The following is a 113,034-nucleotide window of genomic DNA, read 5'->3' as shown; positions in this document are numbered from 1 at the left end:
CCGATGCCGCCAAACGGCACATCATCGGCAGCCACCTGAAACAGGCTCTCGTTGATCGCCATGCCGCCGGAGTGGGTCTCCCGGGTCACCCGTGCCTGCAACTCGGGATCGAAGCTCATCAGATAGAGGGCCAGCGGGCGGGGCCGTTCAGCCACATAGGCGAGCGCCTCCTCCAGGGTGTCGTAGGTAATGAGCGGCAGCAGCGGGCCAAAGATCTCCTGCTGCATCACCTGACACTGACTCGGCACCCCGGTCAGCAGGTGGGGCACCAGCAGGCGACGCTGGTCGTCGCGGGCCGGGTTGCCACAGGGGTGGAGCTGGGCACCCGCCTGCTCGGCTTCATCCAGCCAGCTGACGAGACGTTGATACTGGCGGTCGTTGATGATGGCGCCGTAGTCGGCGCTATTGAGCCCCTGCGGGTAGAGCTTGCTGAAGTGGCGGCGATAGGCGGCGATAAAGTTATCCACCTCGCTGCGGGGCAGCAGCACATAGTCGGGGGCGACGCAGATCTGGCCAGCGTTGAGGCTCTTGCCGAAGATCATCCGCTCGACCGCGGTGGCGACCGGCATGTCGGGGGCGATGAGACAAGGGCTCTTGCCGCCCAGCTCAAGGGTGAGGGGGGTGAGCTGGGGCGCGGCAGCGGCCATCACCAGCTTGCCCACCATGGTGGAGCCGGTAAAGAGCAGGTGATCGAACGGCAGTGAGCTGAACGCCGCCGCCATCTGGGCATCTCCCTCGATGATGGCGATCTCGTTTTCGTCAAACACGCTGGTGAGCATGGTGCGCAGCACGGCGTTGGTATGAGGGGTGAACTCGGAGAGTTTCAGCATCGCCCGGTTGCCCGCCGCGATGGCGGTGATGAGGGGGCCAAGGCTCAGCATCACCGGAAAGTTCCACGGCACGATAATGCCGACCACCCCGAGCGGCTGGAAGTGCACCTCTACTTTGGCGGGGGCCAGCAGCAGGCCGGTGTGACGGCGGTGGGGCTGCATCCAGCGCTTGAGCCGCTTCTGGGTGTAGTTGATCTGCATGATGCAGGGCAGCACATCGGCGATCAGGCTGTCGTAGTGGCTGCGCTGGCCATAATCTGCCGCCAGCGCCTTGCACAGCTCTCCCTTGTGGGCGAGCAACGCCTGCTTGAGTTTGGTCAGCTGCGCCCGGCGCTCGGCCAGGGTAGGCATGGGGTGAGCCAGACTCGCCCGCTTGAGCCGCGCCAGCTGATCCGGCAGGGACAATTTGATGGCGAGGATATCCTCAGGAGTGTGTTGAAGCTGCGCCGCACCCATGTTGTTCTCCGCATGAAAAATGACCGACTGATTAGTCGGTCTAAATCTAGCTGTTTGTTACCGGAATGTAAAGCTGGCAAGCTGTCTGCCGTTCACCACGAGCCAGACGCAAGAGAGAACTGTGTGTCTCCCCACACTTTTGTGGTTTGCTCGTTGGTGACTTATCTAATAAGGGGTAGTTTTTGGCTATTAACCTACACGGAGAGAGCACTATGACCAGGGAACTGAACAGCTTGTTGGCCCGGCTTGAAGATGTGGTTGAGCGGATGCCGGATTGCTTCAACACCTACGAATTCGCCCAGAAGCTGGCACTGCAATATCAGCCGGAATTCTTTGCCGCGGGCCACTCTCTGGCCGAGCACGAGGGCAAGGTACTGCGGGTGCTGCACCAGAAGATCGCCGAGGCGCTGGCAGGCAGCGAGATGGTGATTGAAGGGGCGCTGCTCCCCTGCGTCACCCCCTGGGGAGAGAAGGCGACCTCACCGCGCTGGCACCGCAAGCACTGAGGGGCGTAGTAAGGCAGATCACTGCCAGATAGCAGATAACGAACAACGATAAAGGGCGCGGCGCTGGCAACAGGGCCGCGCCGTTTCTTGTGCAGATTGTCGCCAGCAGCGTGTCGTTGCCGAGAGCAAAGGCCCGCTCTGTGATCCCATGCCGGGATACGGGGCCGTTAGCCGGGTAGACTCTCCCTTTTGTCGCAGGGTTTGTCACCGTAGGAATTTCTCATGACCCATAAAATCATTCTGGATACCGACCCGGGTATCGACGATGCCATGGCCATCCTGTTTGCCGAGGCCCACCCCGCCATCGACCTGCTTGCCATCACCACTGTTTTTGGTAACGCCACCATCGACAATGGCACCCGCAACGCCCTCTGGCTCAAGCAGAAGTACGGCATGAAGGCGGATGTGGTCAAAGGTGCTGCCGCCCCGCTGCTGCGCGAGCCGGTCGGCCCTACCACCATAGTCCACGGCCCGAGCGGCTTTGGCGACATGGAGGCGGGGGAGGTGACTATCGCTCCGGATCCCCGCCCCGCCTGGCAGTTCATAGTCGAGGCGGTGAAAGCTGCGCCGGGGGAGATCACCCTGGTCACTATCGGCCCGCTGACCAATCTGGCGCTGGCGCTACAACAGGCGCCCGAGATTGTCTCGCTGGTGAAACAGGTGGTAGTGATGGGAGGCGCCTTTGGCGTCAACGGCCATCGCGGCAACGTCACTCCCTATGCCGAAGCCAATATCCACGACGATCCCGATGCCGCCGACCGGGTCTTTACCGCCGATTGGCCGGTGGTGATCATCGGGCTTGATGTGACTCAGCAGAGCTTCTTCAGCAGCGCCTATCTGGATGAGCTCAGGGACAAGGCGGGGGAGCCGGGCCGCTTCCTGTGGGATGTCAGCCGTTTCTACCTGCGCTTCTACTCGGAGAAGCTGGGGCTCTCCGGTTGCCACGTTCACGACCCGTCCGCCATCGCCTATGTGATTGATCCGACCCTCTTTACCCTGCGCGAGGGGCCGGTGCGGGTTATCACCAGCGGCGCGGCCATCGGCCACACCCTGCAAAAGTTCGATGGCAAACGCCACTCCCACGATGACTGGGCAGCCTATCGCCCGCAGCAGGTCGGGGTGGCGGTGCGCGATGAAGCCTTGCTGGCGCTCTATCGCGAGACGCTGGTGGGCTGGGGCAAGGATTGCTGAGCAAAGGGGCGCTATTGCGCTGAGGCGGGGGCTGTGATCGGCGCCAAACAATCGGAGCGCACGGCCGCTTATACTGCCTGATATCAAGAGCTTGGGAGGGATGAAGATGGCCTGGATTTCCTTGATAGTTGCGATTGCGCTGATCTGGTGGTTGATGAAGCTGGGGCGTGGCGCCCTGTTCGAGATCCGTCTTGCCCCCGGCAAGGTAGTGGTCAAGCAGGGCAAGGTGTCACCCGCCTTTATTGAGCATGCCAAGCAGATCCTGCGCCACGACACGGTGCGCGGTCGCATTGTGGGGCAGCGTGATGGCGATGGCGTGAAGCTGATCTTCTCCCGCTCCATCCCCGAACCGGTGGCCCAGCGGTTTCGCAATATCTTCCCCTATGGCGATTACCGCCAGCCAACGGCGCCGCAGCCGGGGCCCAAATCCCGCAAGGGATAAGCACCGGAACCTGGTTCATCAATAGCAAACGGGCCTCCAGTGGAGGCCCGTTTTTTATGGCACTTGGCCAAGAGAGAGCTGACAGCCCTTACTCCTTGCCGTGCAGCTCGCGTTGGGCCTTGACCGCCGCGGCTTTGACGGCGGTGCCTTCATTGCCCCAGGAGGCGCGCAGGGTGTTGACCAGCTCGGCGAGCCGCTCGTCATCCATGGTCCAGCCATAACCCGGCATGTGGTAACCCAGATGGCCGTGGGTGACCGGTGTTTCGGCGCCGTGCAGCAGCACATTGATCAGGCTCGACGGATCGCTCGCCAGCACGGTGCGGTTGTTCACCAGCGAGGGGATGACGTGGTCATTGCCCCGGCCGTTGACCCCGTGACAGGTGGAGCAGTACATGGCGTAGTCCGCCTTGCCGCTGGCACTGGCGTAGGCGCGGGCCCCTTTCTCCGCCACCGGTTCATCTTTCAGATCGGTGAGATAGGTGGCGATGCTGGCCAGATCGGCGTCGCTGAAATACTGGCTGCTGTGAGTGATCACTTCCCCCATGGGGCCTGCGACCGCTTCATGCTGGCTGCGGCCGGTTTTCAGCAGATCGATCAGCGCCTGCTTGCTGTAACGGCTGCCACGAATGTCGGGGGCATACCAGCCATCCAGCGCCGCACCGCTCAGGTAGACAGGATCCGCCTCGGTCAGCGCTTTCTCCTGCATGCCAAGCCCGCGCGGAGTGTGGCAGCTGCCGCAGTGGCCGGCACCCTGCACCAGATAGGCGCCGCGGTTCCACTCTTCGCTCTTGCCTGCGACCGGGGTGAAGCGGCTGTCATCGTGGTAGATCCAGTTCCAGCCCATCAGCGGCCAGCGCATGTTGAGGGGCCAGGGGATGTCGCTCTCCTTGTTGGCGATGGCCAGCGGTTGCACCTCCTTCATCAGATAGTGATAGAGATCTTCGAGATCCTTATCGCTCATCTTGGCGTAGGCGGTGTAGGGCATGGCCGGATAGAGGCGATGCCCATCGCGGGCCACCCCTTCGCGCATCACCTTGATGAACTCCGGCAGGCTGTAGTTGCCGATACCGTGGGTCTTGTCGGGGGTGATGTTGGTGGCAAATACGGTGCCGATGGGAGTCGGGAACCCTTTGCCGCCCGCCAGCGGCTTGCTGGTTTCGCTGGTGTGACAGGCAGCGCAATCGCCGAGCTTGGCCACGTATTCGCCTGCCGACATGGCGGGGGCCGCGTTGGCGGCAAGGGCGGGCAGGGCCAGCAGCAGGGCGCTGGCGGTCAGTGACAGGGCGCGGCTCATTGGGCACCTCCCTTGCTCATGGCTACCAGCTCGTTGACGGCGCGCCACGCTTCGTCGATGGCGGCGTGGGCGTAGGGGCTCCAGCCTGCATCCGAGTTGGCGATGGTGATGTTGCCGATCGGCTGGCGACCCAGTTCAATCCATTTTTCGCACTGCGCTTCGTCATCAAACAGGGTGTTGGTGACATAGGAGTAGCCGTGAGACCAGCGGTTGACCGTGATGGCGAGGATATCCTGCTCATGGTTGAAACCGGCGCTGCCGAGCATCCCCTGCAGCTGTTCGCGGATCATCTGTTCATGCTGCTCGAACGGCATGCCGAGGATCATGGCGCGCCCCTTGCGGGACTGTTCGCGGGCCGACAGACCGCTGCCCGGCAGGGTCGGCACATAGACCATGTGCAGGCACATCGGCTGATCCGGGCTCTTGGGATGCTCGTAGCCACCCATGCTGACCGGATAGTCGAGCTTGACCCGGCTGTAGGGTGCGGCGGGGGAGTAGACCTCGTGTACCCCCAGCTTGACGAAGGCTTGCCAGTTTTTGATCACCACCTTGGTGTAGACCAGCGGCGCCTTGGCATTCTGGCGCAGCGCCTCCTTCTGGGGCTCCGGCATCTCGGGCACCATGTAGGGGATCATCATGTTGTAGCCAGCCATGATCGACTGCTTGGCCCGCACCCGGTGCAGTTTCCCCTCCTTGATGTAGGTGACATCCACCGCCAGCTTGCCGTCGGCGAGGCGCACGTTTTTGGCCTGCAACGCCGTGCTGCCAAGGCGCAGTTGCACCTTGTGCTCAGGCAGGTCGAGCTTGCTGTAGTCAAACTTGGCCAGCACCACATCCTGCATGGTGTGACCCGGCGCCACCTGCGGAATGAGCTTGCGTACCATCAGGCGGGTGAGACCGGCGTTGCCATCGGGGAAGTGGAAGATGTAGGGATCGTCCAGTTCCGCCTGCTCCTCCGCATCCAGTGGCGTCAGATTGAGGCCGTCGAACCCCGGCAAGGCGCACAGACGCGCATCGGCGCAGGCGGTGGCGTCGATGCCGACCGCCTGGAAATCGTTGGTGCGTTGCTGGAAGTAAGTGATCGCCCGCTCGCTCAGGCCCACTTTATCGCGCAGGAAGGTGGTGTAGCTGTTGCGGGTCACCCACTCGTCCTGCTGCTCGCGGGTCATGCCGCTCAGGTAGTCGATCTTCGATTCGTGCAGGGCTAACAGGGCGGCCTTGTCGGCATCATCGAGGGGGAAGTCACCGATAAACTCTGCCAGCGGACGACCGTTCAGGCGATCGCGGGGGATATCGTCCGCCACGTTGTGGCCCGGATCCCCGCTTACTATCTTGTTGACGCCAAAGTGCTTCTCGTCGAAATAGACGCCGCGGCTGAGCCCCAGATCCGGATAGAAGGTCTGCTGGAAACCGGCGGCCAGCTCGTCGATGTTGACCTCCAGCGCCTTGAGCAGACCGAGCGCAACCGGGCTGTAGACCGAACGCGGTGATTGCAGGGATTCACTGCCGCCGTAACCCAGACGCAGGCCATCGGGGGTGGTGAACTCGTTGCGCTTGGCGTGGCCGCCGAAGTCATCGTGGTTGTCTAGCAGCAGGATCTTTTTATCCGCGCCGAGCAGTTGCTGGTAGAAGCAGGCGGCGGCCAGACCGCTGATCCCGGCGCCGACGATCACCAGATCGTACTCTCCCTCTAGGGGAATATTGGCAAAATCATACTGCTTGCCGTCACGGGCAATGCTGTGGGCCGGTTCGAAAGAGCCCGGATGGTTACCGCGCAGGCCGGTGAGGGCGGGCGGGTAGGCCAGGGTTTTATCCGCCAGCGCGCTGCCGCCTTCGGCAGCCTTGAGCAGATTGATGGGGGCGACGCCTGCCGCAATGGTGATGGCAACGCCGTTGAGAAAATCTCTGCGTGTAATACTCATGGCTATCCCTGTGTTAGGAGAAGTAATGAATAAGTGGATTCATTATGGGAGGGAGACACAGATCCTGTTCAGGATTGGGCGCCGAATCTACCGCTATCCTCACGCTGAGTCCATACGATTGCTAATGGATTATTAAGCACCATTTTCCTGCTTGTGACGAGAGTGATGCGCTGATGGGGGTGATTTGCCCTGTTGCAGGGCAAATTATCTTCCGGAGCGGTCGGTCAATGATTGCCGCAGCTGATTAGTTTGGGAGGCGTTCGGGCATCATTGTCGACTCGGGGGGATGATCGCGCTAAGCTCTTAACTACTTGTTTTATCGACTCTCTTTTTATTCATAGGCATAAAGGCCACTCAGGAGGCGCAATGAACTGGTATATCTCGGTCCTCAAGCAATATGCGGTATTCAGCGGGCGGGCCCGTCGCACCGAATACTGGATGTTTGTGCTGTGCAACGTCATCGTTATGCTGCTGCTCGGCATGGTGGACAAGCTGATCGGCGGCGACAATGAGCTGATTAGCTCCATCTATTCGCTGGCGGTGCTGCTGCCATCGCTGGCGGTGGCGGCCCGTCGCCTGCACGATACCGACCGCAGCGCTTGGTGGCTGCTGCTCGGGCTTATCCCAATCATCGGCACCCTGGTGCTTATCTACTTTATGGTCTGCAATGGCCAGCAGGGGCCGAACCGCTTCGGTGATGATCCCAAAGCGGGCCCCTCGCAGGGCTTTATCGTCAGCTAACGGGCGCGGCTTGGCCAATCATCGGTCAATAAAAGAGAGGGAGGCATCACGCCTCCCTCTCTTTTTCGTGTTGATGGCCGATCAACGCTCAATCAGCGGGGCGGAGCGATAGCTCCACATGCCGTAGGTGCGCAGGGCGTCGCGGTAGATGCCGAGCAGCTCGCTCTCGCTCGGGGTGGCCAGCTCCTCGAGGGGCTTGTCAGGGTAGCTGACGCTCGCCACCTTGATGTTGGCCGGGCCAATCTGGTCGCAGGCGATTTCCAGCACCGTCTGACCGCGGCGCACATGGCTGGCTGAGCTTACCAGCACCGCATAGTCAATCTGGTGGCGGGCGAGGGCATAGGCGCTGTAGAGGGCGTTATCCACCGTGCTGGTGGCGTAGTTCTCTTCAATCAGGCGGCTGCGGTCGATGCCGTGGTTGGCCAGCCAGTCGGCCATCAGCTTGCCCTCGGTCTGGCGGTTCTGGGGCACGCCGCCGGTCAGGATGATCAGCGCTTCCGGGTCGGCCTTGGCCAGCTCAAGGGTGGTTTGCAGGCGGCCCAGCAGGATCTTGTCCATGCTGCCGTCGGGATTGAGGGCGTAGCCCAGGGTGACGATGGCGCGTTTGCCCTCCCTGCTGGCCTTGACCTGATCCTCGGTCAGTTCGGTCTGCAGCGGGGCGGCGGTGAGCCGCTGCACCCGGGCGATGATCTCCTCCAGATCGGCGGCGCGGCCACTGTTGCGATCCGCCACTTTCGCCAGATAGCTGCGGGAGGCATCCTTGTTGCCCTTCACCAGCTGCCAGATGGCGAGATAGCTGTTGATGTCGAGATCATCCGGGGCGACGGCCTGCGCCTGCTCCAGCAAGGTGATGGCGCGGCTCAGGTTACCGTTGTAGATCTGGGCGTTGGCTGCCGAGATGAGCAGGTCGGTGCGGTAGGGCTCAAGCTGGTAGGCGGCCAGCAGCCGCTCGGTCACCAGCTCCATATTGCTCGGCATCTTGGCGGTAAAACCGGCGTGGGAGATCTTGGCAGGCGACTTGTAGATCTGCAGCGCTTCGCCGAGCAGCATGTCCACTGCCTGGCGTTTGCTGACCAGGGTATTGAGGTCGTGCTCCATCTGCATCGAGCTTTCAGCCGCTTGCAGGGCGAGGGGGGAGAGCGCCAGCAGGCCGCCGAGGGTGAGGGCAAGAAGGGTCTGTTTCATCAAAAGGTCCTCTGTCGGGCTGAATCGCGCCGTGGCGCAGCGGTTTACGGGCCAATGCGACGAGGCAAATGTGCGTCAATTCAGTCTGTTAGTGCCAAAGAGAGGGCAATATAGCAGTTAACGGCGTGGCAAACTGTGAGTCGGGGCGGGTCGTCGGGTGATGCCACACCAGTGGCCGCAACGGGTCAGCTGCCATCTGAAAATGGCAGGGGGAACGTAACTCCCCCTGCTGGGAGGGGCGCTGGCCCCTCCCTCTATCTCTCGCGATTCAAGATAGATGGGGTGTCAATCTATCTGCTGATGAGTATTCGCGGTCAGTTCCACATCTGGGAGACGCGGGCTTCCAGCGTCTCTTGCTGCTCTTCGGGCATATCGCTGAAGAAGTTGAGCTGGGTCTGCTCTTCCACCTCGCGTACCGAGACCCGGTAGTCGGCGATCTGGCTGATGGGCACCTCTTCCTGCGGCATGATAAAGGCGATGGCCTGCAGTCTGGCCGGGTCCATCACGATCTTGTAGTAGGCGCTCGGGATCGCCACACCCTGACCGATGGACTCTTCAGAGCCGGTAAAGATGGGGCCGGTGATCACCTGCACATCCTTGCGGGAGACCGCCCACTTGTTCACCTTGTCCTCCAGCACGCGCCACGCCTTCTGGTTGAGCACCCCGATCTGCGGCGTCATGTTGCTCAACAGGAAGCTCTCTTTCATAGTGTTCTTGTTCGATTTCATGTCCCCCGCCGGGGCCTGATGGCCACGGTCGTAGCCCGAGCCCTTGTAATCGGAGAGAGTGGCGCGGTAGGCAACCGGGATCTCCCTGTCCTCGGCGAAGGCATCCTTGCGCGGCACAGTGCCCTGTGCGCTCTGGGCTGTCATTCGGTAGGAGACCCAGTCCGCCACCTTGTAGTCGTAGTTGTAGCCGACGGCATACCCTTCACGGCAGAGCTTCTGATCCGATTCGGAGGGGAGGCCGAAGCGCACGTGCTCACCGCACTCCCAATGGGCGGCCAGCAAGGGGGTGGCAGTGAGGGTGAGGGTAACAGCCAGAACCAATTTATTGATTTTTATCATTTTTGTGATGCTCCAGTTTAGTAGGCGGAGCCATTTGACATGAGATCTGACCAGCGCTTCAATTGCTGTTTTTTTACACGTCACCGTTCTGTGACGGCTAGCCAAGATCCGTGATGTGACTGGTTAATATGTTTTAAATCAGTGGCTTGGTCGGTGGGATGATATGCGGTTGCTCGGCAGGCAACGAAAAGGGGCCCGTGATGGGCCCCTTGTACTGGTTGGTCTGACTGCTATCAGGCGGCGTTTTCCTTGTTGCCCAGCGTGCGGGCCAGCAGTGCTTCCGGATTGTGGATCGCCTCCTTGGTCTTCACATCGATGACCTCGATATTGGTGAAGCGTTCGCGGTTCTTGATAGCCACGTCGTGGGCGAAGATGACGCAGCGGGCGTTGGCGACATCCTTGGCGGTGATGTGGTTGATGATGCCGTTGGCTCCCTGGGTCTCGACCTTGATCTTGATCCCCTGCTTGGCGGCGGCCTTCTGCAGGCTCTTGGCGGCCAGGAAGGTGTGGGCCACGCCAGAGGGGCAGGCAGTGATGGCCAGTACGTCCGCTTCTCCTTCCGCTTCAATGACTTCGAAGTTGGTTTGGGTGGCGGTCACGTCATCTTCTTCGCTCACCGGCTTCTTCAGCAGGTTGACGATGATGGCGGTGGTCAGGGCGCCGAGGATGGTACCCAGGATGTAGCCCATCTTGCCTTCAACAACCGGCAGGACAATCCAGCCACCCCAGGGGGCGTGGTTGATACTGTGCATCATGAAGCCGGTGATGTTGCCGACGATGCCGCCTGCGACGATGGCCGGGATAACGCGCATGGGGTCAGCGGCGGCGAACGGGATAGCACCTTCACTGATACCGATCATACCCATGATGGCGGCCGCTTTGCCGGATTCACGCTCCTCTTTCTTGTAACGCTTCGGAGACATAAAGGTCGCCAGCGCCATACCCAGCGGCGGTACACAGATGGCGATACCGACGCCGCCCATCAGCCAGGGCTGGGTGTTGACCTGAGTCTGGGCAAACAGGGTAGCAACCTTGTTGACCGGGCCGCCCATATCGAAGGCGGTCATACCACCCAGAATGGCCCCCAGCATCACTTTACCTGAGCCCGCCATGCTGGAGAGCCAGTGGTTCATCCCTTCCATCATGGCGGCGATCGGGGCACCGATCCCCCACATCACGATGCCACACACCAGGAAGGTACCGATCAGCGGATAGATGAAGATAGAACCAAGGGAGGTCATGGAGTCAGGCAGCTTGATCCGTTTGAGCTGATTGACCACGAAACCTGCGATAAAGCCCACCAGAATGGCGCCGAGGAAACCGGTTTGATAGTGCTGAACGGCAATCCAGGAGCCGATCATGCCCGGGGCCAGGCCCGGCTTGTCAGCCAGCGAGTAGGCGATGTAGCCACCCAGTACAGCGGTAAACAGGGTCAGACCGGCGATACCCATGGTCGCCATGTCTTTGAGGAAGCCCGCTTCCGGCACGGCGCCCTTGCCGCTCATCATCACCGACAGTGACAGCAGCACACCGCCCGCCACGATGAAGGGGATCATGTGGGAAGTACCAAACAGCAGGTGCTGCTTCATGGTATTGAGGCGATCCTTGAAGGTGCGATCGGTGGGTTCAACCGGAGCAGAGGCCTCCGGTTTGGCGGCTGGCGCCGGTTTTTCCGCTTTCGGGCCTTGCTTGAGCAGAGTCAGGGCTTGCTCGACGGTAGTGGCCGCTTTCATCTGCTCGATAAAGCCCGGCTCCAGCAGACGGGTAGAGAGCTCCGCCAGCACTTCGATGTGGTGGTTGGCACCTCCATCCGGGGAGGCGATCATGAAGATCAACTGGGTCGGTTTGCCATCTTCGGCGCCGTACTCGATACCTTGGCGGCTGACACCGATGGCAATGGCCGGACGACTGACCGCCTTGCTCTTGGCGTGGGGCAGGGCGACACCCTGCTCGAAGCCGGTGCAGTCCAGCTGCTCGCGGGCCCAGATATCCTTGACGAATTGCTGTTGATCAGACACGGCGCCATCGCGCGCCAGCATCTGTGCCATCTCGTCGAATAGAGCCTCCTTGCTGGTGGCCTTCAACTCCAGGCAGATTAGTCTGCCGTTGGTCATGGTGGGTAACATATTACTCTCCTGGCTCCGTTGCTGAGCCGCATGATGGGGGGAACAATTGACCTGGATATTGTTCTCCCGTTGGCGCGGTGCCGAAATCGGACAAATGTGCCGTTTACTGGATTTTTGTGCTGTGCAAGTCGCCATGTGACCCAGCTCGCATATCATCATGAAAGCCAATTCATACCGATATTTTTATTTTTTAAATAAAAACAATGTATTGTGAGTGCGTCTTGCTACTTGCATGAGTGCAACGAAAAGGTTTCGCCTTCGGAGGTATGGAGATTTGTGTGCTGCTTTGAGGGTGGAAAATGTGAAGGTGCTGGCAAAATGCGTTGAGAGAACAATCAGAAAGAGGGAGGGCTGCTCTTGATGTGAGTTAATCCATCTACTGATCACTTGTTATGTGCAGCATGGGTGTCTTCGGGTTTTGTATGGTTCCTTATTTGACAAAGCCCGCCACTTTTATGAATGGCGGGCTGTTTAGTGCTTCAGCCTTATTGGGCTGATGAATGAGGGGGGCAATCGGGGCTATGTCCGAAACTTGCGTACAACCTCCTGCAGTTGTGTTGCCAACAGGTTGAGGTCGTTGCAAGCCTGAGCCATTTGTTTGGCTCCGGTCGCCACCTCTTCCGAGGCATTGCTGATGTTGACTACATTGCGATTGAGCTCCTCGCTTACCGCCCCCTGCTCTTCGGTTGCGGTGGCAATCTGAATATTCATGTGGGAGATACTGTTAACCGAGCTGCTTATTTCGGCAATAGAGGCTCCCGCTTCGCGAGCTGTGTGGACCGTCTCGGACATCATATCCTGACTCTGTTGCATGGTAACGCCCGCTTCGTTAGCACGCTGCTGCAGTTCGGAGATGATGTGGTTGATCTGGGAAGTGGAGTCTTGGGTTCGTTTGGCCAGAGTGCGGACTTCATCTGCAACCACGGCGAAACCACGACCTTGTTCACCGGCTCGGGCTGCCTCGATTGCCGCATTCAGTGCCAGCAGGTTGGTTTGCTCGGCAATCCCCTGAATGACTTCAAGCACCATGCCGATATTTCGGCTGTCATCACCCAGCTGGCGGATCACCAGAGCTGTCTCTTCGATGGCGGTAGCCACCTTTTCAATCCTGCCGATTGAGTCATTGACGGTCTCGCTGCCTTGTGCGGCTGTGTCGCTGGCCGACGTTGCTGCGCTGGCAGCGTCGTTGGTGTTGCGGGCCACCTCCTGTACCGTGGCTTGCATCTCGTTCATGGCTGTGGCCAGCTGATTGAGCTCATGTTGCTGGGCGCCCATGTTGTTGGCCGATTGCTGTGCCACCGCGCTGATCTCTTCGGCGGCCGCGCCCAACTGCACCACCGAGCCGGAGACCTCGTTGACCAGCATGCGCAGATTGGATTGCATCTCGTTGAACCCCTGAGCCAGCTTACCCAGCTCGTCATGGGAGAATTGCTTCATGTCGAGTTGGCTGGTGAGGTTGCCTGCCGCTACCTGGCGTGTCTGCTCCAGCAGGGTCATCACTGGATTGCGGATCTGCCGGATCAGCAGCCAGGCCACAATAACGACGAACAGCAAGGTTAGCGCACCGACTGTAGTGCTCAGCAGTTTGGCCCGTTCATAGGAAGCCTCACTCTGCTTGGTCAGCAGGTTGGCGACCCGATCGTTCTCCTTGCGAAGCTCCAGACCATCCTGTCCGGCCTGCTCGAGGGCTGCGCGGGATTCGTTTTTGATCAGCGACTGCACCTTGGCAATATCTCCCTGCCGTATGGCTGTTTCCAAGTCACCATGGGCTGAAAAGTATTTGGCTGCTGCAGTTTTCAGCTCTGCAAACATGTTGCGATCTCGCTCCGACACAAAAGGCATAGATCCATACCGTTGCTCGGCGGCCATGTACTGACTCTTTGCCGCTTCGAAAGACTGTGTGCTGCTGTTGAGGGAGTCGGGATCCTTGCCCAGTGCATCTATCACCATGTTCAGTTCGGCACGGCGCGCGTCCAGCAAGGACACATGCATCTGGCTGGATGCCCGGATGGAGGGCACGATATTGTCGCTGACCTCACTGGCGTCACGGTAAATATTGGAGAGTTGTAAAGTGGCAAACCAGGCAAAACCCAGCATCAACACAGCGAGAGTGGTAAACGCCATGGTCAGCTTTTGCCCAATTGTCATTTTTGTCAGCATATATCCTCTTTTATCTCTTTTTGTCAGGGGATCTTTGTGTGAAATTTATATCGGCGAATAGATGTGATACCTTAAAAATAAATCAAATAAAAGAGATCTTAATCACAGAGGGTATTTAAGGTCTATTTCTTTACTGCAATGAGGTTTGGCTGGCATATCAAAAAATAAATATCAAATCTCTCATTATTCTGCCTTTAAATTGATTGGATTGTCAGTTAATGCGGCTTGGCTTTTTTACGGATTACGTCAATTTAAAGTAGAGTTAAAAATAAATCTGTTTATATATCAGTGTTTTAATGTTGATTTCTTATGCTGTTATTCTCAGCAAAGATCGAATGGTCTGCTTGGAATTAAATTATAGAACGACTAAAGAATAGGGCCGCATCTCGAAAATTCAAAAGAGATCCCTTTCGTTTGCATTATTAATGGTTCTGTATGACTACGGCTGCTAAATGTTTACAGACCGAATGATGATGGCCTGGGAAAGGTTTAATGGCGATGCATCTATGTGCTGTTTTAGCTTTTATCAGGGGGTGAAAATAGTAGAGTTGTTATTTTTATTGCCTCCATTTTTTCGGATACTCAGAGTGTCGCCGTTGCTTGTGCAGGCTGGAATTTTCTTCGTATCAGCAAACCCAGTCATCTGCATCAGGGGTGCGCCAAGCTTGGGCGACAAACCTGTGGAGCTGGTTGTGGGCAGGATGCAGTCAGGGATGTGCTTCAGAGCGAGATGCCTGAAGGAAGGTAGGAATAAGAGAGTTGTAGAGATACAGACTGACTTGATTGGTAGGCCATATTGCTCTGTTGGGAGGGGGAGGCATATTCCCCCTCCAACGAGAGTCGGCTCTTATGCTGATTAGCAGCGGTTGCCGGCGCGGGCGACCCGTCCTTCGGCCAGCAGTTGATAAGTGCCAGTCGCTGCAGGAATAAAGGCAGATTGCCCCTTTTCCAGACGCAGTGACTGTTCGCCCTGCTTGAGGGTCACTGTGTCATCGATGGCAAACAGGATCTCGGCGCTGGTAGTGGTGAGCTGATGCTCGCCAGCCGGGTAGACGCTGAAGGTGAAGTCAGGTACCGGCACGTCGAAGTGCTGTACCGCGCCATCACAGCGGGGGGACAGCAGGATCTGGTCGTCCGGCTTGGGCAAGCAGCGCGTGCAATCCAAAAGCTCTGCCACATCGATGTATTTGGGGGTGAGACCGGCGCGCAGCACGTTGTCCGAGTTGGCCATGATCTCGAGGCCGGTGCCGCGCACATAGGCGTGCGGGGTGCAGGCATCGAGGAACATCGCCTGACCTGGCTCAAGCGTCACCACGTTGAGCAGCAGCGGCGAGAAGAGGCCTACATCTCCCGGGTACTGGGCCGCCAGACTGGTGATAAGGGCAAACGTCTCCTCATCCTGATGGGCTGCGGCATAGGTCAGCAGCCCTGCCAGCGCCTCCTCCTTGCGCGCCCCTTCCAGTACCAGCAGCTGGTGGAAGAAGTGCTGCAGGCCTGCTTCATTCTGGCTGGCGGCAAGGGCTGCGGTCAGATCGGTGATGGCCGCCAGATTGACCCGCTCGAACAGTGCCAGAATGGCGGGAATGGCGCGAAAGCCGTTCATCGCCTGATAGGGGGTGAGGGCAAAGACCAGCTCCGGCTTATGGTTCGGGTCCTTGTAGTTGCGATTGCTCGCCTTGATATCGATGCCTGCGGCCTCCTCTTTGGCAAAGCCCGCTTCGGCCTGAGCCTTGCTCGGGTGCACCTGAATGGAGAGAGCCTTCTCGGCACACAACACCTTGAACAGGAACGGCAGGCTGCCAAAACGGGCGAGGGTGGCCTCACCCAGCGCAGCGGCCGGAGCCCTGTCGATCACCGAAGAGAGCTTTTGCACACTGCCCGCCAGCGTCACCTCGGAGCAGCCGTTGGGGTGAGCCCCCATCCAGAGCTCGGCCTGGGGTTTGTCTTGCGGGTTGGGAATGCCAAACAGGGTGGTGAGGGAGTCATGACTGCCCCAGTCATAGCCTTGAATCGGGTTTTGCATCAACAGAAAGGAGGGCAGATCGCTACTGCTCATAAGGGACGCCTCGTCTAGTTTGAAGAAAATCGGGTGCAGAAAAGGGTGGCATTACTGCTGTGGACCGGACTATAACATGGGCGGTCGTGCGCGCCGCAACCGCTTGCCTCTCTCTTGATCAGGATCACCATGTCTCTCATCTTCAGCCAACTGCTCGACGGAGCCCTGAGCGAACAGGTTCCATTTGACCAAATCTGGTTTGCCAGTGAACAGGGGGTACCACCCAGTTTCAGCTATCAGGTCAACTTTCCCCGCCTCGAGCTGGTCTTTAGTGGCGAGTATCTCAACCAGATCTGGGACCGGGAGGAGGGGGTCAGAGAGATCAGTGTATTGCCGGGACAGGCGCTCTATATCCCTCCCAACGGCTGGAACAAGCCGCTTTGGACCACCGACTGCTCGGTGCTGAGCCTGCTGTTTGGCAAACGCCAGCTGGGGTTCAGCCTGGTGAGCAAGCGCCGTGAAGATCCCGATTTCTTCGATGTGCAAAAGCACAGCATCATGGCGCGGGCGGGCCATGTGATCGAACACATTTTGGCGGCGCTGAACGTACTGACCGAGGATCCTGGTCGCTCCCCCACCGATGATCACCTGCTGCAGGCTCTGCTGGCGAGTGCCCGTCAGCTGTTGCTGGAGTCCGCCACGGATCGGCCACGGGGGGCAGAGCTCTTTCACGGGATCTGCATCTATATCCAGGAGAACTTTCACCGTCCCATCACCCGTGACTCCATTGCCCACCGCTTCAACGTCTCGGCCAGCCATCTCTCCCACCTGTTCCGCGAGCAGGGTCATATGCGCCTTGCCGATTACATCAGCTGGGTGCGGATAGATCGGGCCAAATTCATGCTGAAAAAGTACCGCTTTCGTCTTGAAGAGGTGGCCAGTCGCTGCGGTTACAGTGACGTGAACTACTTCTGCCGGGTGTTCAAACAGAAGACCGGCTTGACCCCTTCCCAGTACCGTTCCCTGAGTCAGCCGCAGGCGGCGGCCAGCGAGCTGGAGGGATAACTGGGCTGGGTCGGGAAGGCGTGGTGACGGCGCACTGGCGGGTGGCTACCTCTTTGGTCTGACATGCTTTCTTGTCGTTTTATTATGAAAATGAATGGGCTAAGATGGCCGCGCGCAACAAACAAGTTGATAACAAACGGAAGTTAGGAGATGCCGATGGAAAGCAAAGTAGTAATCCCGACCCAGGGTCAGAAAATCACAGTCGATGCCAACGGCAAGCTGCAGGTTCCCAACCATCCGATCATTCCGTTTATTGAAGGGGATGGCATCGGTGTTGACGTAACCCCGGCCATGTTGAATGTGGTGAATGCTGCGGTCGAGAAAGCCTACAAGGGCGAGCGCAAGATCGCCTGGATGGAGATCTATACCGGCGAGAAATCGACTCATGTCTATGGCGAAGGTGCCTGGCTGCCGGCCGAAACCCTGGATTTCATTCGTGAATATTGCGTGGCCATCAAGGGCCCGCTGACCACGCCGGTCGGTGGCGGTATTCGCTCCCTCAACGTAGCCCTGCGTCAGGAGCTGGATCTCTACATCTGCCTGCGTCCGGTGCGTTACTACGACGGCACCCCGAGCCCGGTGAAACGTCCTGATCTGACCGACATGGTGATCTTCCGCGAAAACGCCGAAGACATCTACGCCGGTATCGAGTGGAAGGCCGACAGCGCCGAAGCAAACAAGGTGATCGCCTTCCTGCAAAACGAGATGGGCGTGAAGAAAATTCGCTTCCCCGAGTCCTGCGGGATCGGCATCAAGCCGATGTCCAAAGCCGGTACCGAGCGTCTGGTGCGTGCCGCCATCGAGTATGCCATCGACAACGATCGCGACTCCGTGACCCTGGTGCACAAGGGCAACATCATGAAGTTCACCGAAGGTGCCTTCAAGGATTGGGGCTATGCTCTGGCCCAGAACGAGTATGGTGCCCAGCTGATCGACGGCGGCCCCTGGTGCTCCTTCAAGAACCCGAAAACCGGCAAGACCATCGTCATCAAGGATGTCATCGCCGACGCCTTCCTGCAGCAGATCCTGCTGCGCCCGGCCGAGTATGACGTCATCGCCTGTATGAACCTCAACGGCGACTACATCTCCGACGCGCTGGCCGCTCAGGTAGGCGGTATCGGCATCGCGCCGGGTGCCAACATCGGTGACGGCGTGGCCCTGTTCGAAGCGACCCACGGTACTGCACCGAAATATGCCGGTCAGGACAAGGTTAACCCGGGCTCCCTCATCCTCTCCGCCGAGATGATGCTGCGCCACATGGGTTGGGTCGAAGCGGCCGATCTCATCATCAAGGGCATGGAAGCGGCGATCCGCAACAAGACCGTCACCTATGACTTCGAGCGCCTGATGGAAGGGGCCACCCTGCGCTCCTGCTCCCAGTTTGCTCAGGACATGATCGACCAGATGTAATCTGCTGTTTGCCAGAAACGCAAAACCGGCGCCATGTGCGCCGGTTTTTTTATCGCGAAAGAGTGAAGGGGCTTATTGCGCCTGCTCTACGTGTTGCTGATAGCGTTGCTGCCATTTGCTGGTTTCTGCTTCATCACCCTGGGCCTTCCAGAAGGCGCAGATGGTGTTGGCAAGTTCCGAAGCCATCGCGTGATCTCCGTCACGTCGACTCATCAGATAATCTCCCAGCCAGCTTTGATATTGTTTCATTACCCGATCTCCTTATCTCATGTGCCCTTGAGGGTGCCCACCTTGACGGGAGCCTGTCGGCTCATCTTGGGGGGAACATCATCAGGCATGATGGTGCAAATTCACGACCCGGGCAGAGAGCCCGATGGGCCATCTGGCGGCGAACGTGACGCGAGATGTCAAAAAATGAGCGCCATTTTAGCACAAACTGACCAACTTGGGGAAATTGTCGCCATGGATTGCGACAGAACTGCCCCATCCCCTTGTTCCCAAAACAGAAAACCCGCCGTGATGGCGGGTTGATTTGCAGATAAAAGTGGCAAAAAAGCCTAGATCTTGGCGCTGGCCAGGTACTTTGCCATCTCTTCGGCGGGCACCATGCCACCGCCGGTGGCCCACACAAGATGGGTGGCCTGTGCCATGGTTGCGGCATCGAAACCGCGCACGGTGAGCCACTCGGGATTGGCTGCCACCCGCCACGGGCCAGCCATACCAGCCAGAGCGGAGGGCTCGAGTGTGATCTGCTCATCGCGCGCCAGCAGTCCCAGCAGGTCATACATCTCCTGATCGCTCAGGGTGTAGAAGCCCGCCAGCAGCCGCTCCATGGCGCGGCCGACGAAGCCGGAGGCGCGACCTACCGCGAGGCCGTCGGCTGCGGTGAGGTTATCGATGCCCAGATCCTGCACCGCAATGGTATCGTGCAATCCTGTGTGGACCCCCAGCAACATGCAGGGGGAGTGAGTGGGCTCGGCGAAGAAGCAGTGGACGTTATCCCCGAACGCCAGCTTGAGACCAAAGGCCACGCCGCCCGGGCCGCCACCCACGCCGCAGGGCAGGTAGACAAACAGCGGGTGGTCGGCATCCACCTTGATACCCATCTGGTCGAACTGCTTTTTCACCCGCTCGCCCGCCACCGAGTAGCCGAGGAACAGGGTGCGGGAGTTCTCGTCGTCGATAAAGAAGCAGTTGGGATCGCGCTCGGCCTCTTTGCGCCCCTGTTCCACCGCCACCCCGTAATCTTCGGCATATTCGACCACGATGACGCCGTGTTCGCGTAGCTTGCGCTTCTTCCACTCCCGCGCATCGGCCGACATGTGGACGGTGACGGTAAAGCCGAGCTTGGCGCTCATGATGCCGATGGACATGCCAAGGTTGCCGGTGGAGCCCACTGCGATGCTGTACTGGCTGAAGAACTGGCGAAACTCGTCGCTGAACAGTTTGCGGTAGTCATCCTCTTCCCGCAGCAGACCAGCCTTGATCGCCAACTGTTCGGCGTGAGTCAGCACCTCGTAGATACCGCCTCGCGCCTTGATGGAGCCTGAGATGGGCAGGTGGCTGTCTTTTTTCAGCAGCAGCCTGCCGGTGACTTCAACGCCGTAACGCTGGTTGAGCGTGGCCTGCATCGCCGGAATGGCGGCGATCTCGGACTCCAGAATACCGTTGCTGGCGTGGGTCTCGGGGAAGGCTTCGCACATGTAGGGGGCGAAGCGGGCCAGCCGAGCGGAAGCGTCCGCCACATTGTTGTTATCGAGCCCCACATAGGGCAGACCGGCAGCCAGAGTGGTGGTGTTGGGGTTGAACCAGGTGACTGGCTCAAGCGCGATCAGGGATTGCACCAGTGGAAATTGCGCTGTGAGCTGTTGGACGTCGATGTTTTTCATAGTGTTCTCGGTCTTGTTACACGATAAAGGAGAGCAGGAAGGTACCGGCCAGCGCCATCAGGGAGGCAACAAAGGTGGCGGTGGTGTAGTACTTGAGCGTTTCGTTCAGGGTGGCGCCGCAATACTGCTTGACCAGCCAGAACAGGGAATCGTCACCATGGTGCAGCCAATGGCGCCGGAGCCGATGGCCAGGGTCATGATCTCCGGGCTGATATCCGGGTAGTGCACCATGATGGGGGAGACGATAGCGGTGGCGCCCATCATGGCGACGGTGGCGGAGCCCACGGCGGCGTGCAGCACGATAGCCACTAGCCAGGCCAGCAGAATCGGGTGCATATCCAGCTGGGAGAGGATGATGGCCAGGCTATCGCCCAGGCCGCTTGCCTTGAGCACCCCGTTGAAGGCGCCACCCGCCCCGATGATGAGCAGGATATTGGCGATGGAGGAGAAGCACTCCTCGGTCTTGTTGAGCAGCACCTCCATCTTCATCTGCTGGCGGATCCCCAGCACGTAGTAGGCGGTGAAGGCGGCGATAAACATGGCGGTGATGGGGTTGCCGATAAACTCCAGCACGGTGTAGAGGTGGCTGGCGTGATCCATGTTGAGCTCGGCGACCGTCTTGGCCAGCATCAGCAGGATGGGCAGCAGCACGGTAAAGAGCGAGGCGCCTAAAGTCGGGAGAGTTGCTTCATCGCGGGCCTTGATGTCGGCAAAGGCAGCGGGCACCTCCTTGAACGGGAGCCGGTTACCCAGCAGCTTGAGGAACAGCGGGCCGCCCACCAGCGAGGCAAACAGCCCGACCGCGAGGCCATAGACGATGACCGAGCCGACATCAGCCCCCAGCTGATTGGTGACGTAGAGGGCTGCCGGGTGGGGCGGCACTATGCAGTGCACGGCCATCAGGGCGGTGCAGAGCGGAATGGCCAGCTTGAGCAGCGAGGTTCTGGTCTTGCGGGCAATGGAGAAGGCGAGCGGGATCAGCAGCACCACCCCGACTTCGACAAACAGGGTGATGCCGCACACCAGACCGACCAGCACCATGATGACCTGAGGCGAAAGCCAGCGGCATCTCTGCAGGGCGAGGCCAATGCGCTCTGCAGCCCCTGACACCTCCATCATCTTGCCGAGTATGGTGCCAAGACCGATGACGGCGGCGAGAAAACCGAGGGTGCCACCAATGCCCGCTTCCATGGCATTGACCATGTTGACCGGGTTCATCCCCATCAGGGTGCCCACATAGAAGCTTGCCAGCAGCAGGGCAAGGAAAGGATGCACCTTGCCCTTCACTATGGTGACCACGATAAGAACGATGCTACTTAGCAAGGTAGCGATGACCCATACCTCTGAACTCATACTGCGCCTCGACATCTGTTGTGTGTGATTGTTTATGCGCTTATTGAATGAAAATGAGGCGGGGCTGACAAATGATGAAATCAGCCACTTGGATGAGCTGAGGTGATGCAAAGGCGCTACATTGGTCACAATTTATCGAAATCACACTCTTTGGGTCTTTTGGTTTCATCCTGAAGGTGGCCTGTGGGTGTATCATCGGCGGCCATTGCGAAGAGGGGGATGAATGTATAACGGGGATAATTACATATCGCGCAACAAGCTGCTGAGTGGCTACCAGCTGGCCAAGCTGCACACCTTCGAGGCGGCCGCCCGCCACGGATCCTTTGCCATGGCAGCTGATGAGCTGTCGCTGAGCCCCAGTGCCGTGAGTCACCGGATCAGCGCGCTGGAAGAGGAGCTGGGGTTCAAGCTCTTTGAGCGTTTTCACCGCAAGGTGGTACTGACGGCGGATGGGCAGCGGGTGTTCTGGGCGCTCAAATCTTCGCTGGAGTTCATCAATCAGGAGATCCTGGAGATCAAGAATCAGGAGCTCTCCGGTACCCTGACAATCTATTCGCGTCCCTCCATCGCCCAGTGCTGGCTGGTGCCCAGGTTGGCTGATTTCTCCCGCCTGCATCCGCAGATCGAGCTCAATATCATCACCGGTAACGAGAACATCAACCTGCATGGTTATGGCATCGATTTGACCCTCTATTTCGATGAGAAGAGCCCGGAGCGGCTTGCCATCCACCCGCTGATGGATGAGTTCATGCTGCCGGTCTGCAGCCCGGAATATGCCGAGCAGCACGGGCTTGTCGGCAATCCAGCCAACTTGTCCTTGTGCCGTTTGCTCCATGATCGGCAGGCATGGGGATTTGACTCGGATACCGACGAGTGGAGCAGTTGGGCTCGCCACGCCGGGGTCAGCCTCGAGGTATGTCAGCTGAGCATGGGTTTTGATCGTTCGGATCTCGCCATCATCGCCGCCATGAATCACGCCGGGATCGCCATGGGGCGCAAGAATCTGGTGAGCAAGCGACTGGCACGCAACGAGCTGGTGGCCCCTTTCCCCGGCTTGGAGATCAAGTGCGAGCAACGTTATTACATGGCGACCCTGCCCAACCGGGCGAGTCCCAAGATCCAGGCCTTTATCGACTGGGCACAGGGGATGGCGGCCGAGATGGAATGAACCGAGGCCGGTGCGCAAGAGCAACATGAAGATGGTAAAGCGCGAGTGAATGAAGGTTGCGGTTTAACGTAGCGGGAAAATTGGGGGAGAGGGGTTGGCTGATGGTGGTTGGTCGCGAGTTGCCTTGCTGCCAACCGTGGCTGGCAGCAAGGCAACGGTCGGGATCAGGTGGTCTTTTCCAGATGGTTCTGGTAAATCTGCTGCCACTTGTCCAGTTCGTTTTCATCTCCCTGCTGCTGCCAGAACTCGCAGATGGAACTCGCCATCTCGCATGCCATGGCGTGGTCACCGTCACGGCGACTCATCAGGTATTGCCCCAGCCAGCTTTGATACTGTTTCATTGCACGATCTCCTTATCTATTTAACCCTTGATACTGCAGCTGTGGGCCACCCGTCCGGCAGTGTTGCGCCACACTCCACTTTCGCCGCGCGCTGCTTGTTATTGCCTCGCTTGTTGTCAATCAGGACAGAGAGCGTATGAGAAAAAGGCGAAAGTGTTAAAAATTGGCCACCACCTTATCACAAAATGGTGTGATATGCAGGCTTTGGGGCCAATTGAGTTATAAGCGCGGGTTGTGTGTCCCGACATAGCGACAGGGATTGACGGAGAGTATCGGCACGCAACTTGTGCCGCAAGCAGGCGTTTGAGCGGTTACTGGGTCACCCGACGTGCCTGCCAGTAGCGACTGTTCCAGTAGACGTTGTCGAGGCGGGAGCGGATCACTCCCTTGCTGGTGGAGGCGTGAATAAACTCGCCGGCACCTGTGTAGACCCCCACATGGTACTGTTGCCAGCCGGTTTTGAAGAAGACCAGATCCCCGTGTTGCAGCCGGTAGCGATCCACCGGTTTGCCAATGCTGGCCTGAGATTCGGTGGTTCTTGGCAGGTTGAATCCCAGCACCTGACTGTAGGCGAGCTGGGTGAAGGCGGAGCAGTCTAGCCCGGCGCGGCTGGCGCCGCCCATGCGGTAGGGAACACCGCGCCACTGTTGGTAGAAGCCATCAAAGGCACTGCTCTGCCGGGGGGCCGGAGGCGGCTCCGGCGTGCTGGAACAGGCGGCCAGCAGCAGAGTCAGCAGGGATAGCAGCAGCTTGCGATACATCGGGCTCTCTCCACGGACGGGTCTACCAAACGAGACATTTATCGAGCGCCATATCCTGCCAAATCGTTCTGGGGGCAGGAGGGCACGCGACAACTTTTCCATCATAAACAGGGATCTGGCTCCAGACCTAGTCTCCGAGAGGAAAAATGTGGCGGGGAACTGAAAAACGCCAACCCGAGGGCTGGCGTTTGTTGTCACTCGTTGTGGCTGATCAGCGGTTTAAGCAGCTCGGCCAGCTTGTAGAAGGTCTGTACCCGGGTGGTGCTGGGGCGCCAGACCAGCCCGATTTCGCGATAGGAGGTCTCTCCTGGCAGCGGGATGGCCACCAGATCGGAGTTGGCAAGAATGCCGGCATCGATGGCCATCTGCGGCAGGAAGGTGGTGCCAAGACCCGCTTCCACCATCTGTACCAGGGTGTGCAGGCTGGTGGCGGCGAACGGGTTGATCTTGCTCTTGTCCCGCAGGCGACAGGCGCTCACTGCGTGCTCGGTGAGGCAGTGCTCCCGTTCCAGCAGGAAGATGCTCTGGTTGGGCAGCTCCTTGTAGTCGAACGGGGTATGCAGGCCGGCCGCCATGCTGGCGGGCATCACCATGTGGAACGGATCCTGACCGACGGTCTTGCAGTGAAATCCCCCGATCTCGATGGGCAGGGCGAGGATCAGCAAGTCGAGCTGACCCTGTTCCAGCTGCTTGAGCAGATTGCTGGTGGTGTCTTCACGCAGCAACAATTCGAGGTCAGGATAGGTTTTGCTGCACTCTTTCAGCAGCTTGCTGAGCAGGAAGGGGGCGATGGTGGGAATGCAGCCAAGACGTACCGTCCCCTGCATCACGCCACCTTGATGTTGCCCGAGCTCCATGAGATCCCGCGCATCGGAGAGCAAATTGCGAGCGCGCTCGACGATTTCCATGCCGACCGGGGTCATAATGAAGCTCTTGTGGTCCCGCTCCACCAGTTGCAGGTTCATCATGTCCTCCAGCGTCTGGATCCCGGTACTCAGGGTCGACTGGCTGACATGACAGGCCTTGGCGGCGCGGTTGAAGTTCTTGTGCTCATCGAGAGCGACCAGATATTGCAGCTGTTTGAGGCTGGGCCAACGTTGCATAGAAAAACCCGATTAATGCTATCTATTTAATTTGATTTAACTAATCTACCACCGGGTCTATAGTTTGTCGCTTGAATTAGATGGACTTGGCTCTAGGTAGCCCAATCCTCACCGGATTGTTCACTTCACATAAAGAGGAATTGAATATGGTATTGGTAGGCCGTCCCGCACCCGATTTTACCGCCGCAGCTGTTCTGGGTAATGGCGAGATCGTTGATTCATTCAACCTGTCATCCCACATCGAAGGCAAAGCTGCCGTTGTCTTCTTTTATCCGCTCGATTTCACCTTCGTCTGCCCGTCCGAGCTGATTGCCTTCGATCACCGTTATGAAGAGTTTCAGAAGCGTGGCGTGGAAGTGATCGGTGTTTCCATCGATTCCCAGTTCTCCCACAATGCATGGCGCAACACCAAAGTGGAAGATGGCGGTATCGGTCAGGTCAAGTACCCGCTGATCGCCGACGTGAAACACGAAATCTGCAAAGCCTATGATGTTGAGCATCCGGAAGCCGGTGTGGCGTTCCGTGGCTCATTCCTGATCGACAAGAACGGTGTCGTTCGTCACCAGGTTGTCAACGATCTGCCGCTGGGCCGCAACATCGACGAGATGCTGCGTATGGTCGATGCCCTGCAATTCCACGAAGAGCACGGCGAAGTGTGCCCGGCTCAGTGGGAAAAAGGCAAAAAAGGTATGCAAGCCTCTCCGGACGGCGTTGCCAAGTACCTGTCCGAGAATGCTGACTCCCTGTAATCGGGTCGTACTCTCCTTGAAGAACCGGCGTCTTGGCGCCGGTTTTTTTATACCTGAGATTTATCCATCCCCTGACATTGCGGTCACACTCTTCTCACTCCATCGCTATTCCAAGCAGCCGTTCGCTGGCGTACTCGTCGTTTCGAAATGAGGTGCTGATCCGAATGGCTGGGTGGGGGGATATGCCGACAGACAATAGCCATAAAAAAAGCGCGCCACAGGCGCGCTCAGTTCACAAGCAGAGGCGCTATTCCTCAAAGATCCCGAAGTGATCCTTGGCGAAATTGACCCGCTGCTCCACGTTCATCTTAACCTGTCCCAGTTTCTCGATGGTCTTGAGATTGGGCACCAGGCCGCGACCGTTGGCGATCTGGATGGCAAGGCCGGGACGGGCATTGAGCTCCAGCAGCATGGGGCCGCGGAACTTGTCCAGCACCATGTCGGTCCCGATATAGCCCAGACCCGACATCTCGTAGCAGGAGGCGGCCAGGGTGAGCAGGGTATCCCAGTGGGGCACCTTGAGCTCATAGAGGTCGAGGCCGGTATCCGGGTGGTGACGCAGCGGATTGCCAAACTGCACCGCCCGCAGGGCACGACCGGTACGCAGGCACAGACCCACCCCCACGGCGCCCTGGTGCAGGTTCGCCTTGCCGTCGGAGGCGGCGGTGGAGAGGCGCATCATCGCCATCACCGGGAACCCCTTGAAGATGATGACCCGGGCATCGGGTACCCCTTCAAAAGAGTAGCCGTCGAACACATCATCAAAGTTGATGAGGCCTTCGACCAGTGCCACGTCAGGCTTGCCGCCAAGCGAATAGAGCCCCGCCAGAATGTTGGAGACATGGCGCTCCAGATCCTGACCGTTGGAGGCGCTGCCGTTGGGTTTATAGAAGAGGCCATCTTCCTGACGCAGGATCACCAGGATCCCCTTGCCGCCCGAGCCACGGGCCGGCTTGATGCAGAAGCCCGGCCAATCTTTTACCAGCTCGGTGATGCGACCCACATCGTGCTGGGCACGGATGGTACCGATCAGCTCAGGCACGGTGACCCCTGCATCCAGCGCAATTTGCTTGGTCTGCAGCTTGTCATCCACCAGCGGATAGAGGCTGCGCGGATTGTAGCGGCTGATGTAGGAGTGGTTGCGCTTGTTCATGCCGAGGATGCCTGATTGGGACAGGCTCCACGGGGTGGTGTATTTTTCCCAGAACCACATCGGTTACTTGTCCTTACCCGGGGTGACGCCAGATTTCATCTCGTCCACCAGCGGCTTGAAGCGCTTCAATTCGCTCAGCTTGTAGCCGGTGTAGTTACCCATCAACAGCACGGTCGCCATCAGCACCAGCTGCAGGCCGAGGAAGTTGAAGGTGAGGTGACGAATAAGCTCGTTATCCATGGCCAGATAGGCGATGACGGCAACCAGCAGAGAGCCGCCGCCCTGGCGGAACACCTCTTTCGGGCCCTCTTCTTCCCACAGGATGGACATCCGTTCGATGGTCCAGGAGAGGATGATCATCGGGAAGAAGGTGATCTTCATGCCGTCGGTCAGCCCCAGCTTGAAGGCGAACGCGGAGAAGATACCGATCATCGAGATAACCATGATGATGATGGCCGATATTCGGGCGACCAGCAGCAGGTTAAGCCGAGACAGATAGGAGCGAATGATGAGACCGGTGCCGACGATCAGCAGGAAGCCGATGAGACCGGTGACCAGCGAGGTCTGGATAAAGGCGACCGCGATCAACACCGGCATAAAGGTACCTGAGGTCTTGATCCCCACCAGCACCCGCAGGAACACCACCATCAGCACGCCGATCGGGATCAGCAGCAAGCCCTTGAACAGGGTCTGCTCTTCCAGCGGCAGGCTGTGGATGGAGAAGTTCATCATCTCTGATTTTTCGAACTTCTGCGCCAGTGCCACGCTGACTGGCTGCTCCTGCTCGATCATCGAGAAGCTGACACGGGAGTTGTGACCACCGGTCACGTCCAGCAGGGCGCCGGAGTTGTATTCCCACAGCAGCAGGTTGGCCGGACGACCCTGTTCACCGGTTTGCGGGTTGAACAGCTTGTAGTCGGTCGGGCTGTTGAATACCTGCAGGTAATCCACCAGCTCCTGACGACGGCGGCCATCTTCCAGATTCAGGGCATGCACCACGCGGGTGGGGACGTCAGCATTGTTGAGCAGTTCGGCGATCAGGTTGGCGCGGCTCTTGTGCTTTTTCAGCAGCTCGGCGTTCTGCTCCTGCTTCTCGATCTCCTTGATGATCTCGCGAGTCAGGGTGTAGCCGTCGGCAGAGCGCTCCTGGGCCCGCTCGAGGATCTGCTTCATCGCGGTGGCGTAAGGCTCACTCTCGATCTGCTTCTCGATGGCAGGCGGCTGCGGATTGGCGGCCGGTTTGGCATGGGCATCCGCCATCATGTCGACGCGGTAGTAGAGCTCCTGACGGCCAGAGGCGGTGCGGATGGACCACTCGGCGCGGGCATCGCCATCTTTCTCAACAAAGGAGAGGCCGTAGCCCGGGCTGGCGGCGTTCTCGTTCATCAGGGTGAAACCGGGCTGGGTGCCCGGAATGGCCAGGGAGGCGATCACCGGCTCACCGGTCGCCTCAAACTCCAGCTTGGCTTCGATGGACCAGATCTGGCGCTTTTCACCGGGCGTCAGCGGCACATCCAACGCGATATGGTGATAGATCGTCATCCCCAGGCCGACAATGTACAGCAGGGCTACCAGCAAATAGAACGGCTTACGGGAAACCATGGATTATTTCACATCCTTGAGCTTGGGTTTGGGTTGGATATATTCGCGGGCCACATCAACCACTGCGATGTCTTTCAAAAATTCGCGACCCAGCAGCACAGGGAAGGTCATGTCGCTACGGTCTTTCAGGGTAAATTCGGCTTTCTCGGTCATGTCGCCAATGCGCACGGCCAGACGCACCACCGGACGGCGGTCCAGATCGTCGGCAGAGGCCTGACGCACCCGTACATGGCGTACCAGCGGCGCTTCGATCTGGATCTTGTCGTCCACTTCCTGATGGCTCAGGAAGAAGCGCACCCAGTTTTTGCCGTTGCGCTCGAAAATGGTGATCTCCTGCGCACTGATGGAGGAGGTGGTCGCACCGGTATCGACCCGCGCCTGGAAGGCATCGTTGGCCGCATCAACCCAGATCCACTCGGCTTCACCGACCATCAGCTTGCCATCGATGGTGTGACCCTGATTGGGGGCCGGGCACTTCTCGGTGGGGATGGCCATCGGCTTGGGCGGCTCGGAGGGGAGGGTGGCGAGCTTGTGGTCTACTTGCTTGACGGACTCTTTCATATTGGTGACATCTGTGTTGAGCTGAACCAGCAGGTGCTGTTGCTGCACATACTGCTTCTGTTGCTGTTCCATGGATGTTTGCAGGCGTTGCTCGCTCTGGCTCAGCTCGCTACGAAGCTCGGCCAGCGTCAGAGCAGGGACCTGAGGCGCTTTTTCCATATTGACACACCCGCCGAGACTAAGCAGGGAGAGCAGGGTCATTCCTTTTAATTTGCTTTTCATGTCATTCATTTAACTGTGCTTCCTGGAATTGGGTCAGTGTAACTTCCTGAATCGCCATCGGCTAGTCTTTGGCCTTGCGGGCAATCAGTACGGCACGTTTCGGCGCCGGGTGTCCTTCTACCGTGAGTGCCGGATTGTCTGGATCCAGATAGTCACTCAGGGATTCATTAATCATCCAGTCGGTACGACGCTGTTCGTCGGTGCTGGTCATATTCTCGTCTACTATCCGCACGTCGGTGAAGCCGCAGCGCTCGACCCACAGCTTGAGGGCGCGGCTTGAGGGAATAAACCAGACGTTGCGCATCTTGCCGTAACGGTCAGTGGGCATCAGCACGTCGTTGACCCCGCCATCAATCACCAGCGTCTCCAGCACCAGCTCGCCATCATCTTTCAATTGATTGCGCAGCTGCTCGATGTGCTCGATGGGGGATTTGCGGTGATAGAGCACCCCCATGGAGAAGACGGTGTCAAAGGCACGCAGCTCCGGCAGCTCCTGAATACCGAGCGGCAGCAGGTGGGCGCGCTGATCATTGCCTGCGAAGTGGCGAATGGCCTCGAACTGGCAGAGGAACAGCGGACTCGGGTCTATGCCGACCGCCAGCTTGGCCCCTTCACCCACCATGCGCCAGAGGTGGTAACCGCTGCCGCAGCCCACATCCAGCACGTAACGGCCTTCGAGCGGGCTGATATGGGGCAGCACCCGATCCCACTTCCAGTCAGAGCGCCACTCGGTATCGATATGGATGCCGTGCACGGTGAACGGCCCTTTGCGCCAGGGCATGAAGTGGCGCAGCAGGCTCTCGACCTTCTTGCGTTCACCTTCGCCAAGGCTCTCGGCCGAGCCAATCTCGACCTGGCTTTTCAGCTCTACGTTGCCGGGGGAGACCACCGGCAGCTTGTTGAGGGCGCGATTCCAGCGCGGCAGGTCGCCATGCTGGTTGTCATGTTGCCAGGCGTGCAGCTGGGCGGGCAGGGTATGCAGCCAGTGGCTCAGCCGGTTTTTGGCAATCAGTTGATAGAAATTGGCAAAGTCGATCATGGCTGGGCGTCGCTGGATTTGATGGCAATCATGGAGCCGAAGTTGAAGCACTGGAACCAGAGATCCTGATGGACGAAACCGGCGTCCCGCAGGCGAGCCTGATGCACCGGCAGGCTGTCGGTGCGCATCACGTTCTCAAGGGCGGTGCGTTTCTGGCTGATCTCCAGCTCGCTGTAGCCATTGGCCCGCTTGAAGTCGAGATGCAGATCGATGAGCAACTCGTTGACCGGTTCATCTTCGAAGCGGAACTTTTCGCTCAGGATCAGGATCCCGCCTGGGCGCAGCCCATCGTGAATGCGCTGGATCAGGGCGGCCCGTTTCTCTGGTTCGACAAATTGCAGGGTGAAGTTGAGCACCACCACGGAGGCGTTCTCGATCTCGATGTCGCAGATATCTGCTTCCACCAGCTCCACCGGCACCTCGGATTTGAAACCGGAGAGGTGGGCGCGGGCGCGCTCAATCATCGGATGGGAGAGATCCACCGCGGTGATGCGGCAGCCGGGCTGGCTGACATGGCGACGCATCGCCTGGGTCGCGGCGCCCAGTGAGCAGCCGAGATCATAGAGTCGGCTCTCGGGTTGGGCGTAGCGGGCGGCCATCATGCCGATGGCAGAGATGATGTTACTGTAACCCGGCACCGAGCGCTGGATCATATCGGGAAAAACGTCGACGACCTGTTCGTCAAAACAGAAGTCTCCCAATCGGGCGATCGGGGCGGCAAAAATTTGATCTTTGGTATGCATGCTGGCGCAACCTGACAGTCGGGACATCACCCGGCTGTATTGTTCAATTGAGTCGTTGGGTGACACCCATCAGAGTAGATTTATCACCTGTTTACGAACGGGGTGGCTGGTCATGAAATCCTTTGGACCTGTCCTGTTCGTACGGGCCATGTTCCGGACCCTTACTTGGGGCGGTAGTGTAGAGGATTGATGGCCGTTTGTCTTGACGCCAGGGCTTGCCACGCCACAAAAAAGCACTTTTTTTGCAGCGAAACGATGGCCGTAGAATGGGTTGGCTAAAAGCGCAGCACTCCCTGCCGTGCGCGATCGTTTTCCCCCGGCCAGGGGGCCATCTCCTGCTCCAGCAAGCGGGTGATCTGGCGGGCCAGCTCAGGTGCCTGGGCGTTGTCGGCAGTATGTATATAGAGGTAGAGATCCTTGCCCTCGGAAAGCCACTGGCGCCAGTGGGGGAGCCAGCTGGGCAGGAAGGGGTGATTGGCCGCCGGATCCGGCAGGCCGATAAAGCGCACCATGGGGGCGTTGGCGGTGGCCAGCAGATGCACCGGCAGGCGCGGTTTCTTGCCCTGGGCATCGACAAGGGCTGGCGTGGTTGCTGGCACCGAGAAGAGTGGCCGGCTGTCGAGCATCACCCGGTTCACACCCTGTTCCATCAGCAGCCGGTTCAATGCCCGCTCGGCTTCCCCCTTGGCGAAGAAGTCAGGGTGACGCACTTCGATGGCGTAGCGAAACGCCCGCGGCAGCCGATCGATGAAGGCCGCCAGTCTGGCCAGCCCCTGTGGCCCGAAACGGGCGGGTAACTGCAGGGTGAGCAGCCCCAGCTTGTCGTGCAGCGGGGCGAGCAGGCGAATAAAGTCGGCGACTTGCTTGTCTGCGCTCACCAGATCGCTCTGGTGGCTGATGGTTTGCGGAAATTTGAAGTTGAAACGAAAGTGATCGGGCACCGCATCGGCCCAGCGCTGTACCGTATCGGGGGTCGGCAGGGCGTAGAAGGTGGTATTGCCCTCCACCGAATTGAACACGGTGGCGTAGTGGGCAAGGTGTTCGGCAGGCTTGGCGCCAAGGCCCAGCAACTGGCCGGGCCAGCTGGGGTGGGACCACTGCGGCAGGCCCAAATAGAGGCTCATGATGGCTATTCTCTTCGCTCTTGGTGCATTCGTGCCGATTTTTTGCCCGCTTTTTGCCATCGAGTGCAAAAAACTGGCGAAAGGAGGCTGCTGGCCATTTTACCCAAAAGGGGGTTTTCCTCTATAATGCCAGCCCTTTTGTTTTTCAATTTCTTGTGACCCATGCCTATCTACGAATATCGTTGCGACGTCTGTGGCCATGAATTGGCAAAACTGCAAAAGCTTTCCGATGCCCCCCTGACCGACTGTCCGGCCTGTAGCAAGCCGAATCTGGTCAAGCTGATATCGGCGGCAGGCTTCCGGCTCAAGGGAACCGGATGGTACGAGACTGATTTCAAACCGGGTAAGAAAAAGAATCTGGCCAGCTGTGAGACAGACGGTGCTTGCCAGTCGTGCCCGGCGGCCCAAGGTTAACCGTCTCTCTACAATTTCGAAGGAAGAAGTCCATGCGCTCTATCTATTGCGGACAGGTCAATGAGGCCCATGCAGGGCAGACCATTACATTGTGCGGTTGGGTTCATCGTCGTCGTGATCTCGGCGGTCTGATCTTTATCGATATGCGCGACCGGGAAGGGATCGTTCAGGTGTTCTTCGATCCGGACAAGCCGGACGCGTTCGCCCTGGCCTCCGAGCTGCGCGGCGAGTTCTGCATCCAGGTGACCGGCGTGGTGCGCACCCGTCCCGAGTCCCAGCGCAACAGCGACATGGCCACTGGCGCCATCGAAGTGTTCGCCCACGAACTCAACATCATCAACCGTGCCGAGCCGCTGCCGCTGGACTTCAATCAGGTCAACAGCGAAGAGATCAGCCTCAAGTATCGCTACCTGGATCTGCGTCGTCCCGAGATGGCCAAGTACCTGAAGACCCGTGCCAAGGCCAGCGCCTTCGTACGCCGCTTCATGGACGAGCACGGCTTCCTCGATATCGAGACCCCGATGCTGACCAAGGCCACCCCGGAAGGTGCCCGTGACTATCTGGTGCCGAGCCGCGTGCACAAGGGCAAGTTCTACGCTCTGCCGCAATCCCCCCAGCTGTTCAAGCAGTTGCTGATGATGTCCGGCTTCGATCGCTACTACCAGATCGTCAAGTGCTTCCGTGACGAAGACCTGCGTGCCGACCGCCAGCCGGAATTCACCCAGATCGACGTGGAGACCTCCTTCATGACCGCGCCGCAGGTGCGTGAAGTGATGGAAGAGATGATCCGCAAACTGTGGCTGCACATCCTGAACGTGGATCTGGGCGACTTCCCGATCATGACCTTCGACGAAGCCATGCGTCGCTACGGCTCCGACAAGCCGGACCTGCGTCTGCCAATGGAGCTGGTCGATGTGGCTGATCTGCTGACTGCTGTCGAGTTCGCCGTGTTCGCTGGCCCCGCCAACGATCCGAAAGGCCGTGTGGCTGCCCTGAAAGTCCCGGGTGGTGCCGAGCTCTCTCGCAAGCAGATCGACGAATACACCAAGTTTGTCGGCATCTACGGTGCCAAGGGCCTGGCCTGGATGAAGGTCAACGAAGCGGCCAATGGTATCGAAGGCGTGCAGTCTCCGGTTGCCAAGTTCCTCTCTGACGCCATCGTGCGCGAGATCCTGGCTCGTACCGGCGCTGCCGACGGCGACATCATCTTCTTTGGCGCTGACAGCAAGAAAGTGGTCTGCGATGCCATGGGTGCCCTGCGTCTGAAAGTGGGTCGCGATCTGGGCCTGCTGGAGAACAGCTGGAAACCGCTGTGGGTCATCGACTTCCCGATGTTCGAGGAAGATGGTGAAGGTGGTCTGGCCGCCATGCACCACCCGTTCACCGCGCCGAGCAACATGAGCCCGGCCGAGCTGAAAGCCAACCCTGTGGGTGCTTACGCCAACGCCTACGACATGGTGATCAACGGCTACGAAGTGGGTGGCGGCTCTGTCCGTATCCACAACAGCGAGATGCAATCCACCGTGTTCGATATCCTGGGTATCACCCCGGCCGAGCAACGCCTGAAGTTTGGCTTCCTGCTGGATGCCCTGAAGTACGGCACCCCGCCGCACGCCGGTCTGGCCTTCGGTCTGGACCGTCTCAGCATGCTGCTGACCGGCACCGAAAACATTCGGGATGTCATCGCCTTCCCGAAAACGACCGCGGCTGCCTGTCTGATGACAGACGCCCCCAGCCTTGCCAATGCCGCCCAACTGGGTGAGCTGGCGATTGCAACCACCGTCAAGGGCGACGAGTAAGCCGATACCGGCACCGGAGGCCGCCGCCGTGCGGCCTCTGTGTTTCCCTTGGGTTAGTCATGATCAGTGTTACTGACATTTAAAAAATAACGGAGAGTCTCTATGGCAGGTCACAGTAAATGGGCCAACATCAAACACCGCAAGGCCGCTCAGGACGCCAAGCGTGGCAAGATCTTCACCAAGTTGATCCGCGAAATCACTACCTCCGCGCGTCTGGGTGATGCCGATCCGGCCAACAACCCGCGTCTGCGTGCTGCGGTGACTGCCGCCCTGACCAACAACATGACCCGCGACACCATCAACCGTGCCATTCAGCGTGGCGCCGGTGGTGGCGATGGCGAACAGCTCGAGACCATCGTGTACGAAGGTTACGGCCCGGCTGGCTCTGCCGTGATGGTAGAGTGCCTGACCGACAACCGTAACCGTACCGTAGCCGAAGTGCGTCACGCCTTCAGCAAGTGCGGTGGCAACCTGGGTACCGACGGCTCCGTTGCCTATCTGTTCAGCAAGAAAGGTCTGCTGACTTTCGTGGGCCTAGACGAAGATGCCCTGATGGATGCCGCGCTGGAAGCGGGCGCCGATGACGTGGTGACCGAAGAGGATGGCACCATCGAGGTGTACACCACCCCGAACGACTTCGGTACCGTGCTGGACGGTCTGGAAGCTGCCGGCTTCAAGGCCCAGAGCGCCGAAGTGACCATGATCCCCTCCACCGAAGCGGAGCTGGATGCAGAAACTGCACCCAAGCTGATGCGTCTGATCGACATGCTGGAAGATCTGGACGACGTGCAAGAGGTGTATCACAACGGCTCCATCTCCGATGAAGTCGCTGCGACCCTCTGATCGCTGAATTGTGCTCTCCCGATGGCAGCCTGATGGCTGCCATTTTTTTATCTTTGCATCGTGGCAACTGCTGATGTGTCAGTTGAGCATCCGGTGCAACAATTCTCTTCCCTGACAGTCTTTCCCGCTTTCTCTGCGCATTATCATTGCTCTGTCCCTGCCAGTCGGTTGGCCCTGCACGTACGCCAGTCGCAGTTCTGCTGCATTGCGTTAGCGAGGCTCCGCTTATCCTGTTTATCACACCTTTAGCTCTTGAGATGGCGTTGACTGCTCACATCTGCCCGTCAGGGTAATTGCGTTGCGTTGCGTTGCGTTGCGTTGCGGGTAGGAGAGAGGAGGTGATGGAGCGTGCTCTTGTTATCACAGGTGGTCCATCAATACAGAGTCACAGGTTGGGATGTCGATAACGGATTGGCTGGGGCGAGTTGGTTGGTTGGTTGGTTGGTTGGTTGGTTGGTTGGTTGGTTGGTTGGTTGGTTGGTTGGTTGGTTGGTTGGTTGGGACGTTAGGGGCTGCACTACCGCAATCGGCTGGAGAGAGGATCGCTGCGATAAGTGGCAGATAAAAAAAAGCCCGCGCAGTGCGCGGGCTTTTTATCTCAGGACTAGTTATCAGGCCTTGGATTTCTTCTTGCCTTCAACCTTGGCTTCAACCGGGGCAGCAGTTACCGGAGCGGCTTCGGTGAACGGACGACCGTAGTAGGAGTCCAGCAGAACCTGCTTCAGCTCGCTGATCAGCGGGTAGCGCGGGTTGGCGCCGGTGCACTGGTCATCGAAAGCTTCGATAGCCAGCTGGTCAACCTTGGCCAGGAAGTCAGCTTCAGTCACGCCAGCTTCGCGGATAGAGGCCGGGATACCCAGGGTCGCCTTCAGCTCGTCCAGCCAGGTCAGCAGCTTCTCGATCTTGGCTGCGGTGCGGTCACCGGCAGCAGTCAGACCCAGGTGGTCAGCGACTTCGGCGTAACGACGACGAGCCTGCGGACGGTCGTACTGGGAGAACGCAGTCTGCTTGGTCGGGTTGTCGTTCGCGTTGTAGCGGATGACGTTGCTGATCAGCAGGGCGTTAGCCAGACCGTGCGGAATGTGGAACTCGGCACCCAGTTTGTGAGCCATGGAGTGGCACACACCCAGGAAGGCGTTGGCGAACGCGATACCGGCGATGGTGGCAGCATTGTGCACCTTCTCACGAGCGATCGGGTCGTTGGCACCGTTCTGGTAGCTGGACGGCAGGTACTCTTTCAGCATTTTCAGGGCTTGCAGCGCCTGGCCGTCGGAGTACTCGTTAGCCAGTACGGAAACATAGGCTTCCATGGCGTGAGTCACGGCATCGATACCACCGAAGGCACACAGGGACTTCGGCATACCCATGACCAGGTTGGCATCAACGATGGCCATGTTCGGGGTCAGCTCGTAGTCAGCCAGCGGATACTTCTGACCAGACACTTCATCGGTTACTACCGCAAACGGAGTGACTTCAGAGCCGGTACCGGAAGTGGTGGTGATACAGACCAGTTCGGCCTTCACGCCCATTTTCGGGAACTTGTAGATACGCTTGCGGATGTCCATGAAGCGCATGGCCAGATCTTCGAACGCAGTGTTCGGGTGCTCGTACATCACCCACATGATCTTGGCCGCATCCATCGGTGAACCACCGCCCAGCGCCAGGATAACGTCCGGTTTGAAGGAGTTGGCCATCTCGGCACCCTTGCGAACCACAGCCAGGGTCGGGTCAGCTTCTACTTCGTAGAACACTTCCACTTCCATATTCTGTGCTTTCAGCAGGCTGACCAGCTCATCGGCGTAGCCGTTGTTGAACAGGAAGCGGTCAGTCACGACCATGGCACGCTTTTTACCTTCCAGGTCGCTCAGAGCGATCGGCAGGGAACCACGACGGAAGTAGATGGATTTCGGAAGTTTGTGCCACAGCATGTTTTCTGCCCGTTTTGCGACTGTCTTCTTGTTGATCAGGTGCTTCGGACCCACGTTTTCGGAGATGGAGTTACCGCTCCAGGAGCCGCAACCCAGGGTCAGGGACGGTGCCATTGCGAAGTTGTACAGGTCACCGATACCGCCTTGGGTAGACGGAGTGTTGATCAGGATACGCGCGGTCTTCATCTTGTCGCCGAAGTACTTGATGCGGTCAGCGTTGCGGTCCTGGTCGGTGTACAGACCGGAGGTGTGGCCGATACCACCGATGTTGACCATGTCACAGGCCATATCAACGGCGTTTTCGAAGCTGCTAGCACGGAACATACCGAGCAGCGGGGACAATTTCTCGTGAGCAAACTCGTCTTCTGCACACAGCTTGACGCCTTCACCGATCAGGATCTTGGTATCAGCCGGTACAGTCACGCCTGCCATCTCGGCAATCTTGGTGGCTGGCTGGCCAACGATGTTGGCGTTTAGGGCACCGTTGATCAGGATGACTTTACGTACCTTGTCAGCATCTTCTTTGGAGAGCACGTGGCCCTTGTGGGATGCAAAGCGCTCTTTAACCTGGTCGTAGATGGCATCAACAACGATGACCGCCTGCTCGGAAGCACAGACCACGCCGTTATCGAAAGTCTTGGACATCAGGATGGAGGCAACGGCACGCTTCACGTCGGCGGTTTCGTCGATAACGATAGGTACGTTACCGGCACCCACACCGATAGCAGGCTTACCGGAGGAGTAGGCAGCTTTCACCATGCCCGGGCCACCGGTGGCCAGGATCAGGTTGATGTCTTCGTGCTTCATCAGGGCGTTGGAGAGCTCAACAGACGGTTGGTCGATCCAGCCGATGATGTCTTTCGGTGCACCAGCGGCAACAGCTGCATCCAGTACCAGCTTGGCAGCGGTATTGGTGGAGTTCTTGGCACGGGGGTGCGGGGAGAAGATGATGGCGTTGCGGGTCTTGAGCGCGATCATGGATTTGAAGATCGCAGTGGAGGTCGGGTTGGTGGTCGGAACGATACCACAGATGATACCTACCGGCTCGGCGATGGTGATGGTACCCATCTGATCATCTTCGCTCAGAATGCCGCAGGTCTTCTCGTCTTTGTACTTGTTGTAGATGTATTCGGAGGCGAAGTGGTTCTTGATAACCTTGTCTTCGATGATACCCATACCGGACTCTTCCACGGCCATCTGGGCCAAGGGGATACGGGCGTTGTTGGCGGCCAGGGCGGCGGCACGGAAGATCTTGTCTACCTGCTCTTGAGAGAAGCTGGCGAATTCACGCTGGGCTTCCTTAACGCGGGCGACCAGTGCATCCAGTTCAGCCAAATTGGTTACTGCCATGTTTATCTCCTGATTATTTGAAAACTGTTTAGTAAGACGTTGGCAATGCCCGGCAATTATAGTCGCCCTGTCAAGACGGTATCGTTGCAACAGCTTTTTCACATGCCTTACTAAATCGCTTTCTGAGTCGATTATAGAGCGGGGCTGACTCAGAAAAACTTGATCTGGATCATGTGTAACAAAAGAACAAAAGAAATTTTATTTCACAATCCTTGTTTGACTGATGTTATCGGAATGTGCATCAAAGGGAAAGGTGAGAGACTTGTTAATGCAGTGCAATAAACCACATTTATCAAGTGGTTAATTGCACTCAGCCATAGTGTTACAGAGCTATTGTGGCGGTATAGGTTAGCAAATATGAGTGAATTGGTTTCAAAATCACCGACAAACGCACTTTATTCCAGCGTTTGTTGCAAAAATGATTGTTGTTTTAATCCATGACTAATCCGCTTTATTCCCCAAGGGGGCCATTTCTGCCCCCTTTCCCGGTTTTTGCATTGTGGCTCTATTGCCGAGTCAATGAAGTGATGTCTGGCCTGAAATAGTAGGAAGGCAAAGCTTGGATTCTCTCGAGTCGCTTGGTCATTCGGTCAGTCATCGTCGGACTCTCTGGTCATGATTAAGCAGGCTTGCGCTCACTTTTCTGGCGCGTGTCGGGCGGTAGAAAGGGCTTTTGGCATCGGTTTATGCCAGTTAGCGCGGATGCATTAGATGAACTAACTAAAAAACCCTCAAAATGGTGAGATTATTTGATTGGTGCCCGCTCTGGCTATGATGTAAATTTACGCACGAAATTAATGGACTGGCCCGCTGGGCCCGAAACTCTATTGGAAGGCGCCTATGGCAGCAATTGACGTCTCGTTGTATCTGAAGTTTTTTGTCGGTTTGTTCGCAATTATCAACCCGCTTGGTTTGTTGCCGGTGTTTGTCAGCCTGACCAGCCACCATACCCAGGCCGAGCGGATGAAAACCAATACCACCGCCAATATCGCGGTGATGGTGATCCTGCTGGTCTCCATGTATATGGGGCAGCTGATCCTCGATGGCTTTGGCATCTCGCTGGCATCGTTCCGTATTGCCGGTGGGTCGCTGATTACCCTGATTGCCTGGTCGATGCTGCAGGGCAAGCTGGGCGAGGTGAAGCACAACAAACAGGAGAAGGGTGAACTGGCTGTGCGCGAGTCTATCGCCGTGGTACCGCTGGCGTTGCCGCTGATGGCAGGTCCCGGTGCTATCTCCTCGGTGATTGTCTATGCCAGCCAGAGCCACTGGCAGCAGTTGCTCGGCATGTCAGTGGTTGTCGTGGTCTTCTCTTTCTGCTCCTGGCTCATCTTCCGCGCCGCGCCGCTGCTGTTCAAGATCATGGGCAACACCGGCATCAACGTGGTGACCCGTATCATGGGTCTTATCATGATGTCGCTGGGTATCGAGATCATGGTGGCCGGTATCAAGGGGGTTTTCCCCAGCCTGATGTGAGCCAGCTCCGCTTTATGAAAGCCGGTCCTCGTGACCGGCTTTTTATTGGTTGCTTTTTGCCCGGTCTTTTCTAGAATCGGTCGTTTGTGTGAAAAATGAGCGCCTTGCTGGTGTTTTAATACTGAAAAAGCGCACCTCAGCTGATTTTTTGACCAGAAAATGACGATTACCCTGACAATATCTGTTGCATTATCGGAATTGGCAGGGAATTATGCTGGGAGCGGGTTTTAACCCCGTCACTTTAAAAAACGCATGGAATGTTCTTGTTGGAGTAGGGAAATGACTCATAAAAAAACAATGATTAACACATTGCTGGTGGCTGCACTGTTTGGTGGCGTCAATGTGGTTCAGGCTGCCGATGTTCCGGCGGGAACCAAGCTGGCTGAAGTCCAGCAACTGGTAAAAGGCAACGGCTCCGAGCCTGCGACCCTTGACCCGCACAAGACCGAAGGAACGGTCGAATCCAATATCCTGCGCGACCTGTTCGAGGGGCTCGTTGCTTCCGGCCCGAAAGGGGAAATTCTCCCGGCTGTGGCTGAATCCTGGGAAACCAAGGATAACAAGCACTACGTCTTCCACCTGCGCAAAGATGCCAAGTGGTCCAACGGTGACCCGGTCACTGCCCACGATTTCGTTTTTGCTTTCCAGCGTGCCGTTGATCCGAAAACCGCCTCTCCTTACTCCTGGTATCTGGAGATCCCGACCATTGCCAATGCCTCCGAGATCATCGCAGGTAAAAAGCCGGCTGATACGCTGGGCGTGAAGGCGACCGACGACTACACCTTCGAAGTGCAGCTCGAGAAAGCGATCCCTTACTTCGTCAGCATGCTCTCCCACACCACCACCTATCCGGTACCGAAGAAGGTGATCGAGAAGTTCGGTGACAAGTGGACCCAGCCGGAAAATATGGTATCCAACGGTGCCTATACCCTGAAGAACTGGGTGGTGAACGAGCGCGTCGAAGTGGAGCGCAACAAGCACTACTGGAACGATGGCAAGACCGTCATCAACAAGGTGGTCTATCTGCCCATCCAGTCTACCAACGCTGACCTGAGCCGCTATCTGGCGGGCGAAGTGGACATCACCTATCAGATGCCCATCGAGCGCTTCAAGCAGATGAAGAAAGAGAAGCCGGACGAGCTGAAAGTGACCGGTTATGTTGGTACTTACTACTACCAGTACAACGTCAAGAAGAAGCCGTTTGACGATGTGCGCGTCCGTACTGCGCTCTCCTATGCCATCGATCGTAACGTGATCGCCGACAAGGTGATGGGGCAGGGTCAGACGCCCGGTTACACCCTGGTGCCGGACTTCGTCGATGGCTTCAAGCCGGTAGCGCCCGAGTGGTCGAAGATGACCCAGGCCGAGCGTGATGCCAAGGCCAAGGCGCTGCTGCAAGAGGCCGGTTTCGATGCCAGCAAGCCGCTGAAGTTCGAGCTGCTCTACAACACCGATGACAACCACAAGAAAGTGGCTGTGGCCGTGGCCTCCATGTGGAAGAAGCTGGGGGTGCAGGTGAGCCTGGTCAACCAGGAGTGGAAAACTTACCTGGAAACCAAGAAACAGGGTCAGTTTGACGTAGGTCGTGCCGGCTGGATCGCCGACTACAACGAAGCCTCCTCCATGCTGGATCTGATGCAGACCACCCACGGCAACAACGACGGCAAGTACTCCAATCCGGAGTTCGACAAGCTGATGGATTCGTCCCGTGATCAGGTTGATGTGGCGGCCCGTAACAAGCTCTACGTCCAGGCTGAAGAGATCCTGGCCAAGGACATGCCGATCGCCCCCATCTACCAGTACGTGACTGCCCGTATGGTCAAACCCTATGTAGGCGGCTATCCGGCCAACCCGCTGGATAACCTCTACAGCAAAGATATGTACATCATTGCTCACTGATTTAAAGCAACAAGTCGCATAACAAGCAGGGCCCGCCGGACGGCGGGCCTTTATTACAACCGCGACCATTTGGAAGCAGTACAGGACAGGAAATGTCTATGTTGAAATTCATTTTTAAACGGCTATTGGAAGCGATCCCGACTCTGCTGGTCTTGATCACCGTCTCTTTCTTCATGATGCGTTTCGCCCCCGGTAACCCCTTTACCAGCGAGCGTTCACTGCCCCCCGAAGTCATCGCCAACATCGAGGCCAAATATGGGCTCGACAAACCCATTGGCATGCAATATCTCACCTACCTGGGCAACCTGGTGCAGGGTGATTTGGGACCCTCTTTTAAATACAAGGATTTCACCGTCAATGATCTGGTGAGCCAGGCGCTGCCTGTTTCCGCCAAGATCGGGACCACGGCCTTCTTCTTCGCCGTGCTGCTGGGGGTCACCTTCGGCACCATAGCGGCACTGAAACAGAACACCATCATCGACTATCTACTGATGTCGTCGGCCATGGCCGGGGTGGTGATCCCGGGCTTTGTGCTGGCGCCCTTGCTGGTGCTGTTTTTCAGTATTCATCTGGGTTGGTTCCCTGCCGGTGGCTGGCAGGGGGGTGGCATCCAGTTTATGGTGCTGCCGGTGTTCGGCATGATGATGTACTACATCTCTGCCATCTCGCGGATCATGCGGGGCAGCATGATCGAGACCATGAACTCCAACTTCATCCGTACCGCCCGTGCCAAGGGCTTGCCGCTGCGCCACATCATCCTGAAACACGCGCTGCGTCCGGCTATGCTGCCAGTGGTCTCCTATCTGGGCCCGGCCTTTGTCGGCATCATCACAGGTTCCGTGGTGATCGAGACCATCTTCGGCCTGCCGGGGATCGGTCAGCTGTTCGTCAACGGTGCCCTTAACCGTGATTACTCCATGGTGCTCGGTCTGACCATTCTGGTCGGCGCCCTCACCATCACCTTTAACGCTGTGGTCGATATTCTCTACGCCTTTATCGATCCCAAGATCCGTTACTAATTCGGGAGTTCATCATGGTTGTTTCAACTGAAAAACGCGATGCCGTCGAGGCGTTCGCGCAAAAAGTGGAAGTGGTGGAGGGGCGCTCCCTGTGGAAGGATGCCCGTTGCCGTTTCCTGCGCAACAAGGCGGCCCTGACCAGCCTGATCATTCTGACCATCATCGGTCTGGCGGTCATCTTTGGCCCCCATCTGTCCCAATACACCTTTGACGATCCGGACTGGGGCGCCATGCAGTCGCCGCCCGATATGGAAGCGGGTCACTACTTTGGTACCGACAGCCTGGGGCGCGATCTGTTCGTGCGCACCCTGCTGGGCGGTCGCATCTCCCTGATGGTCGGCATCATGGGCGCCATGGTGGCGGTCATCATCGGTACTTTGTATGGCGCTGCCTCCGGTTTTATCGGCGGGCGGGTCGACAGCCTGATGATGCGGGTACTGGAGATCCTCAACGCCTTCCCCTTCATGTTCTTTGTCATCATGCTGGTCACCTTCTTTGGCCGCATCTGGCACTCATCTTTATCGCCATCGGGGCGGTGAGCTGGCTCGACATGGCGCGGATCGTGCGCGGCCAGACCCTGAGCCTCAAGAGCAAGGAGTTTATCGAGGCAGCCCACGTCTGTGGCGTCTCCAAGTGGAAGATCATTACCCGTCACATCGTACCGAACGTACTCGGTATCGTGGCCGTCTACGCCACCTTGCTGGTGCCGGGCATGATCATGTTTGAATCCTTCCTGAGTTTCCTGGGCCTTGGTGTTCAGGAACCGATGACCAGCTGGGGTGCCCTGCTGGATGAAGGCTCCAAGTCGATGGAAGTGGCCATCTGGCAACTGCTGTTCCCCGCCTGCTTTATGGTGGTGACCCTGTTTTGCTTCAACTTCCTCGGGGATGGTCTGCGTGACGCCCTCGATCCGAAAGATCGTTAATCGAGCATCGGGTCGACAGGAAAGCATCACGAAAGATCGATAAGGAGTTTTTATATGAAGTTACTGGATGTGAAAGATCTGCGGGTCGAGTTCAAGACCCCGGACGGCAATGTGGTGGCGGTCAACGACCTCAACTTTTCTCTCTCTGCGGGTGAAACCCTGGGGATCGTCGGCGAGTCCGGCTCCGGCAAATCCCAGACGGCCTTTGCCATCATGGGGCTGCTGGCCAAAAACGGCATTATTACCGGTTCCGCCAAGTTTCAGGGTGAGGAGATCCTCAACCTGCCGGAGTCCAAGCTCAACAAGATCCGCTCCGAGAAGATCGCCATGATCTTCCAGGACCCCATGACCTCGCTCAACCCCTACATGAAGGTGCAGGACCAGCTGATGGAAGTGCTGATGTTGCATAAGGGCGTCAGCAAGGCGGAAGCGTTCGAAGAGTCGGTACGGATGCTCGATGCGGTCAAAATTCCCGAAGCACGCAAGCGGATGGGCATGTATCCCCACGAGTTCTCCGGCGGCATGCGTCAGCGGGTGATGATCGCCATGGCACTGCTCTGCCGGCCGCAACTGCTGATCGCCGACGAACCGACTACTGCACTCGACGTGACCGTACAGGCCCAGATCATGACTCTGATGAACGAGCTCAAGCGCGAGTTCAACACCGCCATCATCATGATCACCCATGACCTTGGCGTGGTCGCCGGTATCTGCAACAAGGTGCTGGTGATGTATGCCGGTCGTACCATGGAATACGGCAAGGTAGACGATATCTTCTATCGCCCGAGCCACCCCTACACCGAAGGCCTGCTGCGCGCCATTCCCCGCCTCGATACCGAAGGGGAAGTGCTGCCCACCATCCCGGGCAATCCGCCCAACTTGCTGCGTCTGCCCACCGGTTGCCCCTTCCAGGAGCGTTGCCACCGGGTCAGCGAGATTTGCGGCCAGCAGTCACCGATCCTGACCCCGTTCAACGATGGTCGGGAGCGTGCTTGCCACTGGATATCTGATGCCATCAACGCCAAGGAGGTAAGCGTATGAATGCTGTTAACTGCGGCCAGCAATCATCCATGCCTCTGAAGCCGTTCAACGACGGTCGGGAGCGGTTTTGCCACTGGCACTGGGTTTCGGATGCCATCAACAAGGGGGCCAACTAAATGGGTGCCGACAAAAAATTGCTGTTGGAAGTGTCTGATCTCAAGGTCCACTTCAGTATCAAGAGTGGCAAGGCGTGGCCCTGGGCCAAGCCGTCTGACCTCAAGGCGGTCGATGGTGTGACCTTGCGTCTCTATGAGGGTGAAACCCTCGGCGTGGTGGGGGAGTCCGGCTGCGGAAAATCGACCTTTGCCCGCGCCATCATCGGTCTGGTACCGGCCACCGATGGCAAGGTGGTGTGGCTGGGTGACGATCTCACCAAGCTCGATCAGAATGCCCTGCGCGAGAAGCGCAAAGAGATCCAGATGATCTTCCAGGACCCGCTGGCTTCTCTGAACCCGCGCATGACCATTGGCGACATCATCGCCGAGCCGCTCATCACCTTCTACCCCAACCTGCCGCGGGAAGAGGTGAAAGAGAAGGTGCGCGCCATGATGAGCAAGGTGGGGCTCTTGCCCAACCTGGTCAACCGCTATCCGCACGAGTTCTCCGGCGGCCAGTGCCAGCGGATCGGGATTGCCCGGGCGCTGATCCTCGAGCCCAAGATGATCATCTGCGACGAGCCGGTGTCGGCGCTGGACGTATCCATTCAGGCGCAGGTGGTCAACCTGCTCAAATCCCTGCAAAAGGAGATGGGGCTGTCGCTCATCTTCATCGCCCACGACCTGTCGGTGGTCAAGCATATCTCCGATCGGGTGCTGGTGATGTATCTGGGCAACGCCGTCGAGTTGGGGACCCGCAAGGAGATCTTCGCCAACCCGTTGCACCCCTACACCAAGGCGCTGATGTCAGCGGTGCCGATCCCGGACCCTGAGCTGGAGCGCAACAAGGTGATCCAGATCCTGGAGGGGGATTTGCCCTCACCGATGAACCCGCCGTCCGGTTGCGTGTTCCGCACCCGCTGCCCGGTGGCTGGCCCCGAGTGTGCCAAGACCCGCCCCGTGCTGGAGGGGAACTTCGATCACGCGGTCTCCTGCCTCAAGGTCGATCCGCTCTGATGGGGATGTGTTGAACCTGTTTGCGGGGCTCCTTGATGGGGCCCCGATTTATTTTTGACGGCAGTGAAGATGCCTCTTGGCGTTATCTTTTACCGCTGCTACTATCCGCTCAACAAGGGGAGTAACTTCTCGCCGGTTTGTCGTCATTACGGTGCACCCATTTCCTGCAGTGCACCCGGCAGCCGGGCAGTTGATGCAAATCAGCTGTAAGTGAGACCTTGCCGAGAGGCAAGGTGTATCTGCTCCAAACGCAAACCCACGCCTCTCGGTCGTGGGTTTTGTCGTTTTTGGGAGAAGTGAACATGGGTGAATGGTGGATGTGGACCGGTTTCTTCAGCATAGTGCTGGTCCTGTTATGGATAGACATACGCTTTGTCGGTGGTGGCAAGTCACACAAGGTGTCCCTCAAAGAGGCGGGTGTCTGGTCCCTCATCTGGGTCAGCGTGGCGCTGCTCTTCAACCTGGCTATCTGGCTCTGGCTGGATCACAGCGCGGGCCGTGAAATCGCCAATCAGAAGGGGCTGGAGTTCCTTACCGGCTACCTCATCGAGAAAGCGCTGGCAGTGGACAACGTCTTCGTCTGGCTGATGCTGTTCGGCTACTTTGCCATTCCGGCCGAGCTGCAGCGCCGGGTACTGCTCTACGGGGTGCTGGGTGCCATCGTGATGCGTGCCGGTATGGTGTTCGCCGGTAGCTGGCTTATCGAGCAGTTCCACTGGATCCTCTACCTGTTCGGCGCTTTCCTGCTGCTGACCGGTGCCAAGATGTTGTGGGCGGCCGACAAGGAGCCTGACTTGGCCAACAATCCGCTGCTAGGCTGGATGCGCCGTCGCTTCAAGGTGACCGAGACCCTGGAAGGGGAGAAGTTTTTCGTCTGGCGTGACGGTGTGCGCTATGCCACCCCGCTGCTGTTGATCCTGGTGCTGGTGGAGGTGAGCGATCTCATCTTCGCGGTGGACAGTATCCCGGCCATCTTCGCGGTGACCACGGATCCCTTCATCGTGCTGACCTCCAACATCTTCGCCATCATGGGGCTGCGTGCCATGTACTTCCTGCTGGCAGGTGTGGCTGATCGCTTCGCCCTGCTCAAATACGGTCTGGCGCTGATCCTGATGTTTATCGGGGTCAAGATGCTACTGCTGGATATCTTCAAGATCCCGACCGGCATTGCACTGGGCGTAGTTGCATTGATCCTGCTGGCATCCATGGGGCTGAGTCTGTTTGTGACCCGTAAAAAGGCCGCTTGAGCGCGGCAGACAATTAAGCAATAACAACAAGGGCTCCCGCGGGAGCCCTTTTTCATATCGTCTTATCAGCGTTTGATCTTCTTGGGGTTGGTGTAGCCCCAGATGGTGTACATGTCCGCCAGCAGGGCGCCGTTGTACTCCTCCAGATCCGCCTGTTTCACTTCGGCTTCACCCTGACGGCCAAACAGCACCACCTCGTCGCCGGGTTTCACCCCTTTCAGATCCGTCACGTCCACCATGATGGTGTTCATGGAGGTCTTGCCGACCACCGGCACCTTCTGACCCTGGATCAGCACATAGGCTTTGTTGCTGAGGGCGCGGCGATAGCCATCGGAGTAGCCCAGCGGCAGGTTGGCGAGCCAGGAGTCACGCTTGAGGGTAAAGGTGCGGTCATAACCGACGGTGTTACCCGCTGCATAGTGGTTGACCGAGGCAACCTGGGTCTTGAATGCCATCACCCGCTTGTACTCGGTGTGGGAGGGGATGGAGTCGCCGTAGAGCAGGCCGCCCGGGCGCACCATGTCGAAGTAGGCGTCCGGCACGGCCAGGGTGGCGAAGGAGTTGGCGGCGTGGATGGTGATCTTGCTGCGATCCAGCTTGCCCGCTTCCAGCAGCCACTGGGAGTCCAGTTTGAACTGGGCCAGCCCCATCTTGACGTCCTCTTTCTCCTCCACCGGGAAGTGGGTCATGATGCCGACCGGGGTGATCCCCTTTAGCTTGAGCATGGCCAGCGCATCCTGCTTGGCATCGGCCAGACGCAGGTCGATGCCGTTGCGGCTCATGCCGGCGGAGTTGAGTGCAATATGCACCGGAATGGTGGTGTGGTGGCGCTGGGCGATATCGGCGATACCCTGGGCACTCACCAGACTGCCGATCAGCTCCTCCATCTTGTAGGGCAGGGCCTGCTCTACTTCATCCGGGGTGGCGGCACGCACCCGCATCAGACGGCCGGTAAAGCCCTTCTCGCGGGCGACGCGCGCCTCTTCGTTGCTGGCGATGCCGATGCAGGGGATATTGGCCTTGACCACGGAGGGGACCAGCAGGTCGATGCCATGACCATAAGCGTCGGCCTTCATGATGGCGCAGATCTGCGGGCCCTTGTCGCCGAGGCGATCCTTGAGGGTCTGGATATTGTGTTCAAAGGCGCCCAGATCCACTTCCAACCAGGCGTTGCTGGCGGTTTGCTCCTGGCCGCTGCGATGATCCGTCGCAAGGGGCAGATAGGGAGCCGCAACGGCTTGGCCCGCGAGCAGGCCGAAGATCAGGGTAGCCAGCAGAGTTTTCTTGTGCATGGTGATTCCTTTTTGTTGTTCGCGTTGGATAGTTTGGACGGGGTCGGCCACATTGGTGGTGGTTTAACCACAACTTGTTGTTATTATTATGATCTTTGTCACTCTCAACAGGCGCTGACTGGTTGGGAGTCTACCGCAACACGGGTTCGGCCGACACTCGTCAGGGGAATAAAATGGTCAATCTTGAGTTACGTTTGCCACCACCGCTGATCTTCCTGCTCTGTGCCGGGGCCATGTGGTGGCTAAGAGGGGAGAGCCAGCCCGGCATCTGGGCAATGGCGCTGATTGCTGTGCTGGTCGTGGCGGGGGCCATCATGGGCTTTGGGGCCCTGCAACGATTTCGTCACCACCAGACCACGGTCAGCCCCACCAAACCTCAGCACACCAGTCGTCTGGTAACCTGCGGCGTTTATCGTGTCAGTCGCAATCCCATGTATCTGGGCTTGCTCTGCTGGCTGGCCGCCTGGGGCTGTTATCTCGGTGGAAGTTGGATCTGGGTTGGGCCAATCGTGCTGGTGGCCTGGCTAACTCGCTTTCAGATCATGCCGGAGGAGCGGCTGCTGCGCGCCCGTTTCGGCGACGAGTATGTGGCGTATTGCCAGCGCGTTCGCCGTTGGTGCTGACTGGCAGTGCTCTTCGTGAGCTGAGGGATAAGTCGGGCCAGCCGTGCTGGATAAAGAGAACCCCGGGCTGGCCCGGGGTTCTCGAGGGGCTAGTTAGAAAAAATCGCCCTTCTCGTCCTTGGTGGGTTCGAGGCTCCAGCCGGTGGCATCGCTGCTGCTGGCAATCTGCCCCTTCTCCTTCCACAGCTTGATCTTGAGGCGCAGGTTGTTGGCCGAGTCGGCGTTCTTCACCGCCTCTTCTTCCTCAATTACCCCTTCCACCACCAGATCGAACAGTGCACTGTCGAAGGTAACCATGCCGAGGGCCTTGGATTTTTCCATCACCTCTTTGAGGCCGCCAAATTCGCCGCGCTTGATCATGTCGCGGATGGTGTGGGTGCCGAGCATGATCTCCACTGCGGCCCGGCGGCCACCATCGGTGGTTTTCACCAGCCGCTGGGAGACAAAAGCCTTGAGGTTGTTGCCCAGATCGTTGAGCAGCTGGGGGCGGCGCTCCTCGGGGAAGAAGTTGATGATGCGATCCAGCGCCTGGTTGGCGTTGTTGGCGTGCAGGGTGGAGATGGCAAGGTGGCCGGTTTCGGAGAAGGCCAGCGCATGTTCCATGGTCTCGCGATCGCGGATCTCGCCGATAAGAATGACGTCCGGCGCCTGACGCAGGGTGTTTTTCAGGGCTGCGTGGAAGCTGCGGGTATCCACGCCAACCTCCCGCTGGTTGATGATGCTCTTGCGGTGGCGATGAACGAACTCCACCGGATCCTCGATGGTAATGATGTGGCCGCCGCTGTTGCGGTTGCGGTGGTCGATAAGCGCCGCCAGCGAAGTGGATTTACCCGAGCCGGTACCGCCGACAAACAGCACCAGACCGCGTTTCTCCATGATGGTGTCGAGCAACACAGGCGGGAGTTTGAGATCTTCAAAGCGGGGGATTTCGGTCTTGATGTTGCGGGCCACCAGAGAGACTTCGTTGCGCTGCTTGAAGATGTTGACCCGAAAGCGGCCGATCTGGGGCAGGGAGATGGCGAGGTTCATCTCCAGATCCTTCTCGAACTGCTGCTTCTGCTCGCCATCCATGATCTCGGCGGCGATCCGCGCCACTTCACCCGGTTCCAGCGGCGTTTCGTTGAGGGGGCGCAGGCCGCCGTTAAATTTGGCGCAGGGGGGCGCGCCGGTCGACAGATAGAGGTCTGAGCCATCCTGCTTGGCCAGGATCTGTAACATATCTCGCAATTCCATTTTTTTGCCTCGTCGATCAATGAGATGCCATGAGCGGGATGATATTGAGTGTACAGCCTCAGGCGCCGGTCAGTTTCTCGCGAAAGACAAAAAAGACCGCACCGAGAATACAGAGCCCTGCCCAGAGATAGTCCCATTTCAGATCTTCCTTGAGATAGAAGATAGAGAAGGGGACGAATACGGTGAGTGTGATCACTTCTTGCAGGATTTTCAGTTGGCCCACGCTCATCACGGTGTGACCGATGCGGTTGGCGGGCACTTGCAGCAGGTATTCGAACAGGGCGATACCCCAGCTCACCAGGGCGGCAATGATCCAGGGTTTATGGTTCATGCTCTTGAGGTGAGCGTACCAGGCGAAGGTCATAAAGACGTTGCTGCAGAGCAGCAGACCGATACTGGTGAAAATCGGGTTCATAGGGTTCTCCTTGAAAATCCGGCGCATTTTATCCCTGAACCACGGGTTTTCATACGTGGTGCGGGAGGGTATTTTTAACCAACAGGATAAGCCGTGCGAGGTATGCGACGGGATGGGCAAGTTATGCGGGATAGTGTTGTTACTGTTATTTGCCATGCCGGTGCGTGCGGCCCCGACGCTGACGGTAGCCACCGATCTGTGGCCGCCATTTCGCATCCTGCAAGCGGATGGCCGGTTGCAGGGGCTCGACATGGACATCCTGCGCCGGTTGCAACAGGCGAGCGGCATTGAGTTGCAGGTACGGCGGATGCCGTGGGGCAGGGCGCTCAAGCAGATGCAGACCGGCCAGGTCGATCTGATGATTGGTCTCGCCTATACCGCCGAGCGGGCGCAGTTTATCGACTATCTGAAGCCTGCCTACTACCAGTGCTGGCCCGCGTTTTATGGTCAGCCGGTCAATGTGGCCCGGATCCACCAATACCGCGATCTGCAGGGGGTGAAGGTGGGCTATGTGCTCAACTCCGCCTACTTTGAGCCCTTCAACAGTGACAGCCGCCTCGACAAGCACGGAGTACCCACCGAAGATCAGCTGCTGCGCATGGTGCAGCGCGGTCACCTGCCGCTGATGATTGGCACCGACTGTCAGGTGGACTATGCCTTGAGTCAGGGAAATGCCAGCCGGATAGGCAAGGCGGATTACCGCCCCGCCACGCCGGTGACCCTCTATCTGGGGATGAGCAAGCACTCACCTCACCAGTCGCTGCGCCAGCCCTTGCTGGTGGCGCTGCAAAATCTGGTGGCCAGCGGCGAGATAAGCGTGATGGCAAAGCGTTACCAGCCTTGACCTTGGGTGGCAAGCCACTGTTATCATGCCCTTTTACTGCTTCTCCCCCGGCGCTGCGACAGGGCCGGGGGGAAGCCTTGTTATTCGGGGATCATCCTTGTACCTCTCCCTTATCGCCCGCCAGCAGCGCTGGCAGCGGCGCTGGCTCTGTGGCCTGACGCTGCTGACCTTACTGCTGTTTCTCTTCTCCCTCGTCTGGGGCGAGTTTGTGCTGCTGCCCTGGCAGCCCCTTGGCGATCTCGAACAGCGCATCCTGCTGGAGCTGCGTCTGCCGCGTGCCTTGCTGGCCCTCTTGGCTGGCGCCGCGCTTGCTTGTGGCGGCGCCGTGTTGCAGGTGATGCTGCACAATCCGGTGGCGGAGCCCGGGTTGCTTGGCGTTTCAAGCGGGGCAGGCCTTGCCGCCATGGTGGCGATGGCGGTGGCCAAATCCCTTGGCTTCTATCTGCCGGGCTGGGGGCTGTCGCTGGCGGCCTTCGGTGGCGCCTTGCTGGTGACCATGTTGCTCATTCGGCTGGCTCGCCGGGCGCGTCTCGGTCATGCCCGCTTGCTGCTGTTTGGCGTCGCCATCGGCATTCTCACCAATGCCGCCATGACCTGGTTGATGTACTTTGCCGATGATGGCTCCTTGCGTGAATTCATGTTCTGGATGATGGGCAGCCTCTCTTACGGCAGCCAGCAGTTTGCTTGGTGGTGGCTGGTGCTGCCGCTCACCCTGTGCTGGCTCTGCTGGCAGGGCAAGGCGCTGCAACAGTTGTTGTTGGGGGAGACCCAGGCCCGCCTGATGGGGATGGATGTAGACAAGATGCGGGTGCGGCTGGTGCTGGCGGTCTGTCTGCTGACCGGTGTGGCGGTGTCGTTGTGTGGTGTCATCGGTTTTGTCGGGTTGGTGGTGCCCCATCTGCTGCGGCTCTGCGGTGGCAGCGATCAGCGCTTTCTGCTGCCTGCCTCGGCGCTTGGCGGCGGGGCCCTGCTGCTGGCGGCCGATCTGGTTGCTCGATCCACCCTGAGCGCGGGGGAGTTGCCTATCGGCGTCATCACCGCCTCGGTGGGGGCGCCGCTCTTTATCTACCTGCTATTGAGGCAAACTGCCGATGGTGCTGCATAAATATCTGCATGATTTGGTCGGGGCGCGCAGTCTCCTTATTTACCCGTTGTGGAGGCAAGATGCCGATGTCACCCGCTGATCCCATGCCGGTTTCTTCTCGTGCTACTGTGCCGCTGCTGGAGGCGCGCGCACTCGCCATTGCCGGACGGCTCTCTCCCCTAGATATCCGCTGGCATGGCGGCCAGTTGGTGGCGCTGCTTGGCCCCAATGGCAGTGGCAAGTCGACCCTGCTCGGGGCGCTGGCGGGGATTTTACCCGCCGATGGCACAGTGCTGCTGGGGGGGAAAGTGCTTACTGACATGAGTTGGCCCGAGCTTGCCAAGCAGCGTGCCATGCTACCCCAGCGTCAGCCCCAGCTGTTTCATATTCCGGTGTTTCAGGTGTTGAGCCTCGGGCTCAATGAGGCGGTTGCGCCCGCCAGACAGAACGAGGCGATAAATGCATTGTGCGAGGCATTGGAGCTGGAAGCTTTGCTGGCTCGTGATTTCAGCCGGTTGTCGGGGGGCGAGCAGCAGCGGGTGCTGATTGCCCGCACCCTGCTGCAGGTGTGGCCGGGCCTCAATCCGACCGGCAAGGTGCTGCTGCTGGACGAGCCGCTAGCAGGGCTCGACCTGCATCACCAGCTGGCGCTATTGCGCTTGCTGAAAACCCTGGCCGGGCAGGGATTGCTGGGGGTGCTCGCCATCCACGATATCAATCTGGCCATCGACTGGGCCGACCGCATTCTCTGCCTGCAACAGGGCGCGGTGGTGCGCGAAGGGGGTGTCGAGCTGGTGGATGAGGCGCTGCTGGCGCAGGTATTCCAGATCCGCACCGACCGCATCGAAGCGGCAGGGCGCGTGTGGTTTATGCCCAGTTTGTAAGTAGGGTGTACAGGAAAGAGGGCGCATGTAGTGCCGATTAGCGAAGCGTAATCGGCTGACAGCAAGAAGAAGGGGCCGGTATCAAAAATACCGGCCCCATTGGTTTTATTCGCAGTTCAAGCCTGTTTGCTCAGGCGCACCTGTGCGGCTTCGGCCAGCATCGCCAGCAGGGTTTCGGTGTCGCTCCATGACAGGCAGGCATCTGTGATGCTCTGGCCAAAGGTGGCGGCGCAGCCGTTCTCCACATCCTGACGCCCTTCCACCAAGAAGCTCTCGGCCATGATGCCGGCGATGCCGGTACGGCCGCGGCGCAGCTGATCGCAGATATCTTGCGCCACCAGCAGCTGACGGCGGTGATCCTTCATGCTGTTGCCGTGGCTGAAATCGACCACCAGACGCTCCGGCAGGCCCACATCGGCCAACGCTTCACACGCTTCATCGACACTGGCGGTGTCGTAGTTGGGTCGGTGGCCGCCACGCAGGATGACATGACCAAAGGGGTTACCGGCGGTGCGGTAGATGGTCATCTTGCCGTCTTTGTCCGGCGAATAGAAGATGTGGCTGTGACGGGCGGCGCGCACCGCATCGATGGCGATGCGGGTATTGCCGTCGGTGCCGTTCTTGAAGCCGACCGGGCAGGAGAGAGCCGAAGCCATCTCGCGGTGTACCTGGGATTCGGTGGTACGAGCGCCGATGGCGCCCCAGGTGATGAGGTCGGCAATATACTGGCCGGTCACCATATCGAGGAATTCGGTGGCGGTTGGCATGCCGATCTCGTTGATGTCGACCAGCAGTTTGCGCGCCAGTTTCAGCCCTTCGTTGACGTCGAAACTGCCATCGAGGCGCGGATCGTTGATGAGCCCTTTCCAGCCGACGATGGTGCGCGGCTTCTCGAAGTAGGTGCGCATCACGATGCAGAGACTCTCTTTATACTGCTCGCGCAGGGCGTTGAGGCGCAGGGCATACTCGCGAGCAGCAGCGGGATCATGGATAGAGCAGGGGCCGACAATGACTAGCAGGCGCTGATCGTCTCCGGCCAGAATGGCTTCCACTTCGCGACGGGCATCCAGCAGATTCTGGGCAATGGTATCGGTGATCGGAAACGCGTGGGCAAGCTCGCTCGGAGTGATCAGTGACTCCAGGCGACGGGTGCGCAATTCATCTGTGTGAATGGACATACAACTCAAGTCTCGAGTGGGTGGTGTCAGCCGCAAGGGGCGAAAAAGCAAAGAGATAAAATAAAGCAAAAGTCCCCTGATTGAAACCTTGGGGGGCTCTGATAGGATGTGAGGCCAAAATCGATTCCAAATGAGGTAGATAGCGTGGCAAAGCCAGGGGCAACCGGGGTCACCCGCATCATCAACGCAACCGGTTACAGCATGAAGGGGCTCAAGTCAGCCTGGATTAACGAGGCGGCTTTTCGGCAGGAGCTGATGCTGATCCTGTTGCTGATGCCACTTGCCTTCTGGCTGGGGGATTCTCTCAACCAGATCCTGCTGCTTATCGTCATCAGCTGGCTGGTGGTGATCGTCGAGATCCTCAACTCCGCCATTGAAGCTGTGGTAGACAGGGTTGGCTCCGAGCATCATGAGCTCTCCGGTCGCGCCAAGGATTTGGGCTCTGCCGCCGTCTTTATCGCGTTGGCCCTCAATGCCCTGGTGTGGGGCGCGCTGGTAGGCCGCAACCTGTTGGGGTGGTGGTAAGCCACTACGCTGCTTTGAGGTTCTGCTTCATACAAAAGCCCGTCATCACGACGGGCTTTTTGGTGCTTGGATAAACGGGTCTATCAGTGGAGGATGCGGGCGCGGATGGTGCCGTTGATCTCCTTGAGCTTGGCGAGCGCCTTCTCGCTGTGTTCGGTCTCCACGTCGATCACTACGTAACCGATATGGCTGCTGGTCTGCAGGTATTGACCGGCGATGTTGATCCCCTCTTCGGCGAAGATCTGGTTGATCTGGTTCATCACGCCCGGCTGGTTGCGGTGAATGTGCAGCAGGCGGCTGGAGCCCTTGTGGCCCGGCAGCGACACTTCCGGGAAGTTGACGGCGGAGAGGGTGGAGCCGTTGTCGGAGTATTTGACCAGCTTGTTGGCCACTTCCAGCCCGATGTTCTCCTGCGCTTCATGGGTGGTGCCACCGATGTGCGGGGTCAGGATCACGTTTTCCAGCCCCCGCAGCGGGCTTTGGAACTCCTCGTCATTGGACTTGGGCTCGACCGGGAAGACGTCGATGGCGGCGCCGGCAATATGGCCGCTTTTGATGACGTCAGCCAGCGCATCGATATCCACCACAGTACCGCGGGCGGCGTTGATGAAGATGGCGCCCGGCTTCATCATCCGCAGTTGCTCGGCACCGATCATGTTCTTGGTGGAGGCGGTCTCCGGCACGTGCAGGCTGATGACGTCAGACATATTGAGCAGCTCGACCATGCTCGGCACTTGAATGGCGTTACCCAGCGAGAGCTTGTTCTCGATATCGTAGTAATAAACTTTCATGCCGATGCTCTCGGCGATGATGCCAAGCTGGGTACCGATGTGGCCGTAGCCGATGATGCCAAGCTTCTTGCCGCGCGCTTCCACCGAGCGGTTGGCCAGTTTTTCCCACACGCCGCGATGGCACTTGGCATTCTTCTCGGGGATGCCGCGCAGCAGCAGCAGGATCTCGCCCAGTACCAGCTCGGCGACCGAACGGGTGTTGGAGAAGGGGGCGTTGAAGACCGGAATACCGCGGATCTGGGCCGCTTCCAGCTCGACCTGGTTGGTACCGATGCAGAAGCAGCCGATGGCGACCAGCTTGTTGGCGGCGTCGAGGACTTTCTCGGTGATCTGGGTGCGGGAGCGCAGCCCGATGAAATGGACGTCGCGGATCTGCTCGATCAGCTCCTCTTCGGAGAGCGAGGTCTTGAGATACTCCACACTGGTGTAACCTGCGGCACGAAAGGTCTCTACGGTGTTGGGGTGAACCCCCTCCAGCAGCAGAACCTTGATTTTATCCTTGTCCAACGAAAACTTGGCAGTCATGACGATCCCTCTGTATGTGCAAACGTAAGTGCAGATTTGGTGTGCGAAGAAAACCGTAAAGTAGCAAAAACGTTTGGGAGAGGGAATATTTGTGACGAAAGTCAAATTCTTTGAAGTTATCAACGAATGTTGTAAACATCCGTATGCAACTTGTTGAGGGATAAATAAAAACGGCGCCATCAGGCGCCGTCATTTATTCACAGTGCAATGTTTGGGTCATATCCCATCCCGGGGCTCAATCAACGCCGCTGCTGCGTCAGAGGTTGCAGAGTGGCGCTGGCGAGGGAGGGAGGGAGGATGCCGCTGCACTGTGCTACCGGTGTCGGGATTACTGGGTAATCACGCCGTCCGGCGTACCGATCAGGACCACATCGGCGCCGCGGGCGGCGAACAGGCCGTTGGTGACCACACCAACGATGGCGTTCAGTCGTACTTCCAGCGCCTTGGCGTCGGTAATGGCCATGCCTTTCACATCCAGAATGTGGTTGCCGTTGTCGGTGACCACGCCTTCACGCCACACCGGGTTGCCACCCAGTTTGCGAATTTCGCGGGCCACGTATTCGCGGGCCATCGGGATCACTTCCACCGGCAGCGGGAACTGGCCCAGCACGTCGACGGTCTTGGTGTTGTCGATGATGCAGATGAACTTGTCAGCGACGGCGGCAACAATCTTCTCGCGGGTCAGGGCTGCGCCACCGCCCTTGATCATGTCGCGGGTTGCGTTGATCTCGTCGGTGCCATCCACATAGACGGAGAGGGCGTCGATCTCGTTGAGATCATATACGGTGATGCCGAAGCCCTTGAGGCGCTCGGTAGAGGCCACGGAGCTGGATACCGCCCCCTTGATCTCGTCCTTCATGGTCGCCAGCGCGTCGATAAAGTGGTTGACGGTAGAGCCGGTGCCCACCCCGACGATGGTGCCGGGAACCACATACTTGAGCGCAGCCCAACCGGCCGCCTTCTTCATTTCATCTTGAGTCATGATCGTTCCTTAAGAAAAAAGCGGGCGCATTATATCCAACCCGGTACCCCGTCGCGACCTTGTTGCTCACATTCCGGGGCAAAAAGAGGGAGTTTGTAAATCGTTTGCCTGTTTATTCTGCGTTTGCGCGCACAAAGCAGGGGCTGCCGGCCAAAAACAGCCTATTCAAAGCGCCAGTAGTGGCTCGGGGTGATGATCTGGGGCAGCGGCACATCCCACTCCTCTTGCGGGACGGCATCCACCTGCTGGCAGTCGTGGGCAATGCCGAGCGGCTTGGGCCCCAGCTTGTGCTCATGCCAGATGGCGAGAGTGCGATCGTAGTAGCCGCCCCCCATGCCAAGACGATTACCCTGAGCATCGAAGGCGACCAGCGGGGTGCAGATAAGATCGAGCGTGCTGTGGGGCACCACCTGCAGGATATCCAGCTCCGGCTCTTCGATGCCGTAGCGGTTGCGTACCATGGGGCTGGTGGCGGTATAGCGCAAAAAGAGCAGGTGACCCGGGGTAAAGGGGTGGAGCACCGGCAGGTAAACCTCTTTGTGCTGGGCCCACAGCCAATGGATGGTGGGCAAGGGGTTGATCTCCCCGTCATTGGCCAGATAGAGGGCAATGCGTTTGGCGGCGAGGATCTCGGGGTGTTGCTTGAACTGGGCCAGCAGCTGTTGGGCCGCCAATTGCTGCTCGGCCGGACTCAGATTTTTGCGGCGTTGACGAACCAGTTGGCGCAGGGATTGACGTTCGGGTTGGGACTCATGCATGGGGAACCTCTGGTATAGCTGCGCATCGATGGCTTGAACGCGCTCTACCTTAGCACATTCACTCTTGACGTTAAGGGGGGCAGGGGAACCCCGCCCGGGACGGTGGGATAAATGCTGGCGGATCCGATAGTGAGTCAACAAGTGCCAGGGTGTGGCCCCTGTTGATGGCATGTCGGCGCGCCAGCCTCTGGTCTGTTACTTGTCAGCTTTGCCGCGCATCTGGTGCTTCACAAACACTGCAATGAGTGCCGCTACAGAGAGTGCCATCGGGTAGAAACTCATGCTCACTACCGCCAGCGGTGACAGGGCGAAGATGGAGCCCAGCAGCAGCGCCTGTGCGCCCCAGGGGATCAGACCCTGTACCACGCAAGAGAAAATATCGAGCATGGAGGCGGCGCGGCGCGGGGTGACACCGTGGTGTTCGGCCAGATCCCGGGCTACCTTGCTGGCGACGATAATAGCCACCGTGTTGTTGGCGGTGCACAGGTTGGTGAGGCTCACCACCCCGGCGATGCCGAGCTCGGCGGCTTTCTCGTTCTGTTCACCATTGTGCTCGCGAGTGAAACGGGCAATCAGGGCGCTGATGCGCTCGCTGATCCAGGCCAGTCCACCCTGACGTTCCATCAGGGCGCCGAGGCCGCCGATCAGCATGGAGAGCAGGAAGATCTCCTGCATGCCGGTAAAGCCCTGATAGATATCCTTGCTGAACTGACCGATGGCGTAGCCGTTGATCATGCCCACCACTCCGGCGGCCAGAATGCCGATCCCCAGCACCACAAACACATTCACTCCGGCGAGCGCCAGCCCCAGGATCAGCAGATAAGGCATCACCTTGAACAGCTCGATGGCGCTGCCGCTGGCAGGGGATTCACCCACTGACCCCAGGGTCAGATAGAGCAGGATCACCGCGATGGCAGCTGGGGCCGCAATCTTGAAGTTTTCGCGGAACTTGTCCTTCATCTCGCACCCCTGGCTGCGGGTTGCTGCTATGGTGGTGTCGGACATGATGGAGAGGTTATCGCCAAACATGGCGCCGGAGAGAATGGTACCTGCCATCAGCACCGGATCGATACCGGCCGCCTGCGCCACACCGAAGGCCACCGGCGCCACGGCACCTATGGTGCCCATGGAGGTGCCCATGGCGGTAGCAATAAAGGCAGAGATGAGGAACAGTCCGGGCAGTAGCGCCCAGCCGGGGATGAGCGACAGACCCAGCGCTACGGTGGCATCAACGCCGCCGGTGGCCTTGGCCACGCTGGCAAAGGCGCCCGCCAGCAGATAGATAAGGCACATCGCCATGATATTGCTGTGGCCGACCCCCTTGAAGAAGGTCTCCAGATTGCTGTTGAAGCTCTCTTTGCCAAGCAGCAGGGCCAGCATCACCGCAGGCAGGGCAGCAACCGGAGCGGGCAGCTGATAGAAGGCGAATTCGACCCCCTGCAGGGTCAGCCAGGTACCGGTACCGATAAAGAGTGCGAGAAAAACCAGAAGTGGCAACAAGGCCCTGGCACTGGGTTGGATCTGGATCATGTGTTCCTCTGAAATTGAACAATGACCTCCTGTCATAAACTGCTTTGTACCTGTATCTGATAGGGATAGGGGGAAAACAGGGCGGGCATCCTGCCGCATTGGGGTGCCCACAGTAGTGAGTCAACCTCGCTTGGTCAAGATAGACGTCCAGATGGATAGGTGTTTTTGTTTGATGATTCTGGTGTTATTGAGATATCCAAAGAATATTCGGAAAAAGAAGTTAGTATTGTTTATTGTTCATTGCTGTTCTGGCGCAGTCCGCGGGTATCTGGGGGTATCGCGTGCCTTTAATAAGGAAAGAGGTAAACGATAAGATCTCTGCATGCCATCTTGGGGATTTCTCCCGCTGCCAAACGTCAGCCGCACCTCTCTCTATCTCTACGTGAGCATGGTGCGGATATTTCCAGAACGCGTGGACACAAGACCTGTGCTGTGTGGTTACTGTGTCAGTTTCTCCACCGCCTGAACGGCTGTTGTGATGGCGTCCTGTTCCAGCATCAGGGGAATGTGGCCAATACCGGGCAGCAGGGTGACCGGCCAGGAGATGCCGAGACGTCTTAACTCAGGTTCAAGTTGATCTGTTTGGAAGGCTTCGTCATTTGCACCCGCGATCACGGCGCAGGGGCGTTGCACATTGCGCAAATTCTGCTGATAGTCGCGCTCCGGCTGAAAGTTAGAGGCAAGGTTGAAGGAGTAAGAGGGGGTCAGCAGGGATTTCGCCTCATCATTAAGGGCAAAGTTCAGCACGGTCAGATGGTTGAGTGCGGAAATATGGAAACCGTTGAGGATGCTCAGGGCGATGAGGCGAGGCAAGCCGACACGCACCCAGCCACCGCTGTTGGGCCGGTAGTTGGCGGCGGTGGGGCCAAGATAGGGGGAGAGCAGCAGATAGCTCTCGAACAGGGTTTGTCGCGTGCTGCCAGCAACGCGCAGTACAAAGCCACCCCCTGACGAGAAGCCGATGAGTGTTGCAGGCTTGCCGGGGGCCACCGACTTGATGAAATCTTCCAGATCGTCTTCAAGCTGACCGATGTAGGCAATGGTGCCTTTGTTGCCCGATGCGCCATGGCCGCGAATATCGAGGGCGTAGGCGTCGTATCCCGCTTGCGAAAAGGCGCTCGCCATCTTGTGCATGCTCTGACTGCTGGCAGAAGAGCCATGAACCAGTACCACGCTGCCCTTGACCTTGTTGTTCTTCGTATTGCCCTCTGCGCCATAGTGCCGATAGGCCAGCTGCGTGCCGTCACGCGCCGGGTATCTTGAGAGGGGTGTCATGTTGCTCCAGCCACTCCCCTTGAAAGGGTCGTTGATGCTGGCCATCGCCGGTGCCGGGCTCGGCCCGCCAAACAGCAGAGCTGCGGCCAGCATGACCAGGGGCAGTGATACCAACACCACTGCAAACAGCAATCCTGCGCTCATCCTTGCACCTCATTTGATATCGACACGGGCGTTGCCCTGATTTTGCTTATTCTGGCATTTCACTCGTTCGAACCTATCAGATGGCACCTGGTCTGCCAAATGATGGAATGAGACGATGAAAAACGGCCTGTGACCAAAAGGAAGTTCTTGGCCAGCCAGCGGGCGCTGCCGTTGGCGAGTGCAGCAAGGAGTGGTGGCATCATGGCTTTTCAAACCCGGCGCGGGCTGGTAAAACGGTCTCTTTCCATAATTAAAAGAGATGAGAGGGTGGAGATGGACAATCCGATCCGTGTGGCCGTGATGGGCTGTAATGGTCGTATGGGCAAGGTGCTGCTGGAGGCCATCACCAACACCGATGGCGTAGTGGTCGGCGCCGCGCTGGAGCGGCCGGGTTCGGCGGTGATAGGTCTCGATGCCGGTGAGCTCAATGGGCTGGGCCATCTGGGTGTGGGCATCAGCGATAGTCTGGACAAGGTGCGCGATGAGTTTGATCTCATCATCGACTTCACCCGCCCCGAGGTGACCCTTGCCAATCTGGCCTTTGCGCTGGCCCACCACAAGCAGATGGTGATCGGCACCACCGGTTTTGACGATGCAGGCAAGGCTGCTCTGAAAGAGGCTGGCAAGCAGATCGGTATCGTGTTCGCCTCCAACTACTCGGTCGGGGTCAACCTGGTGTTCAAGCTGCTGGAGCAGGCCGCCAAGGTGATGGGGGATTACACCGACATCGAGATCATCGAAGGCCACCATCGCCACAAGGTGGATGCGCCATCCGGTACTGCGCTCTCCATGGGGGAAGTGGTCGCCAAAACGCTGGGCCGGGATCTCAAGGAGTGCGCCGTCTATGGTCGCGAGGGGATCACTGGCGAGCGGGATCGCAACACTATCGGCTTTGCCACTATTCGCGCTGGCGATCTGGTGGGGGAGCATACCGTCATGTTTGCCGATATCGGCGAGCGGGTGGAGATCAGCCACAAGGCCTCCAGCCGCCTGACCTTCGCCAACGGTGCTGTGCGGGCGGGCAAGTGGCTTGGTCAGCAGGGTGCCGGTCTTTATGACATGCAGGATGTGCTCAATCTCAAGTGATGCCTCTGAGCGGCACTTTCGTACTACTGCTACTCCAGTGAAAAACCCCGGCTTGCCGGGGTTTTTGCTGTCAGTACGCCAGAGTTTGTGTAAAAAGACACGCTATCGTCAATTTTCATCTGAATGCCTTATAAATCACACTATTGCGTTATCCGGCAGATTTTTCCTTCCTGAATGTCATCACCAGGTAACAGATTTGAGCATCTTTATGGCTGATGAAGCCATTTTTTTACACCGGCAAGAAAAGACTAAAAATTCAAACATAGAAAAACGTTTTCCATTTTTAATGTTCACTCTTGTCATCATAAAAGCGTTAAATCTGTCATTAATGTTTTTTGTGTGAAAATAAATGTAATTGTTTTAATTGGTTTTTTTGTTTGTTTTTGTCGCTATTGCTGGCTTGGTGTCATCTTTTGGTGGTGGTTTTTCCTTTTCTTTCATGGGAGGGGGTTGCAAAGCGATCGAGTGCATAGATAATGGGTAATGTTGCTTTTTTATTGAATTTAGATGCATTTCATCTGAGAAAAGACGTTGAAATGCCCCTTTTTTTAAGTAGAATGCGCCCAATTTGCCAGAAATCTGCCGGGTTCGAGTACTGTCCAAGACCGGAACCGAGCCCGCAACACCCAGGTAAATTGCTGAATTTAAAGCTAAATAACTGGAGGTTGTCTTGAATCACACTGCATTGCTAGTGCTGGAAGATGGAACTGTGTTCAAAGGCGTGTCGATAGGCGCCGAGGGATGTTCCGTTGGTGAAGTGGTTTTCAATACGTCGATGACGGGCTATCAGGAAATCCTCACCGATCCCTCTTATTCCCGTCAGATAGTCACCCTCACTTACCCCCATATAGGCAACACCGGCACCAACAGCGAAGATGAAGAGTCCAGTCAGATCCATGCTCAGGGATTGATCATCCGGGACCTTCCGATACTTGCCTCCAATTTCCGCAATCAGCAATCCCTCTCCGAATACCTCAAGTCTCACAACATCGTTGGCATCGCCGACATCGACACCCGTAAACTGACCCGCATCCTGCGCGAGAAAGGCGCTCAGGCTGGCTGCATTCTGGCCGGGAAACAGGTCGATGAAGCCTATGCCCTCGAACAGGCCCGCGCCTTCCCCGGTCTGAAGGGGATGGATCTGGCCAAAGAGGTGACGGTTGGTGAGGCGTACAACTGGACCGAAGGGAGCTGGCAGCTTGGCAAGGGGCATGTCACCCCGGATGCCGACCAGCTGAAATATCACGTGGTAGCCTATGACTTTGGCGTCAAGCGCAACATCCTGCGGATGCTGGTTGACCGCGGCTGCCGCCTGACCGTGGTACCGGCCAAGACCCCAGCCGCCGAGGTACTGGCGATGAACCCGGATGGCATCTTCCTCTCCAACGGCCCCGGCGACCCCGAGCCGTGCGACTACGCCATCGAGGCCATCAAGGCTTTCCTTAATACCAACACGCCGGTGTTCGGCATCTGTCTGGGTCACCAGCTGCTGGGTCTGGCCTCCGGTGCCAAGACCGTCAAGATGAAGTTTGGCCACCACGGCGCCAACCATCCGGTGAAGAGCCTTGATGACAACACCGTCATGATCACCGCCCAGAACCACGGCTTTGCGGTAGACGAGAACAGCCTGCCGGATTGCCTGCGCGCCACCCACGTCTCCCTGTTCGATGGCTCCCTGCAAGGCATCCATCGCACCGACCGTCCGGCCTTCAGCTTCCAGGGTCACCCCGAAGCGAGCCCGGGCCCGCACGATTGTGCCGGTCTCTTTGACCACTTTATTGAATTGATTAAGCAGTATCGCGCCTAAGAAATAGAGGAAAGAGTTTCATGCCAAAACGTAATGACCTTCAGAGCATCCTGATCCTCGGCGCTGGCCCCATCGTCATCGGCCAAGCCTGCGAATTTGACTACTCCGGCGCCCAGGCGTGCAAAGCCCTGCGCGAGGAGGGCTACCGCGTCATTCTGGTCAACTCCAATCCGGCCACCATCATGACCGACCCGGAGATGGCGACGCCACCTACATCGAGCCCATCACCTGGGAAGTGGTGCGCGAAATCATCAAGAAAGAGCGCCCGGACGCCATCCTGCCCACCATGGGCGGCCAGACTGCGCTTAACTGCGCACTGGCGCTGGAGAAGCATGGCGTGCTGGCCGAGTTCGGTGTCGAGATGATCGGTGCCACCGCCGACGCCATCGACAAGGCCGAAGACCGCTCCCGTTTTGACAAGGCGATGCGCAGCATTGGCCTCGAGTGCCCGCGTGCCGGCATCGCCCACAACATGGAAGAGGCATGGGGCGTGCAGCAGATGGTCGGCTTCCCCTGCATCATCCGTCCCTCCTTTACCATGGGCGGCTCAGGTGGCGGCATCGCCTACAACACCGAAGAGTTCGTCGAGATCTGCGAGCGCGGTCTGGACTTGTCGCCGACCAAAGAGCTGCTCATCGACGAGTCGCTGATCGGCTGGAAAGAGTACGAGATGGAAGTGGTGCGGGATCGCAACGACAACTGCATCATCGTCTGCGCTATCGAAAACTTCGACCCCATGGGTATCCACACCGGTGACTCCATCACGGTCGCGCCAGCCCAGACGCTGACCGACAAGGAGTACCAGCTGATGCGCAACGCCTCCATGGCGGTGCTGCGCGAGATCGGCGTCGAGACCGGCGGCTCCAACGTCCAGTTCGGTATCAACCCGAAAGATGGCCGCATGGTCATCATCGAGATGAACCCGCGGGTGTCACGCTCCTCCGCGCTGGCCTCCAAGGCAACCGGTTTCCCCATCGCCAAGATCGCCGCCAAGCTCGCCATCGGTTACACTCTCGACGAGCTGATGAACGACATCACAGGCGGTCGCACTCCGGCCTCCTTCGAGCCGGCCATCGACTACGTGGTCACCAAGGTGCCGCGCTTCAACTTTGAAAAATTCGCCGGTGCCAACGATCGTCTGACGACCCAGATGAAGTCGGTCGGTGAAGTGATGGCCATCGGCCGCAACTTCCAGGAGTCTCTGCACAAGGCGCTGCGCAGCCTCGAAACTGGCAAAACTGGCTTCGACCCCATGGTTGACCTCAATGCCCCGGACTCCCTGACCCGCATCCGTCACGAGCTGCAGGACGCTGGTAGTGACCGTATCTTCTACATCGCCGATGCGTTCCGCGCCGGTCTCTCCATGGATGGCATCTTCAAGCTGACCAAGATTGACCCCTGGTTCCTGGTACAGATTGAAGACCTGGTGAAACTGGAAGAAGAGGTGAAAGAGCGCGGCATGGCCGGTCTCGATGCCGACTTCCTGCGTGCCCTCAAGCGCAAAGGCTTTGCCGATGCCCGTCTGGCCAAGATCCTCGGTGTGGCCGAAGGGGAAGTGCGCAAACTGCGCGCCCGCCACAACATCTTCCCGGTCTACAAGCGGGTCGATACCTGCGCCGCCGAGTTCGCCACCAACACCGCCTACATGTACTCCAGCTATGACGAGGAGTGCGAAGCGGCCCCGAGCAACCGCGACAAGATCATGATCATCGGCGGCGGCCCGAACCGCATCGGTCAGGGTATCGAGTTTGACTACTGCTGCGTGCACGCGGCGCTGGCCCTGCGCGAAGACGGTTACGAGACCATCATGGTCAACTGCAACCCGGAGACCGTCTCCACCGATTATGACACCTCGGATCGTCTCTACTTCGAGCCGGTGACCCTGGAAGATGTGCTGGAAATCGTGCGCATCGAAAAACCCAAGGGCGTGATTGTCCAGTACGGTGGCCAGACCCCGCTGAAACTGGCCCGTGCACTGGAAGCCAACGGCGTACCGATTATCGGTACCAGCCCGGATGCCATCGACCGCGCCGAAGACCGCGAGCGCTTCCAGTCTGCTGTCGAGCGCCTCGGCCTCAAGCAGCCGGAAAACGGCACAGTCACCGCGCTGGAGCAGGCCGTGCTGCTGGCCGAGCGCATCACCTACCCGCTGGTGGTTCGCCCCTCCTACGTGCTGGGTGGCCGCGCCATGGAAATCGTCTATGACGAGCAGGATCTGCGTCGCTACTTCGCCGAGGCGGTGAGCGTCTCCAACGAATCGCCGGTACTGCTGGACCGCTTCCTGGACGATGCGACCGAGCTTGATGTGGATGCCATCTGCGACGGCACCGACGTGGTCATCGGCGGCATCATGGAGCACATCGAGCAGGCCGGTATCCACTCCGGTGACTCCGGTTGCTCCCTGCCTCCCTATACCTTGTCCAAGAAAATTCAGGACGAGATCCGCGAGCAGGTGCGCAAGCTGGCGCTGGAGCTCGGTGTTATCGGCCTGATGAACGTGCAGTTCGCGGTCAAGGGCGATGACATCTACCTCATCGAGGTGAACCCGCGTGCCGCCCGTACCGTGCCGTTTGTCTCCAAGGCGACCGGTGCTCCGCTGGCCAAGATTGCCGCCCGTGTGATGGCCGGTCAGTCGCTGCAAGAACAGGGCTTCACCAAAGAGATCATCCCACCCTACTACTCGGTGAAAGAGGTGGTACTGCCGTTCGCCAAGTTCCCGGGGGTTGACCCGCTGCTGGGGCCAGAGATGCGCTCTACCGGTGAGGTAATGGGTGTGGGCAGCAGCTTTGCCGAGGCCTATGCCAAGGCGCAGTTGGGTGCCAACCACGCCGTACCGAAAGAGGGTCGTGCTCTCTTGTCAGTGCGTCACAGCGACAAGGCACAGGTGGTCGACTTGGCCGCCAAGCTGCTGGAGCTGGGCTACGAGCTGGATGCCACTCACGGCACCGCGGTCGCGCTGGGTGAAGCGAGCATCAACCCGCGCCTGGTCAACAAGGTGCACGAAGGTCGCCCGCACATTCTCGACCGCATCAAGAATGGCGAGTACACCTACATCGTCAACACCGCCGAAGGGCGGGTGGCGATCCAGGACTCCAAGCAGCTGCGTCGCGCCGCCTTGCAGAACAAGGTGGCGTATACCACCACTATGAATGAGGCGTTTGCCACCTGCATGGCCATCAGCGTGGATGCCACCGCCAACGTCAACTCGGTGCAGGAGCTGCACCAGAAGGTGAAAAACCGCTAAGAGTTTGCAGCGGGCATCAGCCCGACTTGCCAGACGACCAACCCCCGCCAGCGATGGCGGGGGTTTCTTTTTATCTGTCGCTCACCGTACGGTTCTGGCCGGGTGAGCCATTGAGGAAGGTCATGAGTTCCGCATCGCAGACAACGGATGGCGCGTGGGGTGGTAAAAGCAGGCTGGGGGAGGGGATGCTGCGAGCGCGGGTTTCAACTGCGGCAGGCAATCCTCTACAATGGCCCCACTTTGCTTGTCAGTGCAGTGCCAGCGGCGCTGCCTGTAGGGCCTACAAAAAATGGACATGCTTATGACCGCTTTGCCTTCCTGTCGTCTTCTTGCCTTCTGCTCTGCCTTGTTGCTGGCCGGTTGTGCCAGTGATCCCGCCTCCGCGCCTGCCAAAGAGGCGAGCATGAGCAACCCCAAAACTCCCCCTGCCATGCAGCCACGCAAACCGGCGGATATGAAGAGCCGCATCGTGCGCTTCTTGCCCCGTCAGGTGCCTGACAAACAGGGGTGGGCCAACGACGTGGTGACGGCGCTCACCACCCAGGGGGTGACGGTCAATGATCACAACGTCTGTAGCGTGCTGGCGGTTGCAGAGCAGGAAGCCACCTATCAGGCCGACCCAGTGGTGCCGGGCCTTGGCAAGATCGCCTGGAAAGAGATCAACTCACGGGCCGCCAAGCTGCTGATCCCCGAATTTATGGTGCGGGCCGCGCTCTCCATCAACTCGCCCACCGGCAAGAGCTACGCCGAGCGGATCGACAAGTTGCGTACCGAGCGGGAGATGAGTGAAATCTTCGAAGATATGATCAGCATGCTGCCGATGGGCAAGACGCTGTTTGGCAACCTCAACCCGGTGCATACCGGCGGCCCGATGCAGGTGAGCATCGCCTTTGCCGAGGCCAACGCCCGTGGCTACCCCTATCCAATCAAGGAGTCCATCCGCCACGAAGTCTTTACCCGTCGCGGCGGCATCTGGTTTGGCACCAAGCATATCTTTGGTTATCCCGTCGACTACCCGGATACCCTCTACCGCTTTGCCGATTTCAACGCCGGCTGGTACGCCAGCCGCAATGCCGCTTTTCAAGCCGCCGTCAGCCGTTTGAGTGGCAAAACTCTGGCGCTGGACGGGGATCTGATCCGCTATGACTCGGATCTGCCGGGCAACACCGAGCTGGCCGTCTACACCCTCGCCAACCGGGTCAATATGAGCAAGCAGGCAATCCACCAGAGCCTGCGTAAAGGGGATACCGCCGAATTTGCCGAGACTGATCTCTACCATCGCATCTTTACCCTGGCCGACAAGCAAGCGGGCAAGCGACTGCCCCGCGCCATCCTGCCCGGCATACAGCTAAAGAGCCCAAAAATTACCCGCAACCTCACCACCGCCTGGTTTGCCAAGCGGGTGGATGACCGAGAACAGCGCTGCGTGCGGCAGATGGCGACGATTCGGTAAGAAGCATCAAGGGCGGCCAATTGGCCGCCCATATTTATATCAATAGATAATTTAAGAGTTATCCCTTTCTTTTAAATAGCCTCAACAAGCCTTTCACAGTAATATCTAGGTGACTACCTTCATCATACAGAGCAGGAACAACATAATCAGCTCTCTCTTCAGAAATGAGTTTTTCAACTTTGTCTTGAGTTGATTTCAAAGGCCATTTTTTGTTATCAAAGACTGCTATAGATCTACCACCTTGATATCTGACCATCTTCATGGATGGAATGTCTGTATCACCATCACCAAGATATATCATCCTCTGGAAGGGGATATCTCTATCTTGAAGTTCAATAAATTTGTTTACTTCTCCATTATCCCAAGAATTATGTATCCCTTTGTTTATTCTAAATAGAAACTGGGTCTTTGTTGTATAGTTTATTGCTTGAGCTGGCCATGTTGCGTAATACTTGTCATCTGAGTAGTGATACTTGCAAGCGTAAATGTCACGAAATTTATTTCCAATGCAAGTACCTCTGATCATTGCATCAAGACCGCTTGATATAATGTAATGCTCTAATTCTAGGTCAATACTTTCAGCAAACCTGTCAATTCTGTCAAACCATGACTCGACGCCACTGAATAGGGGGATAGATTGTCCATGCATCATTAGTTTTTCTGTACTAAGGACGTCAGATTTAAGCATGCGAGCCCTTTCTGCCAGCATGCCAAGATAGGTTAAAATTTCATCGCCGTCATCGTCCTTTGCTCTACGCTTAACACTAGCCCAAAATTCAGGAATATCTGTTATCTCTAATTCGGGCATAACCCCATGCTGGGCGCAATCACCTTCAGCCAAGGTTCCATCAAAATCATAGATCAGTGCACATTTCATGAATAATCCTCGAAGTGTTAAATCGGCCAGTTCTGCTCAATCCATAATATTTCCTGACACACTTTTTCCTCCATTCGGTCTCTGTTAGAGGTAAGTCTGAACTCTTGGCCTGAATGTAAATCAAGAACGATATATTCCGCACCAACCTCTTGAATTGCTTCATGCATTAAATAGCAGATGTAGTCCGCTCGCTCCTTTGTCATTCTCTGTGTCTCGGTGAAATGGAGCTTGACATGAGTTCTAACCCCATTTATTAATGCGCTTAGCTCGGGGTTACAATGAATAGTTGTACTATTAAAAACGAAGGACTCGCGCAATGATGCATAAACATCAATTTTCTTACCTGACTGCCATTGAATAAAATTTTGAGCGAGGCGTTCAAATTTTATTTTTTTACTAGAGTCCTTTTGCCTTCGTGATATGTCAATCAGGTATGAAACGTGTCTCTTTTGGCTAAAAAGTGACTTTATAGCTGTTCTAAGTTGCAAGTAATAATCTTTATAGTGTGCGTAGTCACCTCTAAGAGCGATCTGTCTAAGTTTTGTGTTTTTAGGTGAGCCCGTTGCAACAGCGATATTAGTGAAATCTGAGATAGCTAACTCTGGCATACAACATCCTTATTTTAAATTTATGAATTTAGTGATCTGTTCAGGATCAAGTGATTTTTAATTCGATGCTTAGTTCTCAATAGGGAGCAAGCTGCGGCATTGTGGATAGCCGGGACAGCCCCAGAAGCTATTGCCCTTGGTGTCCCCCCGCTTGCTGATACGCAATACCATAGGGGTACCGCATTTGGGACAAGCTGGTGCCGGAGCTGTATTGGCGGTCGAGGTATCATGCTCGTCACTGTCGCTTGCGACGCGCTCCAACGTGATGCGAACCTCTTCGCTAACCCGGATAATCCGTTGGGCTTCATCATAGGCATCACGGTAAAGGTCATGATCTTCCGAGCGTTGGATCAATACCCCCATCTCGTTGTTATTGACCTGACTGAACTCGTAGAGATTGAGGCTGGTGACAATGCACATCTCTTCATTGAGATAGCACTTGGCATGGAGGTTTTTGCAAAAGCTGGTGCGGATATAGGTGAGCTCTTTGAGCCAGCTGATCTCTTCCGGTTGCAGCTCGCTTTTGCCATAGACGATCCGCACATCGATCTTGAGGCGGTTCTTGTCGGTGAGCAGCTCCTTGATCCTGTCGTTGAGCTTGAGGAAGGGGCTGATCAGGATCAGACGCTCTTTGGCATCTTTGATAAGTTCTTCAAGAAAATAGTTGGTTGCGCTGGTATTCAAAAACTTGGCCATGACAAAAATCTCTATCCCTGTGGTGTAACTGGTGGCGCAAATACTTGGCTGGCGTTCGGCAGGCCATCTCCATTCCGGGCGCCGTGATCACCCAGCAAGTGCGGCTGGCAATCGACATCATGGTTTCATGCGGATAATTGGGCGCCGAACTGAACCATCCTAACAATTTCATCAATAGGAATATGTGACAGATTGCACTAACTCTGTGGCAAGGCTGGATTTTTCGGGGCGGGCTGTGGTTGATGGTAAATCGCAGGTGCAAAAAAGCCCCTTGGCGGGGCTTGGTGTCTGGCAAGGCCGGTGTCGGGATTATCAATCGAACAGGATGCGGCCGCTGGTGCCGGCATCGCTGTCTTTCCAGCTGGCGCCGCTTTTGCGCAGGGTGTAAGTGATGGTCTCCTGCTTGAATTTCAGGTAGTCGCTGCCGCTCTGGCTCGGTTTGACCTGATTGCCATCGATATAGGTTTCCCCTGTGGTATCGACGTGAATTTCGGCCACGGTGCGGCCATCGTCAGTGACCGCCTTATAGTTGCCAGCCCACGGGCTCTCGTCGCCATACTGCACGGCCCCTTCCTGAGCGTGCGCTTGGGCATGGGTCTTGTGGCCGTGATGGGTTTTGGCCACGGCACAGCCGGAGATACCGACCGCCAGCAGGCAACCGAGGGTGACATTGAGCAGAGTCTGTTTGGATTTCATCTTCATTTACCTGTATCAAATAATTGCAATGGATAAGGGGTGGAGCCCCCACGGTCGGTGTGGGCCCCGCTGAGCCGTGGCTCGAAATCAGTCCTGATTGATGCCAGAAATATGGCCGCGGGCGTCGGTGAGGCAGTGCCAGAGCCGGTCATGGGGCCCCTTGATATCAATCATCATCCCCGCCTGGGAGTCGGCCACATAGTCGAGGGTCAGTTTGCTGCGGCTGACGCCCGCTTTTCTGGCAACGGCGTTCATGCAGGCGTTCTCGGCAACCTTGGTTTGTGCAGTGCTGCCGTTGTAGGCACTGCTACTGGCGCTCTCATCATCATCGCCGTCGTCATCGTTCTCATCGTCATTGATCTGGCAGGCGCCGCTGTCGCCATTTTTGACAAAATAGGTGATGCCCCAGTCGCCATTTTTCACCATGGAGAGGGTGGTGCGCCCCTTGCTCGCCTCGTAGAAATTTGAATTCACTTTTTTAAGTGGAACTTGCTGGTTATTGATATAAGCCGTGCCATCTTCGACGCGAAGATTAATATGTCCAGGACAGCTGGCGGATAAATCAGGCACCCCTGCATATGCGGTTCCGGTTATGACCAATACAGAGAGAGCAAGCAGCGTTTTTTTCATCAGATAACCTCAAATCAACAAGGATCAGCAAGTGTGATGTCGTAAAAATAACGGTTGGCATGAACGTTATTTCTGTACTCATTGCACACCTGTTATCGGTAGCCCGCAGTCAGTCGTTTCAGTGCACCTCGTCCTGCCGGGATGACGCCAAATTTAGCAGTCGGGTGATGTAAGTAAAATAAAACAGGATTATTTGGATTCATAAAATATGAAAAACTATAAATCATTTAAAACAATAAGTTAGGTGCGGCTCAAGTCACTGTGAAAATGATGGGGGACCTCCGGGTTGGTTCCTTATGGACATCGATAAAGTTGGCCGTCGGTCTGTGATGTCGGGCGTTTGGTATTTTTTCTGTTGCAAGCGGGCGCAGGCTGGCGACATCACTGGGCCATTGCGTGCCGTAAATATACAGACAAAAACTCCAATATTCGGTGTGCGAGGGTGGCAAAATGGGCCTGCCAGCAGGTGGATATTTTTACCTGATATGACAGGGTGGTGAGGCATATGAAAGGGTCAGGATAAATAAACCCTCCATCAATAGAGGCATGATTATCTGGAGTGTTAATGTACTTTTCCTGAGGATTGCCCACTCGTGGCAGGAAAATATAACGACTTAGAAACTCATGGCCAACCCGATGGAATAACCGCTGGTATTGTGGCTGAACATATAGCGGGCAACCAGCCGGGTACGGGTGACTATGATGTCGTACTTGCTGCTATCCAGCTCCAGACCGGCGCCGATAGAGTTGAGGGAGTCAAAGCCAAGCAACCCCCGCTGTTCCCCCAGATATGCGGTATGAGCCCCCTCCAGTACATAGCGCACCGGTCTGTCGAGCAGTGTCCAGTGGAATAGCGGGGCCCGGCGGCGCAGATAGAGACCGAGGTTCTCCGCCTCGGCGTGACCACTGACGCTGGTCGAGGTACCGCCAAAGCTTTGCAGGTGTTGGTAGGAGTAGCGCACTTCGATATCGATATCCTGCGCCTTTGAAAAGAGCTCGTAGTCGAGCATCAGCGAGCCGCCCAGTCCGTACATATTGAGCTGTCCACCATCGAGAAAATCCAGCGAGTAGCCCTTGGTTCGCTCCAGCAGCCAGTTGCCGATCCGCAGATCGCTGGCCATGGTACCGAGCGAGACGTTGGCGATGGGGCGCAGCACCCAGTGGCCACCGCGCGGGTCTTCATGGAGGGCGATATCCCAGCCGATCCCGCCAGAGGCGGTCAGGCTGTTCCATTTGGTCGGGAGGGTGCGGCTCTCGGTGCCGTTGCTCACCACAAACTGGGGATCGTAGCGGCTAAAGCCGATCGCTCCTTCCAGATATATGGGCACGGCTTCGCTCATGGTGGCGCCGCCACCGATCTGGGTCATGTTGAGGGCGGCAGATTGATTGGTGCCGCTGCCGATATCGAGGTTGCTGGCGGTGATGTCGGGCACCACGGTGAAGGTCATCAGCGAGAGCACAGCATTGGCGCGCTCCTGTGCCCACTCCTGATCCTGTGTTGCGGCCTTGACGGCGCTGCCGGATAGCGCCAGCAGCATTGGCAACAACATCTGCAATAAAGAGAAGCAAGAGCGGTGCATGAGTGTGGTTCCCGATAAGCGGCGTCTGATTGCCTTGGCTTTACTGTAGCGAGCTTCCCGCCGGTTGGCACGGAGCTAAGAGGGGGGAATAAGCGCCGCTTGCGGTCGTTTGCCGCTGAGGGGCAAGCCTTTGCCACACCAACGGCACGCCTTTGCAGTTTGTCGCTAAAGCTTGGCCTCTTGCCGCCGATATCTCTTGTGAGATCGTGTGGAGGGCAAGCAATTGAACGCTTGGGTGTTGGGGTTGGTCAGCATATCCGTGAGTATGCAGTTACAGGCTGGGGTCACCGAATTTGGTGCCGGTCTGGATCAATCCGTCTGGCGTTTGACCTCCGATACCCAGATTGAGTGTCGCCTCGAGCACCCTATTCCCAACTGGGGAACGGGGGCTTTTGTCAGCCGTGCCGGGCGCAAGATCAACCTCGACTTCGAGCTCAAGGGCAAGCGGCCGCAGGCCCAGACCCAGACTGTGAGCCTTGGCATCATGCCGCCGGTATGGCGCCCGGGGATCGCAGGGCGAGAAGTGAGCCAGCTGCGCTTCTATCAGCAGTTCGATGGGCTGGTGGAGGGGCAGACTGCCTGGACCATGCTCGACGAGCTGGAGGGGGGGCGGATGCCGACCTTCCAGTATCGGGACTGGTATCGCCAGAACCGCGCGGTGCGGGTGTCTCTCTCGTCGGTCAACTTTCGGGTCAAATATCAGGCCTTTATCGACTGTCTGAGCGGGCTCTTGCCCTACAGCTTCAACGACATCGCCTTTAGCGTGCTCACCTACGACAAAAATAGCGATCAGCTCTCCATCCCCTCCAAGCGGAGGCTGGCGATGATCAGCGAGTTTATCAAGGCGGACAAGAGCATCGACGTGGTGGTGATCGACGCCTACAGCGACAGCTATGGCGGCCGCTGGCCGAACCTGAAACTCTCCGAGAAGCGGGCCGATGCCATCAAGAAGGTGTTTGTCGATCTGGGGATCGATCCCGGCAAGATCTCGGTGGAGGGGCATGGCGAGAAGCAGCACGTTGCCTCCAACGAAACGGAGCAGGGTCGTGCCAAGAACCGGCGGGTGGTGATCAGCATGGGGCGCAATGGCGAGATCTAGCGTCGTCCCCGGCAGCCGGATATAAAAAAGAGCGCATCTGCGCTCTTTTTTGATCCTGCCATTAGGCCGTGAGATTAGGGCAGCTTAGAAGCTGTTACCGAGGCCAGTACCGGCATCTTTCTTGGCGATCAGTTCAATCTTGTAACCGTCCGGATCTTCGACGAAGGCGATGACGGTGGTACCGCCCTTGACCGGGCCCGGTTCGCGGGTGATCTTGGCACCGGCGGCGCGCAAGGCATCGCAGGTGGCATAGATGTCGTCCGCTTCCAGCGCGATGTGGCCATAGGCTGAGCCCAGTTCGTACTCGCTCACCCCCCAGTTGTAGGTCAGCTCGATCACCGCTTCATCTTTCTCGTCACCGTAACCGACGAAAGCCAGGGTGTACTTGTACTCACTGTTCTCGCTCTTGCGCAGCAGCTTCATGCCAAGGACACGGGTGTAGAAGTCGATGGAGCGTTGCAGATCGCCGACACGCAGCATGGTATGCAGAATTCTCATTGCTCAGTTCTCCGGGTTGGTGATGTGTACTGCTTTCAATCTCGGTTGCGAGGCTATCAGCTTTCTGGATAGACCTTCTCTTTGTACTCGCACAAGTCCTCAATGATACAGGAACCACAACGGGGCTTGCGAGCCAGACAGGTGTAACGTCCGTGCAGGATGAGCCAGTGGTGGACATCCAGCTTGAACTCGGCGGGCACTACCTTGAGCAGCTTCTCCTCCACCTGATCCACGTTCTTGCCTACCGCAAAGCCGGTGCGGTTGGAGACCCGAAAGATATGGGTATCGACGGCGATGGTGGGCCAGCCAAAGGCGGTGTTGAGCACCACGTTGGCGGTCTTGCGGCCGACGCCGGGCAGGGCTTCCAGCGCTTCGCGGTTCTCCGGCACCTCGCCGCCGTGGCGCTCCAGCAAGATGGCGCAGGTCTTGATGACGTTCTCGGCCTTGGTGTTGAAGAGGCCAATGGTCTTGATGTACTCCTTGAGCCCGTCCACCCCGAGATCCAGCATTGCTTGCGGGGTGTTGGCCACCGGATAGAGTTTGTCGGTCGCCTTGTTGACGCTGACATCGGTCGCCTGCGCCGAGAGCAGCACGGCGATCAACAGCTCGAATGGCGAGTTGAAATTGAGCTCGGTGGTGGGGTGGGGGTTGTTTGCCCGCAGTCGCTCGAGGATCTCTCTGCGTTTCTGATTGTTCATGCCTTGCGTCCGATCATAGTTCGGTCGCCCGGACGCGAGCCGGGGCAACGTTGCAGTGGGCCACTGTGGCTGCCTGTTTGCGATCACGCCAGTCGTTGATGGCGTTCTTGGCGGCGATCAGCAGTCCCAGCCCGATAAAACCGCCCGGCGGCAAAATCGCCAGCAGCAGGCTGGCATCGGCGTGGTACAGCTCGATGCGCAGGGATTTGGCCCACTCGCCCAGCAGCAGCTCGGCGCCATCAAACAGGGTGCCCATGCCGATGATCTCGCGCATGCCGCCCAGTACCAGCAGCACCAGGGTAAAACCAAGGCCCATCATCAGGCCGTCGAGGGCCGCCAGCAGCGGCGGGTTCTTGGAGGCATAGGCCTCGGCGCGGCCGATGATGACGCAGTTGGTGACGATCAGGGCGATAAAGATGCCGAGCGCCTGATAGAGGCCATAGGTGTAGGCGTTCATCAGCAGCTGCACGCTGGTCACCAGCGAGGCGATGATCATCACATAGACCGGGATGCGAATATCCTTCGGCACCCAGTTGCGCACCAGCGAGACGGCGAGGTTGGAGCAGACCAGCACCGCCATGGTGGCAAGGCCCAGCCCCAGCGCATTGGTAAAGGTAGAGGAGACGGCGAGGGTCGGGCAGAGCCCCAGCACCTGCACCAGCGAGGGGTTGTTCTTCCACAGCCCCTGACTCATCAGCTCCTTGAGCTCGCCTTTGCGGCTTTCCAGCTCGGCAATCGGGGTTGCGCCCGTTTCAATCTGTTCCATCTGGTTCATGATGGCTCGACTCCGTTAGTTCGCCGCCGGACAAGCCGGGGCGTTGCTGAGCAGTTCGGGTTGCTCCTGCTGCAGTTTAAGCAGGTTCTTCACCGCCTTGACCACGGCTCGCGGGGTGATGGTGGCGCCGGTAAAGGCATCGAACTCGCCGCCATCCTTCTTCACCGCCCACTGGGGTTCGTTGTCATGGGTCAGGAATTTTCCGGCAAAGCTGTTGATCCAGTCCGATTTCTTCAGCTCGATCTTGTCACCGAGGCCCGGGGTCTCGTTGTGAGCGAGCACGCGCACGGCGGTGATGGTGCCCTTGGCATCAAAGCCCGCCACGATGCGGATCGCCCCGCTGTAGCCATCCGGCGCGATCGCCTCCAATGCATAGCCGGTCACCACGCCATTCTTGCTGGCGGTATAGAGGGCCTGCGGCTGATCGCTGCCGAGATACTTCCTGCTGGTCACCTGTTTGCAGCTGGCCACCAGATCGTTGTCATAGCTCCCCTCCGGCAGCAATACCGAGAGGGTCTGCTGCTTCTCCAGCTGTTGCTGGTGGGCGATTTTATCCTTGGTCAGCTCGTTGGTCAGTACCACCAGCGCGGTACAGCCGAGCGCGAACATCGCCAGAATAAGGCCGTTCTTGCGCATGCTCTTTAACATGTACGGGCTCCGTCAGCTGTGATGGGGGAAAAGGGCAGAAACATCATTGGCGACGAGCTCCATACACTTTCGGGCGAGTCAGCGTGTCGATAAAAATGGGCAACGCAGAGGTTGGCCAGCAGCACTCGATACGTTTCGGCGTTATCGTCTTGGTCATTGGCGACGGGCTCCGTATACCTTCGGACGAGTCAGGCTGTCGATAAAGGGTACGCAAAGGTTGGCCAGCAGCACGGCGAAGGCGAACGCATCTGGATAGCCGCCAAAACGGCGAATGATGTAGACCAGCACCCCGATCAGCACGCCATAGACCAGTCGGCCACGCGGTGTGGTGCAGGCACTGACCGGATCGGTGGCGATAAAGAAGGCCCCCAGCATGGTAGCGCCGCTGAATAGATGGAACATGGGCGTGGCAGTCGCATCCGGGCTTACCAGATAGCCGATGGTGGAGGCCGCCAGCAGGGCACCGAGAATCGCGGTGGGAATGCGCCAGTTGATCACCTTCTGCTGCAGCAGGAACAGGCCGCCCAGCAGATAGCCGAGGTTGACCCAGCTCCAGCCGATGCCGCCCCAACCCTCGAATAGCGGGCCGCTCAGGATCTCGCCAGTGGTGAGCCCCTGAGTCAGGCCGGTTTTCAGGGTATCGAGAGGGGTCGCCATGGTGAGACCATCCACCCCCTGCTTGAGCTGCGCCATGCTGTAGCCGTCGAGGCTAAAGCCGGTGAAGATCACCGACGCCGCATCACCAAAGCCGAGGCTGTAGGCGCGCACGCTCTCCGGCGGCAGCCAGCTGGTCATCTGCACCGGGAAGGAGACCAGCAGCAGCACATAGGCGACCATGGCCGGGTTGAACAGGTTCTGACCCAGTCCGCCGTAAAGGTGCTTGGCGACAATGATGGCAAAGGCCGTGCCCACCACCAGCATCCACCACGGCAGCAGCGGCGGCAGGGAGAGACCGATCAGCACGGCGGTGAGCGCTGCACTGCCATCCATCAGGGCAGGCTTGATGGCGCGGCCACGGAGCTTGAGCACCAGCGCCTCGCACAGCAGCGCAGTGACCAGCGCCAGCAGGATTTGGATAAAGGAGCCCCAGCCGAAGAACCAAGTCTGGGCCAGCAAGCCCGGCACGCAGGCCAGGATCACCAGCAGCATCAGGGTTCGGGTCTGTTTGCGGTTATGGGCAAACGGCGCAGTCGCAATATTGAACATGAGTCTGTCGATTACCTTGTGGTTGTTCGGTCGGCTGACGGGACATCTTCAGCGGCGGTCCCGGCGGCTCTGGCTGCCTCGGTCGCCAGCTTCTTCGCCTTGGCGCGGGCCACCGCGGCTGCAATGGCCGCTTTTTTCGGATCAACCGGGGCGTCAACCGCTGGAGCACTCGCTTCAGGAGCCTCTGCTACGGCAAGTGCTTGCTCACTGCTGGCTGCATCGCTTTGCATCGGCTCGGCCGGTGCGCGCTCACCCTCAGCTCCGGCACTCTCTACCTGAGTAGCGGCACTTTCTACCTCAGCATCGGCATTTTCTACCTCAGCACTGGTACTTGCGCTCTGCTGGGCCAGCTTTTTGGCCTTGGCGCGGGCGATGGCTGCGGCGATAGCGGCCTTCTTGGGATCGACCGCTTCGCTTGCAGCCGTATCGCTTTGGCTGGTGGTTACTTCGCTCTTGGCTACCGTCATGTCGCGGGTCTCCGTGCTGGCAGCTGGCTCACTCTGCGCACCTTCAGCACCGGCATTTTCTACCTCAGCACTGGTACTTGCGCCCTGCTGGGCCAGCTTTTTGGCCTTGGCACGAGCGATGGCGGCAGCGATAGCCGCTTTCTTGGGATCAACTGCTTCGCTGGCAGCAGATGGCGCATCGCTTTGGGTTGCTGCCGTTTCGCTGGCGCCAGCATTTGCAGTCAGATCGCCCTCAGCGCTGTCACCCTGCTGGGCGGCCTTCTTGGCCTTGGCCCGGGCGATGGCAGCTGCGATAGCTGCTTTCTTGGGATCGACCGCTTCGCTGACAGCAGATGGTGCAGTGCTTTGGGTTGCAGCGGATTCGCTGGTGCCAGCATTTGCGGTCAGGTCGCCCTCAGCGCTGTCGCCCTGCTGGGCGGCCTTTTTGGCTTTGGCTCGGGCGATGGCGGCAGCGATAGCCGCTTTCTTGGGATTAACTGCTTCGCTGGCAGCAGATGGCGCATCGCCTTGCGAGCCTGCGTCTGCTACCGCGCTGTTGGCTGTGCTTACCGGTTCACCATTCGCCTCGGCCTTTTTGGCCTTGGCACGGGCAATGGCGGCAGCAATCGCCGCCTTTTTCGGATCAACCTCTGCCTTTTGCTGATCAGCATTTACTACCGCAGGGGCAGCAACGGCTTCGGCAGACACAGGCTCGGCGCTATCGCCAGCCTGAGCGGCTTTCTTGGCCTTGGCGCGCGCCAGTGCGGCGGCGATGGCTGCTTTCTTGGGATCGCTGGCGGGGTCAACCGCCTCGGCGGGTTGCGCCGCAGCGGCTGTTTCGCTATTTGCGCTCTCCGCCAGCTTGGCGGCGCGGCGCGCTTCCGCTTCCCGTTTGCGGGCTTCGCGTGCGGCGATCACGGCGCTGTTGTCAGGCAAGCCCTCGGCGGTGGCGGCAATGGCTGTGATGGGCGCATCCTGCTTGGCCTTGATGCGGGCCAGTGCCGCTGCCACCGGATCTTCCCCGCCTGCGGCCGTCATGGTCTGACGGCGCTGGGCGGCGGCTTCGGCATGGCGCGCTTCACGGGCCGCTTTCTCCCGCTCGAAGCGGGCCTGCTTGGCCTCAAAGCGCTGCTTGGCACGCTCGGCTTTTTCGGCCTCGGCGCGGGCTTCGCGAATGTCGTCTTTGGCGATCTTGTAGTACTGCACCAGCGGGATCTCGCTCGGGCAGACCCAGGCGCAGGCGCCGCACTCGATGCAGTCCATCAGGTTGAGTTTCTCGGCCTTGTCATACTCCTTGGCCCGGCTGTACCAGTAGAGCTCTTGCGGCAGCAGGGTGGCCGGGCAGGCATCGGCACAGGCGCTGCAACGGATGCAGGGCTGCTCCGGGCCGGGGGCGGGCAGTTCAGCCTGCGTCGGCGCCAGCAGGCAGTTGGTGGCCTTGACCACAGGCACCATGGCGTGGGGCAGGGTAAAGCCCATCATGGGGCCCCCCATGATCACCCGCTGCTCCGCTTCCGGTTGCAGCTCGAAACGCTGCAACAGCCAGCGTACCGGCGTACCGAGGCGTACCCAGGCGTTGCCGGGCTTTTTGAAGCTGTCGCCGGTGAGGGTAACGATCCGCTCGATCAGCGGTTCGCCGTCGATAATGGCGCGCTTGATGGCAAACACGGTGGCGACGTTGAGCACCATGATGCCGATATCGACCGCGCGGCCGCCTTTGGGCACCTGACGGCCGGTCAGCAGCTCGATGGTCTGCTTGGCACCACCCGAGGGGTACTTGGTCGGCACCGTCTTGACCAGCACATCTTCGTCGGTGGCGTGACGGGTCAGCTCGGTGATCGCCTCGGGCTTGTTGTCTTCCACCCCGATCAGGGTGAGTTTCGGTTTGAGCAGGTGCTTGAGCACCCGAATGCCATCCATGATCTCGTCGGCGTACTGCTGCATCAGCCGATCGTCGGTGGTGATGTAGGGTTCGCACTCCAGCCCGTTGACGATCAGGATCTCGGTGAGCTGGCCGCGGCCATCGAGCTTGCTGTGGGTGGGGAACACGGCGCCGCCAAGACCGGCAATGCCCGCCTGCTGGATGCGCTCGAGCAGTTCGCCCCGCTCCAGATTCCAGTAATCGGGTTTGCCATTGCGCTCGCCCCACTCATCCTCGCCATCGGGGGTGAGGATGACGCAGAGATCGTCAAGCCCGGAGGGGTGAGCGACCGTGTGGTTGGCAATCTCGGTGATGGTGCCCGAGGTGGAGGCGTGCACCGGCACCACCCGCCCTCTGGCGTAACGGGTCAGCGGTTGACCCTTCTTGACCTTGTCACCCACCTGCACCAGCAGGTCGCCAGCAGCGCCTGCGTGCTGGCGCACCGGAATGATGAGGCGCGGTGGCAGACCGGCCTGCTCGACCGGGCTCTGGCTCGATTGCAGTTTGTTGTCGGCGGGGTGAATACCACCGTGAAAGTCCCAGATATTCCCGGCTTTGATGCGTTCAAGTAAAGACTGCATGGTTACTCCACCAACTTGACCGGAATCTTGCCCGGAACATGCACGTTATTGAGATCCCACTTCCAGTTATCGACCGTGGTGGGCACCGGGATCATCTCGATGCAGTCGGTCGGGCAGGGATCGACACAGAGATCGCAACCGGTACACTCGCTGGCAATCACGGTATGCATCGCCTTGGTGGCGCCGACGATGGCGTCCACCGGGCAGGCCTGAATGCACTTGGTGCAGCCGATGCACTGATCTTCGTGGATAAAGGCGACCTTCTTGACCGGCACTGCGGCCTCGTCACTGCCGCCCAGCGGCTGGGGTTCGACCCCCATCAGGTCGGCAATCTTGCGCATGGTGGCCTCGCCACCGGGTACGCACTTGTTGATCTGATCGCCGTTGGCAACCGCCTCGGCGTAGGGTTTGCAGCCGGGATAGCCGCACTGGCCACACTGGGTCTGGGGCAGCAGGGCATCGAGCTGATCGACGATGGGGTCTGCTTCCACATGAAACTTGACGGCGGCAAAGCCCAGGATAATCCCGAACGCCAGCGCCAGAAGGGTCAGCACCAGAATGGCAAAAAGAATATGGATCATGGTTATATCTTGATGAGGCCGGTAAAGCCCATAAAGGCCAGAGACATCAGACCGGCAGTGATCATGGCAATGGAGACCCCGCGAAACGGCGCGGGCACATCGGCGGCGACCAGTCGCTCGCGCATGGCGGCAAACAGGATCAGCACCAGCGAGAAACCGGTGGCGGCGCCAAAGCCGTAGATCACGCTCTGCACGAAGTCATGACGCTCGTTGATGCTCAGCAGCGCCACCCCGAGCACCGCGCAGTTGGTGGTGATGAGCGGCAGGAAGATCCCCAGCAGGCGATAGAGGGTCGGGCTGCTTTTGCGCACCACCATCTCGGTAAACTGCACCACCACGGCGATCACCAGAATAAAGGCGAGGGTGCGCAGATAGGCGATATCCAGCGGCAGCAGGATATAGTGCTCCACCAGATAGGAGCTGGCACTGGCGAGGGTCATCACGAAGGTGGTCGCCAGCCCCATGCCGATGGCGGTTTCCAGCTTGCCGGAGACCCCCATAAAGGGGCAGAGGCCGAGGAATTTCACCAGCACGAAGTTGTTAACCAGCACGGTGCCGATCAATAAAAGCAGGTACTCAGTCATCAATTACCGTCACTGAAAGTCGGGTTATCGGGGTTTGAAGGCGGGCGGTATTATCTGACGTTAGGGCCAGTTAAACAACCGCAAGGCCGCATGGTTATTATGCAACTGGATAATTTAGCCGGGGTTTTGCGCAAGATTGAGGCAGTTTGGCAAGCTGTTCGCATGAGCACCATGACTAGAGGGTACTCAGAGAGTTTCGAACTCAGGCCAGTCAAGAAAAGAAGTTGTTCCCCTTACCCGTTCCGGCAGCCAGCCCAATGTCTGAAAATCGGCATTTTTGAGTCCGCACTCCCAAATCCTGAACACTCGCCAGCCAGCTTCATGCAGCTGTTTTTCAACCAGTTCATCACGAGCTGTATTGGCCACAAATTTCTGCCGCCAGAATTCGGTATTGCTTTTGGGGGTTGCAGCAAAGCGGCAGCCCGGATGGCGATGCCAAAAACAGCCATGAACGAAAATGCAGAGCCGGTAGCGGGGAAGAACGAGATCAGGTTTGCCGGGAAGTTCTTTGACATGCACTCGAAAACGAAATCCCAATCCATGAAGAAATCTGCGCAGTGCCAGTTCAGGGCGTGTGTTTTTGCTTTTGATGCCAGCCATCATGGCTGAACGAGTTGCAGTATCGACAACATCCATGCTTTTGCTTCCTGCTTGGCAAGCTTCCTGGTATCTTTATGGCCTGATCAAAAACACAGTAATTACCAATGAGCATTTTTTCATCATCCATCCCCGTTGTCGATTTGTTTGCCGGTCCTGGTGGTTTGGGTGAGGGGTTTTCATCTCTCAACGATGGCAAGGCATTCGAGATCCGGGTTTCCGCGGAGAAGGACCCAATAGCACGTGAAACCTTGAGACTTCGCTCCTTTTATCGCCTGCTCAAATCATCGGCGAGATTGCCTCCAAGATTACTACCAGTATTGCAATGGTGACGCTGACCAACCTTACACGGAAAAGACTAATGACCTCTGGGAGAAGGCTGGTTTGGAAGCCATGTGTCTGGAGATCGGCAGTGAATCTGGCAATCAACGACTTGATCAGGCAATAACCAAGGCGCTTGAAAACAGAAACGAATCCCAGCCATGGGTGTTGATTGGTGGGCCTCCCTGCCAAGCATACTCCCTTGCAGGGCGTTCCAGAAACAAGGGCAAATCCGATTACAAACCGGAAGAAGACCATCGACATTTTTTATACAAAGAGTATCTGCGGATTATTCAAAGAAACAGGCCAGATATATTTGTCATGGAGAATGTCAAAGGTATCCTATCTTCAAAAATAAATGGGGATTTTATTTTCCATCAGATACTTCGAGATCTGGCAAACCCCAATGCTGCATTGGATGTTTCTGATGATGATTTGCGTTACCAGATTGTGTCACTGGTTAGCGACGAGGTATTCAGAGATGGCGATGACCCCAAAGCAATTGATGCAAGAAAGTTCATAATTAAATCAGAGGAGTATGGTATCCCACAAGCTCGTCACCGAGTGATTTTGCTAGGTATTCGGGATGATCGCATATTGACTGAATTGCCGAAATTGTCACAAGAAGAACCCATCACGGTAAAACAAGTAATAGGTGATCTACCTGTCTTGAGAAGCAAGTTGAGCAAGCAGGAAGATTCTTATGAAAATTGGGTTTCTTCTGTTAATGATCAATTGATGGAGCTTGCCCTGAATGCTCCACTGGGGGCTGAACATATAAAGCCTCTTGCCAATAAATTGTCCGCAGTGGCTGAAACTCTTGAGGCAAGCCATCCTGGTTCATTGCGTCTTGAAAAAGATGAAAAGTCCGTTTTTATTGGTAATTACAAGTTAGAGAAATGGTATTCGGATCCCAAGCTTAAGGTATGGTTGAATCATGAAACCAGAGGGCATCGTATTGATGATTTGGCCCGTTATGGTTTTGCGGCATGTTTTGCTGAAGAATATGGTCGTTCACCAAAAGGCCATACAGATTTTTGTCTGCCAGGATTGGCTCCGGATCACAAAAACTGGGAGTCCGGCAATTTTTCTGACAGATTCAGAGTGCAGCTGGCTGATGCACCATCAACAACAATCACCAGTCACATTTCGAAGGATGGGCATTATTTCATCCACTACGATCCAAGGCAATGTCGCAGTCTGACAGTGAGAGAAGCCGCCCGCTTGCAGACATTTCCTGACAACTATTTCTTCCAAGGGGGGAGGACACAGCAGTATCATCAAGTTGGTAATGCAGTGCCGCCGTTGCTAGCAAATAAAATAGCGAAACTGGTTTTAAATATTATATTATCAAAACACAACCATCATAAATAAACTATGTAGTGTGGTCAGTAGAATAAAAAGGCGAAGCAAGTTATAAGGTACCTACTTGCTTCGCCTTTAAAATGAAATTATTTTTCCGAATTCTCTAAATTAAATTTAACCCGTGAGGCATATTTTCTAAGGATACAATCAGCCTCAGAGGCTGATATCGCCTCAAATAAAATACCGCCAGCGTCCCTATTCATTTCTTTCATGAATTCACGAAAAATAACTTCAGAGGAAGTTAGCCAAGGAATAGCATCCATTGCACGCACTATTGCCTGAGCAAGATGTTTTCGCGATGCAATATTTGGTCGCTCTACAATAGCCTGACGAATATCGGCAGTTTTGAGTATTAGTTGAAGTGCACTTTCTGGGGATTCTGGATTTGCGATTGTTGCGACATGCATATTCCACCATAATCTAGATATTGCATTATCATCACGAACACCGGTACGTCCTCTGGCAAAAAAATGCTTTTTTACGGTGTTATCCAAGGCTTCGTCATTAACATTTTTTATCCATCTAGCTCTGCTATATTGCAAGCATTCAACATGAGTCAGTCTAACCCATAAACGTTCTTCTCTTGCTAATGCCGGGGTCATACCTTGTAAGGACTTGTAAACAATCAGGGAGTTTCTGATGTCAGCTTCAGCGGTACTTTTAGTGCCATTGAGTTCATTTAGTGCATCTAGATCAACATTTACTGTATTGCTTTTTATTTCCCATCCATTCTCCTTGGCAAGGTCTGAAAAGTCCCCGCTAATGTACCTTTCTCGATTAGATGAGATATCATTACCAAGTGAGTCTAAAACACTTTGTGATAAATATTTAAGAGGCACATAAGACATTTTTTATTCCTCTGCAATTTTTCCAAGATGAGATATTGGATGTTCCAAAAGACATTGTGCTGCTTCAAGAATTGAATGGTTTGATTCTATGTCGATACCCTTTGCATGACACTTGGCAAGAAATGGCTGGTACCAGCGCTGCAATTCATATTCCTTGCTGTCATTACGGAGTATGTCTAGAACCTCCATTACCGCAGGAAGATATATCGAACTCATCAATATATCTTTCGAGTGTGACTGTAATCTCAGCTCACTAAGAGTCTGAAATGTTTTTTCTGAGACAAGTAAACCAATACAGGATCCAGATATGTCTACCTGTAACTCTCCATCGGGAATCCTTTCTGACTTAACAAGCTCGAAAATACTCTCAATAGGTGTCAGCTTCGCTTGCCCGACGCTTATCATTAACTCGTTACCAATTGCAATAATATCGCTCTTCTTGAGAGATATAGGAGGGGAGAACTCAGAATTGATCGTACCAGGATCCCAATTATCCAAGTCTTTTTTCAACCAAACGATTGGGAGAAAAGTAACCTGATTAAGTAATTGATTTGGAGGGAAATCTGTTATCCCGGTTGACCAAGTCATTTTTTTGAGATCGCTGAAGAAGGTATCAGCACATTTTATTATGCATCCAACCGATGCTTGATTACTCTCAACTAGAGCTCGAATCGCTGGTTCAGTTAGAGTGATTGCATGCTCCAAAGTTACTGTACCTGCAGACCGATCTTCTTTGACTTGTATTTGTATGCTAAATTCCCCAGCGACAAAGTCACCGCTATCAAGCCCGAGCACTGGGTGTGGAAATCTAGTATTTTCAGTTATCCTCATTTTGTTTCTCCCATGCTGGAGATTTTTCTGGCGTAAATTTCAATGGGGCCATCATAAGGTTCATCAAACTCGACATAAATGGAGTTTCTTGTCCCCTCTTTTACATCAAGTAAAAGTTTTTTATTATTGATAGATGCACCGTTTGCGTTTACTGGATGTAAGCTCTCAGGGGTATTGACACCTGTTGCTTGTAATATCAACTCAATTTTCCCCGTGACAGGAGAACTAAAGTATAACGTTCTTGACTTAGCTATGCCTTTATCATCAGGGGCTATACGGTTCCTTACATCCAATAGATTTAATGCGGTATGCATATCCGATCTATCAGTATCTTCAGCTCCTTTAGATATTGGTTGAGAGCTGCTTCCTCCATTGGATGTTGTGCTATTACGTGCTTTGTGCCTGCCATTCTGCCCGTCATCTTTAACATTATGGCGATAAGTACTATTTTTTCTGGTATTAACATGAGCTGCTGAATATGTGTATTTTTCAGGGTCGTTCTCACTGTTGGGATCTGGTTCTGTATCTGATGTTCCCTTGTAAGAAAAGAACTCTCCCAACTCATCTAGTGTTAATGAGTCCTGAACTGGTATGGTTGTGTATGATTTAATTATGTTTCGTAATTTTTCACCCAATTTACGCATTGCTTTTTCCGTAGTACGTCGCCCTTCAGGGTCAGATATACGTTCTGCAGAAAAAGCATTGTGCGCAGGATTCTCCAGCTTTTTAAGAACCTTGCTTGCGGAATCATCATTGGGTTCTACCAACGCGATGAAATCTGCGCCATTGAACCTTGCAAGAACATGGCCAAAATTCCTGAGGTTATCGGTAATAAGCATGCCATTTCGAACAAATCCAACCCGTCGCGGCATGCCAACTTCCATTAGTATCCGGACTTTCATTTTTCCCAAGTTAGGGATATCAATGATTTCTTCTGTAGCAGTTTCCGCAACTAGACATTTGTATAGTTGACGTGCAAATTCCAACTCGGAAGAGTGCCCAGATTTATCAGCTGTTTCTTCAATAGCATCATTCGATAATAATTCCTCAAGGGTATTGCTGTTTATTTTTATTTTTCCAGAATCTACCTCGAATTCCATGTCTTCATTTTGAATAGCTACAAAAAAATTGGAAACAAGCGAGAATGCCATCCGTTCAGCCCAGTCTTCCGACTCGCGAAATCCGACACAAAATATAGAAGTTCCAACATCTGAACGTTGCATCCATGCTGGAACTTGAGAGGCGTTGGTAATGGCTCGGAAGTTATCAGAGAATCCCCAGTACCCTATAGCACGCCTATGAACGTTGTTCCCGTCAGTATGAGATACTAGCTTTACCTTACCTTGTGCTGCAAAATGATGCTCATTATCTTCTCCGACATAAAGTGTCGAATACATAACTGTTTGCAGGTCTGAAACTGCAAAATTTGCATTTTTCCCTATTCCGTAAGACCCTCCTGAGGTTTCGCTGTCTTTTTTGCTTACTCCTGATGACTTCAGCAATGAGTGAAATGCCGTTCCACTTTTCTCTGGAGGTCCTATAAGTCCCTTCGTATTGAAGTCGGATATTCTCAAAATTGGTAATGTATCTCTGGACATTACGGCACACGCATTTTTGAAAAACTCCTTTTCTTTCTCTGCATGAGCTTGGCTGCTGCAGCAGTTCAAGGTTCTCGCAAGTGATGCATGAAAAGGGATATTTGCAATATCTTCCTGTTTCAAATCGAACGTCATTCGGACTGGCTTGCCATCAAGGCCAGCATCGCGTGAGTTTTGACCAGCCTCTCTGGCACAGCTTGCATATGGATCATCGCGGAAGGTTTCGATACCTGCGTCGGAAAGTCCTTCTTCTTCACCGGCTTCATTTTTCAGGAATTCAAGTTCTGGAACGGTCATTTATGGGATACCCCCTAGGATTGTGAGGTGCAAGCGACTTGCTTCTTGAAGTCACTACCCGATGCATTTTCTGTATCGTTTAAGTGAGTTGTGGCTTCGTCTCGTCTCGCGACTTTTGTTACTTTCTTCACTTGGTCATTGGCGAATCTGTAATTGCTACGGTTGGATGGGGCGCCAACTAGCTGTTCAACGTTGTTCATGTGATTTTCACACGGCCAGAAAAGTTGTATGGATTTTCCATGATTTACATACATTTCTCAGAAACTCTAAGATGGATCGCAAATATATAAGAAGGTACTTTGAAATAGTTATAAAATGCTTAAATGGTATCCAGTGGTTTTTGTAAAGGCAAGATGAATTATCTCGTATTCCTATATGCGTCGAAATTTTTCAACGAAGGAAATTTGGTAACTCTTTATTAAAATAACTGGATCTAGATACCATTTTTTGCCCGTCGCCTGCCGTATCGGTATGCTGTCATCTCAAGTGTTGTTGCAATTGACCGCCTTGTCGGCGTCACTAGGAGGTAACCATGATCAGCCATATCGACCATCTGGTATTGACGGTCAGTGATATCGAACGGGCCGTGGCGTTTTACAGTTCGGTGCTCAATATGGAGGCCATCACCTTCGGTGCGGGGCGCCGGGCGGTAGGGTTTGGCAACCAGAAGATCAATCTGCAACTGCTGGGGCAGGAGCCGCGCAATCGGGCGCAGGTGGGGTCGGGAGATGTCTGCCTTATCACCCGCTGGCCGCTGGAGCAGGTGATGGCCCAGCTGGCCTGCCACGGGGTGGAGATTGTCGAGGGGCCGGTGACCAAAAGCGGTGCTTGCGGGGCCATCGAGTCCATCTACTTCCTCGACCCGGATCAGAATCTGATAGAAGTGAGCATCTATCCCTGAGCCCACCAAGCCATCACTCCCATCGCCATCATCAATAGAAAGGGGCCGTCACTTGACGGCCCCTTTCTTGTATCGCTATCGACCCAGCGCCAGTGGCTCTTTGCCGATACTCCAGAAACGCCCTAGAAAGGCGTGCTGCTCTCATCGATCTCCTGTAAAAACTGCTCCAGTTCGGCCTGATAGGCCGCATCATATTGACTGCTGCTGGCAGGGATTACGGCGGCAGACGGGGCGACGGGAGGGGCGGTGAGGGTCTCCATCACGCGCTGCTGCAGATAGGGGTAGAAGGGGTTGGAAGAGGTGCGGGTGAGGGCGCCGGGGTTGACGATCAGCACGCCGCGCTCGCCACGCAGGGCCAGACCGCCGAGATTGATGCCGTATTGCTCCCGCTGCTCCGGGCGCGCAGCCATGCCATAGAGGGGGTCGTCCATCGGGAAGGGGAGCGCCACATGGGAGAGGGAGTAGATCTCCTTGGGATAGTCGATGCCCAGCGGGCGGAGCTGTGCAGGCTGGTCTGCGCTGGCCAGCGTTCTGGCCTGCGTCGCGGGGGAGGTTGGCTCGACATTGCCCACCACAGTGAGGCGATAGTGCTCGGGGGCGTTTGGCTGCAAGCGGTGCAGCGCCAGCTCGGAGGCCGAGCTCATCAGTGGGCCAAACAGGGTGCTGCGGTTGATATCAAACAGCACCAGTTCGCTGCCGTTGGCCGGCAGGTAGTGGTAGAGATCGGCAATGATGGAGCGGGTGCTGACGGTGTAGTCCATCACCGACTGGAAGGTGAGGGCGGGGGGAAACGCCGCCAGCTCGCCACTGGCGGCCAGCTGGCGCACCTGCTGCTGAATGGCGTGGGTCAGGCGGTAGGACTGGCGCGCGCCGTTGACCGGAAACGAGTTGTATTTGAACGGGTTGAACTCCGGCATGGTGTCGAGCCAAGCGGCGTTGGCAAAGGCAGGCAGCAGGGCAGGCACGGCCTTGAGCCCGGCGAAGCGGGCAAAGCGGGTCACCCCGATCATCGGGGAGATCAGCACCAGCCGATCCGGTTTTGCCAGCGTGCCGCTCGGGTCGGCCAGCGCATCGAGCGCATATTTCACCGCTAGCGCGCCGCCGTTGGAAAAGCCCACCAGATGCAGCGGCCGCTTGCCCGGTGCCAGCAATCTGGCCTCCCGCACCGCCAGTCGGGTGGCGGCCAGCCAGGTCTCCCAATCCACATCTACGAGGCCAGCGGGCACGGTGCCGTGGCCGGGGATCCGCAGCCCCAGCGCGATAAAGCCCTGCTGCTGATAGCGTCTGGCCAGATGGCGCAGGCTATAGGGGGAGTCGGTCAGGCCGTGCAGCAGCACCGCCACCCCTTTGACTTCCCCCTCGGGGCGCAGCAGGTAGGAGCGATTCCAGTTTTGCTGAAAGCGGGCGGGGTTGATGGGGGCGTCCTGATAGTAACGATTGCTGGCCAGTTGCTGCTCGGGTGGTGTCTTGGCGACTACCTCGGTGGCCACCAGCTCGAACAGCTCTGCTTCGCGGGTCAGATAGGCTTGCCAGTCGCTGTTATCGAGCTCATCGGCGCTGAGCTCTGGGGGCACCACTGTGTGCCACAGTTGCAGCGGCGCTGCTTGCCAGGCGAAGTAGGCAATCACCGCCCACGCGGTCAGCAACAGCAGCAACAGGGTCAGCAGAGCACGGCGAACAAGGCGGCGAGTGTGAGCCAGCATGGTGCAATCCTTGGCGATAGAGATGGGGCCGCTTCTGGGCGGGCGAGTTTGGCGCAGCACATTGGGCGCGGCCAACCGGCTTAAAGCCTAATGGAAACAAGGTGATATGTATAGTTGATGGCGTTCGTCCGCGCTGGCTGTGGGCGCCTGATCCCGCTGTTGGCATCAGGCTGGCCGTTCAAAGGTTGCATCGCGGGCCATCTGGCGGCGTGAACTTGTCCTCGGATGCCCGCTTGGGCGCTGCGACTCTGCAACTATCTGCCCCTGAGAGGGGGCAATTATGCTACTGTAGCGGCGTTTTTTGATGGATAAGCTGGCATTGGCCTTTTTTGAAGATGGAATGGTATGCAGAACTTTGACGTAGTGAATTGGCTGATGCAGCAGACAGCCTCCCCGGCGCAGCCGGAACAGGCGATGGCACAACCGGGCGCGGCCCAGAACCTGTGGCAGGTGCACCATGCTGGCTAACGAATCCATGCGCCTGAACAAATACATCAGCGAGAGCGGTATCTGCTCGCGCCGCGAGGCTGACCGCTTTATCGAGCAGGGCCATGTCTTTATCAACGGCAAGCGCGCCGGGATTGGCGATCAGGTGCAGGTTGGCGATCTGGTCAAGGTGAACGGTCAGGTGATCGAGCCGCGCGAGGCGGACAGTCTGGTGCTGATCGCCCTCAACAAGCCGGTGGGTATCGTCAGTACCACAGAGGCGGGCGAGAAGGACAACATCGTCGATTTCGTCAACCACAGCACTCGGGTCTTCCCCATCGGGCGTCTCGACAAGGATTCGCAGGGGCTGATTTTCCTCACCAACCACGGCGATCTGGTCAACAAGATCCTGCGGGCGGGCAACGATCACGAGAAAGAGTATCTGGTGACCGTCGACAAGCCGGTGACCGACGAGTTTGTGCGCGGCATGGCGGCCGGGGTGCCGATCCTCGGTACAGTGACCAAGAAGTGCAAGGTGAAGAAAGAGGCGCCGTTCGTCTTTCGCATCACCCTGGTGCAGGGGCTTAACCGCCAGATCCGCCGCATGTGCGAGTACTTCGGTTTTGAAGTGACCAAGCTGGAGCGCATCCGCATCATGAACGTCAGCCTCAAGGGGCTGCCGGTGGGCGAGTGGCGCGATCTCACCGACGACGAGCTGATCGATCTGTTCAAGCTGATTGAGGACTCCTCTTCCGAGGTGAAACCGGCCAAAGGCGACAAGCCCAAGGCGGCCAAGGCCCCTGCGGTGCAAAGCGCCAAACCGGGGCAGGGCAAGAAGCCGCGCCGCGATGATGATCACGAGATTGGCGGGCGTCCCAATGTGCCGGGCCCGGAAGCCTTCGAGAAGAAGCTGCCGGTGGGCAAGGGTGGTGCGGGCAAAGGTGCAGCCAACAAGGGCGGTGCTGGCAAAGGGGCTCCCAAGGGAGGCAAACCGGCCGCTGGCAAGCCGCGCACCGCTAACACCGGACGGCAGAAGAAGGGGCGCTGAGTTGCTCCCCTGAGTGGCGTCAGCCTACCTTGTCATCCCTAACACGGTTATCCCCAACACACCGGCCTCAGGCCGGTGTGTTGCTTTGGGTCGCAGAGTCGGTTGGGCGGGGCGCCGAAAGGGTTGGCTCGCTGGCGGTCGGTAACCGCATAACGCGGGGATAGTGGCGTGGGTCGAGGCGCAGCACCAGCAGGCTCATCAGCAGCAATCCTCCCAGTTGCCACTGCCAGGCGGCCGCAAAGTCGCCCACATAGTGATAGAGCCGTGCCGCCACCCAAGGGCCGGTGGCCGCCAGCATAAAGCCGAAGCCCTGCATCAGGGCGCTCAGGGTGCCCGCGCGGCGCGGGTCTGGCAGGTGATCGAGCGCAATCACCATGATGAGCGAAAAACTGCCGCCAAGACCGGCGCCGCACAGCATGCACCAGAGAATGGGGGCACTGGCTGCGCCAGCCAGAGACCGCCGAATCCCGCCAGCTGCATGGCGATGGCAAGGCCCATCCATGGTCGCCGATCCATCTTGCGCGCCGCCAGCAGCGGCAGACCGAGGCCGCTGGCGGTTTGCGCCAGCGCCAGCCAGGCGACCAGCTCGCCCGCCTGCGCGGGGCTCCACCCTTGCGCCATATAGGCGGGGGCCAGCCAGGCCACTACGATGCCGTAGCCGCTGTTGATGATGCCAAAGCAGACGATCAGCAACCAGCTGCGGGGCAAGGTGATCAGCTTCTGTTCGCCGTGGGGAATGGCGACCGCGGCGGTGCTTGGCAGACGCACTTTCCACCCTAGCCAGACGAGGGCCAGCAGCACCGGCAGGCTCCAGAGCGCCAGCGCCCGCGACCAGTCGAGGCTGACCGCCAGCCGTGGCGTGAGACTGGCCCCCAATGCCCCGCCCCCCATCATGCAGGCAGAGAAGATCCCCATCACTTGCGGCACCTTGCGGGCAAAGTGCTCCTTGATAAGGGCGGGCAGGACCCCCTGCACCAGCGCCGAACCCAGGCCGCAGAGGGCGGCGGTGGTGATCAGCAGGGCGCCGCTCTGGGCATCAAAACGCAGGGCACTGCCCGCCGCGAGCAGCAGCAGGGCCAGCCCCAGCAGGGTAGTGGCACTGGCAATGCTGCGCAGGCGCGGGGTGAGCAGCACGCCGACCCCGATGAGCCACAGCGGCAGCAGGGTGAGCCAGGCCAGGGTATCCATCCCGAGCGACAGGGCGCGGCCAATCTCGCCGCTCAGCGGGCCGATGGCGGTAAGAAAGGGGCGCAGATTCAGGCCAGTCAGGATCACCAGCACCAGCAGGGCGGCCTGGCCTGCGGGTTGATCCGCATTTCGTTGATTCATTGGGTGCAGTTTCCGGTTCTGGGAGAAACAGGGCGCATTCGGGACGCGGAGTCATCGGGGCTGAACATGGCTGATCACCGTCAAAGGAGGCAAAAGCGCCAGCCTAGCGGGCTCAAAAGTCATTTGGAAATAAAATGATAGAATGGGCTTCAGTGATTTTGTAAATGGAGTGCCCCATGCTGGATCCCCTGTTATTGCGCAGTTTTGTCGCCATTATCGACACCGGCAGCTTCACCCGGGCCGGTGAACGGGTCCACCTGACCCAATCCACCATCAGCCAGCAGATGCGCAGGCTCGAACAGCAGATCGGCTGCCCGCTGCTGGATCGCTCCGGTCGGCAGGTGGTGGCGACGGCCGAGGGGGAGCAGCTGTTGGGGCTGGCCCGCCGCATTCTGGCGCTGCTGGCACAGGCCGAGGAGCAGGTGAGCGAGGGGAGCATATCGCTCAGCCTCGGAGTGCCGGAGGATTTCGCCGCCGGTGCCATCACCCCGGTGCTGGCCGCCTTTGCCCGCGACTACCCCGAGGTGCGGCTGGAGGTGGAGAGCGGCCTGAGCCATCACATCTGGCAGCGCTTCGCGGCGGGGGAACTGGATCTGGCGCTGGTCAAACAGGTGCGCGGACAGGGCTCGCCGCTCGCCAGCTGGAGTGAGCCGCTGGTGTGGGTCGACAGTCGCGACTGGCCCGCACGGGAACGGGATCCGCTGCCGCTGGTGGTGTTCCCGAGCGAAGGGCTCTATCGCCAGCAGATGACCGAGGCGCTCTATGGCCTGGGGCGGCGCTGGCGTATCGCCTATGTCAGCGCCAGCCTCGCCAGTTTGCAGGGGGCGGTGAGCGCGGGGATCGGGGTGAGCTTGCTACCCAAACGGCTGATGCCCGCCGATCAGCTGGCCCTGACCCAGTGGCCCAAGGTGGCGTCGGTGGAGCTGGCGCTCCATGCCGGGGTAGGCGGGAGCGAGCCGCTTAGCCGCTTGAGTTCGGCCCTGATCGCCCTTTGTGACGAGGTGATGGGGCCGCAGTAATTTGCAGTATGGGGAAAAGTTGAAGTCTGAAAAAGCGCAACAAAGTGTGAGGGCCGATCAGAGATCCTTCCCCTCCGCCAGCTTGCGCTCGTAATCCTGTTTCACGATGGCCAGTGCTGCCAGCACCAGCTCCGGGGCCAGCTGGTTGGTCTCCAGCAGTTCAATCAGATCCACCGCGAGTTTTACCTCGGGCGGGGCAGTTTCCAGTGACATGGGCAGGGTTCCTGTTGCGGGAAGAGGGGGGATTATACAGGGGCGCCGCCGTTGGCCGAAAGCGCCCGCTCTGTCGGGTTGTGAGCCACCAAGGTCAGAGGTGCTGGCGCATCTCCTTGTCGATCTCCTCGCGCAGGGCGATCAGCTTTTTGGCGTACTGCTGCAACTGCAGATCGCTCTCGCTCACCGGCTGCCACTGGGGCACCGGGGTCGGTTTGCCCTGCTCATCCATCGCCACAAATATGATGATGCAGTGGGTGGTCTTGTGGCGCTCGGTGTCGGTGGGGTGGCGGCTGTAGACATCCACCGCCAGATGCATGCTGGTGGTGCCGGTATGGATCACCTGGGCGTGAACCTCCACCAGCTGGCCAATCTGGATGGGGCGCAAAAAACGGATCCCCCCCACATAGACGGTCACCGCATAGCCGCCACACCAGCCGGCTGCGCAGGCATAGCCCGCCTGATCGATCCACTTCATCACCATGCCGCCGTGTACCTTGCCGCCGAAATTGACGTCGGAGGGTTCGGCCAGAAATTGCAGGGTCAGTTCGCGATTGGGCACAGTTACATCCTTATTGCCTGAAGGGTTTCCCTGAGCTTTGCCCCATCGGCCTGCCCGGTCAAGGGTTCATCCCCGATTCAGGGGGGCGGGGTCACTATCTTGCTCTATCGACGGGAACATAGCCGCAGGAGTGACACCATGAAACAGATGCTGGAACAGTTGCTGGGGGCTGGCAAAGGCTGGCTCAACGAAGGCGGAGACAAGCGCAAGGGGCAGATGCAGGGAGCGCTGGCCGGCGGCGCGCTCGGTCTGCTGCTGGGCAATAAAAAAGTGCGCAAATATGGTGGCAAGGCCGCTGCCGTGGGCGGCGCCGCAGCCCTTGGCGGGCTGGCCTACAAGCTCTATCAGGATTGGCAGGCCCAGCAGGCGGCACCGGCCCAGCCTACCCATCCCATCAGCGGGCTGGAAGGCAATGCGCTGGATGCCCGCGCGGCCCTCTTGGTGCGCGCCATGGTGGCGGCAGCCCGGGCCGATGGCCATATCGACGGCGCCGAGCGCCAGAAGATTCAGGAGTACCTGACCGAACAGGGCCAGAGCGATGCGGCCCGCTGGATTGACGCCGAGCTGGCCCGCCCCCTCGATCCCCACGCGCTGGCGCGGGAAGTGACCGACATGGAGCTGGCCACCGAGGTCTATCTCGCCTCCCTGCTCGCCATCGAGGTGGATCACTTTATGGAGCGCGGTTATCTCGACGAGCTGGCGCGCGCCCTCAAACTCGATGACAACCTCAAAGGGAGCATCGAGCGGCAGGTGGCCCAGCTTAATGCCCCCGCCTGATACCCTCACCGCCATGGATTGCCGATAACGCCCCGCTCAAGGGGCGTTGTTGTTTCTGCTGCCCGCCAAAAGATGCGGATGAGCCTATTTGGATTGCGGGATACAGCCCCTAAGATGGAGCAGGACCATCACCATTTTTGCAAGGAGCAACTGTTGGAGATACGCAAGGCAAGCGAACTGGATATAGACGCCATTGTCGAGCTGAACCGGCAGATAGGAGAGATCCACCATCAGCACTATCCCGAAGTGTTCTGCCCCCCTTCGCCAGAGGAGCGGGCATTTTTGCTCGATGCCATTGCCGCAGAAGGGCGTCTGTTCTGCGTTGCCGAGCAGGATGGCAGGGTGGTGGGCTTTTTGACGGCGCGGATCGGCATCAATGAGAGCGTGCCGTTTCTCACCCGTGCGCCGATTTGCCGCATCGGCTCGGTGGTGGTGGATGAGTTGCACCGCTCTCGCGGGATTGGCAAGGCGCTGATCGCCCATTGCGATGAGTGGGCCAAGGCCCGTGATGCTCAGCAAATCCGGCTGGAGGTGATGGCCTTCAACGAGCGCGCCAAAGCCCTCTACGAGGCGCTGGGGTTCAAGGTGCAGTCGCAGATCATGGCCAGATGATCAGTTTTTGATGGCAAGACAAGGCGCGTCCCCCCAACTACACAGGGCCGTTACGGGCCTTTGTTCGTTTCGTCAGCGGCTCTTTGCCTCGTTACTTTTCACCGAGTTGTGCGGCAATCAGTGCGGCCAGCCGGGTGAGGGCCTGCTCCAGCTGTTCGCTCCAGGGATGGGAGCTGTTGAGGCGCAGGCAGTGGTTGTGTTGCCCCTGACTGGAAAAGAGCGCGCCGGGGGCTACTGAAAAACCGTTGCCCAGAGCCTTGGCGTGCAGGGCGCGGCTGTCGAAATGGGCAGGCAGCGCCAGCCAGAGAAAGTAGCCGCCATCGGGGGAGGAGATCCGCACCTCGTCCGGCAACAGCCGTTGCAGGGCCGCCCGCATCTGCTGCTGGCGCTGGGCCAGGGTGTGGCGCAGGCGGCGAAAGTGGGCATCGACCCCGCCCTGGCGCAGCATCTCGGCCAGCGCCAGCTGGCTCGGCACATTGGTGGAGAGGGTGGACATCAGTTGCAGCCGCTGTACCCGCTCGGCATGGGGCCCCGCCACCACCCAGCCGACCCGAAAGCCCGGCGCCAGACACTTGGAAAAGGAGCTGCAGAGCAGGCTGTCGCCACGCTGATCCCAGTGGCGGATCGGCTTGGGACGCTCGCGGCCGAAGTAGACCTCCGCATAGACGTCATCCTCCACCAGCGGCACCCCGTGGCTGTTGAGCAGCGCCATCAGCCTCTGTTTGTGGCCATCCGGCATGGTGTGACCCAGCGGATGCTGCACATTGCCCATCAGCCAGCACGCCTTGATCGGCATCTGGCTGAGGGCGTCTTCCAATAGCGCCAGGTCGATGCCCACCCCCGGGATCACCGGGATCTCCACCGCTTTGAGTTTCAGCCGCTCGATGGTCTGCAGGGCGCCATAGAAGGTGGGGGACTCCACCACCACCCAGTCACCGGGCTCGGTCAGCACCTGCAGGCTGAGGGAGAGCGCCTCCATGGCGCCGGTGGTGATGATGATCTCCTGCGGATTGACCGCTACCCCGTCGCTGGCGTAGCGCTGGGCGATGGCGCGGCGCAGCGCTTCGTTGCCGGGGGGCAGGTCGGCCACCGTGCTGAAGGGATCGAGCTTGCGCATGCAGCTGGCCAGGGCCCGCCCGAGCTGGGGATGGGGGAACAGAGTCGGGTCTGCTACCGACATGCCAAGGGGCACCAGATCCCGCGATTTACTCGCCTGCAACACCTCGAACACCAGATCGTTGATATCCACCGAGCCGCTGTAGTGAGTCTGGCTCGGGGTGTGCTGCACGAGCTGTGGTGAGGCGGCTTTGACGTAGTAGCCGGACTGGGGGCGGGCGAGGATCCGCCCCTGACTTTCGAGCAGTTGATAGGCCTGCAACACCGTCATGGGGCTGAGCCCGTGGGTCTTGCAGCTCTGGCGAATGGAGGGGATGCGCTCCCCCGGTTGCCAGATGCCATCGTCGATCTGGCTTTGCAGGCGGTCGGCCAACTGCTGGTAAAGGGACATGATCTGGATCAACTGTTATAGGTGTAATTCAATATAACTGCATCTGTTATAGGTGTCATGCTCCGTGATGTACTTGTCACGCACGAAACGTGCAAGGCAAATACAACAAAAGAGAGTGACGCATGATCAATCCGGATGACGTGGTCAGCCTGTCTCGCCTGCAATTTGGCGCCACGGCCCTGTTCCACTTCCTGTTTGTGCCCCTCACGCTGGGGCTGTCCTGGATCCTGGTGATCGCCGAGTCGGCTTATGTGATGACCGGCAAGGTGATCTATCAGGACATCACCCGCTTCTGGGGCAAACTGTTTGGCATCAACTTCGTCATGGGGGTCACCACGGGGATCACCATGGAGTTTCAGTTCGGCACCAACTGGGCTTACTACTCCCACTATGTGGGGGACATCTTCGGTACCCCGCTGGCCATCGAGGGGCTGATGGCCTTCTTCCTCGAATCGACCCTGGTGGGGCTCTTCTTCTTCGGCTGGGACAAGCTCTCTCGCGGCAAGCACCTGCTGGTGACCATGCTGGTGGCGCTCGGATCCAATCTCTCCGCGCTCTGGATCCTGATCGGCAACGGCTGGATGCAAAACCCGGTGGGGGCCGAGTTCAACCTGCTGACCCAGCGCATGGAGCTGGTGGATATCGCCGCCGTGCTGTTCAACCCGGTGGCGCAGGTGAAGTTCGTTCACACCGTCGCGGCGGGCTATGTGGCGGCCTCCATGTTCGTGATGGGGGTGAGCAGCTGGTATCTGCTGCGCAAGACGGAAGTGCAGTTCGCCCTGCGCTCCTTCGCCATTGCCTCCGGCTTCGGGCTGGCCGCCATCCTCTCGGTCATTGTGCTCGGGGATGAGTCGGGCTATCGCACCGGCGAGGTGCAGAAGGTCAAGCTCGCCGCCATCGAGGCGGAGTGGGAGACCGAGCCAGCACCAGCCTCCTTTACCCTGTTCGGCTTCCCGGATCAGCAGGCGCAGACCACCCACGCCGCCATCAAGATCCCGTATCTGATGGGGATCATCGCCACCCGCTCCATCGACGAGGCGGTGACCGGCCTCAAGGATATCAAGGTGCAGAACGAGGCGCGCATTCGCAGCGGCATGGTGGCGGCTGAGGCCCTCGACCAGATCCGGCAGGGCGCTGATACACCTGCCAACCGCGCCCGCTTCGAGCAGCACGGCAAGGATCTTGGTTACGGCATGCTCCTGACCCCCTATGCCAGCAATATCGCCAAGGCCGGTGAGGCGGAGATTGCCAAAGCGGTCGATGACTCCATCCCGCCGGTGGCGCCGCTCTTCTGGGGCTTTCGGGTGATGGTGGGGCTCGGTGTCACCATGCTGGGGCTGATGGTGGTGAGCTTTGTTCAGCTCTGCCGCAACCGGCTGCAAGACTCGCCACGACTGCTCAAGACCCTGCTCTGGAGCATTCCGCTGCCCTGGATTGCCATCGAGGCGGGCTGGCTGGTGGCCGAGCTCGGTCGTCAACCCTGGACCATCAGCGATGTGCTGCCGGTCTCGGCCTCGGTCTCTTTGCTTCAGCCGGGCCAACTCTGGTTCAGCCTGATCGCCATCTGTTCCATCTACACCCTGTTGCTGGTGGTGGAGCTGTTCCTGTTGCGCCATGTGATCCTCAAGGGGCCCGCCATTCTCCATACCGGCCGCTACAGCGGTGAACAACCCGAACTTGCGAGGATCGCCTGATGGATTACGCAACCCTGAAACTCATCTGGTGGGCGCTGGTGCTCTTCATGATGGTCGGTTTTATCGTGATGGATGGCTTCGATCTCGGCATCGCCATGCTGCTGCCGGTGGTGTCGAAAGATGACGACGACCGCCGTCTGGTGATCAACAGCGTGGGGCCGGTGTGGGAGGGCAATCAGGTGTGGCTGATTGCCGGTGCCGGTGCCCTGTTCGCCGCCTGGCCGCTGGTTTATGCCGCCGCCTTCTCGGGGCTTTACATCCCCATGGTGGTGCTGCTGCTCGGGCTATTTTTGCGTCCGGTCGGCTTTGACTATCGCAGCAAGCTGGCCGATCCGGTTTGGCGCCGCTGGTGGGATCGGGCACTGGTGGCCGGTGGCCTGATACCGGCGCTCATCCTCGGTGCGGCTATCGGTCTGGTGATGGAGGGGCTGCCGTTTCGCTTCGACACGGCGCTGCGTCTGCACTATGGCGCGTTCGACTTCCACTGGGGCTGGCTACTCTCGGTGCTGGCCACCGCCATCAGCCTGTTGCTGCTGCACGGCGCCGGTTTTCTGCAAGCCAAGGTGACCGGCACCCCTGCGCTGCGCGCACGGGGGATCGCCATCCTGCTGGCCCCGCTGGTGAGCCTCTGCTACCTGCTGGCCGGCTGGCATCTGGTGGATCTGCAAGGGTTTCAGCTGACCGGTGTCGGCACACAACCCTTTGACCCGAATGCTGCCATCAGCCCGCTGATGAAGGGGGTGATCCCCCATGCCGGTGGCTGGCTGCGCAACTATTTTGACTATCCGCTGCTGTGGTTGGTGCCGATCATCGGGACGCTGGCGCCGCTGGTGAGCGGGATTGCCTCCTGGCTGGAGCGGGGCCGGATTGCGCTGCTGGCCAGCGCTATTGCCTGCGCCGCCATGCTCTGCTCGGTGGCCATCGCCCTGTTCCCCTTCGTGCTGCCCTCATCCCTCGATGCGGTCAGCAGCCTGACCCTGTGGGACAGCACCTCCAGTTACAAGACCCTGGCCATCATGTTCGGCCTCGTGCTGGTGCTGATGCCGGTCAACCTGGGCTACACCGGCTGGGTCTATCGGGTGGTGCGCGGCAAGCTCGACCGTGCCCGCATCAAGCGCGACAGCCATCAACTCTACTGACCTCAAGGGATCTGCTATGTGGTACTTCACCTGGATTTTGGGTCTCGGATTCGCCCTGCTGCTGGGCCTGTGCAACCTGCTCTGGCTGGAAGCGCGCTGGCAGGCGGACGAACGGGACGGTAACTGACGGCGGGGGCTCGCGCCCCGCCATGGCCGGTGGCTGGCGTTCACTCGTCGCCATCGGCCCCTCTCTCCCCCTCTTTAAACGACACAAACGACACACTTTCAACCGACAACCAACCGACAACCAACCGACAGGTAATTGTGATGAAACAGAGATTGAAAGCGGTGGCGCTGGCCATCGGGTGCGCGCTCACCGTCGCCCCGGCCTGTGCCGAACCGGTACAACTGACGCCACTGGATAAAACCTTCACCCTGCAGGTGCTCGGCAGTGGTGGCCCCATCTCCGACGACCTGCGTGCCTCCTCCAGCGAGGTGATCTGGTGGAAGGGGAAATCCCGCATCCTGATCGATGCCGGGGGCGGCGTCTACCTGCGCTTCGGTCAGGCGGGGGCCAAGCTCGAAGAGGTCGATTTTATCGGCATCACCCACTTCCACACCGACCATGTGACCGACCTGCCCGCCCTGCTCAAGGGGGCCTATTTCTTCGAACGCAGCGATCCGCTGGATCTGGCGGGGCCAGAGGCCGGTTCGGCCTTCCCCAGCATGAGCGGCTACTTTGATGCCCTCTTCAACAAGGACAAGGGCGCTTATGCCTACCTGAGCGGTTTCAAGGATGGCACCGATGGCCTCTTCCCCATCACCTTGCACGATGTGCCCTACCAGAGCCCGCAGCCTCACACCGTCTATCAGCAGGATGGGCTGACCATCACCGCGCTCGGCATCCCTCACGGTGACGTGCCCTGTCTGGCCTATCGCATCGAGAGCGCCGAGGGGACCATCGTTATCTCGGCGGATCAGAACGGCAGCAACCCGGCCTTTGTGCCGTTTGCCAAGGGGGCCGACATTCTGGTGATGCCGCTCGCCATCCACGAAGGGGCCGACCCGGTCTCCGCCTCGCTCCATGCCAAGCCGTCGGTGGTGGCCAAAATTGCCGCCGAGGTGAACCCCAAGCTGCTGGTGCTCAACCACTGGATGGGGGTTGGCCTCAATCACAAGAAAGAGGCGATGGCCATCGTCAAACAGCAGTTCCACGGCCAGATCGTGGCCGCCCGCGATCTCTCCAGCTACCCCGTTTCATCCGTCAAGGAGTCCGCCCATGAGTAACTCAAGCAGCAACAAAACCACCGGCAAACTGACTCTCTCCATCGCCATGACCAGCCTGATTGCCCTGACTCCGGGGCTGGCGCTGGCGGCCACCCCGAGCGATGCGCCGGTGAAAGCCGCCCCCAGCGAACAGCACGGCGGCAAGTGTGCGGCGGGCAAGTGCGGCACCGAGAAGCGCTTCGAGAAGCAGGCCCTCGACAGTGATCCGCAGGGGCGGCTGGTGCGCGCTCGCGATGGCAAGTGTGGCGTGGCGGGCGAGGGGATTGATGGCAATACATCCAGCAAGGGCAGCAAGATGACGGAGGGGGTATGCGGCCAATAAGCTCCCGCAGTCGGGGGATCGGGCTGCGTCAGGAGCATCTGGATGCGCTCTGCGCCGGCCCCGTCCGCCCCGGCATCGACTTTCTCGAGCTGGCACCGGAGAACTGGATGGCTATAGGCGGAGCCAAGCGGGCGCAGCTGCATCAGCTGGCCGAGCGTTACCCGCTGGTGGCCCACGGCCTCAGCCTCTCCCTCGGCGATTGTCAGCCCCTCAACCGCACCCTGCTCAGCCAGATCCGCACCTTTCTGGATGAGTTCGGTATCGGGATCTACAGCGAGCACCTGAGCTTTTCCCGCGACCAACAGGGTTATCTCTACGAACTGCTACCGGTGCCGCGCCAGTGGGAGAACATCCCCTATCTGGCCGAGCGGATCGCGCAGGTGCAGGAGGCGCTGGCCCGCCCGCTGGTGCTGGAAAATATCTCCTACTACCACGGCTATGACTACGAGATGCCGGAGGAGGATTTTCTCGCCGAGCTGGTGGCGCGCAGCGGTTGCGAGCTGCTGCTCGATATCAACAACGTCTTTGTGAACAGCCGCAACCACGGTTACTGCCCCAAGCGGATGATTGCCGGGCTGCCGGGCACTGCTATCCGTTACTTCCATATCGCCGGTCATCTGGAAGAGGCGGATGGCACCTTGCTGGATACCCATGGTCGTCCGGTCTGTGAGGAGGTGGTGGCGCTGGCCCGTTATACGGTGCAGACCCACGGCCTGCGTCCCTTGTTGCTGGAGCGGGATCACCATCTGCCGCCGCTGGCAGAGCTGGAGGCCGAGCTGGCGCGGGTGCACGGCGCTTGTTGCGAGGCGATCGACAGTCAGGTGCGGGAGGTGCGCTATGGATAGACGGTTATCTCTTATCAGCACGTCCAAAACGGCGCCGCAGCGAATGCAGCAGCAGACCGCCTGGCTGGCGAGCCGGGTGCGGCTGCCGCAGGATGGCATCGCCAGCCACTATGCCCGCAGCGTGCGCGCCAATGTGGAGTCGGTGCTGGAGAGCGCTTTTCCGCTCACCCACGCTCACTGGGCGCCGGTGGACAGAGGGCAGCTGGTGGAGGGCTTTGTTATCGCGCACGGCGCCGAGGCCCCCGAGTTTCACCATATCGCCACCGAGTTTGTCCGCTATGTGCAGCATCGCCACGGAGAGGGTTCCCTCAACTGGCCCAGGCAGCGGCTGGCGCTGCTGGAGTATGAGTGGGCCTGCCTCTGTGTCGAGATTGACCAAGGGGTGGTGCCGCAAGTGTTGCCGGGGGAGGAGGTGACGGCGGAGAGTTCGCTAGTGCTCAACCCTACCCTGCAACTGCTAGAGCTCCCCTTTGCCATTCGTCGCAGCGGCGTGGTGCCGACCCGGCAGGGCAACCACTTCTATGGCCTGTTTCGCAGCCCGGATCATCAGGTGGTGACCCAGCGGCTGCGCGAATGGGATGTGGCGCTGATCCAGCTACTGCAACAGCAGCCGGGGATCACCCAAGCCGCGTTCCAGCAACAGGTGCAACAGGTTCGCAGCGATTTTGATCTGACCGAATGGGCACGCCATTTTTACCGGCTGGGTCTGCTGATCTTGTCCGTTGGCGAGCGCCAGTCTGGCGCGCCCTTGCCCCCATTTAGCAAACACCAAGGAGAATTCCCATGAACAACACCCTGATCCAGTGGTACGAGCGGGCGGTAGCCCAGTGCAAGCGGCTCGATTTTCTGGCCCTGCTGGCCATTCGCCTCTATCTCATTCCGGTCATCTATGTGGGGGCCCACTCCAAGGTGGTGGGCTTTGCCGGCACCGTCGCCTGGTTTGGCGCCCCGGTCTCGGAAGGGGGGCTCAACTTGCCGTTCCCGACCCTGCTCGCCTTTCTGGCGGCGGGCACCGAGGTGCTGGGCTGCATCTGTATCGCCCTTGGCCTCTTTACCCGCATCATGGCCATTCCCACCATCTTCCTGATGAGTGTGGCGAGCGCCATGGTGCACTGGAAGCACGGCTGGGACGCCATCGCCACCGGCAGCATGGAGGCCACCTTGCGCCTCAACGGCTTTATCGAGTGGCTGGCTGCCAACTTCCCCGGTCGCTACAACTACATCACCGAGCTCGGGGATCCCGTGATGCTCAACAACGGGATGGAGTTTGCCGCCACCTACTTCGTGATGCTGCTGGTGCTGCTGGTTTACGGCGGGGGCCGCTACGTCAGCCTCGACTACTGGCTCAAGCGGGCGGTGACCGGCAAAGCAGGTGTACAACAGGCGGCATAAGGCTTGCCCACGGATAACAAAAACCATAACGACAGAGCGTGAAAAACAGCGAGCGGCCGGGTGCCGCTCGTTGTGTTTGTGCTTTATGGGGTGGGAATGTCAGCTGCGTCAGCCGTTACTGGTAGCGGCCGACTGCGATGGGGGACTCCTGCTCAATCTGGCCAAGGCGTTCGGCCCACTGGGCGAGCCAGGCTTCCCGCTCTTCTTGCGAGACCCGCACCGGGGCATAGCAGATATGGGGGCGCAGCACGTCGAAGCCGACAAATTGCAGGATCCCGCGCTGGATGGGGCGCAGCACCCCGTCGATATCGCCGTTGAAGCCGTCGGGCAAATAGGTCTCGGCGGGGCCGCCGGTGGTGAGGCTCAGCAACGCCCGCTTGCCGCGAAACTTGCCGCTCTCGTAGATATGGCCCTGACCATAAACCCGCCCCATGGCAAAGACCCGATCCACCCACCCCTTGAGAATGGCGGGCAGGCCAAACCACCAGAGCGGGAACTGGAAGATCAGCAGATCGGCCGCCTCCAGCTTTTGCATCTCCTGCTCCAGCTGCGGGGCAAAGCTGCCCTGCTCGGTGGCAGCCAGCTCTTCGAGTTGCAGCTTGAGGAAATCGGGATCGCTGGCGGCAGTGAAGTTGCGCCGATCCGAGACAGGATCAAAGCCCATGGCATAGAGATCGCTGGTCATCACTGTGTGGCCCGCCTGCTCCAGCGCCCTGATGGCGTGGCAGAAGAGGGCACCGTTGAAGCTTTTGGGTTCGGGATGGGCATAGACAATAAGCACCTTCATAACAGACTCCGTGGCAAATGATCCGAGGGTGACTGGCTTGGTTGCTGAAACAGTTGCTGAAATGGTTGCCGGGTTAACGCTGTGTCACAGCATAGAAGCCTGCCGCGCCGATTGCAGCAGGCGCCACGCCCTTGCGTGACGCCTGCTGGCGCAGCTTATGCCTGACAGGCAGCGAGCCGGAGGGCTTCGCGGCGCTCGCTGATATGGGTCAGCCCGTAGGCCAGCAGCACGATAAGGGCGCCGATCCAGGGGGTGTGCATCAGGCCGAGGTGTTCCACCACAAAACCACCGACCACGGAGCCGAGCGCAATGCCGACGTTGAAGGCGGCAATATTGAGGCCCGATGCCACATCCACCGCCTTGGGGGTGTGCAGTTCGGCTTGTTTCACCACCAGCACCTGCAGACCCGGCACGTTGCCGAAGGCAAAGGCGCCCCACACCAGCACGGTCAGCACGGCCAGCACCGGATGGGGGGCGGTGAAGGTGAGGGCCAGCAGCACCAGCGCCAGACCGGCAAACAGCAGCTTGAGCGCCGGCAGGGGACCCATCTTGTCGGCCAGCTTGCCACCACAGATATTGCCGATGGCGACCGATACCCCGTACACCAGCAGGATCAGGCTCACCGCACCGGCGCTAAAGCCGCTCACCTGCTGCAGGATGGGGGCGAGGAAGGTGAAAGCGGTGAAGGCGCCGCCATAACCGAGGGCGGTCTTGGCGTAGACCAGCAGCAGCGGCTTCTTGGTCAGTACCGAGAGCTGTTCGCGTATGGTCGAGGCTGCCCCCTTGGGCAGGTTGCTCGGGATCAGCAGCAGGCTACCCACCATGGCGACCAGGCCCAGCAGGCTTACCACCAGAAAGGTTTCGCGCCAGCCAAAGACCTGACCAATCCAGGTACCGAGCGGTACGCCGGTCACCAGCGCCACGGTAAGACCGCTGAACATGATGGCGATGGCGCTAGCCGCCTTCTCTTTGGCCACCAAGCCGGTGGCAATGGTGCTGCCCACCGAGAAGAAGACCCCGTGCGCCAATCCGGTCAGGATACGGGCCACGATCAGGCTCTCGTAACTCGGGGCCTGCCAGGCCAGCAGGTTGCCGGCGGTAAAGAGTGCCATCAGCCCAACCAGCAACCACTTGCGCTGCACCTTGCCGGTGAGTGCCGTAAGCACGGGGGCGCCGATGGCCACGCCAAGGGCATAGAGGCTGACCAACAGGCCCGCCGAGGGGAGCGAGACATTGAGCTGCTCGGCGATGGTGGGGATGAGCCCCACGATCACAAATTCGGTGGTGCCGATCGCAAAGGCACTTAAGGTAAGGGCAAATAACGCCAGTGGCATAACAACTCCTTGGTTAGGGACTCCCGACGGGAGAATGGCGCCAGTATGCCGATGGGTTTTGTTGGCAAAAATGACGGTGACATCAAATTACTTTTGCCAAATCAGCAGCAATGGCGATGAGTGGGAGGGGGTTGTGTTGCCCGCGGCGTGAGCGCAACGCAGTGATCTGCCTCGCAGAACGGGATGAACGCTGCTCCTTTTCTGAGCTTGCTTAAGCTCCAGTACAAGCTGGCCGCCATAGGATTTTCCCTGTGAAACCCTCGTGTGTTGAACCCATGTGCGCCGCCGGTGTTGTGATGGCCGTGCGCTTTCATCTACAGGCAATAGACAGGCAATATCCAGCTGACAGGTAACATGATGACCTTGAATCGACTCTCCTCTCTTTTGCTGCTGTGCGGCGCCTTTGCGGTACAGGCTGGCCAGAGCGATCCCCTCTCTGCCTGGAATGACACGGCAGCAAAGCAGGCGATCACCCGCTGGGTAACCAATGCCACCGATCAGCAGCAGCCCACTTTTATTCCGCCAGAGAAGCGCCATGTGGTGTTTGACAATGACGGCACCCTCTGGCCGGAAGCGCCCATGACCTATCAGCTGCAGTTTGCGATGGACGAGATCAAGCGCCTGGCGCCGGAACACCCGGAGTGGAAGGCCGACCCCATCGTCGCGGCAGTGCTGAACAACGACCTCAAGGCCGTGGCCAAATCGGGGGAGAAGGGGCTCGCCAAGCTGGTGGGACTGACCCACAGCGGCATGTCCACCACCGAGTTTGCTAAGCGGGTCATTCGCTGGGTCAACAGCAGTAAGGATCCCCGTTTTGGCTGCCACTACGATCAGCTCGGGTATCTGCCGATGAAGCAGTTGCTGGGGTATCTGCGGGATAATGGCTTCCAGACCTGGATTGTCTCCGGCGGCGGCGTCGATTTTATGCGGGTGATGTCCGAGCAGATGTATGGCATCCCGCCCCAGCAGGTGATTGGCTCTTTTACCCTCGGCGAGTTTGACCTGACTGGGGAGGGCAGCGAGATCCGCAAGACCATGAACGGCGCCTATTTCGATGACAGCAAGGCGAAACCGGCCGCCATTCACCTCTTTATGGGGCAGCGTCCGGTCGGCGCCTTTGGTAACAGCGATGGCGACGTGCCCATGCTGCAATACACCTCGACCAACCCGGATTACCACACCTTCGGCCTGCTGGTGCACCACACCGATGCCAAGCGCGAATACGCCTACGACAGTCATCCGCCAGCCAGCGGCAAGCTGATCGACGGGCTGGCACAGGCAAAAGCGCGGGGCTGGGTGGTGGTCGATATGAAATCAGACTGGAATCAGGTGTTCGATCCCGCCCTTTGCCAGAACGCGCCCTGATTGCGGGGCTGTATCTGGTATCAATATGGCGACTGGACGTTCAGCAAGCGCGGCAAAGCGTGAGGCAAGAAAAGAGACAGGGAGAGCATGATGCTCTCCCTGTTTAATTTGGCTTGCTGGCGAGCCAGCCTTTCTTTCGCGTTAGTCTCACGCCTTTCGCGTCAGTCCCATGCGGGGGCAAAGTCGGGATTGGCGCAGCGCTCGCCCCGATCCAGCGTGGCGATGGCGGCCATCTCCTCGCTGCTCAAGGTGATATCGAGGGCTGCCAGATTGGCGGCCTGATTCTCCCGCTTGGTGGAGCTCGGGATCACTGCCATGTCCTGCGCCAGCAGCCAGGCCAGCGACACCTGCGCCGCCGATACCCCGTGGCGCTGGCCAATCTCCATCAGCAGCGGCTCGCTCAGCACCTTGCCATAGGCGAGCGGCATATAGGCGGTGACGGCGATACCCTGGGCTTTGCAGAACTCGACCACCTTGCGGTTTTGCAGCAAGGGATGAACTTCGATCTGCTGGTGAGCGATGGCCCCCGGCCCCAAAATCTCGATAGCCTGTTTGAGCTGGGCCACGGTGAAGTTGGAGACCCCGATCTCCCGGGTCAGGCCCCGGGCCTTGGCCTCGGCCAGCTGCTCCAGATAGACCGCCATCGGCACCTCATCCTTGGGGGAGGGCCAGTGGATCAGCGCCAGATCCAGATAGTCAGTGCCCAGTTTTTCCAGGCTCACCTCAAGGCTCGGGATCAGCTTGCCCGGGCCAAACTCGCTGGTCCACACCTTGGTGGTCAGGTAGATCTCGTGGCGAGCAACAGTGCTGCGGGTCAGCACGGCACCGACCTCGGCTTCATTGTCATAGATCTGGGCGGTATCGATATGGCGATAGCCCAGCTCCAGACCGTTGGTCAGGGTGGCAAGCAGCGGCTCGCCCTTCAGGCGGAAGGTGCCCAGACCCATGGGCGGCATATTGATCATCTTGTTCCTCAATGGGGTGGTGGTTGGCCCTTGATGGGCTAAGTGGAAAGTGGCACAGGGGTCAGTCAAGCGCCCAGTGGCTGATAGCGGCGAATGGTGCTGCTGGCAAACCAGGGCTCGGCCTTGGCGACAAATTCGGTAAAGTGGGGTTGGCCCTGATGGACGGTGAGGGCAGCTTCGCTCTCCCACACCTCGTAGAGCATCCAGCTGTGTGGATTGTCCAAGTCCTGATGCAGCTGATAGCGCTGGCAGCCCGCCTCTTGCAAGGTGGCCGCAATCAGCGGCTCAAGGGCGGCGCGAAACTGGGCGGCGAATTCGGGTTTGGCTTCAAGCTGGGCAATCACAATCACGGGTGATGACATCTGAACCTCCTTGGCAAAAACGAAGGGTCAGTATGCCTGCCGTGACTTGCAGGAAACAGGGCGCTGGTCGCAAAACAGTATTGGGGGGAGAGCAGCAATAGCAGTAGTGAGAAATTTTTATGAATGATTGTCTGAATTTGTAGTCAACACCCCTGTTTCTGCATGAGTCACCAGCTCACCTTCGCTGATTGCGCGTTCAATGGCAAACCACCTAAAACCCGCAAAGAGATATTACTGGCCCGTATGGACGCTTGATCCACTGCTTATCTCACAGTGAGGGCACAACTGTTTGATCATCTGGTGAACTACTTGATTGAACGTTCAAGCTATGGCCAATCACTACAAGGCTGCCATGATGGCCGGATGAAGCTTTTTTGCGATCACCATGCCAAGGAAAATGGAGGCAAATAGAGGGAGAGGATCCCAGCTTCGTTGATAGCTGCGCCAGTTGCCATTGTGGTGGCGGAAAAGCCTGTAGGCGAGAACCAAGAGGCCAATGGCGGTTTGGATGAGGCAGTTAATTGAAAAGCTGATAAAAAATTTAACGAAATCTGGCAAGGTGAGAGTCCGAGTCTGTGAAAGTGTGCTCTTCAGAGCCTGTATTGCACCCAGTTTCAATCGGCAGCAGGAACTTTGACCTTCTTCTCTGAGCCTTCACTGATGTGCTGGTGCTCCAACTGCTCCCATGGGGTCAATCCAAGCTGCCGGCGTTTGAGCCAGAGTCCAATTAAGGTGAAAAGACCAAATACGCCAGCGAACATGGCTGTGTTGAACAGGGCTGATAAAAGATCCCTTCCCTCTGGATGCCAGACGAATGTCCACATAATCAGACCCCATAACGGCGCAATAGAGAGGCCGGAACAGAGGAAATTGGTAAGCCAGCCCGCGTAATAAGGCGGCTTGACGGAGACGCCGAGTTTACGCAGCAATTTGAACAGCCACGGATTGTAGTGAAATTCCTTGAGGCCACTGTCAGCCAGTAGTTGATGGGCAATAGCCAGCCGTTCTTCAAACTCCATTAATGTATCCCCTTGATAATATGGTTTCATACGATTCCTCTTGATCGCATTCTACTGATTAAACAGGGTGAGAGATAGTGATTCTCTCTAGTTATTTCTCTTCGAAAAACAAGATCGTCAGTCTGAGCACGCTTGCCAATCCACAGCGGCTGCGCCTATAAAGGCCCATTACTCTTGTCCGGATAACAGCAATGAAGACCCATTCTGATGAACTGACCCTGTTTGTGGCGGTGGTGGAGGCGGGCAGTTTTCGCCAGGCGGCGGAGAACCTCGGCATGGATAACTCGGTGGTGAGCCGTGGCATCAAGCGGCTGGAGGAGAAGCTCTCCACCGTGTTGCTCAATCGCACCACCCGCCGTGTCAGCCTGACCGAGGAGGGGAGCTGGTTCTATCAGCGGGCGGTGAAGATCCTGACCGAGATGAGCGAGGCGGAGGGGCATCTGCTGATGCGCCGGGAACAACCCGAAGGGGTGTTGAGAGTCGATGCGGCTACCCCCTTTATTCTGCATCGGCTGGTGCCGATCATCGGCGAGTTTCGCCGCCGTTACCCCGCCATCGAGCTACAGCTGCACAGCTCGGAGGGCTTTATCAATCTGATGGAGCGGAGGGTGGACATGGCCATCCGCATCGGTGAGTTGACCGACTCCTCCCTGCGTGCGCTGCCCCTTGGTCGTTCGCGGTTGCGGCTGCTGGCCTCTCCTGCTTACTTGAGCGAGCGCGGCACCCCGCGCCAACCGGCAGATCTGCTGAGCGGTCACGAGCTGCTTGGATTTTTGCATCCCGATCACCTCAACCACTGGCCGCTGCTCAGTGCCGAGCAGGGGGATCGCTTTGCCATCACCCCCAGTCTGCGTGCCAGCAGCGGTGAAACTTTGCGTCAGCTGGCGCTGGCGGGGCAGGGGATTGTCTGTCTGTCAGATTTCATGACCGGGCCGGATCGGGAGAGCGGCGCGCTGGTGGAGGTGCTGGCGCGCAGCAACAGCGGCGCCTCGCGCCCCATCAATGCGGTCTTCTACTCCGATGCCCAGCGGGATATCCGACTGCGGGTCTGGCTCGATTTTCTCAAAGAGCAGCTGGGCAGCCATACCCTGTAGTTCAGGTTGGTTTGTTCGGTTTGTTTGAACGGTTCGTCGCTGCGGTTTGCTTGGCGAAGAACAAGCCGCGCCTTCGTTGCGGCCAATCAGCATTAGCCTGCCGGCAGATAAACAGACGGCCGACTTGAGGGTCGGCCGCCGGTTCGGGAAGGTGTGTGAGTTGAAGCGCAGTTAGCGGGGCAGTTTGCCCCATACCCGGCTGAGCAGGGCGCCGCCGATCACCGGCGGAATGGCCAGCAGCAGGGTCCACTGCCAGGAGAGGCCGCCGACAGTGGCGGCCAGTACGATGCAGGTGAGCACCACCAGTTGGGCCACCATCATCAGGAAGGTGCCTTCGCGGGGGGTCAGTGTCTCTTTTTGAGTGGCGACGTGGGCTACGGGCGCTTGATTGGTGGTCGGTTTCATGGCGATATCCCTCTGTTGAGTCTGATATCATTAAGCAATGGCCATTCCACATTTTTTCATGTTAATTATCAATTGTTTGCG

Annotated in this window: 101 protein-coding genes and 4 pseudogenes (1 of these 105 running past the window's edge); 46 read left to right on the top strand and 59 right to left on the bottom strand. The window is 58.2% G+C overall.

Annotation, left to right across the window (positions count from 1 at the left end; translation table 11 throughout):
- Positions 1 to 1,286, bottom strand: partial view of a coniferyl aldehyde dehydrogenase gene (locus ACTG2B_RS14080; RefSeq protein ID WP_270656018.1) — the 5' portion only. The gene continues 160 nt to the left of window position 1, outside the view; 1,286 of the gene's 1,446 nt are visible here — the first part of the coding sequence; the start codon lies at positions 1,284 to 1,286; its stop codon lies off the left edge, out of view.
- A 212-nt stretch (positions 1,287 to 1,498) separates the two neighbouring features.
- Here ACTG2B_RS14080 and ACTG2B_RS14075 point away from each other — a divergent pair, with 212 nt between their 5' ends.
- The 3 genes from ACTG2B_RS14075 (at position 1,499) to ACTG2B_RS14065 (ending at position 3,425) form a co-directional block, all read left to right on the top strand.
- Positions 1,499 to 1,792, top strand: a complete 294-nt coding sequence (locus tag ACTG2B_RS14075) for a hypothetical protein (protein WP_005353197.1) — start codon at positions 1,499 to 1,501, stop codon at positions 1,790 to 1,792.
- A gap of 222 nt (positions 1,793 to 2,014) precedes the next feature.
- A complete protein-coding gene (locus ACTG2B_RS14070) occupies positions 2,015 to 2,983 on the top strand; it encodes a nucleoside hydrolase (RefSeq protein ID WP_439996142.1) in 969 nt (322 codons plus the stop codon).
- A gap of 106 nt (positions 2,984 to 3,089) precedes the next feature.
- Positions 3,090 to 3,425: a DUF3634 family protein gene (locus ACTG2B_RS14065; protein ID WP_204479689.1), complete on the top strand. Its 336-nt coding sequence runs from the start codon at positions 3,090 to 3,092 to the stop codon at positions 3,423 to 3,425.
- A gap of 88 nt (positions 3,426 to 3,513) precedes the next feature.
- Here the strand turns inward: ACTG2B_RS14065 and ACTG2B_RS14060 are convergent, their stop codons facing one another.
- Both ACTG2B_RS14060 and ACTG2B_RS14055 read right to left on the bottom strand, forming a co-directional pair.
- Positions 3,514 to 4,719 (bottom strand): c-type cytochrome, encoded by a 1,206-nt coding sequence (locus ACTG2B_RS14060; protein ID WP_429066407.1) that lies wholly within the window; start codon positions 4,717 to 4,719, stop codon positions 3,514 to 3,516.
- Positions 4,716 to 6,641, bottom strand: coding sequence for an NAD(P)-binding protein (locus ACTG2B_RS14055; protein WP_167573196.1), 1,926 nt, complete (start codon positions 6,639 to 6,641; stop codon positions 4,716 to 4,718). Before ACTG2B_RS14055 ends, ACTG2B_RS14060 begins: the two co-directional genes overlap by 4 nt.
- A gap of 366 nt (positions 6,642 to 7,007) precedes the next feature.
- Here ACTG2B_RS14055 and ACTG2B_RS14050 point away from each other — a divergent pair, with 366 nt between their 5' ends.
- Positions 7,008 to 7,382, top strand: coding sequence for a DUF805 domain-containing protein (locus tag ACTG2B_RS14050; protein WP_129503665.1), 375 nt, complete (start codon positions 7,008 to 7,010; stop codon positions 7,380 to 7,382).
- Positions 7,383 to 7,463: 81 nt separating this feature from the next.
- On the opposite strand, the gene ACTG2B_RS14045 is transcribed toward ACTG2B_RS14050, so the two are convergent.
- The 5 genes from ACTG2B_RS14045 to manA form a co-directional block, all read right to left on the bottom strand.
- On the bottom strand, positions 7,464 to 8,567 hold the full coding sequence (locus ACTG2B_RS14045) for an ElyC/SanA/YdcF family protein (protein ID WP_439996139.1): 1,104 nt from the start codon (positions 8,565 to 8,567) through the stop codon (positions 7,464 to 7,466).
- Positions 8,568 to 8,881: 314 nt separating this feature from the next.
- Entirely contained in the window at positions 8,882 to 9,634 is a 753-nt protein-coding gene (locus tag ACTG2B_RS14040; RefSeq protein ID WP_075115225.1) for a DNA/RNA non-specific endonuclease, read from the bottom strand.
- Between the two features lie 233 nt (positions 9,635 to 9,867).
- Positions 9,868 to 11,760 (bottom strand): PTS fructose transporter subunit EIIC, encoded by a 1,893-nt coding sequence (locus ACTG2B_RS14035; protein ID WP_439996138.1) that lies wholly within the window; start codon positions 11,758 to 11,760, stop codon positions 9,868 to 9,870.
- Positions 11,761 to 12,279: 519 nt separating this feature from the next.
- Complete coding sequence (locus ACTG2B_RS14030; RefSeq protein WP_439996136.1) at positions 12,280 to 13,920, bottom strand: methyl-accepting chemotaxis protein; 1,641 nt, start codon at positions 13,918 to 13,920, stop codon at positions 12,280 to 12,282.
- 856 nt (positions 13,921 to 14,776) lie between these two features.
- Complete coding sequence (gene manA / locus ACTG2B_RS14025) at positions 14,777 to 15,976, bottom strand: mannose-6-phosphate isomerase, class I (protein WP_439996134.1); 1,200 nt, start codon at positions 15,974 to 15,976, stop codon at positions 14,777 to 14,779.
- A gap of 129 nt (positions 15,977 to 16,105) precedes the next feature.
- Here manA and ACTG2B_RS14020 point away from each other — a divergent pair, with 129 nt between their 5' ends.
- Together ACTG2B_RS14020 and icd are read left to right on the top strand one after the other, a co-directional pair.
- Positions 16,106 to 16,981 (top strand): helix-turn-helix transcriptional regulator, encoded by an 876-nt coding sequence (locus ACTG2B_RS14020; RefSeq protein WP_005361632.1) that lies wholly within the window; start codon positions 16,106 to 16,108, stop codon positions 16,979 to 16,981.
- 156 nt (positions 16,982 to 17,137) lie between these two features.
- Positions 17,138 to 18,391, top strand: coding sequence for an NADP-dependent isocitrate dehydrogenase (gene icd, locus ACTG2B_RS14015; RefSeq protein WP_005347179.1), 1,254 nt, complete (start codon positions 17,138 to 17,140; stop codon positions 18,389 to 18,391).
- A gap of 72 nt (positions 18,392 to 18,463) precedes the next feature.
- Here the strand turns inward: icd and ACTG2B_RS14010 are convergent, their stop codons facing one another.
- The 3 genes and pseudogenes from ACTG2B_RS14010 to dsdX all read right to left on the bottom strand — a co-directional run bounded on the left by ACTG2B_RS14010 (position 18,464) and on the right by dsdX (position 21,633).
- The gene (locus ACTG2B_RS14010) at positions 18,464 to 18,640 is read right to left on the bottom strand and encodes a hypothetical protein (protein ID WP_005337712.1); all 177 of its coding nucleotides are present in this window, start codon (positions 18,638 to 18,640) and stop codon (positions 18,464 to 18,466) included.
- Between the two features lie 308 nt (positions 18,641 to 18,948).
- A complete protein-coding gene (locus ACTG2B_RS14005) occupies positions 18,949 to 20,280 on the bottom strand; it encodes a D-serine ammonia-lyase (RefSeq protein ID WP_439996132.1) in 1,332 nt (443 codons plus the stop codon).
- Positions 20,281 to 20,296: 16 nt separating this feature from the next.
- Positions 20,297 to 21,633 (bottom strand): annotated as a pseudogene (dsdX, locus tag ACTG2B_RS14000) (D-serine transporter DsdX).
- 223 nt (positions 21,634 to 21,856) lie between these two features.
- Here dsdX and dsdC point away from each other — a divergent pair.
- Positions 21,857 to 22,801 (top strand): DNA-binding transcriptional regulator DsdC, encoded by a 945-nt coding sequence (gene dsdC, locus ACTG2B_RS13995; RefSeq protein ID WP_439996127.1) that lies wholly within the window; start codon positions 21,857 to 21,859, stop codon positions 22,799 to 22,801.
- A gap of 164 nt (positions 22,802 to 22,965) precedes the next feature.
- On the opposite strand, the gene ACTG2B_RS13990 is transcribed toward dsdC, so the two are convergent.
- The 3 genes from ACTG2B_RS13990 to ACTG2B_RS13980 form a co-directional block, all read right to left on the bottom strand.
- On the bottom strand, positions 22,966 to 23,142 hold the full coding sequence (locus tag ACTG2B_RS13990) for a hypothetical protein (protein WP_005337704.1): 177 nt from the start codon (positions 23,140 to 23,142) through the stop codon (positions 22,966 to 22,968).
- Between the two features lie 311 nt (positions 23,143 to 23,453).
- The gene (locus ACTG2B_RS13985) at positions 23,454 to 23,903 is read right to left on the bottom strand and encodes a C40 family peptidase (protein WP_005337703.1); all 450 of its coding nucleotides are present in this window, start codon (positions 23,901 to 23,903) and stop codon (positions 23,454 to 23,456) included.
- Positions 23,904 to 24,097: 194 nt separating this feature from the next.
- Entirely contained in the window at positions 24,098 to 25,006 is a 909-nt protein-coding gene (locus ACTG2B_RS13980; RefSeq protein ID WP_005337702.1) for a hydrogen peroxide-inducible genes activator, read from the bottom strand.
- 146 nt (positions 25,007 to 25,152) lie between these two features.
- Between ACTG2B_RS13980 and ACTG2B_RS13975 the strand changes: the two genes are divergently transcribed.
- A complete protein-coding gene (locus ACTG2B_RS13975; protein ID WP_439996125.1) occupies positions 25,153 to 25,755 on the top strand; it encodes a peroxiredoxin C in 603 nt (200 codons plus the stop codon).
- A 247-nt stretch (positions 25,756 to 26,002) separates the two neighbouring features.
- Here the strand turns inward: ACTG2B_RS13975 and ACTG2B_RS13970 are convergent, their stop codons facing one another.
- The 6 genes from ACTG2B_RS13970 to ACTG2B_RS13945 all read right to left on the bottom strand — a co-directional run bounded on the left by ACTG2B_RS13970 (position 26,003) and on the right by ACTG2B_RS13945 (position 32,199).
- Complete coding sequence (locus ACTG2B_RS13970) at positions 26,003 to 26,968, bottom strand: alpha-L-glutamate ligase-like protein (RefSeq protein WP_005337700.1); 966 nt, start codon at positions 26,966 to 26,968, stop codon at positions 26,003 to 26,005.
- A gap of 3 nt (positions 26,969 to 26,971) precedes the next feature.
- Positions 26,972 to 28,510 (bottom strand): inactive transglutaminase family protein, encoded by a 1,539-nt coding sequence (locus ACTG2B_RS13965; RefSeq protein ID WP_005337699.1) that lies wholly within the window; start codon positions 28,508 to 28,510, stop codon positions 26,972 to 26,974.
- Between the two features lie 3 nt (positions 28,511 to 28,513).
- Positions 28,514 to 29,302, bottom strand: coding sequence for an ATP-dependent zinc protease family protein (locus tag ACTG2B_RS13960; RefSeq protein WP_005337698.1), 789 nt, complete (start codon positions 29,300 to 29,302; stop codon positions 28,514 to 28,516).
- Between the two features lie 52 nt (positions 29,303 to 29,354).
- Positions 29,355 to 30,332 carry a tRNA 5-methoxyuridine(34)/uridine 5-oxyacetic acid(34) synthase CmoB gene (gene cmoB, locus ACTG2B_RS13955; protein WP_320545933.1) on the bottom strand — a complete coding sequence of 326 codons (978 nt, stop codon included), beginning with the start codon at positions 30,330 to 30,332 and terminating at the stop codon, positions 29,355 to 29,357.
- Positions 30,329 to 31,075: a carboxy-S-adenosyl-L-methionine synthase CmoA gene (cmoA, locus tag ACTG2B_RS13950; RefSeq protein ID WP_005353159.1), complete on the bottom strand. Its 747-nt coding sequence runs from the start codon at positions 31,073 to 31,075 to the stop codon at positions 30,329 to 30,331. Before cmoA ends, cmoB begins: the two co-directional genes overlap by 4 nt.
- A gap of 275 nt (positions 31,076 to 31,350) precedes the next feature.
- A complete protein-coding gene (locus tag ACTG2B_RS13945; RefSeq protein WP_320545934.1) occupies positions 31,351 to 32,199 on the bottom strand; it encodes a DUF72 domain-containing protein in 849 nt (282 codons plus the stop codon).
- Positions 32,200 to 32,361: 162 nt separating this feature from the next.
- On the opposite strand from ACTG2B_RS13945, the gene ACTG2B_RS13940 reads away from it, so the two are divergent.
- From ACTG2B_RS13940 to ACTG2B_RS13930, 3 genes are all read left to right on the top strand, one after another.
- Positions 32,362 to 32,613, top strand: a complete 252-nt coding sequence (locus ACTG2B_RS13940) for an FmdB family zinc ribbon protein (RefSeq protein ID WP_005337686.1) — start codon at positions 32,362 to 32,364, stop codon at positions 32,611 to 32,613.
- Between the two features lie 32 nt (positions 32,614 to 32,645).
- A complete protein-coding gene (gene aspS / locus ACTG2B_RS13935) occupies positions 32,646 to 34,412 on the top strand; it encodes an aspartate--tRNA ligase (RefSeq protein WP_005337684.1) in 1,767 nt (588 codons plus the stop codon).
- A gap of 102 nt (positions 34,413 to 34,514) precedes the next feature.
- Complete coding sequence (locus ACTG2B_RS13930; protein WP_439996122.1) at positions 34,515 to 35,255, top strand: YebC/PmpR family DNA-binding transcriptional regulator; 741 nt, start codon at positions 34,515 to 34,517, stop codon at positions 35,253 to 35,255.
- Between the two features lie 611 nt (positions 35,256 to 35,866).
- On the opposite strand, the gene adhE is transcribed toward ACTG2B_RS13930, so the two are convergent.
- Positions 35,867 to 38,533 carry a bifunctional acetaldehyde-CoA/alcohol dehydrogenase gene (gene adhE / locus ACTG2B_RS13925; protein WP_019446648.1) on the bottom strand — a complete coding sequence of 889 codons (2,667 nt, stop codon included), beginning with the start codon at positions 38,531 to 38,533 and terminating at the stop codon, positions 35,867 to 35,869.
- A gap of 840 nt (positions 38,534 to 39,373) precedes the next feature.
- On the opposite strand from adhE, the gene ACTG2B_RS13920 reads away from it, so the two are divergent.
- From ACTG2B_RS13920 to ACTG2B_RS13885, 8 genes and pseudogenes are all read left to right on the top strand, one after another.
- A complete protein-coding gene (locus ACTG2B_RS13920; RefSeq protein ID WP_005337678.1) occupies positions 39,374 to 40,009 on the top strand; it encodes a YchE family NAAT transporter in 636 nt (211 codons plus the stop codon).
- Between the two features lie 279 nt (positions 40,010 to 40,288).
- Complete coding sequence (locus ACTG2B_RS13915) at positions 40,289 to 41,908, top strand: ABC transporter substrate-binding protein (RefSeq protein ID WP_236350250.1); 1,620 nt, start codon at positions 40,289 to 40,291, stop codon at positions 41,906 to 41,908.
- Between the two features lie 98 nt (positions 41,909 to 42,006).
- Positions 42,007 to 42,927: an oligopeptide ABC transporter permease OppB gene (gene oppB / locus ACTG2B_RS13910; RefSeq protein WP_005337672.1), complete on the top strand. Its 921-nt coding sequence runs from the start codon at positions 42,007 to 42,009 to the stop codon at positions 42,925 to 42,927.
- A 14-nt stretch (positions 42,928 to 42,941) separates the two neighbouring features.
- A pseudogene (oppC, locus tag ACTG2B_RS13905) lies at positions 42,942 to 43,852 on the top strand (oligopeptide ABC transporter permease OppC).
- A gap of 54 nt (positions 43,853 to 43,906) precedes the next feature.
- Complete coding sequence (locus ACTG2B_RS13900; protein ID WP_042056506.1) at positions 43,907 to 44,893, top strand: ABC transporter ATP-binding protein; 987 nt, start codon at positions 43,907 to 43,909, stop codon at positions 44,891 to 44,893.
- Positions 44,890 to 45,009 carry a hypothetical protein gene (locus ACTG2B_RS13895; RefSeq protein WP_042056508.1) on the top strand — a complete coding sequence of 40 codons (120 nt, stop codon included), beginning with the start codon at positions 44,890 to 44,892 and terminating at the stop codon, positions 45,007 to 45,009. Before ACTG2B_RS13900 ends, ACTG2B_RS13895 begins: the two co-directional genes overlap by 4 nt.
- Positions 45,010 to 46,005 (top strand): murein tripeptide/oligopeptide ABC transporter ATP binding protein OppF, encoded by a 996-nt coding sequence (gene oppF, locus ACTG2B_RS13890; RefSeq protein ID WP_005337666.1) that lies wholly within the window; start codon positions 45,010 to 45,012, stop codon positions 46,003 to 46,005.
- A gap of 302 nt (positions 46,006 to 46,307) precedes the next feature.
- A complete protein-coding gene (locus ACTG2B_RS13885) occupies positions 46,308 to 47,252 on the top strand; it encodes a TerC family protein (RefSeq protein ID WP_005337664.1) in 945 nt (314 codons plus the stop codon).
- 65 nt (positions 47,253 to 47,317) lie between these two features.
- Here the strand turns inward: ACTG2B_RS13885 and alr are convergent, their stop codons facing one another.
- Positions 47,318 to 48,544, bottom strand: a complete 1,227-nt coding sequence (gene alr / locus ACTG2B_RS13880) for an alanine racemase (protein WP_115521082.1) — start codon at positions 48,542 to 48,544, stop codon at positions 47,318 to 47,320.
- A 173-nt stretch (positions 48,545 to 48,717) separates the two neighbouring features.
- Here alr and ACTG2B_RS13875 point away from each other — a divergent pair, with 173 nt between their 5' ends.
- Complete coding sequence (locus tag ACTG2B_RS13875) at positions 48,718 to 49,167, top strand: methyltransferase family protein (RefSeq protein WP_069529813.1); 450 nt, start codon at positions 48,718 to 48,720, stop codon at positions 49,165 to 49,167.
- Between the two features lie 93 nt (positions 49,168 to 49,260).
- On the opposite strand, the gene tapW is transcribed toward ACTG2B_RS13875, so the two are convergent.
- On the bottom strand, positions 49,261 to 50,400 hold the full coding sequence (tapW, locus tag ACTG2B_RS13870; RefSeq protein ID WP_005353124.1) for a type IVa pilus ATPase TapW: 1,140 nt from the start codon (positions 50,398 to 50,400) through the stop codon (positions 49,261 to 49,263).
- Positions 50,401 to 50,458: 58 nt separating this feature from the next.
- A complete protein-coding gene (locus ACTG2B_RS13865) occupies positions 50,459 to 50,815 on the bottom strand; it encodes a DMT family protein (RefSeq protein WP_005337656.1) in 357 nt (118 codons plus the stop codon).
- Between the two features lie 112 nt (positions 50,816 to 50,927).
- Here ACTG2B_RS13865 and ACTG2B_RS13860 point away from each other — a divergent pair, with 112 nt between their 5' ends.
- The 3 genes from ACTG2B_RS13860 to ACTG2B_RS13850 all read left to right on the top strand — a co-directional run bounded on the left by ACTG2B_RS13860 (position 50,928) and on the right by ACTG2B_RS13850 (position 53,627).
- On the top strand, positions 50,928 to 51,659 hold the full coding sequence (locus ACTG2B_RS13860) for a substrate-binding periplasmic protein (protein ID WP_162519721.1): 732 nt from the start codon (positions 50,928 to 50,930) through the stop codon (positions 51,657 to 51,659).
- 97 nt (positions 51,660 to 51,756) lie between these two features.
- Entirely contained in the window at positions 51,757 to 52,764 is a 1,008-nt protein-coding gene (btuC, locus tag ACTG2B_RS13855) for a vitamin B12 ABC transporter permease BtuC (protein ID WP_439996120.1), read from the top strand.
- A gap of 65 nt (positions 52,765 to 52,829) precedes the next feature.
- A complete protein-coding gene (locus tag ACTG2B_RS13850; protein ID WP_439996940.1) occupies positions 52,830 to 53,627 on the top strand; it encodes an ATP-binding cassette domain-containing protein in 798 nt (265 codons plus the stop codon).
- Between the two features lie 116 nt (positions 53,628 to 53,743).
- Here the strand turns inward: ACTG2B_RS13850 and ACTG2B_RS13845 are convergent, their stop codons facing one another.
- Complete coding sequence (locus ACTG2B_RS13845; RefSeq protein WP_103252338.1) at positions 53,744 to 54,805, bottom strand: 3-deoxy-7-phosphoheptulonate synthase; 1,062 nt, start codon at positions 54,803 to 54,805, stop codon at positions 53,744 to 53,746.
- Positions 54,806 to 54,949: 144 nt separating this feature from the next.
- On the opposite strand from ACTG2B_RS13845, the gene ACTG2B_RS13840 reads away from it, so the two are divergent.
- Positions 54,950 to 55,330, top strand: a complete 381-nt coding sequence (locus ACTG2B_RS13840) for a diacylglycerol kinase (RefSeq protein WP_005337641.1) — start codon at positions 54,950 to 54,952, stop codon at positions 55,328 to 55,330.
- Positions 55,331 to 55,413: 83 nt separating this feature from the next.
- Here ACTG2B_RS13840 and serA read toward each other — a convergent pair whose 3' ends face one another.
- The 5 genes from serA to ACTG2B_RS13815 all read right to left on the bottom strand — a co-directional run bounded on the left by serA (position 55,414) and on the right by ACTG2B_RS13815 (position 61,335).
- A complete protein-coding gene (gene serA / locus ACTG2B_RS13835) occupies positions 55,414 to 56,646 on the bottom strand; it encodes a phosphoglycerate dehydrogenase (RefSeq protein WP_005337639.1) in 1,233 nt (410 codons plus the stop codon).
- A 328-nt stretch (positions 56,647 to 56,974) separates the two neighbouring features.
- Positions 56,975 to 57,628 (bottom strand): ribose-5-phosphate isomerase RpiA, encoded by a 654-nt coding sequence (gene rpiA / locus ACTG2B_RS13830; protein WP_439996117.1) that lies wholly within the window; start codon positions 57,626 to 57,628, stop codon positions 56,975 to 56,977.
- 161 nt (positions 57,629 to 57,789) lie between these two features.
- Positions 57,790 to 58,386 (bottom strand): 5-formyltetrahydrofolate cyclo-ligase, encoded by a 597-nt coding sequence (locus tag ACTG2B_RS13825; RefSeq protein ID WP_429201920.1) that lies wholly within the window; start codon positions 58,384 to 58,386, stop codon positions 57,790 to 57,792.
- 195 nt (positions 58,387 to 58,581) lie between these two features.
- Positions 58,582 to 59,916, bottom strand: coding sequence for a Na+/H+ antiporter NhaC family protein (locus tag ACTG2B_RS13820; protein ID WP_439996115.1), 1,335 nt, complete (start codon positions 59,914 to 59,916; stop codon positions 58,582 to 58,584).
- Positions 59,917 to 60,354: 438 nt separating this feature from the next.
- On the bottom strand, positions 60,355 to 61,335 hold the full coding sequence (locus ACTG2B_RS13815) for an alpha/beta hydrolase (protein WP_439996114.1): 981 nt from the start codon (positions 61,333 to 61,335) through the stop codon (positions 60,355 to 60,357).
- A gap of 273 nt (positions 61,336 to 61,608) precedes the next feature.
- Here ACTG2B_RS13815 and dapB point away from each other — a divergent pair, with 273 nt between their 5' ends.
- From dapB to ACTG2B_RS13795, 4 genes and pseudogenes are all read left to right on the top strand, one after another.
- Positions 61,609 to 62,421 (top strand): 4-hydroxy-tetrahydrodipicolinate reductase, encoded by an 813-nt coding sequence (dapB, locus tag ACTG2B_RS13810; RefSeq protein ID WP_439996112.1) that lies wholly within the window; start codon positions 61,609 to 61,611, stop codon positions 62,419 to 62,421.
- A gap of 670 nt (positions 62,422 to 63,091) precedes the next feature.
- The gene (gene carA, locus ACTG2B_RS13805; RefSeq protein ID WP_005337628.1) at positions 63,092 to 64,228 is read left to right on the top strand and encodes a glutamine-hydrolyzing carbamoyl-phosphate synthase small subunit; all 1,137 of its coding nucleotides are present in this window, start codon (positions 63,092 to 63,094) and stop codon (positions 64,226 to 64,228) included.
- A gap of 20 nt (positions 64,229 to 64,248) precedes the next feature.
- Positions 64,249 to 67,472: pseudogene (carB, locus tag ACTG2B_RS13800) on the top strand (carbamoyl-phosphate synthase large subunit).
- Between the two features lie 301 nt (positions 67,473 to 67,773).
- A complete protein-coding gene (locus ACTG2B_RS13795) occupies positions 67,774 to 68,925 on the top strand; it encodes a DUF1615 domain-containing protein (RefSeq protein ID WP_203117721.1) in 1,152 nt (383 codons plus the stop codon).
- Between the two features lie 58 nt (positions 68,926 to 68,983).
- On the opposite strand, the gene ACTG2B_RS13790 is transcribed toward ACTG2B_RS13795, so the two are convergent.
- The 6 genes from ACTG2B_RS13790 to ACTG2B_RS13765 form a co-directional block, all read right to left on the bottom strand.
- Positions 68,984 to 69,802: an HAD family hydrolase gene (locus tag ACTG2B_RS13790; protein WP_021230633.1), complete on the bottom strand. Its 819-nt coding sequence runs from the start codon at positions 69,800 to 69,802 to the stop codon at positions 68,984 to 68,986.
- A gap of 17 nt (positions 69,803 to 69,819) precedes the next feature.
- Positions 69,820 to 70,410: a hypothetical protein gene (locus tag ACTG2B_RS13785; RefSeq protein ID WP_047436828.1), complete on the bottom strand. Its 591-nt coding sequence runs from the start codon at positions 70,408 to 70,410 to the stop codon at positions 69,820 to 69,822.
- Between the two features lie 69 nt (positions 70,411 to 70,479).
- The gene (locus tag ACTG2B_RS13780; protein WP_058055915.1) at positions 70,480 to 71,106 is read right to left on the bottom strand and encodes a phospholipase D family protein; all 627 of its coding nucleotides are present in this window, start codon (positions 71,104 to 71,106) and stop codon (positions 70,480 to 70,482) included.
- Between the two features lie 312 nt (positions 71,107 to 71,418).
- Positions 71,419 to 71,802, bottom strand: coding sequence for a hypothetical protein (locus ACTG2B_RS13775; RefSeq protein ID WP_203117727.1), 384 nt, complete (start codon positions 71,800 to 71,802; stop codon positions 71,419 to 71,421).
- Between the two features lie 87 nt (positions 71,803 to 71,889).
- Entirely contained in the window at positions 71,890 to 72,432 is a 543-nt protein-coding gene (locus tag ACTG2B_RS13770; RefSeq protein WP_439996110.1) for a hypothetical protein, read from the bottom strand.
- Positions 72,433 to 73,046: 614 nt separating this feature from the next.
- Positions 73,047 to 73,970, bottom strand: a complete 924-nt coding sequence (locus tag ACTG2B_RS13765) for an autotransporter domain-containing protein (protein WP_429202035.1) — start codon at positions 73,968 to 73,970, stop codon at positions 73,047 to 73,049.
- A gap of 265 nt (positions 73,971 to 74,235) precedes the next feature.
- Between ACTG2B_RS13765 and ACTG2B_RS13760 the strand changes: the two genes are divergently transcribed.
- Complete coding sequence (locus ACTG2B_RS13760) at positions 74,236 to 75,111, top strand: flagellar protein MotY (protein ID WP_005337611.1); 876 nt, start codon at positions 74,236 to 74,238, stop codon at positions 75,109 to 75,111.
- A gap of 84 nt (positions 75,112 to 75,195) precedes the next feature.
- Here the strand turns inward: ACTG2B_RS13760 and gloA are convergent, their stop codons facing one another.
- The 9 genes from gloA to ACTG2B_RS13715 all read right to left on the bottom strand — a co-directional run bounded on the left by gloA (position 75,196) and on the right by ACTG2B_RS13715 (position 83,685).
- A complete protein-coding gene (gene gloA, locus ACTG2B_RS13755; RefSeq protein ID WP_439996108.1) occupies positions 75,196 to 75,609 on the bottom strand; it encodes a lactoylglutathione lyase in 414 nt (137 codons plus the stop codon).
- Positions 75,610 to 75,665: 56 nt separating this feature from the next.
- Entirely contained in the window at positions 75,666 to 76,307 is a 642-nt protein-coding gene (nth, locus tag ACTG2B_RS13750) for an endonuclease III (RefSeq protein WP_005350790.1), read from the bottom strand.
- Between the two features lie 13 nt (positions 76,308 to 76,320).
- Positions 76,321 to 77,082 (bottom strand): electron transport complex subunit E, encoded by a 762-nt coding sequence (locus ACTG2B_RS13745; protein ID WP_407705036.1) that lies wholly within the window; start codon positions 77,080 to 77,082, stop codon positions 76,321 to 76,323.
- 15 nt (positions 77,083 to 77,097) lie between these two features.
- Entirely contained in the window at positions 77,098 to 77,730 is a 633-nt protein-coding gene (rsxG, locus tag ACTG2B_RS13740) for an electron transport complex subunit RsxG (RefSeq protein WP_005359614.1), read from the bottom strand.
- A 153-nt stretch (positions 77,731 to 77,883) separates the two neighbouring features.
- The gene (gene rsxD / locus ACTG2B_RS13735; protein WP_005337606.1) at positions 77,884 to 78,936 is read right to left on the bottom strand and encodes an electron transport complex subunit RsxD; all 1,053 of its coding nucleotides are present in this window, start codon (positions 78,934 to 78,936) and stop codon (positions 77,884 to 77,886) included.
- A gap of 11 nt (positions 78,937 to 78,947) precedes the next feature.
- Positions 78,948 to 81,884, bottom strand: coding sequence for an electron transport complex subunit RsxC (rsxC, locus tag ACTG2B_RS13730; protein ID WP_439996105.1), 2,937 nt, complete (start codon positions 81,882 to 81,884; stop codon positions 78,948 to 78,950).
- Between the two features lie 2 nt (positions 81,885 to 81,886).
- Positions 81,887 to 82,465: an electron transport complex subunit RsxB gene (gene rsxB / locus ACTG2B_RS13725; RefSeq protein ID WP_033113573.1), complete on the bottom strand. Its 579-nt coding sequence runs from the start codon at positions 82,463 to 82,465 to the stop codon at positions 81,887 to 81,889.
- Positions 82,466 to 82,467: 2 nt separating this feature from the next.
- Complete coding sequence (gene rsxA, locus ACTG2B_RS13720) at positions 82,468 to 83,049, bottom strand: electron transport complex subunit RsxA (protein WP_164536490.1); 582 nt, start codon at positions 83,047 to 83,049, stop codon at positions 82,468 to 82,470.
- A 186-nt stretch (positions 83,050 to 83,235) separates the two neighbouring features.
- Positions 83,236 to 83,685, bottom strand: a complete 450-nt coding sequence (locus tag ACTG2B_RS13715) for a very short patch repair endonuclease (RefSeq protein WP_080592833.1) — start codon at positions 83,683 to 83,685, stop codon at positions 83,236 to 83,238.
- Positions 83,686 to 84,039: 354 nt separating this feature from the next.
- On the opposite strand from ACTG2B_RS13715, the gene ACTG2B_RS13710 reads away from it, so the two are divergent.
- Positions 84,040 to 85,341 carry a DNA cytosine methyltransferase gene (locus tag ACTG2B_RS13710; RefSeq protein ID WP_013723904.1) on the top strand — a complete coding sequence of 434 codons (1,302 nt, stop codon included), beginning with the start codon at positions 84,040 to 84,042 and terminating at the stop codon, positions 85,339 to 85,341.
- Positions 85,342 to 85,418: 77 nt separating this feature from the next.
- Here the strand turns inward: ACTG2B_RS13710 and ACTG2B_RS13705 are convergent, their stop codons facing one another.
- From ACTG2B_RS13705 to ACTG2B_RS13695, 3 genes are read right to left on the bottom strand one after another with little or no spacing between them, the layout of a single operon-like run.
- The gene (locus ACTG2B_RS13705) at positions 85,419 to 86,180 is read right to left on the bottom strand and encodes a DUF6339 family protein (RefSeq protein WP_005350805.1); all 762 of its coding nucleotides are present in this window, start codon (positions 86,178 to 86,180) and stop codon (positions 85,419 to 85,421) included.
- Positions 86,181 to 86,183: 3 nt separating this feature from the next.
- On the bottom strand, positions 86,184 to 87,011 hold the full coding sequence (locus ACTG2B_RS13700; RefSeq protein ID WP_439996103.1) for a hypothetical protein: 828 nt from the start codon (positions 87,009 to 87,011) through the stop codon (positions 86,184 to 86,186).
- Complete coding sequence (locus tag ACTG2B_RS13695; RefSeq protein ID WP_439996101.1) at positions 87,008 to 88,906, bottom strand: hypothetical protein; 1,899 nt, start codon at positions 88,904 to 88,906, stop codon at positions 87,008 to 87,010. The genes ACTG2B_RS13700 and ACTG2B_RS13695 overlap by 4 nt, the downstream gene beginning before the upstream one ends.
- 532 nt (positions 88,907 to 89,438) lie before the next feature.
- On the opposite strand from ACTG2B_RS13695, the gene ACTG2B_RS13690 reads away from it, so the two are divergent.
- On the top strand, positions 89,439 to 89,807 hold the full coding sequence (locus ACTG2B_RS13690) for a VOC family protein (protein ID WP_439996100.1): 369 nt from the start codon (positions 89,439 to 89,441) through the stop codon (positions 89,805 to 89,807).
- Between the two features lie 122 nt (positions 89,808 to 89,929).
- Here the strand turns inward: ACTG2B_RS13690 and ACTG2B_RS13685 are convergent, their stop codons facing one another.
- A complete protein-coding gene (locus ACTG2B_RS13685; protein WP_439996098.1) occupies positions 89,930 to 91,510 on the bottom strand; it encodes an alpha/beta hydrolase in 1,581 nt (526 codons plus the stop codon).
- 345 nt (positions 91,511 to 91,855) lie between these two features.
- Here ACTG2B_RS13685 and ACTG2B_RS13680 point away from each other — a divergent pair, with 345 nt between their 5' ends.
- Both ACTG2B_RS13680 and rluF read left to right on the top strand, forming a co-directional pair.
- Entirely contained in the window at positions 91,856 to 91,978 is a 123-nt protein-coding gene (locus ACTG2B_RS13680; RefSeq protein WP_265344257.1) for a hypothetical protein, read from the top strand.
- Entirely contained in the window at positions 91,968 to 92,984 is a 1,017-nt protein-coding gene (rluF, locus tag ACTG2B_RS13675) for a 23S rRNA pseudouridine(2604) synthase RluF (protein ID WP_374860424.1), read from the top strand. The genes ACTG2B_RS13680 and rluF overlap by 11 nt, the downstream gene beginning before the upstream one ends.
- Before the next feature lie 67 nt (positions 92,985 to 93,051).
- Here the strand turns inward: rluF and ACTG2B_RS13670 are convergent.
- Positions 93,052 to 94,313 (bottom strand): annotated as a pseudogene (locus ACTG2B_RS13670) (MFS transporter).
- Positions 94,314 to 94,489: 176 nt separating this feature from the next.
- Here ACTG2B_RS13670 and ACTG2B_RS13665 point away from each other — a divergent pair.
- The gene (locus tag ACTG2B_RS13665; protein ID WP_439996096.1) at positions 94,490 to 95,332 is read left to right on the top strand and encodes a LysR family transcriptional regulator; all 843 of its coding nucleotides are present in this window, start codon (positions 94,490 to 94,492) and stop codon (positions 95,330 to 95,332) included.
- Positions 95,333 to 95,389: 57 nt separating this feature from the next.
- On the opposite strand, the gene rsmS is transcribed toward ACTG2B_RS13665, so the two are convergent.
- Both rsmS and ACTG2B_RS13655 read right to left on the bottom strand, forming a co-directional pair.
- Positions 95,390 to 95,545, bottom strand: coding sequence for a pleiotropic regulatory protein RsmS (rsmS, locus tag ACTG2B_RS13660; RefSeq protein WP_021230652.1), 156 nt, complete (start codon positions 95,543 to 95,545; stop codon positions 95,390 to 95,392).
- Between the two features lie 94 nt (positions 95,546 to 95,639).
- Complete coding sequence (locus tag ACTG2B_RS13655; RefSeq protein ID WP_021230653.1) at positions 95,640 to 96,107, bottom strand: acyl-CoA thioesterase; 468 nt, start codon at positions 96,105 to 96,107, stop codon at positions 95,640 to 95,642.
- Positions 96,108 to 96,245: 138 nt separating this feature from the next.
- On the opposite strand from ACTG2B_RS13655, the gene ACTG2B_RS13650 reads away from it, so the two are divergent.
- Entirely contained in the window at positions 96,246 to 96,884 is a 639-nt protein-coding gene (locus tag ACTG2B_RS13650) for a tellurite resistance TerB family protein (RefSeq protein WP_108542189.1), read from the top strand.
- A 153-nt stretch (positions 96,885 to 97,037) separates the two neighbouring features.
- On the top strand, positions 97,038 to 97,496 hold the full coding sequence (locus ACTG2B_RS13645) for an N-acetyltransferase family protein (protein ID WP_439996094.1): 459 nt from the start codon (positions 97,038 to 97,040) through the stop codon (positions 97,494 to 97,496).
- A 91-nt stretch (positions 97,497 to 97,587) separates the two neighbouring features.
- On the opposite strand, the gene ACTG2B_RS13640 is transcribed toward ACTG2B_RS13645, so the two are convergent.
- Positions 97,588 to 99,003 (bottom strand): PLP-dependent aminotransferase family protein, encoded by a 1,416-nt coding sequence (locus ACTG2B_RS13640; protein WP_439996093.1) that lies wholly within the window; start codon positions 99,001 to 99,003, stop codon positions 97,588 to 97,590.
- 122 nt (positions 99,004 to 99,125) lie between these two features.
- On the opposite strand from ACTG2B_RS13640, the gene ACTG2B_RS13635 reads away from it, so the two are divergent.
- From ACTG2B_RS13635 to ACTG2B_RS13600, 8 genes are all read left to right on the top strand, one after another.
- Entirely contained in the window at positions 99,126 to 100,697 is a 1,572-nt protein-coding gene (locus ACTG2B_RS13635; RefSeq protein ID WP_439996091.1) for a cytochrome ubiquinol oxidase subunit I, read from the top strand.
- Entirely contained in the window at positions 100,697 to 101,836 is a 1,140-nt protein-coding gene (cydB, locus tag ACTG2B_RS13630; RefSeq protein ID WP_106843987.1) for a cytochrome d ubiquinol oxidase subunit II, read from the top strand. Before ACTG2B_RS13635 ends, cydB begins: the two co-directional genes overlap by 1 nt.
- A gap of 16 nt (positions 101,837 to 101,852) precedes the next feature.
- Positions 101,853 to 101,963: a cytochrome bd-I oxidase subunit CydX gene (gene cydX, locus ACTG2B_RS13625; RefSeq protein ID WP_005337572.1), complete on the top strand. Its 111-nt coding sequence runs from the start codon at positions 101,853 to 101,855 to the stop codon at positions 101,961 to 101,963.
- Positions 101,964 to 102,103: 140 nt separating this feature from the next.
- Entirely contained in the window at positions 102,104 to 103,063 is a 960-nt protein-coding gene (locus tag ACTG2B_RS13620) for an MBL fold metallo-hydrolase (protein WP_042081514.1), read from the top strand.
- Positions 103,056 to 103,385 carry a hypothetical protein gene (locus tag ACTG2B_RS13615; RefSeq protein ID WP_005337569.1) on the top strand — a complete coding sequence of 110 codons (330 nt, stop codon included), beginning with the start codon at positions 103,056 to 103,058 and terminating at the stop codon, positions 103,383 to 103,385. Before ACTG2B_RS13620 ends, ACTG2B_RS13615 begins: the two co-directional genes overlap by 8 nt.
- Positions 103,373 to 104,230, top strand: a complete 858-nt coding sequence (locus ACTG2B_RS13610) for a DUF692 domain-containing protein (protein ID WP_368150217.1) — start codon at positions 103,373 to 103,375, stop codon at positions 104,228 to 104,230. The genes ACTG2B_RS13615 and ACTG2B_RS13610 overlap by 13 nt, the downstream gene beginning before the upstream one ends.
- Positions 104,223 to 105,017, top strand: a complete 795-nt coding sequence (locus tag ACTG2B_RS13605) for an HvfC/BufC family peptide modification chaperone (protein WP_439996089.1) — start codon at positions 104,223 to 104,225, stop codon at positions 105,015 to 105,017. Before ACTG2B_RS13610 ends, ACTG2B_RS13605 begins: the two co-directional genes overlap by 8 nt.
- Positions 105,014 to 105,622, top strand: coding sequence for an HvfX family Cu-binding RiPP maturation protein (locus ACTG2B_RS13600; protein WP_088869289.1), 609 nt, complete (start codon positions 105,014 to 105,016; stop codon positions 105,620 to 105,622). Before ACTG2B_RS13605 ends, ACTG2B_RS13600 begins: the two co-directional genes overlap by 4 nt.
- Before the next feature lie 115 nt (positions 105,623 to 105,737).
- On the opposite strand, the gene ACTG2B_RS13595 is transcribed toward ACTG2B_RS13600, so the two are convergent.
- The gene (locus ACTG2B_RS13595; RefSeq protein ID WP_005359664.1) at positions 105,738 to 106,409 is read right to left on the bottom strand and encodes an NAD(P)H-dependent oxidoreductase; all 672 of its coding nucleotides are present in this window, start codon (positions 106,407 to 106,409) and stop codon (positions 105,738 to 105,740) included.
- 155 nt (positions 106,410 to 106,564) lie between these two features.
- Entirely contained in the window at positions 106,565 to 107,743 is a 1,179-nt protein-coding gene (locus ACTG2B_RS13590) for an MFS transporter (RefSeq protein WP_439996087.1), read from the bottom strand.
- 357 nt (positions 107,744 to 108,100) lie between these two features.
- Here ACTG2B_RS13590 and ACTG2B_RS13585 point away from each other — a divergent pair, with 357 nt between their 5' ends.
- Positions 108,101 to 109,108, top strand: a complete 1,008-nt coding sequence (locus ACTG2B_RS13585) for an HAD family hydrolase (RefSeq protein ID WP_439996085.1) — start codon at positions 108,101 to 108,103, stop codon at positions 109,106 to 109,108.
- A gap of 161 nt (positions 109,109 to 109,269) precedes the next feature.
- Here ACTG2B_RS13585 and dkgB read toward each other — a convergent pair whose 3' ends face one another.
- The 3 genes from dkgB to ACTG2B_RS13570 form a co-directional block, all read right to left on the bottom strand.
- A complete protein-coding gene (gene dkgB, locus ACTG2B_RS13580) occupies positions 109,270 to 110,073 on the bottom strand; it encodes a 2,5-didehydrogluconate reductase DkgB (protein ID WP_043825702.1) in 804 nt (267 codons plus the stop codon).
- 65 nt (positions 110,074 to 110,138) lie between these two features.
- Positions 110,139 to 110,435, bottom strand: coding sequence for a putative quinol monooxygenase (locus ACTG2B_RS13575; protein ID WP_043825703.1), 297 nt, complete (start codon positions 110,433 to 110,435; stop codon positions 110,139 to 110,141).
- A gap of 614 nt (positions 110,436 to 111,049) precedes the next feature.
- The gene (locus ACTG2B_RS13570) at positions 111,050 to 111,454 is read right to left on the bottom strand and encodes a DUF6404 family protein (protein WP_201990356.1); all 405 of its coding nucleotides are present in this window, start codon (positions 111,452 to 111,454) and stop codon (positions 111,050 to 111,052) included.
- 191 nt (positions 111,455 to 111,645) lie between these two features.
- On the opposite strand from ACTG2B_RS13570, the gene ACTG2B_RS13565 reads away from it, so the two are divergent.
- Positions 111,646 to 112,548, top strand: a complete 903-nt coding sequence (locus tag ACTG2B_RS13565) for a LysR substrate-binding domain-containing protein (RefSeq protein WP_005359673.1) — start codon at positions 111,646 to 111,648, stop codon at positions 112,546 to 112,548.
- A 171-nt stretch (positions 112,549 to 112,719) separates the two neighbouring features.
- Here ACTG2B_RS13565 and ACTG2B_RS13560 read toward each other — a convergent pair whose 3' ends face one another.
- Complete coding sequence (locus tag ACTG2B_RS13560) at positions 112,720 to 112,953, bottom strand: hypothetical protein (RefSeq protein WP_019446771.1); 234 nt, start codon at positions 112,951 to 112,953, stop codon at positions 112,720 to 112,722.
- Positions 112,954 to 113,034 lie beyond the last annotated feature (81 nt).

The sequence above is a fragment of the Aeromonas sp. 30P genome, from assembly GCF_051919805.1.
Classification (GTDB): Bacteria; Pseudomonadota; Gammaproteobacteria; order Enterobacterales; family Aeromonadaceae; genus Aeromonas; species Aeromonas veronii.
Note: the sequence above shows the minus strand (reverse complement) of the source record. Positions and strands in the feature narration are given on the sequence as shown.

Coding starts and splice junctions, on each gene's coding strand:
- ACTG2B_RS14075 (WP_005353197.1), top strand. CDS start 1,499: ATGACCAGGGAACTGAACAGCTTGTTGGCCCGGCTTGAAGATGTGGTT.
- ACTG2B_RS14070 (WP_439996142.1), top strand. CDS start 2,015: ATGACCCATAAAATCATTCTGGATACCGACCCGGGTATCGACGATGCC.
- ACTG2B_RS14065 (WP_204479689.1), top strand. CDS start 3,090: ATGGCCTGGATTTCCTTGATAGTTGCGATTGCGCTGATCTGGTGGTTG.
- ACTG2B_RS14060 (WP_429066407.1), bottom strand. CDS start 4,719: ATGAGCCGCGCCCTGTCACTGACCGCCAGCGCCCTGCTGCTGGCCCTG.
- ACTG2B_RS14055 (WP_167573196.1), bottom strand. CDS start 6,641: ATGAGTATTACACGCAGAGATTTTCTCAACGGCGTTGCCATCACCATT.
- ACTG2B_RS14050 (WP_129503665.1), top strand. CDS start 7,008: ATGAACTGGTATATCTCGGTCCTCAAGCAATATGCGGTATTCAGCGGG.
- ACTG2B_RS14045 (WP_439996139.1), bottom strand. CDS start 8,567: ATGAAACAGACCCTTCTTGCCCTCACCCTCGGCGGCCTGCTGGCGCTC.
- ACTG2B_RS14040 (WP_075115225.1), bottom strand. CDS start 9,634: ATGATAAAAATCAATAAATTGGTTCTGGCTGTTACCCTCACCCTCACT.
- ACTG2B_RS14035 (WP_439996138.1), bottom strand. CDS start 11,760: ATGTTACCCACCATGACCAACGGCAGACTAATCTGCCTGGAGTTGAAG.
- ACTG2B_RS14030 (WP_439996136.1), bottom strand. CDS start 13,920: ATGCTGACAAAAATGACAATTGGGCAAAAGCTGACCATGGCGTTTACC.
- manA (WP_439996134.1), bottom strand. CDS start 15,976: ATGAGCAGTAGCGATCTGCCCTCCTTTCTGTTGATGCAAAACCCGATT.
- ACTG2B_RS14020 (WP_005361632.1), top strand. CDS start 16,106: ATGTCTCTCATCTTCAGCCAACTGCTCGACGGAGCCCTGAGCGAACAG.
- icd (WP_005347179.1), top strand. CDS start 17,138: ATGGAAAGCAAAGTAGTAATCCCGACCCAGGGTCAGAAAATCACAGTC.
- ACTG2B_RS14010 (WP_005337712.1), bottom strand. CDS start 18,640: ATGAAACAATATCAAAGCTGGCTGGGAGATTATCTGATGAGTCGACGT.
- ACTG2B_RS14005 (WP_439996132.1), bottom strand. CDS start 20,280: ATGAAAAACATCGACGTCCAACAGCTCACAGCGCAATTTCCACTGGTG.
- dsdC (WP_439996127.1), top strand. CDS start 21,857: ATGTATAACGGGGATAATTACATATCGCGCAACAAGCTGCTGAGTGGC.
- ACTG2B_RS13990 (WP_005337704.1), bottom strand. CDS start 23,142: ATGAAACAGTATCAAAGCTGGCTGGGGCAATACCTGATGAGTCGCCGT.
- ACTG2B_RS13985 (WP_005337703.1), bottom strand. CDS start 23,903: ATGTATCGCAAGCTGCTGCTATCCCTGCTGACTCTGCTGCTGGCCGCC.
- ACTG2B_RS13980 (WP_005337702.1), bottom strand. CDS start 25,006: ATGCAACGTTGGCCCAGCCTCAAACAGCTGCAATATCTGGTCGCTCTC.
- ACTG2B_RS13975 (WP_439996125.1), top strand. CDS start 25,153: ATGGTATTGGTAGGCCGTCCCGCACCCGATTTTACCGCCGCAGCTGTT.
- ACTG2B_RS13970 (WP_005337700.1), bottom strand. CDS start 26,968: ATGTGGTTCTGGGAAAAATACACCACCCCGTGGAGCCTGTCCCAATCA.
- ACTG2B_RS13965 (WP_005337699.1), bottom strand. CDS start 28,510: ATGGTTTCCCGTAAGCCGTTCTATTTGCTGGTAGCCCTGCTGTACATT.
- ACTG2B_RS13960 (WP_005337698.1), bottom strand. CDS start 29,302: ATGAATGACATGAAAAGCAAATTAAAAGGAATGACCCTGCTCTCCCTG.
- cmoB (WP_320545933.1), bottom strand. CDS start 30,332: ATGATCGACTTTGCCAATTTCTATCAACTGATTGCCAAAAACCGGCTG.
- cmoA (WP_005353159.1), bottom strand. CDS start 31,075: ATGCATACCAAAGATCAAATTTTTGCCGCCCCGATCGCCCGATTGGGA.
- ACTG2B_RS13945 (WP_320545934.1), bottom strand. CDS start 32,199: ATGAGCCTCTATTTGGGCCTGCCGCAGTGGTCCCACCCCAGCTGGCCC.
- ACTG2B_RS13940 (WP_005337686.1), top strand. CDS start 32,362: ATGCCTATCTACGAATATCGTTGCGACGTCTGTGGCCATGAATTGGCA.
- aspS (WP_005337684.1), top strand. CDS start 32,646: ATGCGCTCTATCTATTGCGGACAGGTCAATGAGGCCCATGCAGGGCAG.
- ACTG2B_RS13930 (WP_439996122.1), top strand. CDS start 34,515: ATGGCAGGTCACAGTAAATGGGCCAACATCAAACACCGCAAGGCCGCT.
- adhE (WP_019446648.1), bottom strand. CDS start 38,533: ATGGCAGTAACCAATTTGGCTGAACTGGATGCACTGGTCGCCCGCGTT.
- ACTG2B_RS13920 (WP_005337678.1), top strand. CDS start 39,374: ATGGCAGCAATTGACGTCTCGTTGTATCTGAAGTTTTTTGTCGGTTTG.
- ACTG2B_RS13915 (WP_236350250.1), top strand. CDS start 40,289: ATGACTCATAAAAAAACAATGATTAACACATTGCTGGTGGCTGCACTG.
- oppB (WP_005337672.1), top strand. CDS start 42,007: ATGTTGAAATTCATTTTTAAACGGCTATTGGAAGCGATCCCGACTCTG.
- ACTG2B_RS13900 (WP_042056506.1), top strand. CDS start 43,907: ATGAAGTTACTGGATGTGAAAGATCTGCGGGTCGAGTTCAAGACCCCG.
- ACTG2B_RS13895 (WP_042056508.1), top strand. CDS start 44,890: ATGAATGCTGTTAACTGCGGCCAGCAATCATCCATGCCTCTGAAGCCG.
- oppF (WP_005337666.1), top strand. CDS start 45,010: ATGGGTGCCGACAAAAAATTGCTGTTGGAAGTGTCTGATCTCAAGGTC.
- ACTG2B_RS13885 (WP_005337664.1), top strand. CDS start 46,308: ATGGGTGAATGGTGGATGTGGACCGGTTTCTTCAGCATAGTGCTGGTC.
- alr (WP_115521082.1), bottom strand. CDS start 48,544: ATGCACAAGAAAACTCTGCTGGCTACCCTGATCTTCGGCCTGCTCGCG.
- ACTG2B_RS13875 (WP_069529813.1), top strand. CDS start 48,718: ATGGTCAATCTTGAGTTACGTTTGCCACCACCGCTGATCTTCCTGCTC.
- tapW (WP_005353124.1), bottom strand. CDS start 50,400: ATGGAATTGCGAGATATGTTACAGATCCTGGCCAAGCAGGATGGCTCA.
- ACTG2B_RS13865 (WP_005337656.1), bottom strand. CDS start 50,815: ATGAACCCGATTTTCACCAGTATCGGTCTGCTGCTCTGCAGCAACGTC.
- ACTG2B_RS13860 (WP_162519721.1), top strand. CDS start 50,928: ATGGGCAAGTTATGCGGGATAGTGTTGTTACTGTTATTTGCCATGCCG.
- ACTG2B_RS13850 (WP_439996940.1), top strand. CDS start 52,830: ATGTCACCCGCTGATCCCATGCCGGTTTCTTCTCGTGCTACTGTGCCG.
- ACTG2B_RS13845 (WP_103252338.1), bottom strand. CDS start 54,805: ATGTCCATTCACACAGATGAATTGCGCACCCGTCGCCTGGAGTCACTG.
- serA (WP_005337639.1), bottom strand. CDS start 56,646: ATGACTGCCAAGTTTTCGTTGGACAAGGATAAAATCAAGGTTCTGCTG.
- rpiA (WP_439996117.1), bottom strand. CDS start 57,628: ATGACTCAAGATGAAATGAAGAAGGCGGCCGGTTGGGCTGCGCTCAAG.
- ACTG2B_RS13825 (WP_429201920.1), bottom strand. CDS start 58,386: ATGCATGAGTCCCAACCCGAACGTCAATCCCTGCGCCAACTGGTTCGT.
- ACTG2B_RS13820 (WP_439996115.1), bottom strand. CDS start 59,916: ATGATCCAGATCCAACCCAGTGCCAGGGCCTTGTTGCCACTTCTGGTT.
- ACTG2B_RS13815 (WP_439996114.1), bottom strand. CDS start 61,335: ATGAGCGCAGGATTGCTGTTTGCAGTGGTGTTGGTATCACTGCCCCTG.
- dapB (WP_439996112.1), top strand. CDS start 61,609: ATGGACAATCCGATCCGTGTGGCCGTGATGGGCTGTAATGGTCGTATG.
- ACTG2B_RS13795 (WP_203117721.1), top strand. CDS start 67,774: ATGACCGCTTTGCCTTCCTGTCGTCTTCTTGCCTTCTGCTCTGCCTTG.
- ACTG2B_RS13790 (WP_021230633.1), bottom strand. CDS start 69,802: ATGAAATGTGCACTGATCTATGATTTTGATGGAACCTTGGCTGAAGGT.
- ACTG2B_RS13785 (WP_047436828.1), bottom strand. CDS start 70,410: ATGCCAGAGTTAGCTATCTCAGATTTCACTAATATCGCTGTTGCAACG.
- ACTG2B_RS13780 (WP_058055915.1), bottom strand. CDS start 71,106: ATGGCCAAGTTTTTGAATACCAGCGCAACCAACTATTTTCTTGAAGAA.
- ACTG2B_RS13775 (WP_203117727.1), bottom strand. CDS start 71,802: ATGAAATCCAAACAGACTCTGCTCAATGTCACCCTCGGTTGCCTGCTG.
- ACTG2B_RS13770 (WP_439996110.1), bottom strand. CDS start 72,432: ATGAAAAAAACGCTGCTTGCTCTCTCTGTATTGGTCATAACCGGAACC.
- ACTG2B_RS13765 (WP_429202035.1), bottom strand. CDS start 73,970: ATGCTGCTGGCGCTATCCGGCAGCGCCGTCAAGGCCGCAACACAGGAT.
- gloA (WP_439996108.1), bottom strand. CDS start 75,609: ATGAGAATTCTGCATACCATGCTGCGTGTCGGCGATCTGCAACGCTCC.
- nth (WP_005350790.1), bottom strand. CDS start 76,307: ATGAACAATCAGAAACGCAGAGAGATCCTCGAGCGACTGCGGGCAAAC.
- ACTG2B_RS13745 (WP_407705036.1), bottom strand. CDS start 77,082: ATGAACCAGATGGAACAGATTGAAACGGGCGCAACCCCGATTGCCGAG.
- rsxG (WP_005359614.1), bottom strand. CDS start 77,730: ATGTTAAAGAGCATGCGCAAGAACGGCCTTATTCTGGCGATGTTCGCG.
- rsxD (WP_005337606.1), bottom strand. CDS start 78,936: ATGTTCAATATTGCGACTGCGCCGTTTGCCCATAACCGCAAACAGACC.
- rsxC (WP_439996105.1), bottom strand. CDS start 81,884: ATGCAGTCTTTACTTGAACGCATCAAAGCCGGGAATATCTGGGACTTT.
- rsxB (WP_033113573.1), bottom strand. CDS start 82,465: ATGATCCATATTCTTTTTGCCATTCTGGTGCTGACCCTTCTGGCGCTG.
- rsxA (WP_164536490.1), bottom strand. CDS start 83,049: ATGACTGAGTACCTGCTTTTATTGATCGGCACCGTGCTGGTTAACAAC.
- ACTG2B_RS13715 (WP_080592833.1), bottom strand. CDS start 83,685: ATGGATGTTGTCGATACTGCAACTCGTTCAGCCATGATGGCTGGCATC.
- ACTG2B_RS13710 (WP_013723904.1), top strand. CDS start 84,040: ATGTGTCTGGAGATCGGCAGTGAATCTGGCAATCAACGACTTGATCAG.
- ACTG2B_RS13705 (WP_005350805.1), bottom strand. CDS start 86,180: ATGTCTTATGTGCCTCTTAAATATTTATCACAAAGTGTTTTAGACTCA.
- ACTG2B_RS13700 (WP_439996103.1), bottom strand. CDS start 87,011: ATGAGGATAACTGAAAATACTAGATTTCCACACCCAGTGCTCGGGCTT.
- ACTG2B_RS13695 (WP_439996101.1), bottom strand. CDS start 88,906: ATGACCGTTCCAGAACTTGAATTCCTGAAAAATGAAGCCGGTGAAGAA.
- ACTG2B_RS13690 (WP_439996100.1), top strand. CDS start 89,439: ATGATCAGCCATATCGACCATCTGGTATTGACGGTCAGTGATATCGAA.
- ACTG2B_RS13685 (WP_439996098.1), bottom strand. CDS start 91,510: ATGCTGGCTCACACTCGCCGCCTTGTTCGCCGTGCTCTGCTGACCCTG.
- ACTG2B_RS13680 (WP_265344257.1), top strand. CDS start 91,856: ATGCAGAACTTTGACGTAGTGAATTGGCTGATGCAGCAGACAGCCTCC.
- rluF (WP_374860424.1), top strand. CDS start 91,968: ATGCTGGCTAACGAATCCATGCGCCTGAACAAATACATCAGCGAGAGC.
- ACTG2B_RS13665 (WP_439996096.1), top strand. CDS start 94,490: ATGCTGGATCCCCTGTTATTGCGCAGTTTTGTCGCCATTATCGACACC.
- rsmS (WP_021230652.1), bottom strand. CDS start 95,545: ATGTCACTGGAAACTGCCCCGCCCGAGGTAAAACTCGCGGTGGATCTG.
- ACTG2B_RS13650 (WP_108542189.1), top strand. CDS start 96,246: ATGAAACAGATGCTGGAACAGTTGCTGGGGGCTGGCAAAGGCTGGCTC.
- ACTG2B_RS13640 (WP_439996093.1), bottom strand. CDS start 99,003: ATGTCCCTTTACCAGCAGTTGGCCGACCGCCTGCAAAGCCAGATCGAC.
- ACTG2B_RS13635 (WP_439996091.1), top strand. CDS start 99,126: ATGATCAATCCGGATGACGTGGTCAGCCTGTCTCGCCTGCAATTTGGC.
- cydB (WP_106843987.1), top strand. CDS start 100,697: ATGGATTACGCAACCCTGAAACTCATCTGGTGGGCGCTGGTGCTCTTC.
- cydX (WP_005337572.1), top strand. CDS start 101,853: ATGTGGTACTTCACCTGGATTTTGGGTCTCGGATTCGCCCTGCTGCTG.
- ACTG2B_RS13620 (WP_042081514.1), top strand. CDS start 102,104: ATGAAACAGAGATTGAAAGCGGTGGCGCTGGCCATCGGGTGCGCGCTC.
- ACTG2B_RS13615 (WP_005337569.1), top strand. CDS start 103,056: ATGAGTAACTCAAGCAGCAACAAAACCACCGGCAAACTGACTCTCTCC.
- ACTG2B_RS13610 (WP_368150217.1), top strand. CDS start 103,373: ATGCGGCCAATAAGCTCCCGCAGTCGGGGGATCGGGCTGCGTCAGGAG.
- ACTG2B_RS13605 (WP_439996089.1), top strand. CDS start 104,223: ATGGATAGACGGTTATCTCTTATCAGCACGTCCAAAACGGCGCCGCAG.
- ACTG2B_RS13600 (WP_088869289.1), top strand. CDS start 105,014: ATGAACAACACCCTGATCCAGTGGTACGAGCGGGCGGTAGCCCAGTGC.
- ACTG2B_RS13595 (WP_005359664.1), bottom strand. CDS start 106,409: ATGAAGGTGCTTATTGTCTATGCCCATCCCGAACCCAAAAGCTTCAAC.
- ACTG2B_RS13590 (WP_439996087.1), bottom strand. CDS start 107,743: ATGCCACTGGCGTTATTTGCCCTTACCTTAAGTGCCTTTGCGATCGGC.
- ACTG2B_RS13585 (WP_439996085.1), top strand. CDS start 108,101: ATGACCTTGAATCGACTCTCCTCTCTTTTGCTGCTGTGCGGCGCCTTT.
- dkgB (WP_043825702.1), bottom strand. CDS start 110,073: ATGATCAATATGCCGCCCATGGGTCTGGGCACCTTCCGCCTGAAGGGC.
- ACTG2B_RS13575 (WP_043825703.1), bottom strand. CDS start 110,435: ATGTCATCACCCGTGATTGTGATTGCCCAGCTTGAAGCCAAACCCGAA.
- ACTG2B_RS13570 (WP_201990356.1), bottom strand. CDS start 111,454: ATGGAGTTTGAAGAACGGCTGGCTATTGCCCATCAACTACTGGCTGAC.
- ACTG2B_RS13565 (WP_005359673.1), top strand. CDS start 111,646: ATGAAGACCCATTCTGATGAACTGACCCTGTTTGTGGCGGTGGTGGAG.
- ACTG2B_RS13560 (WP_019446771.1), bottom strand. CDS start 112,953: ATGAAACCGACCACCAATCAAGCGCCCGTAGCCCACGTCGCCACTCAA.